Annotated in this window: 104 protein-coding genes, 1 tRNA gene, 1 other RNA gene and 1 pseudogene; 57 read left to right on the top strand and 50 right to left on the bottom strand. The window is 62.0% G+C overall.

Annotated features, from left to right (window positions below):
* Positions 1 to 66: 66 nt before the first annotated feature.
* Positions 67 to 384, bottom strand: coding sequence for a DUF1476 domain-containing protein (locus RA26_RS00520; RefSeq protein ID WP_039178402.1), 318 nt, complete (start codon positions 382 to 384; stop codon positions 67 to 69).
* Positions 385 to 655: 271 nt separating this feature from the next.
* Between RA26_RS00520 and purC the strand changes: the two genes are divergently transcribed.
* From purC to RA26_RS00490, 6 genes are all read left to right on the top strand, one after another.
* Complete coding sequence (gene purC / locus RA26_RS00515) at positions 656 to 1,417, top strand: phosphoribosylaminoimidazolesuccinocarboxamide synthase (protein WP_019297459.1); 762 nt, start codon at positions 656 to 658, stop codon at positions 1,415 to 1,417.
* Between the two features lie 101 nt (positions 1,418 to 1,518).
* Entirely contained in the window at positions 1,519 to 1,749 is a 231-nt protein-coding gene (gene purS / locus RA26_RS00510) for a phosphoribosylformylglycinamidine synthase subunit PurS (protein WP_019297460.1), read from the top strand.
* On the top strand, positions 1,749 to 2,417 hold the full coding sequence (purQ, locus tag RA26_RS00505; protein WP_039178401.1) for a phosphoribosylformylglycinamidine synthase subunit PurQ: 669 nt from the start codon (positions 1,749 to 1,751) through the stop codon (positions 2,415 to 2,417). The genes purS and purQ overlap by 1 nt, the downstream gene beginning before the upstream one ends.
* A 36-nt stretch (positions 2,418 to 2,453) precedes the next feature.
* On the top strand, positions 2,454 to 4,226 hold the full coding sequence (locus RA26_RS00500; protein WP_039178398.1) for an ATP-binding protein: 1,773 nt from the start codon (positions 2,454 to 2,456) through the stop codon (positions 4,224 to 4,226).
* 30 nt (positions 4,227 to 4,256) lie between these two features.
* Entirely contained in the window at positions 4,257 to 5,594 is a 1,338-nt protein-coding gene (locus RA26_RS00495) for a sigma-54-dependent transcriptional regulator (RefSeq protein WP_039178395.1), read from the top strand.
* 587 nt (positions 5,595 to 6,181) lie between these two features.
* On the top strand, positions 6,182 to 9,139 hold the full coding sequence (locus RA26_RS00490; RefSeq protein WP_039178392.1) for an Rne/Rng family ribonuclease: 2,958 nt from the start codon (positions 6,182 to 6,184) through the stop codon (positions 9,137 to 9,139).
* 158 nt (positions 9,140 to 9,297) lie between these two features.
* Here the strand turns inward: RA26_RS00490 and RA26_RS00485 are convergent, their stop codons facing one another.
* Positions 9,298 to 9,531 (bottom strand): sulfurtransferase TusA family protein, encoded by a 234-nt coding sequence (locus RA26_RS00485; RefSeq protein WP_039178390.1) that lies wholly within the window; start codon positions 9,529 to 9,531, stop codon positions 9,298 to 9,300.
* A 94-nt stretch (positions 9,532 to 9,625) separates the two neighbouring features.
* Here RA26_RS00485 and RA26_RS00480 point away from each other — a divergent pair, with 94 nt between their 5' ends.
* From RA26_RS00480 to RA26_RS00470, 3 genes are all read left to right on the top strand, one after another.
* Positions 9,626 to 10,378, top strand: a complete 753-nt coding sequence (locus RA26_RS00480) for a cytochrome c biogenesis CcdA family protein (protein ID WP_039178387.1) — start codon at positions 9,626 to 9,628, stop codon at positions 10,376 to 10,378.
* Positions 10,379 to 10,487: 109 nt separating this feature from the next.
* Entirely contained in the window at positions 10,488 to 11,738 is a 1,251-nt protein-coding gene (locus RA26_RS00475; RefSeq protein ID WP_039178385.1) for a hypothetical protein, read from the top strand.
* Positions 11,735 to 13,090: a cytochrome P450 gene (locus RA26_RS00470; RefSeq protein WP_039178382.1), complete on the top strand. Its 1,356-nt coding sequence runs from the start codon at positions 11,735 to 11,737 to the stop codon at positions 13,088 to 13,090. Before RA26_RS00475 ends, RA26_RS00470 begins: the two co-directional genes overlap by 4 nt.
* Positions 13,091 to 13,138: 48 nt before the next feature.
* Here RA26_RS00470 and RA26_RS00465 read toward each other — a convergent pair whose 3' ends face one another.
* Genes RA26_RS00465 through fumC form a run of 4 tightly spaced genes read right to left on the bottom strand, consistent with a single transcriptional unit; the run spans position 13,139 to position 15,175 of the window.
* Positions 13,139 to 13,366, bottom strand: a complete 228-nt coding sequence (locus RA26_RS00465; RefSeq protein ID WP_039178379.1) for a hypothetical protein — start codon at positions 13,364 to 13,366, stop codon at positions 13,139 to 13,141.
* A gap of 23 nt (positions 13,367 to 13,389) precedes the next feature.
* Positions 13,390 to 13,608 carry a ribbon-helix-helix domain-containing protein gene (locus RA26_RS00460; RefSeq protein ID WP_039178376.1) on the bottom strand — a complete coding sequence of 73 codons (219 nt, stop codon included), beginning with the start codon at positions 13,606 to 13,608 and terminating at the stop codon, positions 13,390 to 13,392.
* Positions 13,605 to 13,781: a DUF4169 family protein gene (locus RA26_RS00455; RefSeq protein ID WP_039178372.1), complete on the bottom strand. Its 177-nt coding sequence runs from the start codon at positions 13,779 to 13,781 to the stop codon at positions 13,605 to 13,607. The genes RA26_RS00460 and RA26_RS00455 overlap by 4 nt, the downstream gene beginning before the upstream one ends.
* Positions 13,781 to 15,175, bottom strand: a complete 1,395-nt coding sequence (gene fumC, locus RA26_RS00450) for a class II fumarate hydratase (RefSeq protein WP_039178368.1) — start codon at positions 15,173 to 15,175, stop codon at positions 13,781 to 13,783. The genes RA26_RS00455 and fumC overlap by 1 nt, the downstream gene beginning before the upstream one ends.
* A 231-nt stretch (positions 15,176 to 15,406) precedes the next feature.
* On the opposite strand from fumC, the gene RA26_RS00445 reads away from it, so the two are divergent.
* Positions 15,407 to 15,949: a hypothetical protein gene (locus RA26_RS00445; RefSeq protein WP_241482561.1), complete on the top strand. Its 543-nt coding sequence runs from the start codon at positions 15,407 to 15,409 to the stop codon at positions 15,947 to 15,949.
* A 73-nt stretch (positions 15,950 to 16,022) separates the two neighbouring features.
* Here RA26_RS00445 and RA26_RS00440 read toward each other — a convergent pair whose 3' ends face one another.
* The 6 genes from RA26_RS00440 to RA26_RS00415 all read right to left on the bottom strand — a co-directional run bounded on the left by RA26_RS00440 (position 16,023) and on the right by RA26_RS00415 (position 20,896).
* Positions 16,023 to 16,499 carry an SspB family protein gene (locus RA26_RS00440; protein ID WP_039178362.1) on the bottom strand — a complete coding sequence of 159 codons (477 nt, stop codon included), beginning with the start codon at positions 16,497 to 16,499 and terminating at the stop codon, positions 16,023 to 16,025.
* 118 nt (positions 16,500 to 16,617) lie between these two features.
* Positions 16,618 to 17,889: a chromate efflux transporter gene (gene chrA / locus RA26_RS00435; protein WP_039179823.1), complete on the bottom strand. Its 1,272-nt coding sequence runs from the start codon at positions 17,887 to 17,889 to the stop codon at positions 16,618 to 16,620.
* A complete protein-coding gene (locus tag RA26_RS00430) occupies positions 17,886 to 18,701 on the bottom strand; it encodes a chromate resistance protein ChrB domain-containing protein (RefSeq protein ID WP_039178360.1) in 816 nt (271 codons plus the stop codon). Before RA26_RS00430 ends, chrA begins: the two co-directional genes overlap by 4 nt.
* 98 nt (positions 18,702 to 18,799) lie before the next feature.
* Positions 18,800 to 19,255 carry an ester cyclase gene (locus RA26_RS00425; RefSeq protein WP_039178355.1) on the bottom strand — a complete coding sequence of 152 codons (456 nt, stop codon included), beginning with the start codon at positions 19,253 to 19,255 and terminating at the stop codon, positions 18,800 to 18,802.
* A 168-nt stretch (positions 19,256 to 19,423) separates the two neighbouring features.
* Positions 19,424 to 19,774: a transfer-messenger RNA gene (ssrA, locus tag RA26_RS22255) on the bottom strand.
* Positions 19,775 to 20,167: 393 nt separating this feature from the next.
* Positions 20,168 to 20,896 carry a FadR/GntR family transcriptional regulator gene (locus RA26_RS00415; RefSeq protein WP_039178350.1) on the bottom strand — a complete coding sequence of 243 codons (729 nt, stop codon included), beginning with the start codon at positions 20,894 to 20,896 and terminating at the stop codon, positions 20,168 to 20,170.
* 200 nt (positions 20,897 to 21,096) lie between these two features.
* Here RA26_RS00415 and RA26_RS00410 point away from each other — a divergent pair, with 200 nt between their 5' ends.
* From RA26_RS00410 to RA26_RS00400, 3 genes and pseudogenes are all read left to right on the top strand, one after another.
* On the top strand, positions 21,097 to 22,191 hold the full coding sequence (locus RA26_RS00410; protein WP_039178346.1) for a dimethylsulfoniopropionate demethylase: 1,095 nt from the start codon (positions 21,097 to 21,099) through the stop codon (positions 22,189 to 22,191).
* A gap of 100 nt (positions 22,192 to 22,291) precedes the next feature.
* Positions 22,292 to 23,284 carry an acryloyl-CoA reductase gene (gene acuI, locus RA26_RS00405; RefSeq protein WP_039178342.1) on the top strand — a complete coding sequence of 331 codons (993 nt, stop codon included), beginning with the start codon at positions 22,292 to 22,294 and terminating at the stop codon, positions 23,282 to 23,284.
* A 307-nt stretch (positions 23,285 to 23,591) separates the two neighbouring features.
* Positions 23,592 to 25,231: pseudogene (locus RA26_RS00400) on the top strand (BCCT family transporter).
* Between the two features lie 57 nt (positions 25,232 to 25,288).
* On the opposite strand, the gene RA26_RS00395 reads toward RA26_RS00400, so the two are convergent.
* On the bottom strand, positions 25,289 to 25,669 hold the full coding sequence (locus RA26_RS00395; RefSeq protein WP_039178339.1) for a VOC family protein: 381 nt from the start codon (positions 25,667 to 25,669) through the stop codon (positions 25,289 to 25,291).
* Between the two features lie 260 nt (positions 25,670 to 25,929).
* Between RA26_RS00395 and RA26_RS00390 the strand changes: the two genes are divergently transcribed.
* The 10 genes from RA26_RS00390 (at position 25,930) to RA26_RS00345 (ending at position 38,956) form a co-directional block, all read left to right on the top strand.
* Positions 25,930 to 27,153: an aminotransferase class V-fold PLP-dependent enzyme gene (locus RA26_RS00390; protein WP_039178334.1), complete on the top strand. Its 1,224-nt coding sequence runs from the start codon at positions 25,930 to 25,932 to the stop codon at positions 27,151 to 27,153.
* A 24-nt stretch (positions 27,154 to 27,177) separates the two neighbouring features.
* Positions 27,178 to 28,602: a cryptochrome/photolyase family protein gene (locus RA26_RS00385; RefSeq protein ID WP_039178331.1), complete on the top strand. Its 1,425-nt coding sequence runs from the start codon at positions 27,178 to 27,180 to the stop codon at positions 28,600 to 28,602.
* An 81-nt stretch (positions 28,603 to 28,683) separates the two neighbouring features.
* On the top strand, positions 28,684 to 29,889 hold the full coding sequence (locus RA26_RS00380; protein WP_039178329.1) for an SAM-dependent methyltransferase: 1,206 nt from the start codon (positions 28,684 to 28,686) through the stop codon (positions 29,887 to 29,889).
* 28 nt (positions 29,890 to 29,917) lie between these two features.
* A complete protein-coding gene (locus RA26_RS00375) occupies positions 29,918 to 30,358 on the top strand; it encodes a TrgA family protein (protein ID WP_039178326.1) in 441 nt (146 codons plus the stop codon).
* Between the two features lie 28 nt (positions 30,359 to 30,386).
* Entirely contained in the window at positions 30,387 to 31,511 is a 1,125-nt protein-coding gene (locus RA26_RS00370) for an NUDIX domain-containing protein (RefSeq protein ID WP_039179820.1), read from the top strand.
* A 68-nt stretch (positions 31,512 to 31,579) separates the two neighbouring features.
* Complete coding sequence (locus RA26_RS00365; protein ID WP_039178322.1) at positions 31,580 to 32,614, top strand: cysteine synthase A; 1,035 nt, start codon at positions 31,580 to 31,582, stop codon at positions 32,612 to 32,614.
* On the top strand, positions 32,611 to 35,061 hold the full coding sequence (locus RA26_RS00360) for a DUF3772 domain-containing protein (RefSeq protein WP_039178318.1): 2,451 nt from the start codon (positions 32,611 to 32,613) through the stop codon (positions 35,059 to 35,061). Before RA26_RS00365 ends, RA26_RS00360 begins: the two co-directional genes overlap by 4 nt.
* Positions 35,048 to 35,773: an alanyl-tRNA editing protein gene (locus RA26_RS00355; RefSeq protein WP_039178314.1), complete on the top strand. Its 726-nt coding sequence runs from the start codon at positions 35,048 to 35,050 to the stop codon at positions 35,771 to 35,773. The genes RA26_RS00360 and RA26_RS00355 overlap by 14 nt, the downstream gene beginning before the upstream one ends.
* A gap of 80 nt (positions 35,774 to 35,853) precedes the next feature.
* Positions 35,854 to 35,943: transfer RNA gene (locus tag RA26_RS00350), tRNA-Ser, on the top strand.
* A 784-nt stretch (positions 35,944 to 36,727) separates the two neighbouring features.
* The gene (locus RA26_RS00345) at positions 36,728 to 38,956 is read left to right on the top strand and encodes a Hint domain-containing protein (protein ID WP_039178311.1); all 2,229 of its coding nucleotides are present in this window, start codon (positions 36,728 to 36,730) and stop codon (positions 38,954 to 38,956) included.
* 96 nt (positions 38,957 to 39,052) lie between these two features.
* Here RA26_RS00345 and RA26_RS00340 read toward each other — a convergent pair whose 3' ends face one another.
* The 7 genes from RA26_RS00340 to RA26_RS22875 all read right to left on the bottom strand — a co-directional run bounded on the left by RA26_RS00340 (position 39,053) and on the right by RA26_RS22875 (position 48,062).
* A complete protein-coding gene (locus RA26_RS00340) occupies positions 39,053 to 39,634 on the bottom strand; it encodes a nucleotidyltransferase family protein (protein ID WP_039178308.1) in 582 nt (193 codons plus the stop codon).
* A gap of 252 nt (positions 39,635 to 39,886) precedes the next feature.
* Complete coding sequence (locus RA26_RS00335; RefSeq protein WP_039178306.1) at positions 39,887 to 42,304, bottom strand: GcvT family protein; 2,418 nt, start codon at positions 42,302 to 42,304, stop codon at positions 39,887 to 39,889.
* Positions 42,305 to 42,411: 107 nt separating this feature from the next.
* Positions 42,412 to 44,046 carry a membrane protein gene (locus RA26_RS00330; protein WP_039178302.1) on the bottom strand — a complete coding sequence of 545 codons (1,635 nt, stop codon included), beginning with the start codon at positions 44,044 to 44,046 and terminating at the stop codon, positions 42,412 to 42,414.
* A 28-nt stretch (positions 44,047 to 44,074) separates the two neighbouring features.
* A complete protein-coding gene (locus tag RA26_RS00325; RefSeq protein ID WP_039178299.1) occupies positions 44,075 to 45,385 on the bottom strand; it encodes an HlyC/CorC family transporter in 1,311 nt (436 codons plus the stop codon).
* Positions 45,386 to 45,462: 77 nt separating this feature from the next.
* Entirely contained in the window at positions 45,463 to 46,404 is a 942-nt protein-coding gene (locus RA26_RS00320) for a site-specific tyrosine recombinase XerD (protein ID WP_039178295.1), read from the bottom strand.
* A gap of 1 nt (position 46,405) precedes the next feature.
* Entirely contained in the window at positions 46,406 to 47,923 is a 1,518-nt protein-coding gene (locus RA26_RS00315; RefSeq protein ID WP_039178291.1) for a hypothetical protein, read from the bottom strand.
* A complete protein-coding gene (locus RA26_RS22875; protein WP_175392908.1) occupies positions 47,913 to 48,062 on the bottom strand; it encodes a hypothetical protein in 150 nt (49 codons plus the stop codon). Before RA26_RS22875 ends, RA26_RS00315 begins: the two co-directional genes overlap by 11 nt.
* Before the next feature lie 81 nt (positions 48,063 to 48,143).
* On the opposite strand from RA26_RS22875, the gene RA26_RS00310 reads away from it, so the two are divergent.
* Both RA26_RS00310 and aroB read left to right on the top strand, forming a co-directional pair.
* Complete coding sequence (locus tag RA26_RS00310) at positions 48,144 to 48,734, top strand: shikimate kinase (RefSeq protein WP_039178287.1); 591 nt, start codon at positions 48,144 to 48,146, stop codon at positions 48,732 to 48,734.
* Positions 48,734 to 49,840 carry a 3-dehydroquinate synthase gene (gene aroB, locus RA26_RS00305; protein WP_039178283.1) on the top strand — a complete coding sequence of 369 codons (1,107 nt, stop codon included), beginning with the start codon at positions 48,734 to 48,736 and terminating at the stop codon, positions 49,838 to 49,840. Before RA26_RS00310 ends, aroB begins: the two co-directional genes overlap by 1 nt.
* A gap of 79 nt (positions 49,841 to 49,919) precedes the next feature.
* Here the strand turns inward: aroB and RA26_RS00300 are convergent, their stop codons facing one another.
* A complete protein-coding gene (locus tag RA26_RS00300) occupies positions 49,920 to 52,115 on the bottom strand; it encodes a methyl-accepting chemotaxis protein (protein WP_082015725.1) in 2,196 nt (731 codons plus the stop codon).
* A 368-nt stretch (positions 52,116 to 52,483) separates the two neighbouring features.
* Entirely contained in the window at positions 52,484 to 52,993 is a 510-nt protein-coding gene (ssb, locus tag RA26_RS00295; protein WP_039178280.1) for a single-stranded DNA-binding protein, read from the bottom strand.
* Between the two features lie 232 nt (positions 52,994 to 53,225).
* Between ssb and RA26_RS00290 the strand changes: the two genes are divergently transcribed.
* Positions 53,226 to 53,810, top strand: a complete 585-nt coding sequence (locus RA26_RS00290) for a lytic transglycosylase domain-containing protein (protein WP_039178277.1) — start codon at positions 53,226 to 53,228, stop codon at positions 53,808 to 53,810.
* Between the two features lie 118 nt (positions 53,811 to 53,928).
* Positions 53,929 to 54,303, top strand: coding sequence for a hypothetical protein (locus RA26_RS00285; RefSeq protein ID WP_039178274.1), 375 nt, complete (start codon positions 53,929 to 53,931; stop codon positions 54,301 to 54,303).
* A 153-nt stretch (positions 54,304 to 54,456) separates the two neighbouring features.
* On the opposite strand, the gene RA26_RS00280 is transcribed toward RA26_RS00285, so the two are convergent.
* From RA26_RS00280 to miaA, 6 genes are all read right to left on the bottom strand, one after another.
* Positions 54,457 to 56,547, bottom strand: a complete 2,091-nt coding sequence (locus tag RA26_RS00280) for a dipeptide ABC transporter ATP-binding protein (RefSeq protein ID WP_039178270.1) — start codon at positions 56,545 to 56,547, stop codon at positions 54,457 to 54,459.
* Between the two features lie 102 nt (positions 56,548 to 56,649).
* Entirely contained in the window at positions 56,650 to 57,864 is a 1,215-nt protein-coding gene (locus RA26_RS00275; protein WP_039178267.1) for an ABC transporter permease, read from the bottom strand.
* Between the two features lie 15 nt (positions 57,865 to 57,879).
* On the bottom strand, positions 57,880 to 58,932 hold the full coding sequence (locus tag RA26_RS00270; RefSeq protein ID WP_019296151.1) for an ABC transporter permease: 1,053 nt from the start codon (positions 58,930 to 58,932) through the stop codon (positions 57,880 to 57,882).
* A 119-nt stretch (positions 58,933 to 59,051) separates the two neighbouring features.
* Entirely contained in the window at positions 59,052 to 60,716 is a 1,665-nt protein-coding gene (locus tag RA26_RS00265; RefSeq protein WP_039178264.1) for an ABC transporter substrate-binding protein, read from the bottom strand.
* A gap of 309 nt (positions 60,717 to 61,025) precedes the next feature.
* Positions 61,026 to 61,829: a helix-turn-helix transcriptional regulator gene (locus RA26_RS00260; protein ID WP_039178261.1), complete on the bottom strand. Its 804-nt coding sequence runs from the start codon at positions 61,827 to 61,829 to the stop codon at positions 61,026 to 61,028.
* 159 nt (positions 61,830 to 61,988) lie between these two features.
* Positions 61,989 to 62,849 (bottom strand): tRNA (adenosine(37)-N6)-dimethylallyltransferase MiaA, encoded by an 861-nt coding sequence (gene miaA / locus RA26_RS00255; RefSeq protein WP_039178257.1) that lies wholly within the window; start codon positions 62,847 to 62,849, stop codon positions 61,989 to 61,991.
* Between the two features lie 129 nt (positions 62,850 to 62,978).
* On the opposite strand from miaA, the gene pyrH reads away from it, so the two are divergent.
* The 13 genes from pyrH (at position 62,979) to lpxB (ending at position 75,291) form a co-directional block, all read left to right on the top strand.
* Positions 62,979 to 63,728 (top strand): UMP kinase, encoded by a 750-nt coding sequence (gene pyrH / locus RA26_RS00250; protein WP_039178256.1) that lies wholly within the window; start codon positions 62,979 to 62,981, stop codon positions 63,726 to 63,728.
* A 230-nt stretch (positions 63,729 to 63,958) separates the two neighbouring features.
* The gene (gene frr / locus RA26_RS00245; protein WP_039178253.1) at positions 63,959 to 64,522 is read left to right on the top strand and encodes a ribosome recycling factor; all 564 of its coding nucleotides are present in this window, start codon (positions 63,959 to 63,961) and stop codon (positions 64,520 to 64,522) included.
* Positions 64,523 to 64,531: 9 nt separating this feature from the next.
* On the top strand, positions 64,532 to 65,290 hold the full coding sequence (locus RA26_RS00240) for an isoprenyl transferase (protein WP_039178250.1): 759 nt from the start codon (positions 64,532 to 64,534) through the stop codon (positions 65,288 to 65,290).
* Positions 65,287 to 66,063 (top strand): phosphatidate cytidylyltransferase, encoded by a 777-nt coding sequence (locus RA26_RS00235; protein WP_039178248.1) that lies wholly within the window; start codon positions 65,287 to 65,289, stop codon positions 66,061 to 66,063. The genes RA26_RS00240 and RA26_RS00235 overlap by 4 nt, the downstream gene beginning before the upstream one ends.
* Before the next feature lie 16 nt (positions 66,064 to 66,079).
* Positions 66,080 to 67,252, top strand: coding sequence for a 1-deoxy-D-xylulose-5-phosphate reductoisomerase (dxr, locus tag RA26_RS00230; protein WP_039178246.1), 1,173 nt, complete (start codon positions 66,080 to 66,082; stop codon positions 67,250 to 67,252).
* Positions 67,253 to 67,256: 4 nt separating this feature from the next.
* Positions 67,257 to 68,606, top strand: a complete 1,350-nt coding sequence (gene rseP, locus RA26_RS00225; protein ID WP_039178245.1) for an RIP metalloprotease RseP — start codon at positions 67,257 to 67,259, stop codon at positions 68,604 to 68,606.
* A gap of 143 nt (positions 68,607 to 68,749) precedes the next feature.
* Positions 68,750 to 68,875, top strand: a complete 126-nt coding sequence (locus RA26_RS23330) for a hypothetical protein (protein WP_275041630.1) — start codon at positions 68,750 to 68,752, stop codon at positions 68,873 to 68,875.
* 127 nt (positions 68,876 to 69,002) lie between these two features.
* Positions 69,003 to 71,393: an outer membrane protein assembly factor BamA gene (gene bamA, locus RA26_RS00220; protein ID WP_039178242.1), complete on the top strand. Its 2,391-nt coding sequence runs from the start codon at positions 69,003 to 69,005 to the stop codon at positions 71,391 to 71,393.
* Between the two features lie 55 nt (positions 71,394 to 71,448).
* The gene (locus tag RA26_RS00215; protein WP_446720170.1) at positions 71,449 to 72,003 is read left to right on the top strand and encodes an OmpH family outer membrane protein; all 555 of its coding nucleotides are present in this window, start codon (positions 71,449 to 71,451) and stop codon (positions 72,001 to 72,003) included.
* Between the two features lie 74 nt (positions 72,004 to 72,077).
* On the top strand, positions 72,078 to 72,548 hold the full coding sequence (fabZ, locus tag RA26_RS00210; RefSeq protein WP_039178234.1) for a 3-hydroxyacyl-ACP dehydratase FabZ: 471 nt from the start codon (positions 72,078 to 72,080) through the stop codon (positions 72,546 to 72,548).
* Position 72,549: 1 nt separating this feature from the next.
* Positions 72,550 to 73,335, top strand: coding sequence for an acyl-ACP--UDP-N-acetylglucosamine O-acyltransferase (lpxA, locus tag RA26_RS00205; RefSeq protein WP_039178231.1), 786 nt, complete (start codon positions 72,550 to 72,552; stop codon positions 73,333 to 73,335).
* A gap of 4 nt (positions 73,336 to 73,339) precedes the next feature.
* Entirely contained in the window at positions 73,340 to 74,128 is a 789-nt protein-coding gene (locus RA26_RS00200) for an LpxI family protein (RefSeq protein ID WP_039178230.1), read from the top strand.
* Entirely contained in the window at positions 74,125 to 75,291 is a 1,167-nt protein-coding gene (lpxB, locus tag RA26_RS00195) for a lipid-A-disaccharide synthase (protein WP_039178227.1), read from the top strand. Before RA26_RS00200 ends, lpxB begins: the two co-directional genes overlap by 4 nt.
* A gap of 84 nt (positions 75,292 to 75,375) precedes the next feature.
* On the opposite strand, the gene mnmA is transcribed toward lpxB, so the two are convergent.
* Complete coding sequence (gene mnmA / locus RA26_RS00190; RefSeq protein WP_039178224.1) at positions 75,376 to 76,521, bottom strand: tRNA 2-thiouridine(34) synthase MnmA; 1,146 nt, start codon at positions 76,519 to 76,521, stop codon at positions 75,376 to 75,378.
* A 147-nt stretch (positions 76,522 to 76,668) separates the two neighbouring features.
* Here mnmA and sciP point away from each other — a divergent pair, with 147 nt between their 5' ends.
* The 5 genes from sciP to RA26_RS23325 all read left to right on the top strand — a co-directional run bounded on the left by sciP (position 76,669) and on the right by RA26_RS23325 (position 82,571).
* A complete protein-coding gene (sciP, locus tag RA26_RS00185) occupies positions 76,669 to 76,956 on the top strand; it encodes a CtrA inhibitor SciP (protein WP_019296169.1) in 288 nt (95 codons plus the stop codon).
* 117 nt (positions 76,957 to 77,073) lie between these two features.
* Positions 77,074 to 77,793 (top strand): response regulator transcription factor CtrA, encoded by a 720-nt coding sequence (gene ctrA, locus RA26_RS00180; RefSeq protein WP_019296170.1) that lies wholly within the window; start codon positions 77,074 to 77,076, stop codon positions 77,791 to 77,793.
* 176 nt (positions 77,794 to 77,969) lie between these two features.
* Positions 77,970 to 80,213, top strand: coding sequence for an NAD-dependent DNA ligase LigA (ligA, locus tag RA26_RS00175; RefSeq protein WP_039178222.1), 2,244 nt, complete (start codon positions 77,970 to 77,972; stop codon positions 80,211 to 80,213).
* Positions 80,210 to 82,300: an ATP-dependent DNA helicase RecG gene (recG, locus tag RA26_RS00170; protein ID WP_039178219.1), complete on the top strand. Its 2,091-nt coding sequence runs from the start codon at positions 80,210 to 80,212 to the stop codon at positions 82,298 to 82,300. Before ligA ends, recG begins: the two co-directional genes overlap by 4 nt.
* Before the next feature lie 148 nt (positions 82,301 to 82,448).
* Positions 82,449 to 82,571 (top strand): hypothetical protein, encoded by a 123-nt coding sequence (locus RA26_RS23325; protein ID WP_019296173.1) that lies wholly within the window; start codon positions 82,449 to 82,451, stop codon positions 82,569 to 82,571.
* A 291-nt stretch (positions 82,572 to 82,862) separates the two neighbouring features.
* On the opposite strand, the gene RA26_RS00165 is transcribed toward RA26_RS23325, so the two are convergent.
* Positions 82,863 to 83,315, bottom strand: coding sequence for an iron-sulfur cluster assembly scaffold protein (locus RA26_RS00165; RefSeq protein WP_039178210.1), 453 nt, complete (start codon positions 83,313 to 83,315; stop codon positions 82,863 to 82,865).
* 77 nt (positions 83,316 to 83,392) lie between these two features.
* Here RA26_RS00165 and hisI point away from each other — a divergent pair, with 77 nt between their 5' ends.
* Positions 83,393 to 83,764, top strand: a complete 372-nt coding sequence (gene hisI, locus RA26_RS00160; RefSeq protein ID WP_039178207.1) for a phosphoribosyl-AMP cyclohydrolase — start codon at positions 83,393 to 83,395, stop codon at positions 83,762 to 83,764.
* Between the two features lie 36 nt (positions 83,765 to 83,800).
* Here the strand turns inward: hisI and gluQRS are convergent, their stop codons facing one another.
* The 4 genes from gluQRS to RA26_RS00140 all read right to left on the bottom strand — a co-directional run bounded on the left by gluQRS (position 83,801) and on the right by RA26_RS00140 (position 87,744).
* Positions 83,801 to 84,661 (bottom strand): tRNA glutamyl-Q(34) synthetase GluQRS, encoded by an 861-nt coding sequence (gluQRS, locus tag RA26_RS00155; protein ID WP_039178204.1) that lies wholly within the window; start codon positions 84,659 to 84,661, stop codon positions 83,801 to 83,803.
* On the bottom strand, positions 84,658 to 85,272 hold the full coding sequence (locus RA26_RS00150; RefSeq protein WP_039178201.1) for a class I SAM-dependent DNA methyltransferase: 615 nt from the start codon (positions 85,270 to 85,272) through the stop codon (positions 84,658 to 84,660). Before RA26_RS00150 ends, gluQRS begins: the two co-directional genes overlap by 4 nt.
* 33 nt (positions 85,273 to 85,305) lie before the next feature.
* Positions 85,306 to 86,661 carry a methylenetetrahydrofolate--tRNA-(uracil(54)-C(5))-methyltransferase (FADH(2)-oxidizing) TrmFO gene (gene trmFO, locus RA26_RS00145; RefSeq protein ID WP_039179814.1) on the bottom strand — a complete coding sequence of 452 codons (1,356 nt, stop codon included), beginning with the start codon at positions 86,659 to 86,661 and terminating at the stop codon, positions 85,306 to 85,308.
* Between the two features lie 297 nt (positions 86,662 to 86,958).
* Positions 86,959 to 87,744 (bottom strand): enoyl-CoA hydratase, encoded by a 786-nt coding sequence (locus tag RA26_RS00140; protein WP_039178198.1) that lies wholly within the window; start codon positions 87,742 to 87,744, stop codon positions 86,959 to 86,961.
* 58 nt (positions 87,745 to 87,802) lie between these two features.
* Here RA26_RS00140 and RA26_RS00135 point away from each other — a divergent pair, with 58 nt between their 5' ends.
* Positions 87,803 to 88,225, top strand: a complete 423-nt coding sequence (locus RA26_RS00135) for a PaaI family thioesterase (RefSeq protein WP_039178196.1) — start codon at positions 87,803 to 87,805, stop codon at positions 88,223 to 88,225.
* On the opposite strand, the gene asd is transcribed toward RA26_RS00135, so the two are convergent.
* Positions 88,222 to 89,112 carry an archaetidylserine decarboxylase gene (asd, locus tag RA26_RS00130; RefSeq protein WP_039178193.1) on the bottom strand — a complete coding sequence of 297 codons (891 nt, stop codon included), beginning with the start codon at positions 89,110 to 89,112 and terminating at the stop codon, positions 88,222 to 88,224. The genes RA26_RS00135 and asd overlap by 4 nt on opposite strands.
* A 170-nt stretch (positions 89,113 to 89,282) precedes the next feature.
* Positions 89,283 to 89,516, bottom strand: coding sequence for a DUF1127 domain-containing protein (locus RA26_RS00125; RefSeq protein ID WP_039178190.1), 234 nt, complete (start codon positions 89,514 to 89,516; stop codon positions 89,283 to 89,285).
* 96 nt (positions 89,517 to 89,612) lie between these two features.
* Between RA26_RS00125 and RA26_RS00120 the strand changes: the two genes are divergently transcribed.
* The 6 genes from RA26_RS00120 (at position 89,613) to RA26_RS00095 (ending at position 94,457) form a co-directional block, all read left to right on the top strand.
* Positions 89,613 to 91,016 (top strand): aminotransferase-like domain-containing protein, encoded by a 1,404-nt coding sequence (locus tag RA26_RS00120; RefSeq protein WP_039178187.1) that lies wholly within the window; start codon positions 89,613 to 89,615, stop codon positions 91,014 to 91,016.
* Between the two features lie 166 nt (positions 91,017 to 91,182).
* Positions 91,183 to 91,641, top strand: a complete 459-nt coding sequence (gene rplM, locus RA26_RS00115; protein ID WP_019296185.1) for a 50S ribosomal protein L13 — start codon at positions 91,183 to 91,185, stop codon at positions 91,639 to 91,641.
* A 5-nt stretch (positions 91,642 to 91,646) separates the two neighbouring features.
* Positions 91,647 to 92,132, top strand: coding sequence for a 30S ribosomal protein S9 (gene rpsI, locus RA26_RS00110; RefSeq protein WP_039178184.1), 486 nt, complete (start codon positions 91,647 to 91,649; stop codon positions 92,130 to 92,132).
* Positions 92,133 to 92,285: 153 nt separating this feature from the next.
* A complete protein-coding gene (locus tag RA26_RS00105; RefSeq protein ID WP_052272259.1) occupies positions 92,286 to 92,897 on the top strand; it encodes a CatB-related O-acetyltransferase in 612 nt (203 codons plus the stop codon).
* 136 nt (positions 92,898 to 93,033) lie between these two features.
* A complete protein-coding gene (locus RA26_RS00100; RefSeq protein WP_039178181.1) occupies positions 93,034 to 93,402 on the top strand; it encodes a group I truncated hemoglobin in 369 nt (122 codons plus the stop codon).
* Complete coding sequence (locus RA26_RS00095; protein WP_039178178.1) at positions 93,399 to 94,457, top strand: adenylate/guanylate cyclase domain-containing protein; 1,059 nt, start codon at positions 93,399 to 93,401, stop codon at positions 94,455 to 94,457. The genes RA26_RS00100 and RA26_RS00095 overlap by 4 nt, the downstream gene beginning before the upstream one ends.
* 9 nt (positions 94,458 to 94,466) lie before the next feature.
* Here RA26_RS00095 and RA26_RS00090 read toward each other — a convergent pair whose 3' ends face one another.
* The 10 genes from RA26_RS00090 to guaA form a co-directional block, all read right to left on the bottom strand.
* Positions 94,467 to 95,084 (bottom strand): TetR/AcrR family transcriptional regulator, encoded by a 618-nt coding sequence (locus RA26_RS00090; RefSeq protein ID WP_039178174.1) that lies wholly within the window; start codon positions 95,082 to 95,084, stop codon positions 94,467 to 94,469.
* Positions 95,077 to 95,946 (bottom strand): polyphosphate kinase 2, encoded by an 870-nt coding sequence (ppk2, locus tag RA26_RS00085; protein ID WP_039178171.1) that lies wholly within the window; start codon positions 95,944 to 95,946, stop codon positions 95,077 to 95,079. The genes RA26_RS00090 and ppk2 overlap by 8 nt, the downstream gene beginning before the upstream one ends.
* A 184-nt stretch (positions 95,947 to 96,130) precedes the next feature.
* A complete protein-coding gene (locus RA26_RS00080) occupies positions 96,131 to 96,616 on the bottom strand; it encodes a DUF995 domain-containing protein (RefSeq protein WP_193747566.1) in 486 nt (161 codons plus the stop codon).
* A gap of 95 nt (positions 96,617 to 96,711) precedes the next feature.
* Complete coding sequence (locus RA26_RS00075; RefSeq protein WP_446720169.1) at positions 96,712 to 97,683, bottom strand: alpha/beta fold hydrolase; 972 nt, start codon at positions 97,681 to 97,683, stop codon at positions 96,712 to 96,714.
* A complete protein-coding gene (gene metA, locus RA26_RS00070) occupies positions 97,667 to 98,584 on the bottom strand; it encodes a homoserine O-acetyltransferase MetA (protein WP_039178166.1) in 918 nt (305 codons plus the stop codon). The genes RA26_RS00075 and metA overlap by 17 nt, the downstream gene beginning before the upstream one ends.
* A 59-nt stretch (positions 98,585 to 98,643) precedes the next feature.
* The gene (locus RA26_RS00065; RefSeq protein WP_039178163.1) at positions 98,644 to 99,507 is read right to left on the bottom strand and encodes a hypothetical protein; all 864 of its coding nucleotides are present in this window, start codon (positions 99,505 to 99,507) and stop codon (positions 98,644 to 98,646) included.
* A 140-nt stretch (positions 99,508 to 99,647) separates the two neighbouring features.
* A complete protein-coding gene (locus tag RA26_RS00060; protein ID WP_039178159.1) occupies positions 99,648 to 100,772 on the bottom strand; it encodes an outer membrane protein transport protein in 1,125 nt (374 codons plus the stop codon).
* A 103-nt stretch (positions 100,773 to 100,875) separates the two neighbouring features.
* Positions 100,876 to 101,760 (bottom strand): DMT family transporter, encoded by an 885-nt coding sequence (locus RA26_RS00055; protein ID WP_039178156.1) that lies wholly within the window; start codon positions 101,758 to 101,760, stop codon positions 100,876 to 100,878.
* Positions 101,761 to 101,843: 83 nt separating this feature from the next.
* Complete coding sequence (locus RA26_RS00050) at positions 101,844 to 103,349, bottom strand: hypothetical protein (protein ID WP_039178155.1); 1,506 nt, start codon at positions 103,347 to 103,349, stop codon at positions 101,844 to 101,846.
* 122 nt (positions 103,350 to 103,471) lie between these two features.
* Entirely contained in the window at positions 103,472 to 105,040 is a 1,569-nt protein-coding gene (gene guaA / locus RA26_RS00045; protein ID WP_039178152.1) for a glutamine-hydrolyzing GMP synthase, read from the bottom strand.
* A 243-nt stretch (positions 105,041 to 105,283) separates the two neighbouring features.
* On the opposite strand from guaA, the gene RA26_RS00040 reads away from it, so the two are divergent.
* The gene (locus RA26_RS00040) at positions 105,284 to 106,831 is read left to right on the top strand and encodes a trimethylamine methyltransferase family protein (RefSeq protein WP_039178149.1); all 1,548 of its coding nucleotides are present in this window, start codon (positions 105,284 to 105,286) and stop codon (positions 106,829 to 106,831) included.
* Positions 106,832 to 106,846: 15 nt separating this feature from the next.
* Here the strand turns inward: RA26_RS00040 and RA26_RS00035 are convergent, their stop codons facing one another.
* A complete protein-coding gene (locus RA26_RS00035) occupies positions 106,847 to 107,197 on the bottom strand; it encodes a DUF6477 family protein (protein ID WP_039178146.1) in 351 nt (116 codons plus the stop codon).
* Positions 107,198 to 107,429: 232 nt separating this feature from the next.
* Here RA26_RS00035 and RA26_RS00030 point away from each other — a divergent pair, with 232 nt between their 5' ends.
* Positions 107,430 to 108,503, top strand: a complete 1,074-nt coding sequence (locus RA26_RS00030; protein ID WP_039178143.1) for a DUF6456 domain-containing protein — start codon at positions 107,430 to 107,432, stop codon at positions 108,501 to 108,503.
* A 73-nt stretch (positions 108,504 to 108,576) separates the two neighbouring features.
* On the opposite strand, the gene RA26_RS00025 is transcribed toward RA26_RS00030, so the two are convergent.
* Both RA26_RS00025 and RA26_RS00020 read right to left on the bottom strand, forming a co-directional pair.
* Positions 108,577 to 109,125, bottom strand: a complete 549-nt coding sequence (locus RA26_RS00025; RefSeq protein ID WP_039145788.1) for a peroxiredoxin — start codon at positions 109,123 to 109,125, stop codon at positions 108,577 to 108,579.
* Positions 109,126 to 109,299: 174 nt separating this feature from the next.
* Positions 109,300 to 110,214 (bottom strand): hypothetical protein, encoded by a 915-nt coding sequence (locus RA26_RS00020; protein WP_039178140.1) that lies wholly within the window; start codon positions 110,212 to 110,214, stop codon positions 109,300 to 109,302.
* A 207-nt stretch (positions 110,215 to 110,421) separates the two neighbouring features.
* On the opposite strand from RA26_RS00020, the gene lipA reads away from it, so the two are divergent.
* Positions 110,422 to 111,375, top strand: coding sequence for a lipoyl synthase (gene lipA / locus RA26_RS00015; protein ID WP_039146484.1), 954 nt, complete (start codon positions 110,422 to 110,424; stop codon positions 111,373 to 111,375).
* Entirely contained in the window at positions 111,372 to 112,514 is a 1,143-nt protein-coding gene (locus RA26_RS00010) for an amidohydrolase (protein WP_039178136.1), read from the top strand. The genes lipA and RA26_RS00010 overlap by 4 nt, the downstream gene beginning before the upstream one ends.
* A 3-nt stretch (positions 112,515 to 112,517) precedes the next feature.
* Here RA26_RS00010 and RA26_RS00005 read toward each other — a convergent pair.
* Positions 112,518 to 112,866 (bottom strand): hypothetical protein (locus RA26_RS00005; protein WP_039178133.1); only part of this gene is annotated, 349 nt, incomplete at its 5' end.

Here is a 112,866-nt window from a genome sequence, read left to right as displayed (position 1 = left end):
GCCTTAAAATCTTCTGCCGCGGCAAACAAAAGGTTAAAGCCGCGGCCCGCCAGCCGCCAAAGGGCCTCAGCCAGCCTCGCTCAGGATCTGGTCTTTCGCCTGCGGAAGCAGTTCGGCGCGTTTCGCCCTGATTTCATCCGCGGAGGCTTTGCCCTGCAACGCGTCTTCCAGCTTGCGCACAACGTCCTCGTGGCCTGCCTCTTCCAGATCCGCGGCCACGACGGTTCCGGCAAATGTATCGGCGTCCGTGCCGCTCAGCCCCAGCAAGCCAGCGGCCCACAGGCCCAGCATTTTGTTGCAGCGCGCCTGCGCATTGAATTGCATCTCTTCGTCGTGGGCAAATTTGGCTTCAAATGCCTGCTCGCGGTCGTCAAATGTTGTCATGGTGCATCCTCATTAACCGGTTGAACCCCATCTATGATAGGAGCGTGATAGGGGGGCAGGGCAAGAAAAAACTTTGCCGGATAAGGCCTTAGTTTCGATGTTCCCGGGCAGTGCCGGCGTTGCGGGCCTTGTGCCTGCTGCGGCAAGCTGCGGAGGGATTGCCTTGTATCGGTGCGCCGCGCCGCTGCAAGCTTGCGGCTGAGGCCCCCTTGCACTATGAGAGCGGCACATCGCAGGGCCGGATTCCCGGCATTGACCCGAAAGGTTCCCAATGGCGCGTCGCAAGAAGATTTACGAAGGCAAGGCCAAGACTTTGTACGAGGGCCCCGAGCCCGGCACTATCGTGCAGTATTTCAAGGATGACGCCACCGCCTTCAACGCCGAAAAACACGACGTGATTGAGGGCAAGGGTGTCCTGAACAACATCCTGAGCGAGTTCTTTATGCTCGGCCTGGCGCAGATCGGCGTCCCGACCCATTTCCTCAAGCGCCTCAACATGCGCGAGCAATTGGTGCGCAGCTGCGAGATCATTCCGCTGGAAGTGATTGTGCGCAACTATGCGGCCGGTTCGATCTCCAAGCGCCTGGGCATCGACGAGGGAACCCAGCTGCCGCGCCCGGTGGTGGAATACTGCTACAAGGATGATGCCCTGGGCGATCCGCTGGTCACCGAAGAGCATATCGCTGCCTTCGGCTGGGCCAGCCAGCAGGACATGGATGATATCCTGAGCCTGGCGCTGCGCGTGAACGACTTCCTGTCCGGTGTGTTCCTGGCTGTGGGTATCCGGCTTGTCGACTTCAAGATCGAGATCGGCCGGATCTACGAGGGCGACTTCCAGCGCCTGGTGATTGCTGACGAGATCAGCCCCGACAGCTGCCGTCTGTGGGACATCAAGACCGGCCAGAAGTTGGACAAGGACGTGTTCCGCCGCGACCTGGGCAGCCTCACGGATGCCTACAGCGAAGTGGCACGCCGTCTGGGTGTGATGCCGAACAATCCGCCCGCGCCGGGCAAACCGACGCTGGTGAACTGAGATAAAGACCCGCAGCGCCTGCAGCGCCGCGGGTCTTTGAGTATTTTTGAAAAGATGAAGCCCGGCAGGGCTTCGCCATCGAAAACCTGAGGGATGATGCGATGAAGGCACGGGTGCATGTGATGCTGAAGAACGGGGTTCTGGATCCGCAGGGCGAGGCCGTGCGCCACGCGCTTGGCGCTCTGGGCTTCGACAAGGTCGAGGGTGTGCGTCAGGGCAAGGTGATTGATCTGGACCTGGCCGAAGGCGCCACCGAGGCAGACGTGACAGCGATGTGCGAGAAGCTGCTGGCCAACACCGTGATCGAATCCTACAGCATCGAGATGGCCTGATGAAGGCGGCGGTTGTTGTTTTCCCGGGTTCGAACTGCGACCGCGATCTGGCGGTGGCGTTTGAGCAGGCCGGTTTCGACGTGTCGATGGTCTGGCACAAGGACAGCACGCTGCCCGAGGGCGTGGACATCGTCGGCGTGCCGGGCGGGTTTTCCTATGGCGATTACCTGCGTTGCGGCGCCATCGCAGCCCAGTCGCCGATCTGCAAGGCTGTGATTGAGCATGCGGACCGCGGCGGTTACGCGATTGGCGTCTGCAACGGCTTTCAGATCCTGACCGAAACCGGCGTGCTGCCGGGCGCACTGCTGCGCAATGCGGGGCTGAAGTATATCTGCCGCACCGTGAACCTGAAGGTGGCGACCTCCGAGAGCGTCTTTACCCAGGGCTACAATGCAGGTGATGTGATCGGTGTGCCGATTGCCCACCACGACGGCAATTACTTTGCTGATGCGGAAACCGTGAAGGCGCTGCAGGATCAGGACCGCGTGGCCTTTACATACGAAGAAAATCCGAATGGGTCGGTCGCTGACATTGCCGGCATCCTGTCGGAAAACCGCCGTGTTCTTGGCATGATGCCGCACCCGGAACGGGCCGCGGACGAGGGCCACGGCGGCACCGACGGCGCGGCAGTCTTCCGCGCATTGGCGGGGATGGTCACCGCTGCGTGACTTGAGGATATGCCGTGGCGGTCATAGGGTATCTTTATGACCGCCACGCGCTCTGATGAGACCAAAAACAAGCCCAAGTCCGGATCCCGCACGATTTCGTGGCGGGCGCGGCTTGCGCTTGTATTGTTCATGGCTGTGGCTGCAGTCACGGTCTGGACCACCAACCGGGCGCTGACCCACCGTTTCACCGAAAGCACCCGCAACCGCGCTGAGCTGCGGCTGGCGCTGTACTCCGGCAACCTGCTGAGCGAGCTGCGCCAGCACGCCATCGTGCCGCAGCTTCTGGCCCGCGACCAAACGTTGATCTCTGCGCTTCAGTCCAGTGATTTTTCCCTGTCGACCCAGCGGCTGATTTCCTTTGTCGATGAAATCGGCGCGGCCTCAATCATGCTGCTGGCGCAAGACGGGCGCACGGTGGCGGCGACCGATCGCAACCGGCTGGGGGAAAGCCACCGCAACGCCGCCTATTTCGTCGATGCGGTGCGCGCAAAGTCGACGGTGTTTTCCGTCATCCCAAGAGAAGTGGGCGGGTACCGCTTCACCTATTCCCGCCGTGTGATCGATGCGACGGGGGTGCTGGGGGCGATTGTGGTTGAAGTCGACCTGCAGAAGTTCGAGCGCGCCTGGGCAGGGATCTCGGATGCGGTTCTGGTCACCGACAGCACCGGCAATATCATCCTCGCAACAGAGGCGCGCTGGCGCGGGCTGCAGGAGGCCGACGCCCTGACCCTGCAAACGCCCGAAGGTGCCATCCAGCGGGCGATCCGCGCCACCACGGACTGGACGGCGTTACCGCCGGATGCCTACCTGCAGGGCGAAGCCGTGATGCGGCTGGAAACCCGGGTCCCGTTCCAAGGGTGGCGTATGGCCACTTTCACCACCTATTCATCCGTCCGCGAACGGGTAAATGCGGTACTGGCGCTGGAAATCATGGGATTCGCCATCCTTCTGGCGCTGGCCTTCTATGCGCTCAGCCGTAAGACCGCGCTGCGCATGGCGCTGTTCCAGCGCGAGTCGGCAGAGCTTCGCGTATTGAACGCTCGCCTTCAGCGGGAAATCGCCGAGCGTGAACGCATGCAAAAGACCCTTGCCGTGGCGGAGCAAAGCCTGGCTCAGAGCTCAAAACTGGCGGCTTTGGGTGAAATGTCTGCCGCTGTCAGCCACGAGCTGAACCAGCCGCTTGCGGCGATGAAAACCTATCTGGCCGGTGCGCGTCTGCTGCTGAACCGGAACCGTCCGGACGAGGCGCTGGCCTCCTTCGGGCGCATTGATGATCTGATCGAGCGGATGGGCGCAATCACACGGCAGCTCAAATCCTACGCGCGCAAGGGCGGCGACGCGTTCAGCCCTGTAAACTTGGGCGATGCGCTGGCCTCCAGCCTGTCGATGATGGAGCCGCAGCTGCGCCAGCGCCATGTGAAAATAACCCGCATCCTGCCGGAAGAACCTGTTATGGTAATGGGCGACCGGATGCGGCTGGAACAGGTGATGGTCAACCTCTTGCGCAATGCGCTGGACGCCACCAAATCCGTGGCGGACCCTGAGGTGGAAATCCTGCTGGCAGCGGGTGAGACAGCAACCCTGTCGGTGCGTGACAACGGGATGGGTATCAAGGACTTCGACAATCTGTTTGAGCCTTTTTACACCACCAAGCAGCCCGGCGACGGGGTTGGATTGGGGCTTGCCATCTCCTCGGGGATCGTCAACGACCTTGGGGGACGGCTGACCGCCCGCAACGGGCAGAACGGCGGGGCGGTCTTTGAAATGCAATTGCCGGTCCTGGTGGACGGTATCGAAGCTGCCGAATAGGCAGCGCGGAGTGATTAGGAGTGAACGCGCATGGCCCAGGCTATGAAAATCGCGATCGTGGACGACGAACAGGATATGCGGCAGTCGATCAGCCAGTGGCTGGCGCTGTCTGGCTATGACACGGAGACTTTCTCCAGCGCCGAGGAAGCGCTGAAGGTGCTCGGCCCGGATTATCCGGGTATCGTGATCTCCGACATCAAGATGCCGGGCATGGATGGCATGCAGTTCCTGAAGAAGCTGATGGGCAGTGACAGCGCCCTGCCGGTGATCATGATCACCGGCCATGGCGATGTGCCGATGGCGGTGGAAGCGATGCGCGTCGGTGCCTTCGATTTCCTGGAAAAGCCTTTCAATCCGGATCGTATGTCGGAGCTTGCCAAACGCGCCACTGGTGCACGCCGGCTGACGCTCGACAACCGAGTGCTGCGGCGCGAACTGTCCGACGGCGGCCAGATCATGAAAAAGCTGATCGGCCAGAGCCCGGTGATGGAGCGGCTGCGCGAGGATATTCTGGACTTGGGCCAGGCCGACGGCCATGTGCTGATTGACGGCGAGACCGGCACTGGCAAGACACTGGTGGCTCACGCGCTGCATGCGGTTGGAAGCCGTGCAGGCAAGAAGTTCGTGCTGATTTCCTGCGCTGCTTTGGAGGAGGAGGCGCTGGCCAAGCGTCTATTCGGTCCGATGCTGCCCGAAGACAGCATGCTGCCTGCCATCGAAGAGGCCCGCGGTGGCACCCTGGTACTGGAGGACATCGACGCGCTGTCAGAAACCCTGCAGGCCAAACTGCTGAGTGTGATCAATGAGCAGGGCACCCCGGCTGAAACCCGGATTGTTGCTATCTCCAACCTGCAGGAAGCGGGCAAGACCTGTGAGGACGCGCTGCGCCCGGATCTGTTCTACCGCCTGGCAGCCCTGCGCATCACCGTGCCGCCGCTGCGTCAGCGCGGCGAGGATATCCTGACTCTTTTCACCCGCCTCAGCGAGCAGTTTTCCGAGGAATACGGCTGCGACGCGCCGCAGGTGAGCGCCCAGGAAGCCGCGCAGCTGCTGCAGGCGCCCTGGCCGGGCAACGTGCGCCAGCTGATCAACATCGCGGAACGTGCTGTGCTGCAGTCGCGCCGCGGCTCTGGCACCATTGCGTCGCTCTTGATGTCCGATCACGAGGAAATGCAGCCGGTGATGACCACCGAGGGCAAGCCTTTGAAGGAGTACGTGGAAGCGTTCGAGCGGATGCTTATCGACAATACTATGCGCCGCCACAAAGGCTCGATTGCCAGCGTGATGGACGAGCTGTGCCTGCCGCGCCGGACGCTGAACGAGAAAATGGCGAAATACGGCCTGCAGCGTTCGGACTACCTGGCCTGACTTCTGGAGTAAGCCGTTTCCTGACGCCAATATCGGGCAGGAAAGCGCTGGTCCTTGGTTTCTGAGCTTGGGTTGGTTTTCGGCACGGCCTTGGAAACTAACTAAAAATTAACGGCTTGCCTGTTAGGGGCAGGCCGTTTGCATTTTCAGGCCGCCGATGACGAATGTCCATTGTCATTACCTATCCACAGGCCTTATGCTGGCGCAACGGGCTGGAAACCGGCATATGGATCCGCCCGTTCTGAAGAGTTTCGCTGGCTTTTGCTTTTGTCCGGCATGATCCGAGAAAGCAGCAGCCAGACCGATTGGCCCTCTTGAACCAAGAGGGCAGTTTAGCGCCCAAACCGGAATTACCGCCGGTGCAGGGATAACAAGGCAGGCACGGGCACGCCCGGCTGCCGGAGAAGAACCGCGATGACGCGCGCGAGAGCGAAGAGCACTGAGGCAGGAAGGCCGGGCATAGACCCCGGGACCACCTGCTGCACCGCGCCGTCCATTATCGCCCTGACAAGACACCACCCGAAACGCGCGCGGCCGCCTGGAAGCAGGAGGCTTGCGGGCGCACAGGGCAGGTGCACCAAGGAACCATGGCAAAGAAGATGCTTATTGACGCCACCCACGCGGAAGAAACCCGCGTTGTGGTGGTCGATGGAAACAAGGTTGAGGAGTTCGACTTTGAATCCGAAAACAAACGCCAGCTTGCTGGCAACATCTACCTCGCAAAAGTAACCCGCGTCGAACCGTCCCTGCAGGCGGCCTTTGTGGACTATGGCGGAAACCGTCATGGTTTCCTGGCGTTTTCGGAGATCCACCCGGATTACTACCAGATCCCCGTCGCGGACCGTGAGGCCCTGATGGAGGAAGAGCGCGCCTATGCCGAGGCGATGCGCGCCCGCGACGAAGACGAGGAAGAAAAACCGGCCAAGCCCAAGCGCTCGCGCCGCTCTAAATCCTCTGCCAAGGCAGCTAAGGCGTCGTCCAAGGATGCCGTGGAAACCAAGGAGGTCGAGGCCTCTGAGGCGGCGGCCAGTGAAATCGCTGGTATGGAAACCATTGATCTGACCGACAGCACAGAAGCTGCGGACGTCCCGGCAGAACTCGCCGAGGTTCCGGAAGGTTCCTCGCCGATGGAACGTGTCGCCGACACCCCGGTGGAAGAGCCGGAAGAGGGCGAGGCCGCAGAGGCTGCACGGGATGCAGAAGAGACCGACGCCGTTGCGGAGGACGCTGCAGAAGAGATCGCCGAGGCACCGGCTGAAGACGCCGCGGTTGAAGCTGGCGAAGCCGAAGCTGAGGCAGAAACTGCGGCTGCAGATGAAACGGCCGCTGCTGAAGATGTTCAGGCAGAAGAGGGCGCTGCTGACGGCGACGAGGAAGGCGATGACGACGGCGAAACCAGCCGTGCAGATGCCACCTCCAAGGACGAAAGCATCGAGTCGGTTGCCGACGAGGACGACAGCGAAGACATCCGTCCGCCGCGCAAACCGCGTCCGCGCCGCTACAAGATCCAGGAAGTGATCAAGGTGCGCCAGGTACTGCTGGTGCAGGTCGTCAAGGAAGAGCGCGGCAACAAAGGCGCGGCGCTGACCACCTATTTGTCGCTGGCCGGCCGCTACTGCGTGCTGATGCCCAACACCGCCCGTGGCGGCGGCATCTCCCGCAAGATCACCAACGCAGCCGACCGCAAGAAACTGAAGGACATTGCAACCGAACTGGACGTGCCGACCGGCGCGGGCCTGATCGTGCGCACCGCCGGTGCCAAGCGCACCAAGTCCGAGATCAAGCGCGACTATGAATACCTGCAGCGCCTGTGGGAGCAGATCCGCGAGCTGACGCTGAAATCCATCGCACCGGCCAAGATCTATGAAGAAGGCGACCTGATCAAACGCTCGATCCGCGACCTCTACAGCCGCGAAATCGACGAGGTTCTGGTGGAAGGCGACCGCGGGTACCGCATCGCCAAGGACTTCATGAAGATGATCATGCCGTCCCACGCCAAGAATGTGAAGCACTACCAGGACGGGCTGCCGCTGTTTGCGCGCTTCCAGGTGGAAAGCTACCTGGCGGGCATGTTCAACCCGACAGTGCAGCTGAAATCCGGCGGCTACATCGTGATCGGCGTGACCGAGGCGCTGGTGGCGATCGACGTGAACTCCGGCCGCGCCACCAAGGAAGGCTCGATCGAGGAAACCGCGCTCAAGACCAACCTGGAGGCCGCCGAAGAGGTGGCGCGCCAGCTGCGCCTGCGCGACCTTGCCGGTCTGATCGTGATCGACTTCATCGACATGGACGAGCGCAAGAACAACGCCGCCGTCGAAAAGCGCATGAAGGACAAGCTGAAGACCGACCGTGCCCGCATCCAGGTGGGCCGGATCTCGGGCTTTGGCCTGATGGAAATGTCGCGCCAGCGCCTGCGTCCCGGCATGATCGAGGCCACCACCGCGCCGTGCCCGCACTGCCATGGCACTGGTCTGATCCGCTCCGACGATTCGATGGCGCTGTCGATCCTGCGTCAGATCGAGGAAGAGGGCACCCGCCGCCGCTCCCGCGAAGTGCTGGTGCGCTGCCCGGTGTCTATCGCCAACTTCCTGATGAACCAGAAACGCGAGCACATCGCCCAGATCGAGGCGCGCTACGGCCTGTCCGTGCGTATCGAAGGCGACGCGCATCTGGTCAGCCCGGACTTTGTGCTTGAGAAATTCAAGACCGCGTCGCGTACCGTTCCGGCGGCAACCGCGCCTGTGGTTTCTGTGGACACCTCGATCATGGATCAGGTGGATGCGGAAGAGACCAAGCAGGACGAGGAAGAGAGTACTGCTGTTTCCGAAACGGAAGCGCATGAAGACACATCTCAGGACGACAAGCCCAAGCGCAAGCGCCGCCGCCGCCGCCGTCGGAAGGGTGGCAATGGCGAGCAGTCTCAGAACGGTGAGGCTGGCGAGACTGGCGAAGAGGCGTCTGACGACCAGGAACAGCCCAAGGAAGAAGCTGCCGAGGCGTCCGAGCCTGCTGGTGAAGGCGAGGAAGCACCTGCGGAAGAGGTGAAGGGGAAGAAACGCTCCCGCACCCGTACCCGCTCGCGCAAGCCGAAGGCCAAGCCTGCAGAGGCGGAAACCGCTGCTGGTGAAGAAGCCGCAGCCGAAGAGGCGGCGCCGGTTGAAGCTGCTGAGGCGCCGGTGGCGGCTGAGGAGGCTGCCGAGGCAGCTGACGCACCGGTGGCTGAGGCCGCAGAACCTGTAGCGGAGCCCGCTGCCGAGGCTGAAGCCGCAACTGCAGTCGCCGAAGAAGCCCCTGCGCAAGAGGAAGCGTCGGCAGAGACTGAAGAGGCCTCCACAGAAAGCGCTGAAGAAGCCGAAGCGGAAACCGCTGCTGCAGAGCCAGAGGCGGAAGCAGAACCCGCCGCTGAAGAGCCTGTCGCAGAAGAGGCTGCACCTGTGCAGGAAGAAAAACAGCCGGAGCCCGCGATGGCCGGTGCGGAGGCGGAGCCGGAACCGGCATCCCCGCCCAAGCCCAAGCGCCGCGGCTGGTGGTCGATGGGCGGCTGAGGCTGAAAGGAAATGATTTTGGGAAGGGCGGGCCGTTTGGCCTGCCTTTCTTTTTTGCTTGCTGGTGGTGCTCCACAGTCAAAAACTTCGTTGTGTTCCGGGCCGGAATTCGCGCCGAATTCCGCTTGCCGCGAAGCACAATACCGGTTCGTGAAGTCTTAGCTGACTTTGCGGATCAAGTAGATCTGATGACCGTCACCGGCGCTGTGGCCAAGAAACTCATGGCCTGCCTCATTGCAGAAATGCGGCACGTCGATCACTGCCGCGGGATCATCCGCCAGCAGCTCAAGAACTTGGCCAGGCTGCAGCGATTTCAGCCGCTTGCGGGCCTTCAGGACGGGCAGGGGGCAAAGCAGCCCGATTGCGTCTACGGTCTCTTTGATCTCGGTCATGGTGTGCAGATAAGCGGGATGTTTCATGCTGTCCACAAGGATGTGACCAGCCGTCCCCGTGACGTTGGTCCGCGGCTGACATAAGTGTTGGAACATGTTTGGAATCGAGATCATCGACGCAGGGCTGCTCCCTGCCATGCTGGTGGCGCTGCTGGGCGGCGTGATCAGTTTCCTGTCTCCCTGCGTGCTGCCGATTGTGCCGCCTTATCTGGCCTATATGAGCGGTGTGACCATTGGCGAGATGCAGGGCACTGTCGCCGCGCGCCGCAAGGCAATCATCGCCGCACTGTTTTTTGTGCTGGGGCTGTCGACAGTGTTCCTGCTGCTTGGCTTCACGGCCTCGGCCTTTGGTGCATTTGTGCTGAAGAATCAGGAACTTTTCGCGCAGGTCTCAGGTGTTGTGGTGATCATCTTCGGCCTCCACTTCCTGTCGGTGTTCCGCATACCCCTCTTGGACCGCGAGGCGAGAATGGAGGCCGGCGAGTCTGGTGGTTCCGCCCTTGGCGCCTATGTGCTGGGTCTTGCCTTTGCCTTTGGCTGGACACCCTGTATCGGCCCGCAGCTGGGGGCAATTCTGTCGCTGGCGGCCTCTGAGGCTTCGGTTAGCCGCGGCACCATTCTGCTGGGCGTTTATGCCGCGGGCCTGGGCGTGCCGTTCTTGCTGGCAGCGATGTTCCTCAACCGGTCGATGACGCTGATGAACAAGATGAAGCGCCATATGGGGCTGATTGAGAAAGTGATGGGAGGCCTGTTGCTGTTTGTCGGCATCATGCTGGTCACCGGATTGTTCACCACTTTCTCCTGGTGGCTGCTGGAGACCTTCCCGGCCCTGGCGACGCTGGGCTGAGACCAAGGAATGGGAGGGGCCTTCAGGCCCCTTTTTCTTGAACATTCCAAGCCTTACTCTTGCCGGATTGCACTGCTAATCTGCCCGCAGAAAAGCAGAGCAGGTCAGTGTGGATCAAACCGGTTCCAATCCCCAGCATGTGAACAGGCGGCGGGTGTTCTACATCCCCGGCTATGACCCGATTCACCCGCGCCGCTACCGGGAGCTATACCGTAAGGAAGGCGCCGCGCAGGCGGAGGTTTCCGGCTACAGCCTGGCTCTCTCTCCAAAACAGACCAAAGGCCCTTATGGTTGGCATGCGGCGGCGGAGATGGATGGACAGCGGTCCGAAGCAGACATTGAGGTGCTGGTCTGGTCCGACATCGTGCGCGGCAGCATGGAGGCCACGATCCCGGGCACCTACTGGCAGCTGGTGCGGACCGCTTGGATCTACATTTCCACCGGAGCGCTGCGGCGGCTGATGCGGCTGCGCAAGGGACCTGTGATTGCGGCGCTCTATCCGGTGGGAATGCTGCTGCTGCAGGCACTGCTGGCGCTGCTGCTGGCCTGGGGCGTGGCCCATGCCTTTGGCATTCCTGCCGGGCTGCTGAACCATGGCGGACTGCCGGCCACGTTGATGGGCTGGGCTCTTGGGCTTGGTGCGGGCTATGCGCTACTGCGATGGTTCAAGAAGCGCGATGGCAAGTTCTTTGCTTACTACCTGATGCATGACTACGCACATGCCGCTGCTACCCGGGGGGCGATCGCGCCAGAGATGGAGGCCCGGATGGACCAGTTCCGCGCTCTGATTGCAGAGGCCTTGCAAGATCAAAGCGTGGATGAAGTGCTGGTTGTCGGACATTCCTCCGGCGCGCATCTGGGGGTGTCAGTGCTGGCAGATCTGATCCGCGATGGATTGCCGCTGGCCCGGCCCGCCCTGGGGTTTCTGACATTGGGGCAGGTGGTGCCGATGGTCTCCTTCCTGCCGCGGGCGCGGCGGCTGCGAGGTGATCTGCAATACCTGTGCCAGCGTGGGGAACTTACCTGGGTAGATGTCACCGCGCCGGGGGACGGCTGTGCCTTTGCCCTCTGCGACCCGGTGTCGGTCAGCGGAGTGGCGCCGGAAGGCAAGCGCTGGCCCTTGGTGTTCTCTGCCGCTTTCACCCAGACTCTCAGCCCGGAACGCTGGCAGCAGCTGCGCTGGCGCTTCTTCCGTCTGCACTTCCAATATCTCTGCGCCTTCGACCGGCCCGGCGACTACGACTACTTCCGCATCACCGCCGGTCCGCTGACGCTGGCGGAGCGCTACCGGGACCGCAAGCCGTCAAAGTCGCGGATTGACGTGCCGGTATCAAAATTCACTTCGGTAGCTGCTGAATGACCCAAGTGATGCCGCCCAAACCGCCCGCCCGCCCTGACAGGGTATCGCTGTGGCGATATGTAAAATTGTTCCGCCAGGACATCCTGTCAGCCCAGCCCGCGAAACTGTACCGCGCCTGGATGGCGGAGTTCCGCACGCCGTTCTTCCGTTCCTTCCTGGTCAACCAGCCGGATCTGGTGAAGCGGGTGCTGAAGGAGCGTCCGGATGATTTCCCGAAATCGGACCGCATTGCCGAGGGGTTGAAGCCCTTGCTGGGGAATTCGGTGTTCCTGACCAACGGCGAAGCTTGGAAGCGGCAGCGGCGGATCATTGATCCGGCTTTTGAGGGCGGTCGGCTGAAGGACACGTTTCCGGCGATGCGTGCAGCGGCGGAGGCCGCCGTGGCGCGCCTGGAAGGGCAACAGGGGCTGGTGGAAATCGAGGAAGAGACCTCGCACGCGGCGGCGGACGTGATTTTCCGCACGCTGTTTTCGATCCCGATCGAGCACGAGGTCGCGGGGCAGGTCTTTACCCGTTTCCGCGACTACCAGCGCAGTCAGCCTTTGCTGAATCTGGCCGCCTTTGTGCCTCTGCCGCGCTGGATGCCACGCTTTTTCCGCCGCGGCACCCGGCAGAACGCGTCTGAGATCCGGGCGCTGATCGCGCAGCTGACAAGCGAACGCATGGCGGCCATCGAGGCGGGTACCGCACCGGATGACTTGGCGACCAAGATCATGACCACCCGGGACCCGGAAACCGGCAGCACCTTTGATGCGGATGAGATGGTGGATCAGGTGGCGATTTTCTTCCTTGCCGGCCATGAAACCAGCGCCTCAGCCCTGGCTTGGGCGCTTTACCTGATGGCACTGTACCCGGAGTGGCAGGAGAAAGTGGCTGCAGAGGCGGCTGCACTGGAGGATGGCAGCTTTGCCGCGGTGTCCAAGCTGAAGATCAGCCGCGACGTGTTCCGCGAAACGCTGCGTCTGTATCCGCCGGTGCCGATGATGGTGCGCGAGGCCGCCTGCCCGGAACGCTTCCGCAACCGGGACGTTCCGAAGGGCGCGCAGATGGTGCTGAGCCCCTGGCACCTGCACCGGCATGAGCGGCTGTGGGAAAACCCGGACGGGTTTGATCCGGCGCGCTGGCAGACGGAGAATGGGAAACAATGCCAGCGGGACGCCTATATCCCGTTCTCAGCCGGTGCCCGCGTGTGCACAGGTGCCGGGTTCGCGATGGTCGAGGGACCGCTGATCCTGTCGATGATCCTGCGGCGGCTCCGGATCGAGCCAGTGGCGGGCAAGGCGCCGGTGCCGGTGGCACATCTGACAGTGCGGTCGCAGAACGGCATCTGGCTGCAGCTGTCGCCTAGGTAGCCAAGAAAATTAGAATCTTCTTGGCAAATTTCTTCGAAGAAATTTGCGTCACTGGATGATACGCACGGCGTCCTGATTGCAGAAGATGACAACCTGACCGGCGTTTTCCACCGCATGAAAACCCCGGTGCTTCAGTTCCCGCCGAAACCGGTCCCAGCCGAGCAGCCGTTCAATATCGTGCTTCTGCCGCCGGATCACACTGCCTTTCGCAGCCGCCTGAGAACGGAACAGTTGCTGTAACCACGCGTCAGCGGAAAGAGGGGCAGGAACTGGCATAAGCCAACGATGGCAATTTGTGGTTAACGTGCCCTTAACCGCCGCAGCACAAACAGCCGGATGGCGGAGGCCAGCCCGCAGTCCTCGCCGCGGATCTCATCAATTTCGGCTGCCAAGTCGTTGATTGCCCGGTCTTCCTGCGCGGCGATCTCGCGGAAGGCATCCCAGAAATCATCCTCCAGCGACACCGACGTGCGATGCCCTCGCAAGGTAAGGGAATGCTTCTTGGGGCGTCCGTTCATTCGTCGCGTTTGTGCTCGTCCAAGCGTTTGACCTCTTGCGCATTGCGGGCCTTGTCCAGATCTTTCTCTGCCTTGGTCCGCCCGAAAGTCACGGCGTTCTCGTCAGCGCGGGCCTTTTTATCGGCCCGCGCTTTTTCTTTCCTGTACCGGTTCAGATTGACCGGCTTACCCATCAGTCCTTGGGCCCGATCATTTGCTCTGGGCGCACAACTGCGTCAAAGGTGGCTTCATCCACGAAGCCGAGCGCAATCGCCTCTTCCTTCAGCGTGGTGCCGTTCTTGTGCGCGGTTTTGGCGACCTTGGTGGCGTTGTCATAACCAATGGTGGGCGCCAGTGCGGTTACCAGCATCAGTGACTCCTTCATCAGCTTGTCGATGCGCGGCTCATTGGCTTGGATGCCGTTCAGCATCCGCTCGGTGAAGCTATCCGCCGCATCACCCAGAAGCTGGATCGACTGCAGCAGGTTGTAGGACATCATCGGGTTGTAGACGTTCAGCTCGAAATGGCCTTGCGAGCCTGCGAACTTGATCGCAGCGTCGTTGCCCATCACATGCGCGGCCACCTGGGTCAGCGCCTCTGCCTGGGTCGGGTTCACCTTGCCCGGCATGATCGAAGAGCCCGGCTCGTTCTCCGGCAGGATCAGCTCGCCCAGACCGGAGCGCGGGCCGGAACCGAGGAAGCGGATGTCGTTGGCGATCTTGTAGCAGCTGCCCGCAATGGTCGCGAGCGCACCGGAGAGGAACACCATCGCGTCATGGGCGGCCAGCGCCTCGAACTTGTTCGGCGCGGTGACAAAGGGCAGGCCGGTGATTTCTGCCATGTTTGCGGCCACGGTTTCGCCCCAGCCCTTCTGGGTGTTGAGGCCGGTGCCGACGGCGGTGCCGCCTTGCGCCAGCTCATAGATGCCAGGCATTGCTGCCTCGACCCGTGCCAGGCCCTGGCGGATCTGATGCGCGTAGCCGCCGAATTCCTGACCCAGAGTCAGCGGGGTCGCATCCTGGGTGTGGGTCCGGCCGATCTTGATGATGTCTTTGAACTCTTCTGCCTTGGCCTCCAGTCCTTCGGCCAGTTTGGTCAGGCCCGGCACCAGCACGTCGCGCACGGACATCGCTGTGGCGATATGCATGGCAGTGGGGAAGGTGTCGTTGGAGGACTGGCCCATGTTGCAATGATCGTTCGGGTGCACCGGGTCCTTGGAGCCGATCACGCCGCCCAGGATCTCAATGGCGCGGTTGGCGATCACCTCGTTGGAGTTCATGTTGGACTGGGTGCCGGAGCCGGTCTGCCAGACCACCAGCGGGAAGTTGTCGTCGAACTTGCCTTCAATAACCTCACCAGCCGCCTGGATCACCGCATCTGCGATGGTCGCTTCCAGTTTGCCTGAGGCCTTGTTGGCCATGGCGCAAGCCTGCTTGATGACGCCAAGTGCGCGCACGATTGCCACCGGCTGCTTTTCCCAGCCGATCGGAAAGTTCATGATCGAGCGCTGGGTTTGCGCGCCCCAGTATTTCTCTGCCGGGACTTCAAGCGGGCCAAAACTGTCGGTTTCGGTGCGGGTTGCGGACATCCGTCTGTCTCTCCGTTGAGTATGCGATTGTATGCCGTTTAGCCTGTGCCGGATCACGGCGCAATTGGCCAGTTGCGCGCAGCATAGCCAAAAGGACCGCAAGGTATAGTGTTGAATTGGCACAACCCCGCGCGTGCCATTGCCTGAGAACATGCTATGCTTAAGGTGCGGGAAACGGGTTATGCTGTATCCGGAAAGGAAATGAATGTGCCAATCCGCTTGTCTCTTGAAATGTCGTTGAAATCTCTTGCCGCTTTGCTTGTGGCGGGCGGTATTCTAGCGGCTGCAGCCGGGCAGGGGATTGCAGCCGGGATCGCGCAGTTCGCGGGCGAGTACTCCGGCAGTGTCGAAATCGTCAAGGCCGACGGCGACACAGATCCGCGCGACATGAGCGTGGTAATCCGCGAAATGAAGAAAGGGTTCACCATCAAATGGACCTCCACGACGGAGCGGGACGACGGCAGCAGGAAATCCAAAACCTACGAGATAGAATTCCAGACGTCCCGGCGCGACGGTGTTTATTCAGCAGCTATGAAGCGGAATGTCTTCGGCCATGAAGTGCCGCTTGATCCAATGGAAGGCGAACCCTTTGTTTGGGGGCGGATCACCGGCGACACCCTGACTGTGTTTTCGCTGTTCATACATCCAAACGGCGACTACGAGATGCAGCAGTACGACCGGACGCTGGCGGACGGAGGGCTCGATCTGGTCTATATTTCCCGTCTGAACGGCGAGCCGCAGCGGCAGCTGAAGACCTTCCTCGTCCGGCACTAAAGACCTGCGTTTGCCATAACAAAAAAGGCAGCCCGCCGGGCTGCCTGATCCTGTGGCCTGGAAATCAGGCAGATTATTTGCGGAAACTGTCAAGCGACACCACATCAGCGTCCTTTTTCTTGGGTTCCGGCTGGTCCTCAGCACTGACAGGTTCGTCCTCTGCGTCCGGTTCTGCAGAGTAGCCGTCTGCGTCTTCATCTGCGCTTTCAAACCGCAGACCGAACTCCACCGAAGGATCCACAAAGGTGCGGATTGCATCATAGGGAATATAAAGCGGCTCAGGCGAGTCGCCGAAGTTCAGCGTGACCCCAAAGCCGTCTTCATCAACCGTCAGATTGTCAAACCAGTGTTGCATGACCACGGTCATTTCACCCGGGTAGCGGTCGGACAGCCAGTCCGCCAGTTCCACGTCCGGATGGGCAGTGTCGAAGGTTATGAAAAAGTGATGGTTGCCAGGCAAACCATTATCGGAAACGTCCTGCAGCACGGTCCGGATTAGGCCGCGCATGGCAGAGTGCATCAGGTTGCCATAGTCGATTTCACGGGACATGCAGTCACCCTTTGTTCATTTGCTGTTAAGCATAAGAGATTCTGCCGGAAACAAAAGAGCAGCCTTGCGGGCCGCTCAATTATTTTTGCTGCAGGTCAAGCCCTCTGACAAACCGCAGTCAGCTGATTGCAAACGGTAATTCAGCGATGGTCAGGCCAGCAGCCGACATCATTGCCAGCAAGAGCAGCATATTGCCGCGCACAGCTCGCGCCACCAGCGGGGCAAGCAGAACCAGCACCAAGGCTGGCGTGTTCACGCTGTTCCATACGGGGACAGGAATGTGCAGAATGCCGGCCTCAAATACTGTAGTCCCGGCAAATGCGACATGCATCAGGAACCACATTGTCAGTTTCAGGATGACGCCCGCAACAGTGGCGGTCACGGCCTTCAGCGCCATCCCGAGGCGCGGATGAGATGCGATGCGTTCCACATAGGGCGCAGCGGCGAAGATCCACAGGAAGCAAGGCATGAAGGTGGCCCAAAGCGCCACTGCACCCGCAGCGAGGAACAGGCCGGAACCGCCTGCCTGCAGGCCTGACAGCATGGCGACGAATTGGGTAACCAGGATCAGCGGGCCTGGGGTTGTTTCCGCCAGCCCCAATGCGTCGATCATCTGGCCGGCGCTGATCCAGCCGAACTGGCTGACCACGGTTTGGCTGATGTAGGCCAGCACTGCATAGGCCCCGCCAAAGGTCACCACAGCGAGCTTGGAAAAGAACCAGCCGATATCGGCCAGGAATGACGCTCCTGACAGGCTCAGGGCAATCAGCGGCAGCAGCCACAAGGCGCCCCAGACGGCAATCGTCCGCAGGGTGCTGCCATTGCTGGCAGGCGGGGAGTGCAGCGCTTCGGGGGCATTAGCATCTTTTCGCATCAGGCCTAAACAGGCGGCGGCCAGAACCACCAGCGGAAACGGCAGGTTCAGCAGGAACAGCGCGGCAAAGCCAAACCCCGCCAGCGTCCAGTCCAACGGTTGCTTCAGCGCCTTTCCGGCAAGCCGGCGCATGGCCTGTAAGATGATGACGACCACTGCTGCCTTGACACCCAGGAAGGCCGACTGCACCGTCGGCAACGTGCCGAAAAGCGCGTAAAGCCAGACCAGGGCTGCAATCACTGCCGCACCCGGTAGCACAAACAGCAGACCTGCCAGCAGCCCGCCTGCAGTGCCGCGCATCCGCCAGCCGGTATAGGTGGCCAGTTGCATCGCTTCCGGTCCCGGCAAGAGCATGCAGAAACTGAGCCCGCGCAGAAAACTCTCTTCGCTCAGCCAGGGACGGTCCTCCACCAGTTCCTTGTGCATAACGGCGATCTGGGCTGCCGGGCCGCCAAAGCTCAGCACGCCGATGCGCCCGAAGACGCGGAACATCTCCGCCCAGGCGGGCGGGTTCATGATTTCCGGTCCGCGGGCCAATCATGGCCTTCCCCGCGCCCGTCCCGGGCCCAGCGGTACAATGCGTCATAAAGGATCATGCCTGCCTCAAGCTGCTGATGGTCATCCTTGAACTGGCGCGACAGCCCGACCGAGAGTGCGAGAAGCCCCGCTGACTCAGGCGCCAGATCGTGCCGGTTGGTGTCGGCGCCTCTCACAACCCGGGCCAAGGTGTCAAGCGCCGGGGTTCTGAGGCCGAACTCGTCCAGCATGGTGTCAAAGGTGCAAAACTCATCCCTGTGCGACCAGAACACATCCTCGACATCAAAGGGCGTGGCGCCGAAGCGCTCTGCAACACCTGCAACTTCGGATGGTGAAACGAACAGGAAGCGCGCCTGGGCGTCCACAAAGCGGCGGATCAGCCAGGGGCAGGCGATGCGGTCGATCTTGGGGCGGTGGCGGGTCACCCAAAGGGTGCTGACGCCAACGGCTGCGGGTAGGGCGCTGGCTGGAATGCGCGGCGCGTCCTTGTGGTCACGCCAGCCGTGCATTCCGCCTTGGAGATACTCCGCTTTGATGCCGTCATTGCGCAGCCAGGCGGCTACGCCCTGCGACAGTTTCAGGCCCTTCTGGCAGATCACAACACAGCGCCGCCCGTTTAGGCGTTCCTTGAGGCTTTCGATGCCGGTATGCGGGTGCCGGTAGGATCCGGGGATCAGATAGGGATCCGCGTCGAAGTCTTCGTCGATGCAGATATCCGCCAGGACCGGCGCATCGGGCGTGCCGATCAGGCGCAAGAGCTGGGCAGGGGTGATTTCATTCGGGGCAGCCATGGGCATGTCTCCTCGCTAGCAAGGTTAACATGCGAACCTTGGGCTGTCGCCTCACGGGGCGTTCGCGTCTCTCCCCATGAAAGCCATGAGACCGGAGCCTAAGGGTCCGTGTCAAGCCCGGACTGTTTCCAGTCAAGGGTTTCCCCGGTCATGCAGGCGGCAAGCGCCTCCGGCGGCAGCTGGCCCAGGTTTTCAAACAGGGTGAAGTAATCCAGCTGGCTGATCACTTCGGCGATCTTGCCGCCTTCGAACCGCACAAAAAAATGATCGCTGAAGCGAAACGGTGTCCGGTCGCGCGGGTTTTCGGTCTCGACTATCACCCGGGCTGCCAGCCAGTCGCCTTGTTCAACCGCCAGTTCCGAAGATGCGTTTATCGGTCCAAGGAGGCCGCTGATCGTTTGCGCAAACTCCTTGACTTCGCCGACGCTGACAGGTTCCCGGGTCATTGCACCGCGGACTGTGGCGTCTTCCGTCAGAAGCTTGTCCGCATAGTTGAAGTTCCTGTTGCCCCAGGTTTCATTCAGCCAGAGGAGCAGAGTTTCAATTTTTGACATCGCCACTTCTTGGTCCTTCCAGCGGTAACGCGTGTTTCCTCAGGAACCATGTTTGAGGATGGAGTTTCAAGCTTAAAGCGGTTTGACATCGCCAAGGTTGCGCGGAATTTCCACCAAGGCACTTGTTCTGCGCAGAACAACTATGGCGCAACAGGGCTTTGCTGAGAGAGTGCAGGTTTCTGTTGCCAGGTACCTGCGAACCCCGCCTTACGCGGCTAGGCGCAAGGGCTTAGATTTCGATTCCTCGAACTGCTTACGCAGCCAGAGCAACCGGAGCACGATTGTCGTTTGCAATTGTACTGTTTGGGCCGGTACGGTGGCACCCCGCCGAGACAAAGCAAAACCCCTTTAGACGTCCGTCGATCCTGTTTCGGCCCCATGATCCCCAAACGAAGGATATTGGTGGAGCCGCCGGGTACCGCCCCCGGGTCCGATCCGCTTATTACGAGCGCGTTTATGTCCATAGTTCCACAAGGGAACAGAAGTCATATAGTCGGCTTCTCGGCGGTTGCAAAGGGCAGAACCGGAATCCTGAGAGGATTCCGGCCAGTTTTCCGGTGCGGAAAACTGGTGTCAGCCGAAACCGCAGCCCCCGAAAATCCTCGCAGGATTTTTGGCCGTTTCCCGCGCCGGAAAACGGAGGTGCTAGACAAGTTTGAGGATTGGGGCGCTATTGCAGAAGATGATGACCTGCTCGCGGTTCTACACTGCCTGAAACCCGCGGGCGCGCACCTCAGCCAGAAAGGCCTCCATCCCGGCATAACGTTCGATGTCGCGGCGCTTACGGCGGACCACACCGCCGTTCTGCACCGCCTTGCAGGCGAATAATATCGCGCAGCCAGATATCAGGAGACAGGGCGGAACCGGGTTTGACCAAGCAGTATTCCCCCCCGGTTCATGGTTAACAAATCCCTACGGTGCAGCCCGGGCAGCAAAGACATCAGCTGCCAGCTTGCGGGTCTCATCCTCCAAATCCTGCAGCCCTGCAACGGCAGCACCGCTGTCGCCAGCCTCAATGGCATCGGCAATCCGGGTATGAAGGCCGGTGATCACCGCGCGGTCACGGGCGGTGAAGGTAATCATGTTCATCAGGGGCTGCATCGCCTCGACAGCGCCAGCCAGTTGATAGGACAGCACCGGATTACCGGCCCCGTCCACCAGAGCGCGGTGAAAGGCCACATCGGAGGCGCAGAAGGCCACATCCGTCAGCCCTGGTTGGCCTTGACGGAAGATCTCCGCCCGCATGGTCGCCAGCTGGTCAGCGCTGCGGCGGGCAGCCGACAGCGGTGCGCAGGCGCGCTCCAGTGCATAGCGCGCCTCGCAGGCGGTATCAAAGCTCACTTCGTTCATGCTCAGAAGCAGGGTCGAGGTGGTGACCTGCTGCGCATAGGCATCCTCAAAGCTCAGCCGGTTCACAAAGGCCCCGCCGGAGGCGCCGCGCTGGGTGCGGATAAGGGATTGCGCCGCCAGCCGTTTCAGCGCCTCGCGGACCGTTGGGCGGGACACCTGGAAATGATCCGACAGCTCTGCCTCGGACGGCAGCCGCTCATCCACGATCAATTCGCCCGAGATGATGGCATCCTTGATTGCCTGGGCTATCTGAACCGACAGATCAGCGGAACTATTGGGATCGATTTTCATGCCATTGGTCCTGTCAGTTGGCTGCGCCGGGCGCGGCCCCGGCAAAAAATCATTTGTCTGACATTTAAAAGTCTGACATTTAGAACCTAAGGCTTGAGTCGGGAGAGGGCAATGCTTGGATCCTCTGTACGCAGGCTTTTGCGGCATTGGTTCTGCCGCGTGCAGCCAATTACCTGAAACGCTCAAACGGAGACTTGAGCATGGCAAGCATCTTTCCCTCCCGCCGCATCCGGCGCACGCCCTTTTCCCCCGGTGTCGAGGCCGCGGGCGTCAAGGGCTACACGGTTTATAATCACATGCTGCTGGCAACGGTGTTTGACAGCCTGGAATACGACTGCGCCCACCTGAAAGAGCATGTGCAGGTCTGGGATGTCGCCTGCGAGCGCCAGGTCAGCATCAAGGGACCGGATGCGCTGCGGCTGATGAAGCTGATCAGCCCGCGCGATATGGACAAGATGGCAGACGACCAATGCTATTACGTGCCGACGGTCGACCACAAGGGCGGCATGCTGAACGATCCGGTGGCCGTGAAACTGGCTGCGGACCACTACTGGCTGTCGCTGGCGGATGGCGATCTGCTGCAGTTTGCGCTGGGGATCGCCATTGCCAAAGGGTTTGATGTGGAGATCACAGAGCCCGATGTCTCGCCGCTGGCTGTGCAGGGGCCCAAGGCGGATGAGCTGATGGCACGCGTCTTTGGCGAGGCGGTGCGCGATGTCCGGTTTTTCCGCTACAAGCGCCTGGATTTCCAGGGGGCAGAGCTGGTGGTGGCACGCTCCGGCTGGTCCAAACAGGGCGGCTTCGAGGTCTACGTCGAAGGCGCTGATCTGGGCATGCCGCTGTGGAACGCGTTGTTTGCGGCAGGCGAAGACCTGAACGTGCGGGCAGGCTGCCCCAACGCCATCGAGCGGGTCGAAAGCGGGCTGCTGAGCTATGGCAACGACATGACCCGCGACAACACGCCTTATGAATGCGGCCTGGGCAAGTTCTGCAACTCGCCGGAAGACTACATTGGCAAGGCCGCGCTGGCGGAGCAGGCCGCAAACGGGCCGCAACGCCAGATCCGGCCGCTGGTGATCGGCGGAGAGATCCCGCCTTGCCTGGACGCCTGGCCGCTTTTTGCGGACGGGCGCCGGGTTGGAGAGGTCGGCTCGGCCATTTTCTCACCTGAATTTCAGGTGAACGCCGCGATAGGCATGGTGGACCGGTCTCATTGGGCGCCGGGCACTGCGTTGGAAGTTGAGACACCGGCAGGAATGCTGCCGGCAACAGTTCAGGAGAAGTTCTGGCGGTGATGCAAAGCGCCGGGGGCGCTGCTCCCGCCGCTGCTCCCCTGGGATAATTTGGGCCAGATGAACACTGGATCTGGTTCGCGGTACAGGAAAGGATGGCAAGATGTTCAATGCACTGGTGGTGAACAAGGACGAAGACAGCGGCAAGACCTCGGCCGCGGTGGAGCAGATCAGCCTGGATCAGCTGCCAGAGGGCGAAGTGACGGTGGCAGTGGAATACTCCACGGTGAACTACAAGGACGGGCTGTGCATCGGGCCGGGCGGCGGGCTGGTGCGCAAGTACCCGCATGTGCCGGGCATCGACTTTGCCGGCACTGTCGAGGCGTCGTCGGATGACCGCTACAAGCCGGGCGACAAGGTTGTGCTGACCGGCTGGCGCGTGGGCGAGGCCCATTGGGGTGGTTATAGCCAGAAAGCCAATGTGCGCGCCGACTGGCTGGTGCCGCTGCCCGAGGGACTGGACAGCCGCCAGGCCATGGCAGTGGGCACCGCGGGCTTTACCGCTATGCTGGCAGTGATGGCGCTGGAGGATCACGGGCTGGAACCCGGTCATGGCCCGGTGCTGGTCACCGGGGCTGCGGGCGGTGTCGGCTCTGTTGCCACCGCAATCCTGGCGAACCGGGGTTATGAAGTTGCCGGTGTGACCGGACGGCCAGAGACAGCGGACTACCTGAAGTCTCTTGGCGCGACCCAGATTGTGGCACGTGAGGAGATCAATGAGACCACCAAGCGCCCTCTGGAAAGCGAATCCTGGGCTGGCTGCGTCGATGCGGTTGGCGGTGCCATGCTCGCGCGGGTGCTGGGGCAGATGAAATACGGTGCCTCGGTGGCAGCTGTGGGCCTAGCTGGCGGTGCCGGGCTCCCGGCGACCGTTATCCCGTTCCTGCTGCGGGGGGTGAATCTGCTGGGCATCGATTCAGTGATGCAGCCCTATGACAACCGCGTCCGGGCGTGGCAGCGGATCGCCAACGACCTGCCGATGGACAAGCTGGAGGCGATGATCCAGCCCGCGGCCCTCAGCGACTTGCCGCAACTGGGCGCGGACATCCTCAAGGGGCAGGTCAAAGGCCGTGTGGTGGTGGACGTCAACGCTTAAATCCTTATAGTAGCTTGCATCTGTCGGAAGACGCGTGGCGATGTCCGCGCGTTTTTCATTGGGGGGCTGCAGTCCCGGGCAGGCAGCGGCGCTTGTAAGCGGTCCTGTTTGCTGTTGCGCCCAGTGGTGTCCAGGCCGGTGCCCCGGAACCCTGCAAAAAATCTGAATATGAGGGCTGGAATCCCTAGGTTTCAAAGCCAATGCGCCGGTTCCGTCGCCCTCCACCGCGGGAAGTGGCTGCATGCTGTCCTGTTTGAGCGCGCAGGCCTTGGCTTGCGATGCAAAGTAATTGCTAAAGGAGGCCGAAATGGCTGACGAAACCACCAATCAGGGTATCCCTGCGCCCGAGGGCGAAGCGGATGTCATTGATACCGACTACGAGATAGGCCAGGACAATATCAACACCCAGATCGGCCCGTTCGGGGTCGACATCCATAACCCGGTGTTCCTGGTCTCAGGCCTCGTGATCGTGGCTTTCGTATTCTACGCGCTGGCGCTGCCGGAACAGGCTGGCGCCTTCTTCAACTGGCTGCGTCCCGCCGTCACCAGCAGTTTCGACTGGTTCTTCTTCGGCGCGGCAGACCTGTTTGTGCTTTTCTGCTTGTTTCTGATCGTTTCCCCCTCGGGCAAGGTGCGCCTGGGAGGCAACGAAGCCACGCCTGATTACAGCTACATGGGGTGGTTTGCGATGCTGTTTGCCGCAGGCATGGGCATTGGCCTCATGTTCTACGGCGTCAGTGAGCCGATGAGCCATTTCTCAACTGCGTTCGGCGGCACTGCGGTGCCTGAGGGCGGCGGCGCCCGAACCGACTGGGCTCCGCTGGGGGCTGCAGCGGGGGATGAGGCAGAGGCGGTGCGCCTGGGCATGGCCGCGACGATTTTCCACTGGGGGCTTCACCCCTGGGCCATTTACGCCATTGTGGCGTTGGCTTTGGCGCTGTTCACCTACAACAAGGGGCTGCCGCTCACCATCCGCTCTGCCTTTTATCCGATTTTCGGCGAACGCGTCTGGGGGGGACTGGCTACGTCATCGACATCCTGGCGGTCTTTGCCACGCTGTTCGGCCTCGCGACCTCGCTTGGCTTCGGCGCGACCCAGGCCAGCGCAGGCCTGAATGAGCTGTTCGGCGTGCCGACCGGTGCCACCACCGAAGTCATCCTGATTTCCGCGATTACGGCCGTTGCGCTGATCTCGGTCCTGCGCGACCTCGACGGCGGCGTGAAGGTGCTGTCGGAGATCAATATGGGGCTGGCCTTCTTGTTGCTGGTGTTCGTGCTTCTGGTCGGCCCGACTGCGGCCATCCTGACAGGTTTTGCCGCCAGCCTGGTGGCCTATGTCGTGTATCTGCCGGCTCTCTCCAACCCGATCGGGCGCGAAGACGTGAACTTCAGCCAGGGCTGGACCGCCTTCTACTGGGCCTGGTGGATCAGCTGGTCGCCGTTTGTGGGCATGTTCATCGCCCGCGTCAGCCGAGGCCGCACAGTCCGGGAGTTCGTGATCTGTGTGCTGCTGATCCCCAGCCTCGTCTGTGTCCTGTGGATGAGCGTTTTCGGCGGCACCGCCATTCACCAGGTGCTTTCTGACGGCTTCACCGGTGCACAGGACGCGGCGCTTGAACTCAAGCTGTTCAAGATGCTGGGAGAGTTGCCGCTGGCCGGGATCACTTCCTTTGTCGGGATCATTCTGGTGGTGGTGTTCTTTGTGACCTCCTCCGACTCCGGATCGCTGGTGATCGACACCATCACCGCTGGCGGCAAGGTCGACGCGCCGGTGCCGCAGCGGGTGTTCTGGTGCATCTTTGAGGGCGCCTTTGCCATCGTTCTGCTGCTCGGCGGCGGTCTTGGCGCGCTGCAGGCAATGGTGATCTCTACCGGCCTGCCATTCACTGTGGTGCTGCTGCTGATGTGCTGGGCGATCTTCCGCGGCCTGCAGACAGAGGCACGCTAGGGCATCTTGCAATGAATGACAGAACACCCCGGCAATTCTGCCGGGGTGTTCGCTTTGTCAGCTATTGTATTTGAAGAAACCCAGCGAATTGCCATCCGGGTCGGTGGCATAAAAGAACCGCCCGGGCGGGATCTCGATGGTCCCGGAGACCACCTTGCCGCCTGCGTCCGTGACGCGTTCCATCACGTCTTCCAGTTCGCCTTCGGCAGTCAGATGCAGTGTCGGGCCGCGGCCATCGCCTGCGGGTTTGCCGGGATAGAGATGCAGTGCAACACCGGTTGCCTCATCAGCAGGCTTGAACATCGCAATCGGATTGGGTCCGCTGCTGTCGATGCTCAAATCGGCGCCGGTCACCTTGCTGTAAAAGGTAACCGCCACGTCCAGGTCGCTGACCGGCAGCTCGCCCCAGACCAGAAAATCCTTTGGTGCAAAAACCATATCCAATCCTCCATGATGTGATGCCGCCAGACTGCCATGCTCTGATGACAGTTTACGGCATCAGCCTTGCCGCTTGACCGGACCGCCACCGCTACGTTACGACCCTCGTGTCCTGCTTCGGCTTTTCGCCTTGCAGGGCTGCCTGCGATCCCTCAATCCTTGAGCGGGAGCGCGGCTCGGCTGGAAGACCTGCCATGTTCGGGGTGATCCCTGGCATGTGCCGGTCGCCCCCTGAACCGCAGCGATTGAGGAGACACGCGATGAGCGTTTTGGATATTGATTTCGTCCGGGCACAGTTCCCCGCCTTTGCAGAACCCAGCCTGAACGGGCAGGCGTTCTTTGAAAACGCGGGCGGGTCCTACACCTGCCGTCATGTGATAGACCGGCTGACCCGCTTTTACACCCAGCGCAAGGTGCAGCCCTACGCGCCCTATGAGGCGTCCCGCCTTGGCGGCGCGGAAATGGACGAGGCCCGCACCCGCCTGGCCGCGCTGATGGGCGTTGCCACGGATGAGCTGAGCTTTGGCCCCTCGACCACGCAGAACACCTATGTGCTGGCGCAGGCCTTCCGCAAGATGATGAAGCCCGGAGAAGCCATCATCGTCACCAACCAGGACCACGAGGCCAACACAGGCCCATGGCGGCGGCTGGCAGAGGAAGGCATCGAAGTCCGCGAATGGAAGCTCGACCCGCAGACCGGCCACCTGGATACGGCACAGCTGGAAAACCTGCTGGATGAAAACGTCCGCCTGGTCTGCTTCCCGCATTGCTCCAACGTGGTGGGGGAAATCAACCCGGTGGCGGAGATCACCGCGATGGCCCATGCCGCAGGTGCCTTTGTCTGCGTCGATGGTGTCTCTTACGCACCGCACGGGCTGCCCAACGTCGATGAACTGGGCGCCGACATCTACCTGTTCTCCTCCTACAAGACCTACGGCCCGCATCAGGGCGTCATGGTGATCCGCCGGGCGCTGGGCGCGCTGCTGCCGAACCAGGCGCATTACTTCAATGCAGGCGATCTCTATAAACGCTTCACCCCGGCCGGCCCCGACCACGCCCAGGTGGCGGCCTCCGCTGGCATGGCGGATTATTTCGAGGCGCTGGCGGATCATCACGGCCACTCCGGCTCTGCGGCCGAAACCGGCGCCTTTGTCCACGATCTGATGCGCGCGCATGAGATCAAGCTGCTGCAGCCGCTGCTGGACGCAGTGAAGGACCGCAACGATCTGCGCCTGCTGGGCCCGTCCACCGCCGAAAACCGCGCGCCCACCGTGGCCCTGGCCCTCAACCGCACAGCTGAACCCGTTGCGGCGCAGCTGGCAGAGCACGGCATCATGGCCGGCGGCGGCGATTTCTACGCCGTGCGCGCGCTGGAGGCGATGGGCATTGATCCAAGCGAGGGCGTGCTGCGTATCAGTTTTACGCACTACACGTCCGAGGCGGAGGTCGCCAAGCTGATCGAGGCCTTGGACCGGGTGCTGTAACAGGAACCGCACAAGGACAAAGACATGAGCAGCCATGCCCCGGTCATCTGGTGGATCAGGCGGGACCTCCGCCTGGCAGACAATCCGGCCCTCACGGCTGCTGTGAACAGCGGCGCAGCTGTGCTGCCTGTTTACATCCTCGACAAACAGGACGAGGCGCTGGGCGCCGCACCCAAGTTCCGCCTCGGCCTGGGGCTGGAGCATTTCGCGCGAGAGCTGGAAAAGGCCGGGTCGCGCCTCATCCTGCGCCGCGGCGAAGCGCTGGCGGAGCTTCAGGAACTTATCAAGGAAACCGGGGCAGGGGCCGTTCACTGGTCCCGCCTCTACGATCCGCAGGCCATAACCCGTGACACAGAGGTCAAACAACAGCTGAAGGCCCAGGGGATTGCGGCCAAGTCCCACGGCGGGCGGCTGCTGTTTGAGCCCTGGTCTGTCGAAACCAAGACCGGCGGCATGTACAAGGTCTTTACCCCGTTCTGGAAATCCGTGCGGGTGCGTGATGTGGACAGGCTGCTGCCTGCGCCGGGCAAGCTGCCCGCTCCGGACAGATGGCCTGCCAGTGATGATCTGGCTGCGTGGAACTTGGGCGCCGCCATGCGCCGCGGCGCCGAAGTTGTGGCGCGCTATTGCCGCGTGGGGGAGGCTGCGGCGCAGGCGCGGCTGGATGAATTCCTGGAAAACAAGGTCTTTGCCTACAAGGACCGCCGTGACTTTCCAGGCGAGGACGCAACCTCCGGCCTGTCGGAAAACCTCGCCTGGGGCGAAATCAGCCCGCACCGCCTTTGGCACAGGGGCCGGGCAGCCATGGAGCAGGCCAGCCAGGGGGGCGAGACCTTCCTGAAGGAGGTGGTCTGGCGCGAGTTTGCTTATCACCTGATGTACAATTCACCGCATATTCTGACTGAAAGCTGGCGGGAGGAATGGCAGGATTTCCCTTGGTCGCAGGAGGTAACCCCGAAAGTGCAGGCCTGGCAGCGGGGCCGGACCGGATACGGCTTTGTCGATGCCGCCATGCGGGAGCTTTTCGTGACCGGAAAGATGCACAACCGGGCCCGGATGATCGTGGCAAGTTTCCTCACTAAGCATCTGATGACGCATTGGAAAATCGGCATGGATTGGTTTGCCGGCACGCTGGTGGACTGGGATCCGGCCTCCAACGCCATGGGCTGGCAATGGGTGGCGGGCTCCGGCCCTGATGCGGCGCCGTTCTTCCGCGTGTTCAACCCGTCGGGCCAGCTGGACAAATTCGACCCCGATGGCGCCTACACCCGCCGCTGGATTGCCGAAGGCCGGGGAAATCCGCCGCAGACCGCGCTTGATTTTTATGATGCAGCACCGCTGTCATGGGGCCTGTCACCGGACGAGGCGCGGGCAGAGCCGGTCATCAGTCTTCAGGCAGGCCGGGACCGCGCACTCACGGCCTATCACGACAGCCGTGAAGACCGATGACGCATAGTTTCCTTGCCTCAAAGCCCCCTGCGGCCTAGCTTTTTCCCATAGCACGCCTGTTTCCTGCACAGGGGGAAGCGAATGAAGTTCACGTCCGTTGAGGGCCAGAAAGACCTGCCGCGCTACTTTCCGGCAGTGTTTGTCAAGGTAAAGGCCATGGAGGTCGGGCAGCTGGATATTCAGCTGCCGGACGGGCGCATTTTCACTGCCAGGGGCGGCAAGCCGGGCCCCGCGGCGGATCTGATCATCCACCACCCCGATTGCTTTGCCCGCCTGATCCGCGAGGGCGATCTCGGCTTCTCGGTTGCCTATCTCGAAGGCTGGTGGAGCACTTCCGACCTGCAGGCCTTTATGGATCTCGTGCACATGGGGGCGGATACCGTCTATGACGGGTTTCCGGGCCAGGGGCTGGCGCGGGCCTATGAACGGTTCCGCTTCTGGCTGCATCGCAACCACCGCCGCCAAGCAAAGAAAAACATCGCCCATCATTACGATCTGGGGAACGCGTTCTACCAGCTTTGGCTTGATGACACGATGACCTATTCCAGCGCCCTGTTCCGCAGCGGCCAGGACAGCCTTGAGGCGGCGCAGACCGCCAAATACGCTTCCTTGGTCGATCAGATGGGGGTGCAGCCCGGCGATCATGTGTTGGAAATCGGCTGCGGCTGGGGCGGCTTTGCCGAATATGCCGCCAAAGAGCGCGGCTTGAAGGTGACCGGGCTGACAATCAGTAAGGAACAGTTAAGGTTTGCCCGGCAACGAATTGAAAAGGCAGGTCTTTCCGGGCGGGTGGAATTGCGCCTGCAGGACTACCGCGATTGCCGTGGGCAATTCGACGGTATCGCTTCAATAGAGATGTTCGAGGCGGTTGGCGAGAAATACTGGCCCGCATATTTCGGCGCGGTCCGCGACCGTCTGAAGCCCGGCGGCAAGGCGACCCTGCAGATCATAACCGTGGCAGACAGGCGCTGGGAGGTCTACCGCAAGGGTGTAGATTTCATCCAGAAGCATATCTTTCCGGGCGGCATGCTGCCGTCACCGGCGGTGCTGCGCGCCCAGGTGGAACAGGCGGGCCTGGGCGTCGTGCGGTCGATCGAATTCGGAAGCAGTTACGACCAGACACTCAGGCGCTGGCACGACACCTTTAACACCCGGTGGGACCGGATCGCAGCCCTTGGCTTTGATGAGCGGTTCCGAAAGATGTGGAACTTTTACCTCACTTCCTGCGCGGCTGCCTTTAGGACTGGAAATTGCGACGTGACGCAGATTACAGTTGCGCATCGCTAACTGAACTGCGTTACGGAACTGACCTGATATGCCCACCGGAGCCCGCCTTGCCGCCGCAATTTCCCTGGCAACACTGGCGTTCGTCGTATCATTTCTGGTCATGCCCTTGCTGCCCGTGGGCACCAACTTCGGATATTTCGTGCATATAAACGTGGTGCTGGGGCTTCTTTGCGGCTGGATCTTCATGGGTAAACGCGCCGGCCGCGGGGTTGTGCCTGCGATCAACAATGGCCTGACTGGCATGGCTGTGCTGGTGCTGTGGGCGCTGTTTGTTCAGGGCGCATGGGAAATGTTCCGCCTTGCCATGCGGCACCGCTACGGCGGCCCGTTCGAGGCGCTGTCGCAGATCTTTGTCATTGGCATGGAATACTTCTTTCTTATCGCCGTGCCGTCGGTGGTGATACCCTTGGTGGTTGGCGGGGCTCTGGCCGGTCTTGTAACCGAAAATGCCTCTCAGCGCTGGCGCTAAAACAATTATAAACAACAGGTTGTCTTCCGTGGCTGATCTCTTCTTCTTTGGCACGCTGCGCCATTTGCCTTTGCTTGAACTGGTTCTGGGCCGCAGCGGGGACGCGCTGAAGGCGCGGCCTGCCAAACTGTCCGGTCACGGCGTCTATCAGGTGGCCGGCCAGCCCTTTCCTGCAATCGAGGAACGCCAGGGTGCCACGGCAGATGGCGTGCTGGTACGGGATCTGACACCAGCCGATCTGGATGCCTTGAACTTCTATGAGGGCGGCTTCGGCTATTCGCTCAAGCCGGTTACAGTGGAGCTGGCGGATGAAAGCACGGCCGCGGCTGAGGTTTATTTCCCGGAGCCGGGGCTTTGGCAGACAGCGGAGCCCTGGGATCTTGCGGCCTGGGTGGCCGAATGGGGGGCGTTGTCCTTGCGTGCTGCCCAAGAAGTCATGGCCTATCATGGCCGGATGAGCGCAGAAGAGGTTGCGCGCAGTTTTCCCTCTGTCCGCCGCCGTGCCGCCGCCTGGCTGGCGGGGCAGGCCCGGCCCGGCGACGGGGTGCATGACCTCAGCCGCGACGTGATTGTCCATTCCCACAAACGCGCCCATCTGAACTTCTTCGCGATGGAGGAGATGGACCTTCAGTTCCGTAGGTTCGATGGCAGCATGAGCCCGGTGCTGAACCGGTCGGCGTCGATGGCGGGCCACGCAGCCGTTGTGCTGCCCTACGATCCTGTGCGCGATCAGGTGCTGCTGGTGGAACAATTCCGCGCACCACCCTTCATGATGGGCGACGCCCACCCCTGGATGTGGGAGCCGGTCGCCGGCGTGATCGACCCAGGCGAGAGCGCAGAGGAGACCGCCCGGCGCGAAGCAGTGGAGGAAGCGGGCGTTACCATCCAGCACCTGGAGGCCGTGGCACAGGGCTACCCTTCCAGCGGGGCTTTGGGAGAATATATACACATTTTCATCGGTATAGCGGACCTTTCTGATGTCTCGGGCGGTGGTGGCGTTGCTGGCGAAGGCGAAGATATCCGCAGCAAGACCCTCAGCTACGAGGGGATGATGGCCGGGATCGACACGCAGACCTATCAGGACATGCCTCTGATCACGGCAGCGCTGTGGCTGTCACGGCACCGTGATCGTCTGCGCGCAGAGCATTCCTGACCCGCTTCCCGCCTTGTGATCGGCAATCCGCTTGGATACACCATGGGGGAACGATCGAAAGGGATACCATGCGCATTGCACGCGATCTGGCTGATGCCGTCGGCCATACACCTCTTATCCGCCTGAACCGCGTCAGCGAAGAGACCGGCTGCGAGATCCTGGGCAAGGCGGAATTCATGAACCCTGGCCAGTCGGTCAAGGACCGCGCCGCGCTCTATATCATCCGCGACGCCATTGCCCGCGGAGATCTGAAGCCGGGCGGCACCATCGTTGAAGGCACCGCTGGCAACACCGGCATCGGCCTGGCACTGGTCGGCGCTTCCATGGGCTTCAAGACGGTGATCGTGATCCCGGAAACCCAGTCCGAGGAAAAGAAGGACATGCTGCGCCTTGCTGGCGCGCAGCTGGTTCAGGTGCCCGCAGCACCCTACAAGAACCCCAACAACTATGTCCGCTATTCCCAGCGCCTGGCTGAGAAACTGGCCAAGACCGAACCCAACGGCGCCATCTGGGCCAACCAGTTTGACAACGTCGCCAACCGTCAGGCCCATGTGGAAACCACCGGCCCGGAAATCTGGGAACAGACTGGCGGCAAGGTCGATGGTTTCGTCAGCGCCGTCGGCTCCGGCGGCACCATCGCGGGCGTGGCTGAGGCGCTGCAGCCCAAGGGCGTGAAGATCGGCCTTGCTGACCCGATGGGCGCTGCGCTCTATTCCTATTACACCAAAGGTGAGCTGGCCTCCGAAGGCAGTTCGATCACCGAGGGCATCGGCCAGGGCCGCATCACCAAGAACCTCGAAGGCTTCACCCCGGACTTCAGCTATCAGATTTCTGACGCCGAAGCCGTGCCTTACGTCTTTGATCTGCTGCACGACGAGGGCCTTGTGCTGGGCGGTTCCTCCGCGATCAACATCGCTGGTGCCGTGCGCCTGGCCAAGGAGATGGGACCGGGCAAGACCATCGTGACCGTTCTGTGCGATTACGGCACCCGGTACCAGTCCAAGTTGTTCAATCCCGATTTCCTGCGCGAAAAGAACCTGCCGGTGCCGGAGTGGATGACCCACACGCCCGCGTCGATCCCCGGTGTTTTTGAGGACGTATGACACCTATTATAACCGCTTTGCGGAATGTGCTGCTGGGGCTGGTCCTTGTGACCGGCCTCGCAGTGCCTGCGCTGGCGCAGCTGACTGCTGAATCCCGCGCCTATTATCAGGACTGGCTCAAGACCGCGAACCGTGCGGAAGAAGTGATTGACGCCAGCCGCGCCTCCAGCGCCGCGCTGGAAACCCTGCGCAAGGAGCTGACCAGTTACCGCCAGCGGTTTCTGGAAGCGCGCACTGCCAACGGCGACCGTATCAAGACGCTCGAAGGTCAGATCAGTGCCCTTGGCAAGGCGCCAGAAGAAGGCGAGAGCGAACCAGAAGATATCGCTCAGCTGCGCACCTCGCTGGAAGAGCAACTGCGCGACCTGAAAGTGCCGCGCATCGTCTCCGAGGAGGCCTACAGCCGCGCCAATGGCCTGATTTCCGAAATTGACAAGATTATTCGTGAGCGTCGCACCCGTACTCTGCTGGAGCGCGGGCCCTCGCCGCTGAATCCGGAACACTGGCCCGGCGCGCTGCGCATCCTCAGCCGGTCGGTAAGCTCCATCTGGAACGAAACTGCCACCCGGATCGGCAGCGCCACCACTGCTGAGCGGGTGAGCAACAGCTTGCCAGCTTTGCTGTTGCTTCTGGCTATTGCCGCATTTCTGCTTCTGCGGGGCCGCCCCTGGGCCCATGCCGCGGGCGACTATTTGCGCCAGTTCGGCAGCAGCGGCCGCGGTGTCTGGGGCTTCATTGTGTCGCTGCTTGAGGTCATTCTGCCCTTCATCGGCATCATCTGCCTGGCCGCCGCGGTTGAACTTTCTGGCATTTTGGGCAGCCGCGGCACGCTTTTACTGGACTATGTCCCAGGCTGGGCGCTGCTGGTCCTTTCATTCCACTGGCTGGGCAACCAGCTATTCTCCGGCCGCATAGAAAACGATCTGGTGCCGGTGCAAGAGGGGCGGCTGAATGAAACCCGCCTGATGGTCGACATCCTCGCGGTGATCCTGGTGCTTCAGGACGCGCTGGTAAAGCTGGAGAACATCGAAACCATCCCGTCCTCCGTTCACGCAGTTGCCAGCTTCCCGCTGATCACCGCGGCCGCTCTGGTGATGCTGCGGCTGCACCGGATCGGCGCCAAGCGGCGGCAGAAACAGACGGCGGATACCGCAGACGACGGTGCCATTGCCGCCGGGGCCAACCGCATCCTGACCTTTGCGCGGCGCGCCAGCTATTTGCTGGGTTTTGTCTCTCCGCTGCTGGCCGCACTTGGCTATGTCAACGCGGCAGAGGCGCTGATCTACCCGGCGGTGTCCACGCTGGCCCTGCTGGCCGCGCTGCTGGTGGTGCAGCGGTTCCTGGGTGACGTCTACGGCTGGTTGTCCGGCAAGGGCTCTGCCGCGCGGGAGTCGCTGTTTGCGGTCCTGATCGGCTTCCTGCTGGCCACCCTGGCGCTGCCGCTGCTGGCGCTGATCTGGGGCGCGCGGGTGGCGGACATGACCGAGCTTTGGTCGCGCTTCCTCGAGGGCTTCCAGATCGGCGACACCCGTATCTCGCCAACCGCCTTCCTGACCTTTGCCGTGGTCTTTGCCGCAGGCTATGCGCTGACCCGCCTGATTCAGGGGTCCCTGCGCAACTCGCTGCTGCCCAAGACCAAGATCGACCCGGGCGGCCAGAACGCCATCACCTCAGGCCTGGGCTATGTCGGCATCTTCCTGTCGGCAGTGATTGCCATTTCCATGGCAGGCCTCGACCTGTCCTCGCTGGCCATCGTTGCCGGTGCACTGTCGGTCGGCATCGGTTTCGGCCTGCAAACCATCGTTTCGAACTTCGTCTCCGGCATCATCCTCCTGATCGAACGCCCGGTCTCCAAGGGCGACTGGATCGAGGTTGGCGGGCTGATGGGCTACGTGCGCGACATCTCGGTGCGCTCCACCCGGATCGAGACCTTTGACCGCACCGATGTGATCGTGCCGAACTCGGACCTGATCAGCGGAACCGTCACGAACTACACCCGCGGCAACACCGTGGGCCGGGTGATCGTGCCGGTAGGGGTCGCCTATGGCACCGAGCCGCGCAAGGTCGAGGCGATTCTGACCGAGATTGCCAAGGCGCATCCGATGGTGCTGCTCAATCCGGCGCCTTATGTGGTGTTCCAGGGCTTTGGTGCCGACTCCCTGGATTTCGAAATCCGCGCCATCCTGCGCGACGTGAACTGGGTTCTGTCGGTGAAATCCGACATGAACTATGAAATCGCCAAGCGGTTCCAGGAAGAGGGGATCGAGATCCCCTTCATGCAGCGCGACATCTGGATCCGCAATCCAGAGGCGCTTTCACCCGCTGGCGCGGCGCCTGACAGCGCTGCCAACGGAAGCCCGCCGGCCCCGGCAATACCGCCCAAGCCGGACGTGAGCGATCTGCAGCAGGACCAGGAGGGAGAAGGGGAAGCCGATGCCGACAAGTGAACCGCTGTTCCGCAAGGACGCCTATGCCCGGATGACCGAGGCCGAAGTGGTGGCCCACTCTGACCAGGGCGGGATCGTTCTGGACCGGACTCTATTCTATGCCACAGGCGGCGGCCAGCCCGGCGACAGCGGCCAGCTTTTGTGGGTCGACGGCCAGTGCTCCATCGCAACCACGGTCAAGGGCGAGGAGGGCGCGATCATTCTGGTTCCGCATGAAGGCGAGCCGCTGCCTGCGGTGGGCACCACAGTGACCCAGACGCTCGACTGGGACCGCCGCTACGGCCACATGCGGGTCCACACCGCACTGCACCTTCTGTCAGTGGTGATTCCGCTGGAGGTGACCGGCGGCTCGATCGGCGCGGACAAGGGGCGGCTTGATTTCAATATGCCCGAGGCGCCGGAGGACAAGCAGGCGCTGCAGGAGCAGCTGCAGGCGCTGATCGACCGCGATCTGGCGGTGACAGAGGACTGGATCACCGACGCCGAACTGGATGCCAACCCGCAACTGGTCAAGACCATGTCGGTGTCACCGCCGCGCGGGGCAGGACACGTCCGCTTGGTGCGGATCGGCACGGAAGACGAGCAGGTGGACCTGCAGCCCTGCGGCGGCACCCATGTGAAGCGCACCGGTGAAATCGGCCGCATCCGCCTTGGAAAGGTTGAGAAAAAGGGCAAACAGAACCGCCGCGTCTACCTGCATCTGGAGGCCTGAAAAAGATTTGGGGGTAAGTGAAGTTTTTGCAGTTTCAGCCCTTGCAATTCCCCGGCTGATCCTTCAAAAGCCCCCTCAACGGAGAGGTGGCCGAGTGGTCGAAGGCGCACGCCTGGAAAGTGTGTAGGCGGGAAACCGTCTCCAGGGTTCGAATCCCTGTCTCTCCGCCATAACCCTGCTATCGATGCTGAATGCTTGCCTCTATGCGGAGCTCAGGTGTGGCTGATTGCTGCAGGTTTGATTAAATTCCCCTCGACTATTTCCTTGTGCATCGATCTGCGGCTTGCTGCCCTTTTGATGCCTTGATTCGTGTCTTGTCAGGCGATTTTCACGCGATCGGGGAAACAAAAACCGGATATCGCGCATAATTGATTGCCGTTTCGCCCCTAATGTCAGGGCTGCACTGGCAGAATGAGGCAGAGGGCACTGGCTGCGCCTGGAAAATTCCATGTTTCGTAAATGGAAACCAAACCGGCGCTGAAACCGCCTATGTATGGCGGAAATAGCATGTTTGGCCCTATCTGAGACGCGATTTTGGGCGGAAACTGGAAACAGTCAACGGAATCCAGGTCCATAGCGGAGCGCAATTTTCCAGCCGTGTGGAGAAATGAGGGGAAATTTAGACAATTTTTTGTCTTTGTCGCCCGCTGCGCCTAAAGTATTCATGATTCAGCCCATTGGGGGGGCATGTTCTGCAAGCTGCTGGACTGTGGTGGACTGCTAAAATTTTATTTTAAGTCTTCGTGCCGTAGTAAGTGCACTCCACTGATCCGAAAAGCGAATGCAATCCGGCTGCGTGCTGCTTGAGCACGCAAACCAGAGCGCGTGTGTGGTCTGGCCCTCTTCCTGCATGGGCGGGTGTTTTTTTGGCGGCATTCCGCGTGGCTGCGCGACTGCCTGGCTGGTCCGGACGATGGGGCTTGGGACCTGCCCGGCGAGGAGAGGGTGAAGACTATGAGCGACGAAAATCCGAATCCGGAACTGGACGGAATCGTAGAGGGTACCGCAGGCAATGACCTGATTGACGGGGCCTACACCGGCGACCCCGAAGGCGACATGGTCGATAACGCAGACGCGATTGATCCGGGTGCGGGGCCTGATGACGACGTCATCGTCGCTGGCGGCGGCGATGATACTGTCTACGCCGGTTCTGGCAGCGACACTGTGGACGGCGGCAGCGGAAACGACCTGATCCTCGGCGATGGCGTCTCGGGTGTCTATGAACCTGTAAAGATCACCATTTCCTCGACCAGCGCGGCTTTTCAGAACCAGGTCTTTGCTTACACGATTGACCCTGAAACCGGCGAAATCAGCAATATTGTGGTGCTGTCAGAGAACGCCAATGCGGACGTGGGCGAGACCTACACCTATGATGCGCCCGCTGGTGCGGTGATCGGTGTTGGCATCATCAGCCCGCAGGGGACCTTCTATTCCTCGGGTTACGGCGACAATGCGGATCTGAATCCCGACGGGCTGGACCATACCAAGGGAATCTATGAGTTCCCCGATGGTTCAGTGCAGCTGGGGTTCGAGGACCTGCGCAACCTGGGCGACAGGGACTTCAACGACGTCAAGCTGACCGTTGATCTGGGCACCTCCGGCACGACGCTGGACAACGCGCATTACGACTATTCTTCCGAACCCGTGGACCCGGTTGTGCCGGGCGACGACAGCCTGAGCGGCGGCGAGGGTGACGACACCATCCTGGGCGGCGGCGGCAACGATACGATCGACGGCGGCGACGGTTCCGACTCGGTGGAAGGCGGCGATGGCGACGATGTGATCGACACCTCCAGTGACAGCGGCTACCCGCTGCCCGACCGCAGCTTCCCGGGCTACACCGGCACCGATCCGGATATTCCGTTCATCCCGGCCGATGCCGATCCCTATGACGACCGCGATACGGTTCTTGGCGGTGCTGGCAACGACACCATTTCCACCGGGGATGATGCCGACCTGATCGACGGCGGCACCGGTATGGATGTGATTGATGGCGGTATCGATGACGACACCATCGATGGCGGCGCGGATGCCGACCTGATCACCGGCGGCGAGGGCTCCGACCTCATCGAAGGCGGCAGCGGTGACGATACCATCTATGGCGGCCTTGACCCGGCGTTCCCGGACGGGCTGAACATCACCGATGACGGCGGCGACGGACGTCCGGCAGACCCCGATCCCACCAACGGCATGGACACGATCCACGGTGGCGCCGGCAACGACGTGATCTATGGCCAGGATGACGACGACGAGATCTATGGCGGCACCGGAAATGACACCATCGATGCAGGCATCGACGATGACTATGTCGACGGCGGCGACGGCAATGATGTGATCACTGGCGGCCACGGCGCCGATACGCTGTCAGGCAGTGACGGCCGCGATACCTTCATCGGCGGCACGGCCGGTGATGTCGTGGATGGCGGCTCAGGCGGTGATGATTTCGACACCCTGGACCTGCGCGGTTCCGGCCCGTTCGAGCTGACTGGTGTCACGGTTGATCCGGACGGCAATAGCCTGTCGGGTACTGTGAACTTCCTCGATGAGGACGGCGACGTAACCGGCTCGATGACCTTTGGCGAGATCGAGCAGATTATTCCCTGCTTTACGCCGGGCACACTGATCGCAACTCCGCAGGGGGAGCGCAAAGTCGAGGATTTGCAGGCTGGCGACCGGGTGATCACCCGCGACAACGGCATTCAGGAAATCCGCTGGGTTGGCACCCGCACGCTGCAGGCCGGAGAGTTGAAAGGCGCCGCGCATCTTCAGCCGGTGCTGATCCGCCAGGGCGCCCTGGGCAATGGTCTGCCGGAGCGTGACATGATGGTCAGCCCGAACCACCGGGTACTGGTGGCAAACGACAAGACCGCGCTCTACTTCGAGGACCGCGAAGTGCTGGTTGCGGCCAAGCATCTGACCGGCCTGGCTGGCGTGGATCCGGTCGAGGTCGACAGTGTGACCTACATCCACTTCATGTTCGAGCAGCATGAGGTTGTGCTGTCCGACGGTGCCTGGACCGAAAGCTTCCAGCCCGGCGATCAGTCCCTGCGCGGGCTGGACAACGCACAGCGCAATGAACTGTTCGAACTGTTCCCGGAACTGAAGTCTCAAAAGGGCCGCGAGGGTTACACCGCCGCGCGCCGCTCCCTTCGGAAACACGAGGCGCATCTGCTTGTGCACTGAAAAGTGCAGCTGCCGTCTTGGGGGAGTCGGTGGTTAAGAGCGTAGCGCAGGAAGGCAGGGTCTTGTGCCCTGCCTTCTCTGCATTTGCAGGGTGTGTCAACGGTTCCGGCGCCAAGCGGCCCAGTCTTCCGGCGTGTCCAGATCGGTCACCGCGTGACGGCCGGGCAGGGAGACGGGCTGCACCGTTTCCGCCTTCAGGAGGCTGCGGGCGCCTTGATCTCCGCTCAAGGTTCTCAGAGCTTTGAAACAGCGTTGCGGAAACAGCACCGGATGGCCCGGCGTGCCGTCCTCTGCCGTTGCGCGCAGGATGGGGCTGTCATGTCCGCTGAAATACGCGGCAAGGCGCAGCATGTCCTGGGCCGTTACTTCGGGCATGTCGGCGGGCAGGATCATCACCGCCTCTGTTCCTGCGGGCAGCGCTGCAATGCCGCGGCGGATAGAGGCGGCCATGCCCTCTGCAGCGTCCGGCACCGGAACCTGGATTGCATCGCCTGTTGCTGCCGCCCGCGGATGAGACGGGCCGGGCAGGGTGACGAAAACCGGCAGCCCGGTCAGCGCGGCGCGGCGGCACATCAGGGTGAGCAGCGGCTGGCTGTCCACCTCCTCCATCAGCTTGTCGCGGCCCCGCATCCGGGAGGAGGCACCGGCGGCGAGCAGGAGAATGGCGATGGCGGTCATGACTGTTCGGAACCTCGGCTTCTGCCGGGCTGTTGGATGCCTCCGGCGGGGATATTTTTAGCCAGATGAAGAGACGGAGCCAGCGAAAGCTGCATAGGTCAGCAGGATTTACCGAATGTTTCGCGCGCGAAACATTCGGGTGCCGGCACTGACCTATGCGTTGCGCGGATTTCGCAGCGTCAGCGTGCGCTGATATGGCAACAGGGCGGATTCAGGTCAGGCGGGCTGACCTGAATCCAGTGCTTTTGGGGCTCAGCCGCGCATCCGGGCGCCGTCGGCGTCGAACAGCGGTTCGGTGACCAGCCGGGCCTTGTACATCTTGCCAAGGATTTCGATCTCCACTTCCAAGCCTTCAACGGCTTTCCCCGTGGGGACAAACCCCAGCGCGATGGATTTCTGCGCATAGTGCGAGTAGCCGCCGGAGGTGCAGAAACCCACGACCGCGCCGTCGAGCCAGATCGGTTCATAGGCCACTACATCGGCGTCGTCTGCCGCGACCTCAAAGGCGCAGAGCTGGCGGGCGGGGCCCGCGTCGCGTTCGGCCTCGGCTGCCGCGCGGCCGATGAAATCCGCGTTTTTCTTGAAGGAGATGAAGCGGTCCAGCCCGGTTTCCGCAGCGGTGTAGTCCGGCGAGAATTCCCGCAGCCAGGAGCCGAAGAACTTGTCCAGACGCAGCGACATCATCGCCCGCATGCCAAAGGGCTTCATGCCCAGCGGCTGACCCGCACTCCACAGCGCATCCCAAAGGGCGCGCTGGCTGGGCAGGTCGCAGTAGATCTCATATCCCAGATCGCCGGTATAGCTGACCCGCTGCACGATGCAGTCGGCCATGCCCACGGTCAGGCGGCGCACATCCATGAAGCGCATGTCCGAAATGTCGGACCGGGTGCAGGCTTGCAGTACCTCGCGCGCCTTGGGGCCTGCGATCTGGAAGCCGTTGCGGGTGTCGGAGATGTTTTCGAGGGTAACGCCCGCGTCCAGGTTCTGAAGGAACCAGCGCATGTGGTAGGCCTGTGAGCCGTAGGAGGCCGTGAGCTGGAACTCTTCTTCCGAGAGGCAAGAGATGGTGAAGTCACCGATCAGGCGGCCCTTGGGGGACAGCATCGGGGTAAGCGACAGGCGGCCCGGCTGCGGCACCCGGCCGGCCATGATGCGGTCGAGCCAGGAACGGGCGCCGGCGCCCTTGATCAGGTATTTTCCGAAGTTGTGGACCTCGTTGATGCCCACATTTTCGCGGACCGCCTTGACCTCGCGCGCGGTTGCCTCGAATGCGTTGGAGCGGCGGAAGGAGGGGGTCTCGTACCGCGGTTCATCCCCTTCGGCAAAGTAGTTCGGGACCTCCATGCCGTATTGCGCGCCCCAGACGGCGCCCATGCCGTCAAAGATGTCGTACATCGGGGTGGTGCGGAACGGGCGGGCCGCTGGCAGCTCCTCGTTCGGGTAGGCGATGGAGAAACGTTTCTGATAGTTTTCAATGACTTTCGGGCGGGTGTAGCCCGGGGTGATCCAGTCGCCGAAGCGGGCGCAGTCCATGGCAAAGGTGTCGCGCTCGCATTCACCTTCGACCATCCACTGCGCCAGCATCAGGCCGACGCCGCCGCCCTGCGAGAAGCCGGCCATGACCGCGCAGGCGGACCAGTAGTTGCGCATACCCGGCACCGGGCCGACCAGCGGGTTGCCGTCGGGGGCAAAGGTGAAGGGGCCGTGGATCACTGATTTGACGCCTGCAGCCTCCAGCGCCGGGAAGCGTTTGTAAGCGAAGGCGATGGAATCCTCGATCTTGTCAAAGTCATCGGGCAGCAGTTCGTGGCCGAAGTCCCAGGGGGTGCCATCCACCGCCCAGGGTTTGCAGGGCTGTTCGTAGAAGCCGATGCAGAGGCCGCGGCCTTCCTGGCGCAAGTAGCTTTCGCCGGCCGGGTCCATCACATGCGGGTGCTCGCCGCCGCCGTCAATGATCTCGGCAATCATCGGCACCTCGTCGGTGACGATATACTGGTGCTCCATCGGGTGCAGCGGGAAGTAGACGCCGGCCATGGCGCCGACCTCGCGTGCCCAGAGGCCGCCTGCGTTGACCACATGCTCGGCGTGGATGGTGCCCTTGTTCGTCACCACATCCCAGGTGCCGTCCGGGCGCTGGTTGGTCTCGATCACCTTGCAGTGGGTCTCAATGCTGGCGCCGCCCATGCGGGCGGCCTTGGCATAGGCGTGGGTGGTGCCGGAAGGGTCGAGGTGGCCGTCCAGCGGATCGTAAAGCCCGCCGATGATGCCGTCCACGTTGGTGACGGGGGCGATCTTCTTGATTTCTTTGGGGGAGACGATTTCGGTCTCCAGCCCCATGAAGCGGTGCTTGGCGCGTTCGGCCTTCAGCATGTCGAAGCGTTCCTGGGTCTCGGCCAGGGTGACGCCGCCGACGTGGTGCAACCCGCAGGACATGCCGGTGATCGCTTCCAGCTCTTTATAGAGCTTGATGGTGTAGCCCTGCAGCGCCGCCATGTTGGTGTCGCCATTGAGGGTATGGAAACCGCCCGCCGCGTGCCATGTGGAGCCGCTGGTCAGCTCCGAGCGTTCGATCAGCATGACGTCCGACCAGCCGAGCTTGGTCAGGTGGTAGAGGACAGAGCAGCCGACGACGCCGCCGCCGATCACTGCCACGCGGGTGGTGGTTTTCATGGTTCCCTCCCTGAATAGGCGTTTCCTGCATTCTGTACAGAAGTGAACAGTAGTCCAGAAGAAAAACGGCACGGCGTGCCGCTATTAGGCCGCCGGAAGGAGCGAAATCACTCGGAGGTGCGGAAGCGGCTGTTCTGGATGAGGAAAATTGCCGTCAGAGGGGCGGCCAGGAGAATGACGCCAACGGTGATCAAGAGCATACCGAGCTGGGAATAGTCTGCCGGCGTGGTGACGGCGCCTGCCGAATCTGTGACCTCGCGGGTCACCACGAAGATTTCGTTCAGGTATTTGGTGCCGAGGCTGGAGGCTGAGAGCGCAAGGTTGGTGAAGGAAGCCATGACCGCAAAGAAGGTGGCCTTGAGCCCCGAGGGGGCGTTGCGGGCGATCCAGGCGAGCATCGGGATCATCGCGACCTGGCCGAGCGGGGATTCCACCGCGGTGTCGACAATGGCAATAAAGCGGGCATCGACAATGCCGCCGGTCATCGCGGCGGTCCAGTGGTGGGCGCCGTAGTAGAGCGCGATGTTTGGCAGGCTGAGGAGGGCCTCGGTGATCGCCAGAAAGGCAACAATCCAGGCGATGGGACGGCTGGCCATCAGCGGTCGGAAGATCAGCATGCCGACCAGCGTCAGCAGTGAGGTGATGAGGGAGAGGACAGACAGGAACTGCTGGTCAAAGCCCAGCACATCTATCTCGAACCACGTGGCGCCGGGGCCGCGCAAAGGCGTGGCGCGGTAGACGAAGATGATGATGGCGGTGCCAATGAGGGCGCGGGCGTGGTCGGTTGGCAGCACCGCAACCAACTGGCGCATCAGAAACAGCACGATGGCCATGGATCCAGCAAAGACGATTTCCTGCGAGTAAGGCACATCACCCAGCCCGACGGCCAGCGACAGCGCGACAAAGGCGCCGCCGCCGATGAAGTACCAGTGGTTTGGGGCGACCGGCTCTCGCGGGAGGTCTATGCGGCTGCGGATTTCAGATTCGGCCAGGCCTTGGCGGCGCAGAGCGGCGGCCTTGCGCCACTTTTGCCAGATCGCCAGCGCCACGCCAGAGAGGGAAATCACCGGGATCAGCAGGGCGAGGGTGAAGACAAAGCCATAAAGCGCGCCCTTGTCCGCCTGCGTCATTGCATCTGCGCCGTCGAACAGGGCGACGTTCAGCGCCGCAGCGGCGCTGGAGCCGCCAATCAGCGCGATGCGGCCAAAGGTCTGCATGGTGGTGTGCAGGGACTTGGTCTCAGCCTCGGGCAGCGGATTGCCATGGGTATCCACATGCGGCACCGCCTCTACCGACATCGCGTCTGCTACCACGTCTTGCAGCACGAAACCGCAAGGGGCCAGCAGGGCTGCGGTGACATACCAGGCGCCAAGCGGCATCAGTGCGCCCATCATTTCCGGCTGCAGTGCGATGGCAGCCAGAATGGCGTAGCTGGCCGCCATCAGCGCCGCACCAGCGAGGATCAGCAGGTATTTCCAGCGCCAGATCAGGTCGACCAGATGGCCGAGCGGCATCTTCAATGCCCAGGGCAGCCCGACCCAGAACGCCAGCCCGGCCAGGAATGCGGCGGAGAGGTCGAGGTATTCCTTGACGTAAAAGGACGCGGCGACGGTGCTGATGCCCTGCGCGCCATAGGCGAAGTAGATCAGCAGCGGCGGCAGGAAGGACCAGCGCAGCTGTCGGAACAACTCCAGCACGATGCTGTCGAACCAGCCCCAGGCTAGCACCGCCGCACGGGTCATGAATGTCCTCCGGTCAAGCCCGCGCCAGTCAAGACAGCGGCCGGATCTTCAGTTCGGTCACACGGTTGCCCTCGCGCGCCGTCACCTCGAAACGGAAGCCGTGGAAGGAAAACACCTGGCCCTTGACCGGGATCATCTGGGCTTCGTGGATCACCAGGCCCGCAACGGTATTGGCTTCGTCATCCGGCAGGCTCCATTCGGTGGCCCGGTTCAGGTCACGGATGGTGGTGGCGCCTTCGACCAGATAGGAACCGTCGGCGGTCCTTTTGGCGACGCTTTCCTCCGCGGGGTCGAATTCGTCGGTGATTTCGCCGACGATCTCTTCCAGGATGTCCTCCAGCGTGATCAGCCCCTGCAGGGCGCCGTATTCATCCACCACCAGCGCAAAGTGCGAGCGCATCCGCAGGAACTGGCGCATCTGCTCGTCCAGGGTGGTGGTTTCGGGCACGAAATAGGGGGCCTTGGCCACTTCCGCGATGTCAAAGGATTTCAGGCGGCCGGAATCGGCTTCCGTTCCGCCGGCCTGCTCATACATTGCCCGGAACAGGTCCTTGGCATGAACCACGCCGATGATGTTCTCCTGCTCGCCGCGGAACACCGGCAGGCGGGTGTGCTGGCTCTGCAGGCACTGTTCCAGGATGGTCTCTGGTTCTGCGTCCGCGTCGATCATCTCAATGTTGGAGCGGTGCAGCATGATCTCCTCGACAAAGCGGTCGGAGAGGTCGAGCGCGCCCAGAATGCGATCGCGGTCTTCCTTTTCGACCACGCCCTCTGAGTGCCCCAGCTGCAGGGCGCCCGCGATTTCCTCGCGCACCGCCATGATGTGGCTGTCGGGGTCGATCTGCACGCCAAAGACGCGCAGAACACCGCGCACGAACAGCCGCACCGCGCCCACGACCGGCGACAGGATCATGACGAGGAAACTGATCGGGGCCGATACCGCCGAGGCGGCCTTCTCGGCGTTGGAAATGGCGTAGGTTTTCGGCAGCACCTCGGCAAAGACCAGCACCAGCAGGGTCATCACCAGCGTTGCCATCGCGACACCGCCTTCGCCGAAGATCCGGGTAAAGAGCGCGGTGGCGAGAGAGGCTGCGAGGATGTTGACAACGTTGTTGCCCAGCAGAACCGAACCGATCAGGCGCTCATTGTCTTCGGTAATGACCAGCGCGCGCTGAGCCCCGCGGGAGCCCTTGTCGGCCTGGGCGCGCAGCTTGCCGCGCGAGGCGGCGGTCAATGCTGTTTCTGAGCCTGAAAAGAAGCCGGAAAAGACAAGGAGCAGCACGATGGCCCCGGCAGTGGTCCAGAAGGCGCTGTCGAGAACGGTGGAGGCGGTGTCCATGAGGGGTTCAGATGTCCAGTCTGTTTATTGTTCGCAGTATTTATGGGGTCTTAGCCCCGCCGCTTCAAGCGCCGCGGTTAATCGCGGCGGGCCAGTGGGTGGTGTTCGAGCACCAGTTCCTGCAGCCGCGCGTCCAGCACATGGGTGTAGATCTCTGTGGTGGCGATGTCAGCGTGGCCCAAGAGCGCCTGGATCGCGCGCAGATCGGCACCGTTTGCCAACAGGTGGGTTGCAAAGGCATGGCGCAGCGTGTGCGGCGTCACCTTGTCCGGGGAGATGCCGCCGGTAACCGCAAGTTCCTTGATCAACAGGTAGAACCGGTGCCGGGTCAGGTGGCCGGATTTGCTGCGGGACGGGAACAGAAAACGCGAGGGCGGGTGGCCCTTGGCCTCGCGCTCCGCGTCAGTCTCGTCCCGGACCAGCAGCCATTGCGCCAGTGCCTCGCGCGCCGGCGGCGACAGCGGCACCATGCGTTCCTTGCCGCCTTTGCCGAGGATCAGCAGCATCCGCGGGTCGCCGCGGGCGGCGGAAACCGGCAGCGAGACCAGTTCGGTGACCCGCATGCCGGTGGCATAAAGCAGTTCCATCAGGCAGGTGTTGCGCAGCCGGTCGGCCTCAGTCCGGCCGGTCTGGCGGGCGGCGTTCAGCAGGCGGTCGACCTCGATCACCTCAAGGGTCTTCGGCAGCCGCTTTTCCCGTCCGGGGCCGCGGATTTGAATCGCGGGATTGTCCTCGCGCCAGCCTTCTTCAAACGCGAAACGGTAGATTTGCTTGACCGCAGACAGCCTCCGGGCACGGGTGGAGCGGGCCAGCCCTTGCGCGTCGCAGTTGATCAGATAGGCCTCAACATCGTCCTGTGTGGCCGTCAGGAAGCTGAGCTTGCGGTGCTCCAGCCAGGCGGTCAGGTCCTTGAGGTCGCGGCCATAGGCCAAGAGCGTGTTCTGCGAGGCGCCGGTCTCAGCCGCTTGGGCGTCGAGGAAAGTGGAGATCCACTGGAAATTGTCGCGCGGGGCCGCCATTTCAGCCGCGCTCCAGCAGCATCAGCTGAAGGGCGGCGCGGCGGGCGGTGTCCTCCAGCCCAACGGCGCGGAAGGCGGCGAGGGCGGCGGTGAGGTCGCCAAGATTGCCGTCGGCACCTTGGGCAAACAACACCATGCTGCGCAAGATCGCCTCGCCCAGCTGGCCGTTGTCCAGCAACCGGCGGATGGCTTGCGGCGCGGAAGCCTCCGCGGCAAACCCCAGCGAAATGGCTTCTGCCAGCGGTGACGGTGCGGCGGCATCGCCGGGGCGGCCCTGGGCTAGGGCGGCCAGGAAATGATCGGCCGCGCCTGAGGCCTCTGCATCATGTGCAGCAGTTTCGTAAGCAGGCGACAGCAGGCGGATCCGCCAGGCAAGCTGAGCCGCCGACCCTGTCAGTTCTGCGCGCGCCAGCGGCTCAGCAAAGAGGTCCGCAAAGACGGTTTCGGTGCCGGCTTCCTGCATGGCCTTCCAGGCGCGGGGCAGGGATCTGGCAATGGCGTCAGGGCTGCCGGAACTCAGGTCGTCCTCAAGTTTCTGCACTGCCGAGACCCGGTCCCAGATACCGCCGGAGGCGGCGGGTTTGCGGGCGCTGAACAGGCCCAGATACTGGTTCGGGTTGAGCGCGCCGGCGCGGGCCAGCCGCTCTGCGGCTTCCAGCTGCGCCTTCCAGCCGGCAATGTCGCGCAGGTCGGCAGCGGCAAATGCCGGGGGCAGCGGGGCGGTGGGCATGCTCTCGCCAATGGTTTCAAACAGCCGGAAGGTCAGCGGGTCAGGATGCGCCGGGCGGCGCAGCGGCGGGGCCAGTTCGAACAGGTCCGGATTCAGGAACCTGTCGAGCAAATCCATCTGATCCTTGGGCAGCAGCTCCAGCGCGTGGGCTGTTTCAAGCATCAGCGCCGCGGTCGGCCAGTCGCCGCGCCGGGCTGCGCAGAATATCCGCACGGCGTAGCTGTCCGACAGATGCGGCGACGCGGTGAGGGCCGCGCAGGAGGCATCCTCGCTGCCGGTCAGCAGGGTGGCGTCGAACCAGCGGGCAAAGCGGTCCTTGCTGTCTGCCGGGCCTGCGTGCTCCACCAGTGCCTGCGAGGGATCGGTGGCCCCCAATGCCAGCAGCCGGTCGAGCCGGGCCAGCAGGATCCGGTCGCCGGTGGCGGCGGGCGGGCGGGTTTCCGACAACAAGAGGGTGAACAGCAGCGCCTGCATCGCCGGGCTGCCGCGCACCGGCACGGTTTCGATCAGATGGGTGATGTCATCGGCTGAGCTGCCGCGCCAAAGGTCGGCAGGCAGGCCGGTTGCGGCAGCAGGCACCAGCCCGACCGGAGGCAGCAAGGTTTCCAGCGGCGTGACGGATATTTGGGGCAAAGCAGCGGTCCCGGCGACGGGCGGTTCCAGCAGCACCGTGCCCGGCAGCCCGACCCTGGGTGCCGGCTGGTTCAGCCAGTCAATTGCCGCCAGCGGTTCGTTGGCAAGCGCGCTGCCTGCCAGCATCACTCCGGCGGCAGCCGCCTTAATCCGCATTCAGCACCACCGGTTTGCGCACTTCGCTGCTGGGCGCGCTGAAATCGGCACCGAACCAGGGGCCGACGTAGGCATATCCCACCAGCCCGATTGCAGCCAGAACCAGCAAGTAGACCAAATACTTAATCAATCGCCCCATAGTGCATCCAATGCCTGTTTCCTGCTCTTTTGCCCAAGTTATATATTCCCTTTTCGGCAAGATCACGTCATTCACTGAAGAATGAGCGAAAAAGAGCAAATCAGCGGCCAGAAGGCAGCAGCGCCGGTGCCGGGGAAATTGAAGAAGACCATCGTGATGGTGGGCATGATGGGGGCGGGCAAGACCGCCGTGGGACGGGCGCTGGCAGCCCGGCTGAACGCGCCGTTTCTGGACAGCGATCACGAGATCGAAGCCGCCGCCAACATGACCATTCCGGAGATTTTCGCCCGCGACGGCGAGCCGTTTTTCCGTCAGAAGGAGCGCCAGGTGATCGCGCGGCTGCTGGAAGAGGAGCGCGGCGTGCTGTCCACTGGCGGCGGGGCCTTTCTTGCAGAGGAAAACCGGCAGGTGATCACCGCCAAGGGCGTTTCGGTCTGGCTGAACGCTGATCTAGAGGTGCTGTGGAACCGGGTGCGCCACCGCGATACCCGGCCTCTGCTGCGCACCGCTGATCCGCGTGCGACACTCAGCAACCTGTATCACCAGCGGGTGCCGCTGTATTCCAAGGCCGATGTGTCAGTGGTCTCGGACGGGCAGGCCTCGATCGAAACCATGGTGGACCGCGTGCTGGACGCCTTGAAGGCACGCCCTGATGTATTGGAGTGGAATTGATGGAGCGCACGGTTCATGTGCCCCTGGGCGAACGCGCCTATGATGTGGTGATCGGCCCCGGCCTGCTGGCGCAGGCAGGAGAGCGGATCAGGCCGTTCTTGAGCCGCCCGCAGGTGGCGGTGCTGACGGATGAGACCGTGGCGGAGAAGCACCTGGAAACCTTGCGTGCCGGGCTGGCCGCCGCGGGTGTGGAGATGACCGCGCTGGCGCTGCCGCCGGGCGAGGCCACCAAGGGCTGGCCGCAGTTCACCCGCTCGGTGGAATGGCTGCTGGAGCAGAAAGTGGAACGGGGCGACGTGGTTGTGGCCTTTGGCGGCGGCGTGATCGGAGACCTGGCGGGCTTTGCCGGTGCAGTGCTGCGCCGCGGCGTGCGGTTCGTGCAGATCCCGACCTCGCTCCTGGCGCAGGTCGACAGTTCCGTGGGTGGCAAGACCGGCATCAATGCACCACAAGGAAAGAACTTGATTGGCGCTTTCCACCAGCCGTCTCTGGTGCTGGCAGACACGTCGGTGCTGGAAACCCTGACGGCGCGCGATTTCCTGTCCGGCTATGGCGAGGTGGTGAAATACGGGCTGCTGGGCGACGCGGAGTTCTTTGCCTGGCTGGAACAGAACGGTCCGGCGCTGGCTGCAGGCGACGTGGCAGCACGGGTCGAGGCGGTGGCGCGGTCAGTGCAGATGAAGGCCGATATCGTGGTGCGCGACGAGACCGAGCAGGGCGACCGGGCGCTGCTCAATCTGGGTCATACATTCTGCCACGCGCTGGAGGCGGCCACGGGGTATTCGGACCGTCTGTTGCATGGCGAGGGCGTGGCGATTGGCTGTGCGCTGGCGTTTGAACTGTCGTCGAAGCTGGGCCTTTGTTCACAGGAAGACCCCAGCCGGGTGCGCGCGCACCTGAAGGCGATGGGCATGAAGACCGACCTGGCAGATATTCCGGGCGACCTGCCCGGGGCAGAGGCGCTGCTGGATCTGATGGGGCAGGACAAGAAAGTGGTTGCCGGTCAGCTGCGGTTTATCCTGGCGCGCGGCATCGGCGAGGCGTTCGTGACCGGCGACGTGCCGCCGGAAATGGTCCTGGAAGTGCTGCGTAGCGCAGATGCCTGACCCGGTGCACAGAGTGCAGACAGTCAAAGGGCAGCCGCTGAGGCTGCCCTTTTTTGCTTTGCGGGCGGTGGTGCCGGCGTCAAGCGGCGCTGACGTTCAGGTCCTGGTCCCAGCTGTCGTCCTCATCGAAGTCGATAGCCATCGGCGGATGTGCTTCGGGTGCAGGCAAGGCGCTTGACGTGGAGCCTAATGTGAACTGGGTGACCTGTTCCCGCAGCTCCTGCGCCTGATCGGACAAGGATGTCGTCGCCGCGGTGGTCTGTTCGGCCATGGCGGCGTTTTGCTGAGCCATCATTTCCAGCTCGCCCACGGCAGTGTTGACATCGCTCATCTGCGCCGACTGGTCCTTCATGTTGCCGGCAATCTCGACAACCAGCGAGGAAATCTCGACGACCTGTTCGCTCACGGTGGCCATGGCCTGTCCGGCCTGATCCACCAGAGCCGCGCCGTTTTTGACCTGTTCGGAGCTGCGGGCGGTCAGCTCGTCGATCTGCTGGACCGCATCGGCGCAACGCTGTGCCAGCATCCGCACCTCCGAGGCAACAACCGCAAAACCGCGACCTGCTTCGCCTGCGCGGGCGGCCTCGACCCCGGCGTTCAGTGCCAGCAGGTTGGTCTGGAAGGCGATGTCCTGGATCACCTTGGTGATCTGGGAAATCTCCTGTGAGGATTCCTGCAGCTTGTCCATCGCGGTAATGGTGTCCTTTACCACAGCGTCGCAGGATTTGACCCCGTGCTGGGCGCTGTCCGCCAGTTCTTCGGCGCGGCCGGCGTTTTCTGCAGTCCGCTTCACATTGCCGGTCAGCTCGCCCACCGCATGGGTGGTTTTTTCCAGTGTCGCCGATTCCGCCTCTGTCCGGTGAGCAAGGTCCATCGAGGCCTCGGCAATCGACTTGGTGCTTTCATCGACGCTGCTGGTCAGTTCGGCGATCACGGAGACCGCCGCGCTGAGCGACGTCAGTGAGTCGTTAAAGTCCATGCGGATCGATTTGAATTCCTCCGGAAAGTACTCCGAAATCGGGTTGTCCAGCCGCTTGTGCTGCAGGTCCGCCAGAGCGCTGCCGATACGGCCGGTCACTTTCAGGATTTCCTCGCGGCGGTCTTTCTCCTCCTGCACGCGTTCTTCCTGCTTGCGCTGGGTGACGGTGCGCAGGTCCACCACATTGCGGGCAACCGCGCCGATCTCGTCCCGGCGTTGCGCGCCTGGAACCTCAACCTCGGTCTCGCCGGAGCCAAGCTTTTTCAGCGCCACGTTCAGGATCGACAGGTTCCTGGTCATGTCGCGGGCGATCACCGCGCTGAACAGCAGAACCAGTCCCAGCATGACAGCGGCAAAGATGGCCATCTCTGTCAGCATCAGCTTGTTGTGCGCATCAAAGGCTGCCATGTCGCGCTCCAGATGCTCGATCAGCAGCACTTCCTTCTTTTGCAGCACCTCGATGGCCTTGGTTGCGGCTGCAAACCAATCCTCGGCCGTCACGGCTTCACCGGCAGAGCCGTGCAGAATCGATTCGCGCATCCCGTCGAATTTCTTCATGGCAGGATCGCTGAAAAGATCTTTGACGGCGTCGCGGTCCTCTGCAGTTGCAAAGTTCTTGAAAGTGCTCAGACGTTCCTTGAACAGTTCATGATCGGCAAAGAAGGCTTCGCGGTCTTCAGGTTTCCACCCATGTTTGAACCCAACGGCACCGGCGGCACGTTCCAAGCCCGCGGCGTCGATTGCTCGCATGAAGAAAGACAGTGCCACGGCCTCCTGCGAGATCAGGGGATCATCAATGCCCTTGGCCATCGCCAGGCCGGTCTGGATGAGGGCCTCGTTCAGGTTCGTGTAGTAGGCAATCAGCTGCTCCAGCTTCAGGGAATGAGTGTCGATCTTCTGGCGGATGTCTTTCTTGCGGGCGAGTTCGGACTTGGCAAATGCGATTGCCTCTGCTGACTCGGACGGCAAAGATGCGGGATCGATGTGGCTGATCTCTTCGAGATAAGCGGCCATCTTGGCGTCATTTTCCTGGCGCACCTTGACCAGCTTTTCCGGCGGGGAACTGTCGGCACTTTCGAGATAGCTTGCGCTCAGCCCGCGTTCCAATTGCAGATTGTGGACCAGGCTGCTCATATGTTCCATCACTTCGCCGGCGAAGACCGTGTCGGCCTGGGCTTTCCGTTGCAGGTCGAGCAGGGTTTGCCCGATGAACCAAAAGCTGAGCAGCAGCGGTGCCGCCAGGAGCATCCCGATCTTGGTTCTGATCGAGAGATGCTGCAGAAAACGCATTCCCATATTCCGAATCCTTGATGTACCTTTTCACGACATATCCATTCAGCATCCGTGATATGTCTTAATTTTTGCCTAGCGCTGCGTACGCAGGGCGGGTCCCGAACCTGTTTGATGGGCCCGGATGTGTGCAGCTGCAAGCGCTCGGACGTCCAAGCCTGCGCATTGAAAAGACAGAAGAAATGGGACTTCAAAGGGGGCTGGATGCGCGCTTCGGGAAACGGTCGGCCGGGTGTTGCGCGGAGGGTGGCAGCCTGCTTAAAGCGTATGCCTGGCGCGCAATATTATCATGAAAGCACAGTAAAAAGCCCCCAGGAGGCGGTTCTCCCGGGGGCTTTGTAAGATTGTGGTTCAGGGAAACGGCTGCAGGCCGCTTAGAACGGGATTTCGTCGTCGTCGATGTTGTGGGAGGCACCGCCGCCAAAGTTGCCGCCGCCGCCTTGGGAGCCGCTGTCATACCCGCCGCCAAAGCCACCGCCCTGACTGCCGCCGCCATAACCGCCGCCCTGGCCGCCACCGCCGCCGCCTTCACCGCGGCCGTCCAGCATGGTCAGAGTTCCGCCGAAACCTTGCAGCACGATTTCGGTCGAGTAACGGTCCTGGCCGCTTTGGTCCTGCCATTTGCGGGTTTGCAGCTGGCCTTCGACGTAGACCTTGGAGCCCTTGCGCAGATACTGTTCGCACACGCGGACCAAGCCTTCGCTGAAGACAGCGACGGAGTGCCATTCAGTCTTCTCACGGCGCTCGCCGGTGTTGCGGTCCTTCCAGGTTTCCGAGGTGGCAATCCGCAGGTTGCAGACCTTGCCGCCGTTCTGGAAGCTGCGCACCTCCGGGTCGCGGCCCAGGTTGCCGATGAGCATGACTTTGTTGAGTGAGCCGGCCATGAAGTTTCGTCCTTCCGTCCTGATTTTCTTGTCTTGCAGCGGGCGGGGGCGAATCCGGCCGCACCGCGTTTCAGGCACAGTATAGTCCTGCGCCAAGCGTGAAAAGCAGGCATCTGTGGATGCTTTCTGCCGATTTTGCGCGGGCGGATCAGCTGTTCACGCCTGTGTTGCTTTAAATTTGCTCCGCATTAGTTATATTTGCGCAAAGTGGGACAGTGTCGGGACAGCGGAAATGCGCAAGACCGTTGCGGGTTTGGTAATTGCCATGGTTGGGGCAGGGCAGCCTGCGTCTGCCGATATGCTGGGAACAAAGAACCGGCGGGATCTGTTTGCCGCCCACACCAGGGTGCTGGATGGACGTGCCGCGACCCAGTACAAAAACTCTGTCCGGCTTCAACCCAAGACCTTCAGTATCCCGTCCTCCGGCGGCACGCTGCCTTACAGCGGCAAGTACCGCGGCCAGTATCTGGAGATGGCGCGCAGCGCAGCACGCCAGCACGGGGTGCCTGAGGATCTGTTCCTGCGTCTGGTGCAACAGGAGAGCAACTGGAACCCCAATGCCAAGTCGCACAAGGGCGCGCTGGGACTGGCGCAGCTGATGCCTGCCACGGCGCGGGCACTGGGGGTGAACCCGGCGGAGCCGAAGCAGAACCTGGAGGGCGGCGCGCGCTATCTGGCGCGCCAGTTCCGCAAGTTCGGTTCCTGGCGGCTGGCCTTGGCGGCCTATAACGCGGGGCCCGATGCAGTGAAGAAATACGGCGGGGTGCCGCCCTACAAGGAAACCCAGAACTACGTCCGCAAGATCTGGGGCAGCTGAGGCGGCGCAGGCGTTAACCTGTGGATAACTTTCCTTAATGCCGCGTTAACTCCGCCGGAGTGTCAAGCATTTGCCTTAATTTTTCGTGAATCTGTGCGCAGGTTCTGGAGGGAATGCCTTGTACATCAACAGCTTTGACGAACGCCTTGAACGCATTGACTGGCAGCCAAGCGCGGTGCCGACCCGGCATATGATCGACAGCGTTCTGGCCAGCCGTCTGCCGGTGCAGCCGCGCAGTGCGATGCTCAGCTTGGCTGGTGCGGTAACGGGTATCCTGATCGGCGTCGGGCTCAAGGGCATGACAGTAGCGGACTCACCGTGGGGACCGGACGCTGGCTTGGCCGGACTGGCTGGCAGCGGCCTCGCCGTGGCCGGTCTTACGGTTTCAGTTGCTGCGGCATTGTTGGCGGCAGCCAAGGGCAGCAAGGCGCCGCGGCTGATGCAATTCGCCTCGATCAATCTGCTTATGATTTCGGTTCTGCTGTTGAGCTGAAACGGATTTCCCCCGTGGGAGTGGGGGAGTGACGTGTAACCCCATGCGCCGCCAGCTGGCTGCGCATGGGGTTATGCTTTGGGGCGATGCCTGATGCATGAAAAAGCCGGGGTTCTGAACCCCGGCTTTTCTGTGGTGCATTGTTCTGGCGCGTTACTCGGCCGCAACCTTGATCACCGGCTTCATGCGCTCCAGCACGTCATCGCTGAGGTGGCATTTGATCTGGTGGCCGCCGTCCAACGTGCGCACCGGCGGAACCTCCTTCTCGCACAATCCGCCCGGGACCTCGGACTTCCAGCGGCAGCGGGTCTGGAACGGGCAGCCCGGCGGCGGGCTCATGGCTGACGGAATGTCGCCTTCCAGAACGATGTGTTCCTTCTCCACGGAGGTGTCGGCAATCGGCACCGCGCTCAGCAGCGCCTCGGTATAGGGGTGGTAGGGCGGCGCAAACACTTGGTCGGTGTCGCCCAGCTCCACCACATGGCCGAGGTACATCACCATTACCCGGTCAGAAAGGTAGCGCACGATCGACAGGTCATGGGAGATGAACAGGAGAGTCGTCTTCTCGTTCCTCTGGATCTCCATCAGGAGGTCGGTGACCGCGGCCTGCACCGACACGTCGAGCGCAGAAACCGGTTCATCCGCCACCACGATGCGGGCGCCGCCGGCAAAGGCGCGGGCGATGCCCACACGCTGCTTCTGGCCGCCCGACAGCTGCCGCGGCATCCGGTCGGCAAAGGCGCGGGGCAGTTTCACCAGGTCCAAGAGCTCCAGCATCCGCTTGCGGCGTTCGGCCTCGGAGTTGCCGATGCCGAAGATTTCCAGCGCCCGCATGATCTGGCGGCCGACGGTCATCGACGGGTTCAGCGTGTCAAACGGGTTCTGGAACACCATCTGCACGTCGGAAACGGTTTTGGTGTCGCGCTCTTCGATCGGGATCTGCTCGATGTTGCGGTTGTCGAGCAGGATCTGGCCCTCGGTGGCGGTCTCAAGTCCCATCAGCACCTTGGCAAAGGTGGACTTGCCGCAGCCGGACTCGCCGACGATGGCGAGGGTTTCGGACTCGCGGGCCTCGAAGCTCAGCGTTTCGTTGGCTTTCACCACCTTGGTGTCGCCGCCGCCGAACAGGGCGTTGGCGGCCACCTCGTAGTATTTCTTGAGGTTGTCCATCTTGAGGACGACCTTGCCGGGCGCGGTCTTTTCCTTCTGCTCGCCCACCGTGATCGGGGCGTTCCAGTCGATTTCCTGGAACTTCAGGCAGCGCGTCTCGTGCCGGTCGTTGCCGTGCACGGGGCTCATCGGGATCACCATGTCCTGATCGCAGCGGCCCTCTTCGAAGTAATCGCAGCGCGGGCCGAAGTTGCAGCCGGGCGGGCGTTCGTGGGGCAGGGGGAAGTTGCCGGGGATCGCCACCAGCGGGCGGCTGTTCTTGTCGGCGCCGGGCAGCGGGATCGAGCGGAACAGCGCCTGGGTATAGGGGTGCTGCATTTCGTCGAACACATCGTGGATTGAGCCGCGCTCTACCGCTTCGCCGGAATACATCACGCAGAGCCGGTCGCAGGTTTCCAGAACCAGGCCGAGGTTGTGCGAGATGAACAGCATCGAGGTGCCGTATTTCTTGCCCAGGTCCTTGACCAGCTCGACCACCGCGGCCTCCACCGTCACGTCGAGCGCGGTGGTGGGTTCATCGAGGATCAAGAGTGCAGGCTTGGACATCAGCGCCATCGCAATCACGATCCGCTGCTGCTGGCCGCCCGACAGCTGGTGCGGGAAGGAGTTCAGCATCCGCTCCGGGTCGGGCAGGCGCACGTCAGTCACCACTTCCAGCGCGCGGGCATAGGCTTCTTTTTCGCTGACCCCCTCGTGGATCATCGGCACTTCCATCAGCTGCTTGCCGATTTTCATTGCCGGATTGAGGCTGGCCATCGGCTCCTGATAGATCATCGCGATCTCGTTGCCGCGGATGTCGCGCAGTTCTTCTGCGCTCATTTCGGCCAGGTCGCGGCCCTTGAACTTGATGGTGCCGCCGACGACACGGCCGTTCTTGCCCAGATCCTGCATGACGCCAAGCGCCACGGTGGACTTGCCGCAGCCGGACTCGCCCACGAGGCCCACTGCCTCGCCGGGCTGAACGGTGACCGAGAAATCCATCACCGCGGGGATTTCGCGCAGCCGGGTGAAGAAGGAGATCGACAGCTTGTTAATCTCAAGGATCGGGCCGTCGTAGTCTGCCAGTTTGTTCATATTCTTTTCTCCCTGTTGAGGCTGGAAGGGACAGGATCCCTTTCATCTGGCCTCAAATATCCCGGGGGACCGGGGGCTGGCCCCCGGTCCCGCCGGTTTGGATCAATCCTTCAGGCTTTCCTCGCGCAGGCCGTCGGCCAACAGGTTGAGGCCCAGAACCAGCGTCAGCAGCGCAAAGGCGGGCGGCAGCGCCGGGTGCAGGTAGATCGACAGCAGCTTGCGCCCGTCATTGATCGTGGAACCCCAATCCGGGCTTTCCGGCGGCAGGCCAAGGCCGAAGAAACCGAGGGTACCAAGCAGGATGGTGGTGTAGCCGATGCGCAGGCAGAAATCGACGATCAGCGGCCCGCGGGCGTTGGGCAGGATTTCCCACAGCATGATGTACCAGGGGCCTTCGCCGCGGGTCTGGGCAGCCGCAACATAGTCGCGGGTTTTGATGTCCAGCGTCAGGCCGCGCACGATGCGGAACACCGTGGGTGAGTTGACGAAAACCACCGAGACGAAGACCACCAGGATACCGCCGGGGATGTCGAACATATCCATCACGCGGGGCAGGCCCGGGATCGAATAGGCGGGGGTGTTGATCAGGTAGCCGCCGTTGGAAACCAGCTGCAGGTAGAACCAGATAATGATCCCCAGAACCAGCGGCAGCACCAGGTTGCGCACCTTGGGCCGGGTGTAATAGCGCGAGTTCAGCAGCACCCCGACAAAGACGATCGGGAAGATGAACAGAACGATCGCCATATAGTTCGGAACACCGGTGGCGACGATTTCAGGCGTGACCAGCAGGTAGAACAGCAGGATCACCGGGAAGGCCAGGATCAGGTTGGCGGCAAAGGACAGCGTGGTGTCCAGGCGTCCGCCGTAGTATCCAGCAGGCAGGCCCAGGGTGATCCCCACCATGAAGGCAAAGACAGCTGCCATCGGGGCGATCTTGATGACTTCCCAGGCGCCTTTGACCAGACGGCTGAACACGTCGCGCGCCAGGTTGTCGCCGCCAAGCAAGTAATAGGGGTAGTCTGCCTCGGTGGCGCCGTTCATCGGCGTGCCGGGGACCTTGTTCTTCATGCCCGAGACCTGCACCAGCGGGTCATGGGTAATGATCATGTCCATGGCGCCGTAGATGCCGGTGAACACCCAGAACATCACCAGGCCGAAGCCGATCATGCCGATGGGGCTGTCAAACAGCTTGCCATAAAGGCCCAGCCGCCGTTTGAAGCCGATGGAGGCTGCGTAGAGGATTACCAGTGAAAACCAGACCGGGGACAGCTGGTAGATGATACGCCCCGCAATTTCGAGTGTGCTAAGAGGTTCCATGCTCTGCTGCCTTCCTTAAGAGATCCGGATACGCGGGTTCAGATACACATAGCCGATGTCGGAGATCAGCTGGGTGATCAGCACCACGAAGACTGAGACCACGGAAACGGCCAGCAGCAGTTCAATGTCGTTGTTGCCCGCGGCTTCCACCAGGATCCAGCCGAAGCCCTTGTAGTTGAACAGGGTCTCGACGATCACCACGCCGTTCAGCAGCCAGGGGAACTGCAGCATGATGACGGTGAAGGGGGCAATCAGTGCGTTCCGCAGCGCGTGCTTCAGAACGATGTTGTGAAAGCTCACACCTTTGAGCCGGGCGGTGCGGATGTATTGCGCGGTCATCACCTCAGTCATCGAGGCGCGGGTCATACGTGCGATATAGCCCATGCCATAAAGCGCGATGGTCAGCACCGGCAGGAAGAAGTTTTCGAAGTTCGGGTTGTCCATCGCCGAGGTGGCGGTGCCCTTGAACCACTTGAGGCCCACGGTGGAGGATGTGAACACGGCGATGAAGATCACGCCGGAAACATATTCGGGTGTCGCCGTGGTCAGGATAGAGGCGGTTGAAAGACTTCGGTCGGTGACAGAGCCTTCGCGCATGCCCGCCAGCACCCCGATGATCAGGGCAGAGGGCACCATCAGCACCAGCACCCAGAACATCAGGCGGCCTGTATTGCCGAGCCGTTCTGCGATGATGGTGGAGACTTCATCCTTGAACCGGGTCGAATAGCCCCAGTCGCCTTGCAGAATGCCGCAGAAGGTCGGGGCTTCGGCGGCTTCCTCAGCGCTGACCGCGCCGGTCATGCAGCGGCCGGTGAACCCTTTCTCGGTCTCGCGGGTCCAGCCCGGCAGAACGCCCAGCCATTGCCCGTATTTCGAAACCATGGATCCGCCATAGCCGTTGGCGTCCAGCCAGCTGGCCACGGCCTCATCCGACATGCGGAAGTTGCCCTGAGTTTTGGCGAGTTTTTCGAGGTTTGGGTAGAGGTTCGTGAGGAAGAACACGATGAACGTCAGGCACAGGGCCGTCAGCAGCATCACGCCCGAACGGCGGAGAATGAAAAGTCCCATTTGGGTCCCCTGTCAGTCTGGCGGATCGGACCCGGCTCAAAGGGCGGGTCTCTTATCTTTTGAGCTGGAAAGCACCGCCCCGGAGGAGGGGCGGTGCAAGAGTCAGGAGCCGGTCGGGCTTAGGCTGCCCAGCCCCACTTGTAGTGGTGGTGCTCGAAGGAGATGTGCATGTCGGCACCGACAACACCTTCGCGCATGTGGCGGTAGAGCGAGCGCCAGTAAGGCTGGATGGTCACGCCTTCTTCCTGGATCAGAGCCTGGCCCTTGGCAGAGATTTCGCGGCGCTTGTCGGCGTCAGCAATAGACAGGGCTTCTGCCAGCAGGGCGTCGAATTCCGGGTTTTCCCAGCCGAATTCGTTCCAGGCTTCGCCGGATTTGTACGCCAGCGCCCAGATCTGAACGCCCAGCGGGCGGTGGTTCCAGTTGGTCGAGGAGAACGGGTATTTCGCCCAATCGTTCCAGAAGGTCGAGCCGGGCAGAACGGTCCGCTTCACCTTGAAGCCCGCGTCGCGCAGCTGTGCCGCCACCGCGTCGGTGGTGTTCCGGCGCCAGTCGTCGTCGATCGACAGGATTTCATGCTCGAAATCCATCATGCCGGCTTCTTCCATCAGCGCCTTGGCGCCAGCGGGGTCAACCTTCTGCGGCGGCAGTTCGGCGTATTCCGGGTGGATTGGGCCGACGTGGTGGTTTTCCGCAGTTTCGCCGCGGCCGCCGTAGCCAAGCTCCAGGCAGACGGAGTTGTCGACCGCCATCTGGATCGCCTTGCGGACGCGCTTGTCGGCATAGGGTTTCTTGCCGTCGATTTCCGCCAGCTGGTTGGTGCGGACCACGATCGAGGACATGGTCACAACTTCGGACTTCTTGTAGCCGAGGCCGTCCATCACGTCGATGAATTCGCCAACCGATTCATAGAGCATGTCGACCTCGTCGGACTCCAGCGCCGCCAGCCAGGAGGACGGGTCGGTGCCGAAATCGACGTATTCGATGCGGTCCAGTGCCGGCTTGCCATAGATCGCTTCGCCCCACCAGGTGTGGTCGTCGTTGCGTTCCAGAACCGAACGCACGCCGACTTCCAGCTCGGTCAGCAGGAACGGGCCGGTGCCGACGTTCTGGGTGAAGTCATTGGTCTGGAAGGAGGAGTGCACGATGGCCGCCGGATAGTCGGCCATGCCTGCAATCAGCGAAATGTCGGAGGCCGGCAGGTTCAGCTTGACTGTGTGGCTGTCGACCACTTCGATTGCGCCTTCGGTTGCCTGGCCGGTTTCAGTGTCGATCAGGGTTGCGAAACGGCCGGCCATGGAGTTGCCTTCCAGGCCCTTGTCGCACCAGCCGGCGATGTTGCGGGCAACATCTTCGGCGGTGAAGTCGTCGCCGTTGTTCCACTTGACGCCCTGGCGGACGTTCAGAGTGTAGACAGTTGCGTCTTCGTTGATCTCCCAGCTCTCCAGCAGCATGCCGGTGAAGGAGCCGTCATTGTTGTACTCCACCAGGTATTCGATGGTGCCGCGGGTCTTGTTGGCCATTTGCGACCAGTCAAAGGTGCGCGGGTCCTTGAGCGGGCGGACTTCGGTCTGCACACGCAGGGTGCCGCCTTGCTGCTTCTCTTCTGCGGCTTTCACAGGGGCAGCCAGGCCGATCATGCCATAGGCCGCAGCTGCGGTGACGCCCAGCGAGGTGGCGCGGGTCAGGAATTCCCGGCGGTCCAGCTTGCCGTCCAGCACTTCCTTGGCGTGCATCTTGGCGGCCCAATGGATCGGGGCTCCGTTGATTGTGTCTTTGGTCATTTAGGTCTCCCTGTCATACCGTTCTGTCTTTTTGCGAAACGGGTATTGGCCCAGCGGCTGGCCGGGCGATTATGGTTCGAGTTTTGGATTAAAGTTTCCCCATGCCTGCATTCCGGCAGAGATACGGCGTTTCGTCAATGCACAGTTTCGTCGTTTCCGTGTAAAAATACGACATTTCCGGCGTCGGTTTTATTATTCTGGGCGGCATACATCCGCATACTGTTCAAAACTGCCCAGTACTGGAGGCAGGCAATTGTGGGAAATTACGGCCCGCACAGCCGTGTGCCGGGAAACTGCTGAGGGATCAGGCTATTGCGGTCTTCTGCGGGCGGATTCGCGCAATTCGCGGGGAGGCTGGCCAGTGTGCTGCGAGATGAAACGGGTGAAATAAGCGGCGCTGCCAAAGCCCAGCCGGGCAGCGATGTCGCGAATGGGCAGTTCGGAAGAGATCAGCAGGGTGCGCGCGGCATGCAACTGGCGCTCTGTCAGCAGGGCGGCCGCGGTCTTGCCGGTTGATGCCTTGCAGACCCGGGTCAGATGCGTCGGCGTCACATTCAGGGCTGCCGCGTGTTCAGCCATGCTGAGCTGACCAGCCTGCAGGCCTGCAATGCGCTGGCAATAGGCCCTGCAAAGGCGCTGCGCTGCGGTCAGCTTGCCCGCTGTCCCCGGCTGGCGCTGGAGGGCGATGGCGGCCAGCTCGCACCGGGCCTGCACGGCACGGTTCCAATGCGGGTCGCGTGCAGACTGTTCGCGGCTGATGGCCTCAAAGTGCCCGGCCAGGCTGGTCTGCTCCTGCAGGCTGGCGAACCTCTTGTGCATCGGCTCCCCGGGGAATGGCGGCAGCAAGGGGCCAGACATCGCCAGCACCTGTCCTAGACACTGGCGGCCGAAATCCGCGGACCACAGGGTGCCTGCGGGAATGAAGATGACGCTATGCAGCCCGAAGCCGCGCTGTTCGCCGTTCAGCAAAAGACGCCCCTGACCGCGGGTGATCCAGATCAGCAGGTGGTCGCAGCGGCTGTGTGCAAGACAGGTCTGCCAGTTGCCGTCCGGAGCCAGCCGCACCAGCGGTGCAGCGTGAAACTCTCTCGGGAAATCTGAATCGAATGGCATGAGCAATTTTTGGCAGAGGATCCGGTGTCGGTGGCGGAAACAGCTCATGGATTGCTGATTCTGGCAAGTTTCCGCTTGCTGAAGCCGTAAATGCTGACAATTTTCCGGGCTTGGGTCCTGCGCCGGCCGCTCAGGTCATTAAAGCCGGGCCAGTGTGATTCAGCCGAGAGAAACCTGATGCCAGTCTTTCATCCGGGCGCGAAACCAGCTGCGCTGGCGCTTGGCGAACTGCCGGGTGGCGATGGCGGCGCGCTCTTCAGCTTCCTCCAGCGACAGGCGGCCGTCCGCATAGCCCATCAGTTCTGGCACGCCGATGGCCTTGCAGGACGGCAGAACCGGATCGTAGCGGCTGCGCATGGCTTCGATCTCTGCCATTACACCCTGGGCCAGCATTAGCCCGAAACGTCTGCGGATGCGCTCTTCCAGCCAGGTTTTTTCAGAGTTCAGCACCATAGCGGTACAATTCTCCAGCGGCAGCGCCGGGGCAGGGGTTTCGTCCTGCCAGGTGGCCAGGGGGCGCCCTGTGGCCTTCAGCACTTCCCAGGCGCGCTGTACCCGGGCCCGGTTCATCAGGTCGATGCGGCTGGCGGTTTCCGCATCCAGCTCTGCCCGCAGCGTCTCCAGCGGCAGGCCGTCAGCTTCGGCCCGCACCGCGGGCGGAGTGGCGGGGATCTCGGCCATGCCCTCTGTCAGAGCAGTGAAATATAGGCCGGTGCCGCCGACGATGATCAGACGCTCCGGCCCGTTCAGAAGCGGCAGCACTTCGCGCAGCCAATGGCCGGCAGAATATTCCGCGTCAAAGGGCACATGCCCGTAAAGCGCATGCAGCGCCAGCGCCTCTTCCTCCGCCGAGGGGCGGGCGGTGATTACCCGCCAGCAATCATAGACCTGGCTGGCGTCTGCATTGACAATAATGCCGCCTTGGCGGGCAGCAATATCCAGCGCCAGCGCGGATTTTCCAGAGGCGGTGGGGCCTGCAATCAGCACAGGTTTGCCGGGATCAATGTCGGGCAGGTTCATCGGGGTGCGGTCCGTCTCTTGGGCGTGTTCCGCAAATATGCGCGGAAACTGCGCTGCGCGGATTGAATCCGCCAGCGATTTACTTCATTTTGCCGCGCAAATTAACCCTCACATCTTCTGGAGCGCAACATGCCTCAACCGCAAGAAAAGCCGGAACTGGATCCGGCCGCCGCCTATAAACGCGTCATGCTGAAAATTTCGGGCGAGGCACTGATGGGCGACCAGGGTTTCGGCCTGCATCCGCCGACCGTGCAGCGCATTGCCCGCGAGGTGAAGACCGTGCACGACATGGGGGTGGAAATCTGCATGGTGATCGGCGGCGGCAACATCTTCCGCGGATTGTCCGGTTCTGCCCAGGGGATGGAGCGCACCACCGCCGACTACATGGGGATGCTGGCCACGGTGATGAACGCGCTGGCAATGCAATCGGCACTTGAGGGCTTGGGTGTGTTCACCCGGGTGATCTCCGCGATCCGCATGGATGAAGTCGCGGAGCCCTACATCCGCCGCCGCGCCGTGCGCCACCTGGAGAAGAAACGGGTCTGCATCTTTGCGGCCGGTACCGGCAATCCCTATTTCACCACCGACACTGCAGCCACGCTGCGCGCCAACGAGATGGCCTGCGAGGCGATCTTCATGGGCAAGAACGGCGTGGACGGGATCTATGATAAGGATCCCAAGGAGCACGCTGATGCGGTTCGCTATGACGAGATCAGCTATGACGACGTTTTTGCCAAGCGCCTGAAGGTGATGGATGCTTCTGCCATTGCTCTGGCACGCGACAACAACCTGCCGCTGATCGTCTTCCCGCTGGATGAACCGGGCGGCTTCCGCGGCATCCTGTCAGGTAAAGGCACTTATACCAAGGTACAGGGCTGAGCTTCTGAAACAGCCCTTGTGGAACCGCTGGCGTTCTGAACGCTGGCGGTTTTGCTTGACAGGCCAAAGCCTGAGCCAAGGCGGCGGGATCAAAACAGTGAATTCCGCCGCGGGCAGGCTAAATCTTGCAGCACCGGCGGCGGCGAATCCTCCGCTTGATCGCTATACATCAGCCTTCCAATGGCTTATGAGCCAATGGAAGACCGCCTCAGATAAGGGGAGAGAGCAGCATGTCTGATGATTTTGAACTGGATACCGACGATCTGAAACGCCGCATGGAAGGCGCCATGGCCAACCTGCGCACCGAATTCGCCTCGCTGCGCACCGGCCGGGCCTCCGCTTCGATGCTGGAGCCGGTGATGGTGGATGCCTATGGCTCAATGACGCCGATCAACCAGGTTGGCACCGTGAACGTGCCGGAGCCGCGCATGGTTACCATCAACGTCTGGGACAAGTCGCTGGTGGGCAAGGTGGAGAAGGCGATCCGCGAATCCGGCCTGGGCATCAATCCGCAGCTTAATGGCACCATCATCATGCTGCCGATCCCGGAGCTGAACGAGGAGCGCCGCCGCGAGCTGGGCAAGGTTGCAGGCCAGTACGCCGAGCACGCCCGGGTGTCGATCCGCAACGTGCGCCGCGACGGCATGGACCAGATCAAGAAGGCCAAGGCCGACGGCATGTCGGAAGACGACCAGAAGTTCTGGGAAGCCGAGGTTCAGGATCTGACCGACGCCATGATCAAGCATGTGGACGAGGCGCTTGAGACCAAGCAAGCCGAGATCATGCAGGTCTGACGGGCTGTAATGCCAGGAGACGCAAACCCGCAAGTGCGCTCTGCCGGAGAAGCTCCGGCGGTGCGTTCCGGCCCGCGCCATGTGGCCATCATCATGGATGGCAACGGCCGCTGGGCGCAGGCCCGGGGCCGGCCGCGGCTGTTCGGCCACCATGCCGGCGCGCGCCGGGTCCGTGAAGTTGTCGAGTGCTGCCCGGATTTGGGCGTGGAATACCTGACCATTTTTGCCTTCTCGACAGAGAACTGGAAACGCACACAAACCGAAGTCACCGGTTTGATGAGCCTGTTCCGCCGCTATATATCCAAGGAAATGAATGCCTTGGCTGAGAAGAATGTGCGGGTGCGGTTCATTGGCGACCGGGTGCGGTTGGATGCCAAACTGACCGGCCTCATGGACAAGCTGGAACGCAAGACCGAAGGCAATAGCGGCACCCAGCTGACCATCGCGCTGAACTATGGCGGCCGCGACGAGGTGGCCCGGGCCACCAAGCGGCTGGCGCGGGACGTGGCCGAGGGCCGGCTGAACCCCGAAGACGTCGATGAGGAGACCTTGCCGCGCTACCTGGACACCCATGTGCTGCCAGATCCCGATCTGGTGATCCGCACCAGCGGCGAGGCGCGGATCTCAAATTTTCTGCTGTGGCAGTCGGCCTATGCCGAGTACGAATTCATCGACACCCTTTGGCCGGACTTCACGGCTGAGGAACTGGCGCGGCTGTGCAGCAGCTATGGCCGCCGCGACCGCCGGTTCGGGGCGGTGAAGACATGAGCGGCGCCAAAGACCGCTGGGCGGATCTGTTGCCGCGTGCTTTGTCCGCCGTGGTGATGATCGCTGCGGGCGGCATTGCCGTCTGGTCAGGCGGGCTGATCTTCAATGCAATGATCGCGCTGTGCTGCGGCGGCATGGTGTGGGAACTGGTCCGGATGCTGATGCCGTCGCGCAGCAGCACGGCGCTGCAGCTCGGGGCGACTTCGGCCGCCGCGGTGCTGCTGGCGTCCCTGCTGCCTGCCTTGTGGGTGCTGCCGGTTCTGGCGGCGCCGGTGGCAGCCGGTTTCAGTCAGATCAACGAACGTCGGCAGTACTTCACTGGTTTTGCCCTGTGGGTGCTGCTGGCGGGTTTCGGCTTCATCTGGCTGCGCGGACAGATGGGCATGGCCTGGATGCTGTGGCTGGTCTGCATCGTCGTGGCCACGGATGTGGCCGGGTATTTTGCGGGCAAGGCCATTGGCGGGCCCAAGTTCTGGCCCCGTGTCAGCCCCAAGAAAACCTGGAGCGGCACCGCCTCGGGCTGGATTGCGGCCGCCATCGTCGGGGCAATCTTTGCAGCGCAAATGGGGCAGGGCATTGGCTTTGTCGTGCTGTCGGTTCTGTTGTCGATGGCCAGCCAGGCCGGCGATGTGGCCGAAAGCGCCCTGAAACGCAGGATGGGCGTCAAGGATTCCAGCGCGCTGATTCCCGGCCATGGCGGGCTGTTCGACCGGTTCGACGGTATGCTGGGCGCGGCGGCCATGTTCCTGGCCGTAGCCGCCTTCTGGGGATAACCAGTCAGGAAAGACCATGCGGAAAATCTCCATCTTCGGTGCCACCGGATCGATTGGCCAGAACACCATCGATCTGATCCGCCGCGCGCCCGAAGCCTACGACGTCGTGGCACTGACTGGCGGCGCCAATATTGCCCAGCTGGCCCAGGACGCCATTGCCTTGCGCGCAGATGTGGCCGTAACCGCTTTTGAGGACCGGCTGCCGGATCTGCGGGCCGCGCTGGAGGGATCCGGCGTGGAAGCGGCTGCGGGCCAAGCCGCGCTGGTTGAGGCAGCTGCTCGGCCTGCAGATTGGGTCATGTCGGCGATTGTCGGCGCTGCCGGGCTGGCGCCGGGGCTTGAGGCGCTGAAACACGGCACCACGCTAGCGCTTGCCAACAAGGAATCGCTGGTTTGCGCAGGCAAGCTGCTGCTGGAAACCGCGGAAAGGCACGGCGCCCGGCTTCTGCCGGTGGACAGCGAGCATTCTGCGGTGTTTCAGGGCCTTGCAGGCGAGGACATGAACGCGGTTGAACGGATTGTCATCACCGCGTCCGGCGGCGCTTTCCGCGACTGGCCGCTGGAGGACCTGCCCAAGGCAAGCTTGGCGCAGGCATCCTCGCACCCCAATTGGGACATGGGGCAGCGGATCACAATCGACAGTGCGTCGATGTTCAACAAGGCGCTGGAAGTCATTGAAACCCGGGAATACTTTGGCGTCCGGCCTGAGCAAATCGAGGTGTTGGTGCACCCGGAATCGCTGGTCCACGCGCTGGTCGGCTTCCACGATGGCGCGCTGATGGCGCATCTGGGCGCTGCTGATATGCGCCATGCTATCGGCTATGCGCTGCATTGGCCCGCGCGGCAGGCTCTGCCGGTGGAGCGGCTGGATCTGGCCCGCATCGGCCAGCTGAATTTCCGCGCCCCCGATCCGGCGCGCTATCCGGCCCTGCGGCAGGCTTATGAGGTGATGGAGCGGGGCGGCCTGATGGGGGCGGCCTTCAACGCAGCCAAGGAACAGGCGCTGGATGAATTCATCGCCGGTCGCATCCGGTTCACTGACATGGCAGCGGTGACAGCTGCAGTTCTAGAGCGGATTGAGGCGGAAAGCGACCTCATTGATGCCGCAATGACACTTGATAACGTGACCCGGGTTGACCATGTCGCCAGGAAACAGGCGGCCCAGGCCGCCGAAGAACGCATAGGGTAGATCTTTGGACGTACTTTCTTTTGTCCCGCAGTTTGGCGGTTTTCTCTATACCATCGCCAGCTTTGTCATTGCCTTGTCGGTGATCGTGGCGGTGCATGAGTACGGCCACTACATCGTCGGCCGCTGGTCGGGCATCCATGCAGAGGTGTTCTCTCTGGGCTTCGGCCCTGTTCTGTGGAGCCGGGTGGACAAGCACGGCACCCGCTGGCAGGTGGCTGCGCTGCCGTTTGGCGGCTTTGTGAAGTTCCTCGGCGATGCTGATGCAGCCTCGGGCAAGGATGCACAGGCGATGGAGGCCGCAGCGGCGGATCCGGCGGCGTTGCGGCGCACCATGCACGGGGCGCCCCTGTGGGCACGGGGGGCAACAGTTGCGGCAGGCCCGGTGTTCAACTTCGTGATGTCCGCGCTGATCTTCACTGCCATCGCGTTCTCGCAGGGAACCATGCGCGATCCACTGACGATTGGTTCCCTTGAGACGCTGCCCGGAGATTCAAACGGGCTTCAGCAGGGGGATGAGCTGATTGCAGCGGGTGGATTGGCAGTGCCCGACTACCTGGATTCAGACGCCTGGGAGGCGTTCCGGGAGGAACTGCCCCAGGAACAGCCGCTGGACTATACCGTGCGCCGGAAGGGCGAGGAGCTGACGGTCAGCGGGCCGTATCTTTACCCGCCTTATGTGAGGGGCGTGGTGCCGCGCAGCGCTGCCGCTGATGCGGGGCTGCAACCGGGTGATGTGATCGTTTCGGTTGATGGCGCGCCCTTGGTGTCCTTCGATCAATTGAAGGAACTGGTTGAGGCAGCCGACGGGCGGGTGCTGGTGCTGGATGTGTGGCGCGACGGCGAAACTGTCGAGATGGCGCTGGCACCGCGGCGCACGGATGAACCGCAGCCGGATGGCGGCTTTGCCACCCGCTGGAGGATCGGCATTGTCGGCGGTCTCGCGTTTTCCCCGGCAACCGAATCCGCGGGGTTCGGAGAAGCGCTGGCGGCAGGCACCTATCAGGTCTGGGCCGTAGTCGAGACCTCTTTGTCGGGCCTGAAACATATGATCACCGGCGCGATCAGCACCTGCAACCTGTCCGGGCCGATCGGTATCGCCGAAACCTCCGGTGCGATGGCCAGCCAAGGGGCTGAAAGCTTCATCCGGTTTATCGCGGTTTTGTCGACGGCCGTTGGCCTGCTGAACCTGTTCCCCGTGCCAGCGCTCGACGGCGGGCATCTGATGTTCTACGCCTATGAGGCCGTGGCGGGCCGTCCGCCCAGCGACCGGGCAGTGCGGGTACTGATGACCTTTGGCATTGCGGTGGTGCTGTCGTTGATGCTGTTTGCACTGGGGAACGACCTGTTCTGCTGAACAGGCTCCGGTGCAACGACCCCGGCCAAGGGCGGCCATAGTGCCGCCCAAGTGCTGCCACATTCCAGCATTAACTTTTCCTCAACCCGCTGGCAGAACCTACTGCTGCTTGCTGGCGGCTGAGTGAAGAACTGGGGAAAGCGATGCACGTACTCTCGCAATCATACCACGGCCTTGGCCTTCTGGTCCGCCTGAACTGGGACCGGGCACTGACCGGTTTCGCGATCTTTGGCTCCCTCGCTGCAGGCGCCTGGCTCGCCTCTTTGTGATTCCCGCAACCGGCGCGGCAGCCCGCTGCGCGCCTTACCCCGATGAAGCGCCTTAGTTGGTTTTGACAAGCGCTTTCAAACCCGGTACGCACATCCCAAAGCTGCTATAAAAATCGGGTTCTGAAAAATGGTTTGGGGGAAAATCGCAGGCAAGTCCTGTGTCGAGCGCAAGTCGGGCATCAATATCTTGTACCGGAAAGTTTCTGCTATTTCTCTGGCAGTTGCGCTGGGTTATGCGCTGGCACCGCTGCCGGCTGAGGCGCAAAGCTACCGTTTCAATGCGGTGCAGGTCGAAGGCAACCAGCGCATCCAGACGTCCACTGTTGTGGCCTATACCGGCATCGAGCGCGGCCAGACTGTCAGCGCGGGCGAGCTGAACGATGCCTACCAGCGCATTCTTGACAGTGGCGTATTTGAAACAGTGGAAATCGTGCCGCGAGGCAGCACGCTGGTGATCAAGGTCACTGAATTCCCGACCATCAATCAGATCAGTTTCGAGGGCAACAAACGCCTGAAAGACGACGCGCTCACCCAGATCATCGAATCTGCACCGCGCCGGGTGTTTAACCCCAGCCAGGCGGAGCGTGACGCGGCTTCAATCGCCGAAACCTACAGTGTGCAGGGACGCCTGGCCTCACGTGTGACACCGCGGATCATACGCCGCAGCAACAACCGTGTTGACCTGGTCTTCGAGATTTCCGAAGGCGATACCATCGAAGTGGAGCGCGTCTCCTTCACCGGCAACCGGGTTTATTCCGACCGCCGCCTGCGCCGGGTTCTGGAAACCAAGCAGGCCGGCCTTCTGCGCGCCTTCATCCGGTCCGACACCCTGATCGAGGACAGGCTGGAGTTCGACAAGCAGGTGCTGCGGGATTTCTACCTGTCACGCGGTTATGTTGATTTCCGGGTCAATAGCACCAACGCCGAAGTGACCGAGGAACGTGATGCCGTGTTCCTGGTCGTTGACGTGACAGAGGGGCAGCAGTTCAAATTCGGCAATATCACTGTCACCAGTGAAATGGCCGAGGCAGATGCGGACGAGTTCGCGTCGACCCTCAAGATCAAGCCGGGTGTTACCTACACGCCGACGCTGGTTGAAAATGCAATCGACCGGATGGAAGGCCTGGCAGTCCGCAAGGAGATCGACTTCCTGCGGGTCGAACCACGGGTCACCCGTAACGACCGTGATCTGACGCTGGACATCGAATTTGTTCTGACCCGCGGCCCGCGCGTCTTTGTTGAACGGATCGACATCGAGGGCAATACCACCACTTTGGACCGGGTTATCCGTCAGCAGTTTGCCTCTGTCGAGGGCGACCCCTTCAATCCACGCTCCATCCGCAACAGTGCGGAGCGGATCCGTGCGCTTGGCTTCTTTGCAAATGCGGACGTTGAAACCCGCGAGGGCAGCTCTGCGGATCAGGTGATCGTTGATGTGGACGTTGAAGAGCAGCCAACCGGCTCGCTGAACCTCGGCGGTGCGTACTCGGTCACCGATGGTTTCGGCCTCAGCATCGGTCTGACGGAAAACAACTTCCTGGGCCGCGGTCAGCGTTTGTCTTTCAACATCGCAACCGCAACCGAGTCCGATTCTTATGTTCTGGGCTTCACCGAGCCTTACCTGCTGGGCCGGAAACTGCGTTTCGACCTGGATTTGGGCCTGAATGAAACGGATTCCAGCTTTTCGGAGTACCGAACCAAGCGGGTGTTCTTCCGTCCGGCGCTGACATTTGACACCGGGGAAGATACTTCCCTGCAGGTCCGCTACACTTGGGATGCGGACGAGATGCTGTTTGATGACGATGACACCAACCAGAATCTGCCAGGTCCGGTGGTGCGGAACGAAATTGCGCAGGGCGAACGCAACGCCAGTGCGATCGGTTTCACCTACCGCTATGACAGCCGCCTGACCGGTCTGGATCCGACCGCAGGTTTCCTGGTGGAGATCGGTGCGGATTATGCCGGTATTGGCGGGGATTCCGAGTACATCAAGGCAACAACCAAGCTGATTGCCCAGAAGCAGATCTTCAACGAGGAAGTGACAATCCGTGCGACGCTTGAGGCCGGAGCCTTCCAGTGGCAAGGTAGCGGAAGCAGCCGCTCGATCGACCGTTTCGTGCTGACGCCTTCTGTCATGCGCGGCTTTGAACCCGGCGGTATTGGTCCGCGGGACCAAAGCCCTGGCAACCCGGGGGGCGGCAATTACAACGACTTCCTTGGCGGCAACTACTACGCAGTTGCCCGGTTCGACGCAGAGTTCCCGCTTGGCCTACCTGAGGAACTGGGCATGCGTGGCGGCTTGTTCTACGATGTCGGCGGCCTCTGGGGCCTCCAGGATGCTGACACCGCAGGCGCTACCATTGTTGGCCGCAACAGGTCTTTCCGTCATGTGGTTGGCGTCTCGCTGCTGTGGACCACAGGTTTCGGCCCGCTGCGGTTCAATTTTTCCAAGGCCCTTCAGAAAGAAGACTTCGACGAAGAGCAGACCTTTGACCTGACCTTGCAGGCGAGGTTCTGATCTGGTGCCGCGGTTTGCGCCCGGAAACTGGGCAGCGTTTGGCCTTGCCCTGGCGCTGAACTGGTTTTCGCCGTCATTCGGTTACGCCCAGGACGCCGATGCGAACGGAGGCACCGAGTTCCAGCTGGGGCTGCCGCAGAGCGGCATCCTCACAATCCAGCCGGACCGCCTGTTTTCCGAAAGCGCCTTTGGCAAGCGGGTGGAACGCGAGATCGAGGCCGAAGGTGCTGTTCTGACCGCGGAGAACCGCCGGATCGAGGCGGAGCTGCGCCAAGAGGAACTGGAACTGACCGAACGGCGCAACGGGATGGAGCCTGAAGCGTTCCGTGCCTTGGCGGATTCCTTTGACGAGAAGGTGCAGGAAACCCGCCGCCGCCAGGATCTGAAACTGCGCGAAATCTCTCAGATGGGAGAGGACGCCCGGCGGGAGTTCATAGCGGCGTCGCTGCCAGTGCTTCAGCAGATTATGCGCGAAACCGGTGCAGGTGCGATCCTCGACCACTCCTCCGTCTTTCTGAGTGCGGATGCCGCCGACATCACATCATTGGCGATTGCGCGGATTGATTCTGTTCTGGGCGATGGCGCATCGGATGAGGCCGGCGAGCACTGAGGTGCGAACTTGCCGAAAGGCTGTTCGCTTGCTAGGGACAGCGCAGTATACTTGACGTAGATGGGAAACCACGCATGACCACCGAGCTGCAAAGCGCTGACATTCAACTGATCCAGCGGATCCTGCCGCACCGCTACCCGTTCCTGCTGGTCGACAAGGTGGTCGACATCGACGGCTTCACCTCGGCCCGCGGCATCAAGAATGTCACCATGAATGAGCCGCACTTCCAGGGCCATTTCCCGGGCACGCCGATCATGCCGGGCGTTACCATCGTTGAGGCGATGGCGCAGACCGCAGGGGTCATGCTGGGTGTTGGCATGGATATGGTCGACACCGACCTGCTGATCTACTTCATGAACATCGACAAGTGCAAATTCCGCCGCAAAGTGGTGCCGGGCGACGTGCTGGAGATGCATGTTGAAACCCTGCGCGGCAAGCCGGGCGGCAAGATCTTCAAGTTCCTGGGCCGGGCAACAGTCGAGGGCGAAGTGGCTGCAGAGGCAGAATTCACCGCGATGGTCGACCGCCAGGCCGAGGAAAGCTGAAATGAGCAAGATCCACCCCAGTGCCGTGATTGAAGAGGGCGCCAAGCTTGGAAAGGACTGCGAGATCGGCCCGTTCTGCGTGGTTGGCTCTGAGGCGGTTCTGGGGGACAGGGTTGTTCTGAAGTCCCACGTTGTTATCGCCGGCGATACCGAAATCGGTGACGAGACCGTGGTCTTCTCCTTTGCCGTGCTGGGCGAAATCCCTCAGGACCTGAAGTTCAAGGGCGAGAAGTGCAAGACAGTGATCGGCAAGCGCAACCGCATCCGCGAGCACGTGACTGTGAATGCGGGCACAGAGGGCGGCGGCGGCGTGACCCGGATCGGTGACGATGGCCTCTTCATGGCCGGCTGTCACATTGCCCATGACGCGCAGGTCGGCGACCGGGTGATCGTGGTAAATTCTGCCGCGGTGGCGGGCCACTGCGTGCTGGAAGACGATGTGATTATCGGCGGCTTGTCCGGCATTCACCAGTGGGTGCGGATCGGCAAGGGCGCCATCATCGGCGCTGTCACGATGGTGACCAACGACGTGATTCCCTATGGCCTGGTGCAGGCGCAGCGCGGCGAGCTGGACGGTCTTAACCTGGTGGGCTTGAAGCGCCGCGGCGTCGCCCGCAGCGACATCACCGCCTTGCGCGCGGCGTTTCAGATGCTGGCCCAGGGGGAAGGCACCTTCCAGGAGCGTGCGAAGCGGCTGGGGGATGAAACCGACAGTGAATACGTGCAGCGGATTGTTGGCTTCATCACCGGTGGAAGCGACCGTTCCTTCCTGACCCCGGGGGGCTGACGCGATGCTGGCAGTGATTGCAGGCACCGGCGCGCTGCCGGCAGAAGTGGCCGCGCATGCGCCGGGCCGTCCGCTGATCTGCGCGATGGCAGGGGCGGAACCGGACATGGTCGATCCGGAAATCACCTTCCGTTTTGAACAGCTCGGCAGCTTTCTGGAGCGGCTGAAGGCGGCAGAGGTGACGGAGATTTGCCTCGCTGGCGCTGTGCGCCGCCCGCATATTGACCCTTCGGCAATCGACGCGGCCACGATGCCGCTGGTGCCGGTGCTGCAAGCGGCGTTGGCGGCTGGTGATGACGGCGCCTTGCGCGCGATCATCGGGATTTTCGAACAGGCGGGATTTGCCGTCCGTGCAGCCCATGAGGTGGCTCCGGGTCTTCTGATGGCCGCTGGCGTTCCCACCAAGGTGCAGCCCGGCGAACTGGACAAGGCCGACGCAGAGCGCGGCGCGGACATCGTCGCGGCGATGTCGGCGGCCGATATCGGCCAGTCCTGCGCCGTGCGCAAGCAGCAGGCAATCGCGGTCGAGAACCTCTTTGGCACAGATTGGATGCTGGTCTCGCTGCAGCAGCGCCCGGACGGGCAGGGCGGGTTGCTGTTTAAGGCGCCGAAACCGGCGCAGGACCGCCGGGCAGATTTGCCAACCATCGGCGTGGAGACAGTTGAGGCCGCGGCCAAGGCTGGGCTGTCCGGTATCGTTCTTGAGGCGGGTGGCGTCATCGTTCTGGATCAGGACGCGGTGATTGCGGCCTGCGACCGGCTGGGCCTGTTCCTCTGGCTGCGCGAGGCATGAGCCTTCGGGTCTTTATCCTGGCTGGCGAACCTTCGGGTGACCGGCTGGGCGGGGCGCTGATGGCAGGCCTGAAACAGCTGTCACCCGGCGTTCAATTCGATGGCATCGGCGGGACGCTGATGGCGGAGCAGGGGCTGACCTCCCGTTTCCCCATGGATGAGCTGTCAGTGATGGGGCTTGCGGAGGTGCTGCCCAAGTACCGCCACCTGAAGCGCCGGATCCGGGAAACGGCAGAAGCTGTCCTTGAGACCAAACCTGATGTGCTGATCACGATTGATAGCCCGGATTTTTCCCTGCGCGTGGCGCGGCTGGTCAAGGGCCGCAGCAACATCCGCACTGTTCATTATGTGGCGCCCTCAGTCTGGGCGTGGCGACCCAAGCGGGCACAGAAGATGGCGGAAGTCATCGACCATGTTCTGGCGCTGTTGCCGTTCGAGCCGCCCTACATGGAAGCGGCTGGGATGGACTGCGACTTTGTCGGCCACCCGGTGGTGGCGGAGCCGCAGGCCACGGACGCAGAGATTGCCGCATTCCGCAGTGAATTCAGGCTGAACGGCGTGCCTTTTGTGCTGGCGCTGCCCGGATCGCGGCGTTCGGAGGTTTCACGGCTGACCCCGGAGTTCGGCAAGGCGCTGCGACAGTTCGCTGCCAAGCATCCGGACTACCGGATTGTGGTTCCTGCCGCCGCGCCCGTTGCGGGTTTGGTGCAAGACGCGTTGAAGGATTGGCCGGCGGGAGCCGTCATGGTCGATCCGAACCGCTACAGCCCGGAACGCGCCAAGGCCTTCAAACGCGCCGCCTTTGCCTCCGCCAGCCTGGCGCTGGCTGCCTCTGGCACGGTTTCGCTGGAACTCGCCGCAGCCCGTACGCCGATGGTGATTGCCTACAAGTTTCAGTGGCTCACCTGGCAGATCATGAAGCGCATGGCGCTGATCGATACAGTGACGTTGGTCAACCTGGTAAGCGATACCCGCGTGGTGCCGGAATGCCTGGGGCCGGATTGCACGCCGGAGAACATCTCCGCCCGGCTGGAAGCACTGGCAGAGAACCCAGACGACCAGATGCACGCGATGGAACTTACCATGCTGCGGCTGGGGCAGGGCGGAGAGGCTCCGGGGCTTCGGGCAGCACGTGCCGTTCTTGACCGGCTGCCGGCTGGCTGAGGCCATAGCACAGCGGATGCAACGCCTCCGCTGCGCGTCTTCCGGTGGCGCGGAGGCTTCGCCTTCCTTGACAGAAGTGCCGCGTCAGTAGCCGCGCCAGATCCAGCCGCCGCCGTAGATGCGGCTGCCCTCATTGGCGTAGAACACACAGGCTTGGCCAGGAGACACACCTTCCTCAGGCGTTAGCAGCTCAACCTCGGCAGTGGTATCGGTCAGAGGCCGGATGATTGCCTCGCGCGGCGGACGGGTGGAGCGGACTTTGACCTTCAGATGCCATTCCTCGCGGGAGGTGAAGGGTTCATCGCCCAGCCAGTTGATTTCACGCACCGGGATGGTGCGGGTCGCCAGCAGTTCCTTGGGGCCGACAACCACCTGTTTCTTGTCCACATCCAGTTGCACCACGTAAAGCGGTTCGGACAGGCCGCCGATGCCGAGGCCGCGGCGCTGGCCGATTGTGTAATGGATGACACCCTCGTGGCTGCCCAACACCCGGCCGTCCGAATGCACGATCTCACCCGGTTCAGCGGCGCCGGGGCGCAGTTTCTCGATTACGCTGGCGTAGTTTCCGTCCGGAACAAAGCAGATGTCCTGGCTGTCCGGTTTGTCTGCCACTGCCAGCCCGTATTGGGCTGCCATCTCGCGCGTTGCGTCTTTTGAGGGCAGGTGGCCCAGCGGGAAGCGCAGGTAGTCGAGCTGGTCCGGCGTGGTGGAAAACAGGAAGTAGCTCTGGTCGCGGTTGGCGTCCTCGGCAGAGTGCAGCTCTGGCCCATGTGCACCCATCTTGCGCTGAATGTAATGGCCGGTGGCCATGCAGTCGGCCTCCAGATCCTTGGCGGTTTCCAGAAGATCCTTGAACTTCACCCGCTCATTGCAGCGGATGCAAGGCACCGGGGTTGCGCCTGCCAGATAGCTGTCAGCGAACTCGTCAATCACCGCATCTTTAAAAATGTTCTCATAATCCAGAACGTAATGCGGGAAGCCGCGCTCCTCTGCGACACGGCGCGCGTCGTGAATATCGATGCCTGCGCAGCAGGCGCCTTTCTTCGCCAGCGCCGCGCCGTGATCGTACAGCTGCAGCGTCACACCCACCACGTCATAGCCCTGATCGGCCAAATATGCAGCAACAACAGAGCTGTCGACGCCGCCGGACATGGCCACGACCACCCGGGTTTCCGAGGGCGGTTTGGCAAAGCCGAGCGAATTCAGTTCCAGATCTTGGTCCAGCGCCATGGGGCAGCTCCTAAAGGCAAGGGGGCAGGCGCCGCAGAATATATGAAAATCCTAAGAACTCTCAAGGGGCGTGGTTCATGCGGCGTTAAGCCTGTTGGGAAATTCTGGTGCCAGACCCAACGAACAAGATCTTCAGAGGGAAGAAAGATGTTTTTGAAGAAAGTCGACGGGCCGCGGGCAGTCACCCTGCCGGACGGAACCATCATGACCCGGGCGGATCTGCCGCCGGAAACCACCAAGCGCTGGGTTGCGTCGCGCAAGGCGGCTGTGGTGCGTGGAGTGCTTTATGGGCTGCTGCCGCAAAAGGAGGCGATGCGCCGTTATGGCCTGAGCGAGGAGGAGTTCCGCAGCTGGGTCGCGGCCGTTGCCGATCATGGCGAAGAGGCCCTGAAAACCACACGTCTCAAGAAATTCCGTGATCAGGACGCAAAATAAATCAAGCCGCCCTTGAGTTGAAATTCTAAATTAACCATCATGGTAACGAGGCATTAACTTTTTTCCACCAAGGTTAACGCGACCTGAGGGAAACAGTGTACAGGCGGAGAAAATAATATGCGCATTCTGCTGGTTGAGGATGATCCGACCACGGCCAAAAGCATCGAGCTGATGCTGACCCATGCCAACCTGAACGTTTATACGACGGATCTGGGGGAAGAAGGGATCGATCTGGCCAAACTTTACGACTATGACCTGATCCTTTTGGATCTGGGGCTGCCGGATATGAACGGCCATGAGGTGCTGCGCCAGCTGCGCATGTCCCGCATCGAAACCCCCATTCTGATCCTGTCCGGTGCCGACGATACCGACAACAAGATCAAGGGCTTCGGCTTTGGCGCGGATGACTATCTGACCAAACCCTTCCACCGCGAGGAACTGGTGGCGCGGATCCATGCGATCATCCGCCGTTCCAAAGGCCATTCGCAGTCGATCATCAAGACCGGCAAGATCGCGGTCAACCTGGACGCTAAGACGGTGGAGGCCGGCGGCAAAGCCGTGCATCTGACCGGCAAGGAATACCAGATGCTGGAGCTTCTTTCCTTGCGCAAGGGCACCACGCTGACCAAGGAAATGTTCCTCAACCACCTTTATGGCGGCATGGATGAACCGGAACTGAAGATCATCGATGTTTTCATCTGCAAGTTGCGTAAGAAACTCAGCAACGCGACCGATGGCGAAAACTATATCGAAACTGTCTGGGGCCGTGGCTATGTGCTGCGTGATCCGCAGGAGGATCATATGTCTGGCGGCCAAAGGATGGCTGTCGGCGCCTGAAAGGATGAACATCCGGGTGGCGCGTAACACTGCGCCACCGGTTGCAAAGACCTGCCTTCCGGCGGGTCTTTTTGTTTTTGCGGCTTCCGCACGCTGACTGTCAGATGCGCTGGACGCGGACCGCGCGGCACCTTATCACCGGAGGGGAGAACGAAGAGGGACCGCGCGTGGCAGGAATGACAGAAAAAGACGTGGCCGGCCTGACGGCAGAGGACGCAAAGGCGGAGTTTCTGAAGCTGGAAGAGCAGCTGCGCGCAGCGGATCTGGCATATCATCAGGAAGATGCGCCGGAGATCAGCGACGCGGAATATGATTCGCTGAAGCGGCGCTACCGGGCCTTGGCAGACACCTTTCCTAACCTGGCGGAAGCGGCCACTCAGCTGGACTCGGTTGGCGCGCCTGCGGCTTCCGGTTTTGGCAAGATCACCCATTCGGTGCGGATGCTGTCGCTGGGCAACGCGTTTGAGGATGAAGACGTCACAGATTTTGACCGCAGTATCCGCAAATACCTCGGCCTTGGCCCTGCGGATGCGCTGGCCTTTACGGCGGAGCCCAAGATCGACGGGCTGTCGCTGTCCCTGCGTTATGAAAACGGCATGCTGATCCAGGCAGCAACCCGCGGCGATGGCAGTATTGGTGAAAACGTGACCGCCAACGCGCGCACCATCGCTGACATCCCCCAGCAACTGGAAGGCGCGCCTGAGGTTCTGGAAGTGCGCGGCGAAGTCTATATGAGCCACGCGGATTTTGAGGCTCTGAATGCCCGGCACGCCGAACGCGGCGGCAAGACTTTTGCCAACCCGCGCAACGCGGCGGCGGGTTCCTTGCGGCAGCTGGATTCGGAAATTACCCGTGCGCGCCCTTTGCGGTTCTTTGCCTACAGCTGGGGAGAGCTGAGCGCACCTCTGGCAGAGACCCAGATGGACGCTATTGCACGGCTCGAAGCTTTGGGCTTTCAGACCAATCCGCTGACCCGGCTTTGTGTGTCCACCGAGGAGATGATAAGCCACTACCGCAGCATCGAGGAACAGCGCGCGACGCTGGGCTACGACATCGACGGCGTCGTCTACAAGGTCAACGACCTGGCGCTGCAGGGACGGCTGGGGTTCCGCTCCACCACGCCCCGCTGGGCGATTGCCCATAAATTCCCGGCGGAACTTGCTTGGACCCGGCTCGAGGCCATCGACATTCAGGTTGGCCGCACCGGTGCGCTCAGCCCGGTGGCGCGGCTGACCCCGGTGACGGTTGGCGGGGTGGTTGTGTCCAACGCCACGCTGCACAATGAGGATTACATCCAAGGCCGGGATTCCAAGGGTGAGGAAATCCGCGGCGGCAAGGACATCCGTATCGGCGACTGGGTGCAGATCTACCGTGCAGGCGATGTGATTCCCAAGGTGGCGGACGTCGACCTGTCCAAACGCCCCGACAACGCAGAAGCCTACCAGTTTCCGCATGTCTGTCCCGAGTGCGGCAGCCCTGCCGAACGGGAAGAGGGCGATGCGGTGCGCCGCTGCTCTGGTGGCATGATCTGCCCGGCCCAGGCGGTGGAGAAGCTGAAGCATTTCGTCTCCCGCGCGGCCTTTGACATCGATGGGCTGGGCGCCAAGCAGGTGGAGCAGTTTCACGGTGATGGCTGGATCAGGGAGCCTGCGGATATCTTTGATCTGCAACAGAAATTCGGCTCCGGCCTGCAGCAGCTGAAGAACCGGGAAGGCTGGGGTGAGAAATCAGCTGAGAACCTGTTTGCTGCAATTGAGGAAAAGCGCACGATCCCGCTGGCCAAGCTGATTTTTGCCCTGGGTATCCGCCACGCGGGCGAGGTTGCGGGCCGCGATCTGGCGCTGCACTATCTTGACTGGCAGGCAATGGCGGATGCGATTGATACCGCGCGTCCGGCTGCGCTGGCGCACCGGGCCTCGGATGAGGCGGAAGAGGCTGAGCGCCAACAGGCCGCAAATGAGGGCCGCCGCGCGAAGATCTCTGAAACCCGCGCTGCAGCCGTGGAGGCTTGCGAAGTTCCGGCGGACGCCTCGGCTGCCTGGGCCGACCTCATTGGCGTGGACGGGATCGGCGCGGTTCTGGGGCTGTCGCTGTCCGACGCCTTTGCCAACGCAGAGGAGCGCGCGGCCTTTGACCGGCTGGTGGAAAAACTCACTATCGTGCCGCCGGATGCCCCAGCCGCCGATAGCCCGGTGGCTGGCAAGACCGTTGTCTTCACCGGCACGCTGGAGAAGATGACCCGCGCTGAGGCCAAGGCGCGGGCAGAGGCGCTGGGGGCCAAGGTCTCAGGTTCCGTCTCCAAGAAAACCGACATTCTGGTGGCGGGTCCGGGTGCCGGCTCCAAAGAGACAAAAGCGAAGGAATTGGGGGTGGAAATCCTGGATGAAGACGGCTGGCTGGAGCTGATCGCAGAGGTATGAGCGGGCGTCCGGAGATCCTGTTTCCGCTGTTTGCCGGCGCCGAGACCCTGCAGGGGGTCGGCCCGAAAACGGCGCAGACCCTCAGCCAGATTGATATTGAAACGCCGCGTGACCTGCTGTTTTCGCTGCCTTATTCGGTGGTGGACCGCCGCCGTCGCGACACCATCCGCGGGGTCGACCTGCCAGCCACGGTGACGGTGGAGGTGACCATCGGCCGCCACCGCCCGGCGCGCAACCGCGGCGGCGCTTACCGCATTCACGTGGAGGACGCAGAGACCGAGTTCCAGCTCGTCTTCTTTCATGGCCGCAGCCGCTATCTGGAGGCGCAGCTGCCCGAAGGATCCCGGCGGGTGGTCTCGGGCAAGCTGGAGCTGTTCGATGGTCTCGCGCAGATGGTCCACCCGGACCATATGCTGCCGGTGGAAGAGGCGCACGGCATCCCGGAGTTTGAGCCGGTCTACAGCCTGACCCACGGGGTCACGCAAAAGACCATGTACAAAGCGGCGCAAAGCGCGCTGGCGCGGATGCCGGAACTGGCAGAATGGATCGACCCGGCGCAAATGCTGAGGGAGAACTGGCCTGCCTGGCATGAAGCCTTGCACTCTGCCCATGCGCCGCAGGGGCCGGATGACCTCAGCCCGCAGGCGCCGGCACGGGCGCGCATGGCCTATGACGAACTCTTTGCCCACCAGCTGACCCTGGCACTGGCGCGCCAGAAGGAGCGCAAGACTCGCGGCATCCAAAGTGCGGCCACCGGACGGTTGCAGTCCAAGGTGCTGCAGGCGCTGCCGTACCGGCCCACTGGCGCGCAGGCCCGCGCAATCGAGGAAATCTCAGCCGATATGGCTTCGGAAAAACGCATGAACCGGCTGCTGCAGGGGGATGTGGGCGCCGGGAAAACCCTGGTTGCTTTCATGGCTTTGCTGGTTGCGGTTGAAGCAGGCGGGCAGGGGGTGATGATGGCCCCGACCGGCATTCTGGCGCAGCAGCACATGGAAGGTCTCGCGCCGCTGGCTGAAGATGCGGGCGTGGTGATCGAGATCCTGACAGGCCGCGACAAGGGCAGCGAACGCAAGGACAAGCTGGCGGCGCTGAAACGCGGCGATATTCATATCCTGGTCGGAACCCATGCGGTTTTCCAGCAGGACGTGGAATTCCGCGACCTGCGCCTGGCTATCGTTGATGAACAGCACCGCTTTGGCGTGCGCCAGCGGATGGAGCTGGCGGAAAAAGGCAAGGGCGCCGATGTGCTGGTGATGACCGCTACACCGATCCCGCGGTCGCTGGCACTGGCGCAATACGGTGACATGGATGTCTCGGTGCTGGGTGAGAAGCCCCCGGGGCGCAAGCCCGTGAAGACCGCTGTCATCAGTACAGAGCGGATGCAGGAGGTGGTGGACCACCTGCGCAAAGCGATCGCTGAGGGGCGGCAATGCTATTGGGTTTGCCCGCTGGTCGACGAATCCGAGCTGAGCGACCTGACCGCTTCAGAGGAACGCTTCAAGCACCTGCGCGCCATCCTAGGCGAAGGCACGGTTGGGCTGGTGCACGGCCAGATGCCGCCCGCCGATAAGGACGCAGCCATGGCGGCCTTTGTCGAAGGCAAGACAAAGGTTCTGGTCGCTACCACGGTGATCGAGGTCGGGGTGAACGTGCCCAATGCCTCAATCATGGTGATTGAGCGGGCGGAGATCTTTGGTCTCGCCCAGCTGCACCAGCTGCGCGGGCGGGTGGGGCGCGGCAGCGCCGAGTCGACTTGCCTTTTGATGTATCAGCCGCCGCTGACCGAAGGCGGCCGCAAGCGGCTGGAGGTGCTGCGCGAGACTGAGGACGGGTTCCGGATCTCGGAAACCGATCTGCAGATGCGCGGAGCAGGCGATATGATCGGCACGGCGCAATCGGGCCTGCCGCGATTCCAGATTGCCGACCTGGAACGCCAGGCCGGGCTGATGGCTGTGGCGCAAAGCGATGCGCGGGCGCTGCTGGCTGCTGATCCCAAGCTGGACGGGGAACGCGGCAAGGCGGCGCGCGTTCTGTTGTGGCTTATGAAACAGGATCAGGCGATCCGTTTGATTTCAGTGGGTTAAGCTGCCACACGACGGTTGTTCCGCCTTGGTGTTCCCCTATGTTCGCGAATGTTCTCAAAAAGTTCTTTACAGGCGCGCCTGAAAATGAGAACAAAGAGGCAACAAGATTGCCAGAGAGCAGCGACACAGACTGGAGGAGGCCCGAGCCATGATTGCACAGATCAAGACCACCATTCAAAACGCCCATTCAACCCTGCTGCAGGACGCTATTGGCGCGGCTTCGCTGATGGTGATGCTGGTGGCGGCGCTGCATCTGCCGGGACTGTTCTGATCCCCTTACCTTTTTCCTGAATGCCTCTGCTGTGCCGGGCCGGCCCTTTCCTGTCCCGGACTGTTTCCGGGGATCAACCGCCTGTACAGATCCCCCTCGGCCCGATCTTCGACTGAATTGCCTCAAGATCCTGCCTGGCCCGCCCGGATCCCGCACAACAGAGCATGACTGCCGCCGCCATCTGCCCGGATGTGCGGCGGTTTTTTCATGTCAGAAAGGGAAGCCAGACGCATATTGACCGCTCTGGCGCGGCGCACATGGCGATTTTGGAAGCAGAAACGGGAGCTGGCCTTAGGCGCACTGCTCCTTGGCCGCAGTCTGCATCGCTTCCAGAGTTGCCTCCAGCGCCAGCATGATCGAGGCGTGGCGGTTCTTGAATTCCTTTGCAGGCTGCAGAACTTCCAGCCCGTCAAACGGCGCATCAGGGACCGGTCCGTCCTGGGTCAGCATGGCCTTGAGCTGGTTGCGGGCGGTTTCAACCTCTGCCTGCGAGCGGCCAATGACATTGGCGCCTACCACCGCGGCAGAGGCCTGCCCCAGGGCACAGGCTTTCACATCCTGACCGAAATCCGAGATCCGGCCATCCTCAACCTTGACGTCGACAGTCACGGCAGAGCCGCAAAGGGGCGAGCGTTTTTTGACCGTGGCGTCCGGCGCCTGCAACCGGTCGAGGTGCGGAATGTCGGCTGCCAGCGCCAGAATGCGCGAGGAATACAGCTTGATCAGATCACTATCGCCAGACATTGCGTTCCCGGTCTTTCCCATTTTGCAGGTTCCCCATACATAGGGAGCCGAACAGCAGATGCAAAAGGTTTTTGCCCATGTCTTCGCCCAAGTCCTTTGATCCCGCCAGCCTGACCTACAACGATGCCGGGCTGATCCCCTGCATCGCACAGGATGAAGCTTCCGGCGAGGTACTGATGATGGCCTGGATGAATGCCGATGCGGTGGCGAAGACGCTGGAGACGAGCAAGGTCACCTACTGGTCGCGTTCGCGGCAGTCCTTCTGGATCAAGGGTGAAACCTCCGGCCACGTTCAGGAACTGGTGGATCTGCGGATTGACTGCGACCAGGATTGCCTGCTGGCACTGGTGCGCCAGACCGGAGCGGCCTGCCACACCAACCGGCGGACCTGTTTCTATACTGCGGTTCGGGACGGGGACGAAGTGGAGCTGATGAAGCCTATGGAATAACGGCCCTGGCGGGCCGTGCCTCCGGCGGGGAAATTTTCAGCCAGAAGAAGCGGGCAGGCCCACCATTTCCCGGATGTCCTGCGGAGTGGCCCCCTCGGCGCGGTATTTGGCGATGGCGCGGGCGTCGTCGCGTTTGGCAAGACGCTTGCCATTCTCATCGCGGATCAGGTTGTGGTGGTGATAGACGGGTGTGGGCAGGCCCAGCAGACTTTGCAGCAGCACATGGATTTGGGTCGCCTCGAAAAGGTCTGCGCCGCGCACAGCACATGTAATGCCCTGATCCGCGTCATCCGCAACCACTGACAGGTGATAGGAGCTGCCCATGTTTCTGCGCACCAGGATGATGTCGCCGACGCTTGAGATCAGCGTATCCGGGGCGAGAGTGTGCGTGCCCGGGAAGGCCGGCCCGGTCTCCGTGAAACTGCGCAGTTCAGCGGCGAGGACAGCCTTTTCCATGTTCAGGCGGATCACGTCCGTTTCGGTAGCCTCATCCGTAAGACGTCCGCGGCAAATGCCGGGGTAGATCCGGCCGTCCGGGCCGAACTGCGGCACGCCTTCCTGCGGGGCGCCGGCTGCCGCCTCGATATCTGCCCGGTTGCAGCGGCAGGCGTAGGTAAGGCCCATCGCGGTCAGCTGGTCCAGTGCTTCCCGGTAACGAGGCAGCCGTTCTGACTGACGCATCACCGGTTTCGGCCACCGTAGTTCCAGCCACTCCAGATCCTCATAGATCTGCGCCTCCCATTCAGGGCGGGCACGGGATTGGTCGATGTCTTCGATGCGCAGCAGAAATGTGCCGCCCGCTGTGGCAGCCATATCATGCGCCAGCATAGCGGAATAGGCATGGCCCAAGTGCAGCGGCCCAGTTGGCGACGGCGCGAAACGTGTGGTGAATGTCACGCTTTCTCAATTACATAAACGGTGGACTTCAGGTCGATGCCGGGGAGGTGATCCCCGTGTTCCCGGAATAGCAGCCGCGCCGCCGAACAGTCCAGCCATTCATTGAGCTTGCCGGTATAGGCATGGTCGGCCAGCGCGTGGTCGTTATAGGAAAAGGCAAACAATCCGCCGCGCGGCAAGGCGTGCATGATTGTGTCGAACACCGCAGGCGGGGCTGCGCCCGTGCCCAGAACGCCGCAGCCGGTGATCAGGCGGTAGGCACCGCGCGGGATCGGCTGTTTTTCTGCGGGATCGATCCGCGTCAGCGTGCGGTAGGCGTCTTTGCTGCGGGCCTGGGCCAGCATTTCCTCTGACGGTTCCATGCCGTCCACCGTTTGAAATCCCTGCAGCCGCAGTGCAAGCCCAGCCAAACCGGTTCCGCAGCCGAAATCCAACACGGGTTCGCTCATCTCGGTTTGGTATTTTGCCAAAGCGCGGGCAATCCGCCCCGGTGTCGCGTAACCGTTTTCGGCAATCTCAGCGTCGTAGGAAGCGGCCCATTGGTCATAGTGCTCCAGGGTCGCTTCCGGTGTTTCAAGGCCGTACGCCTTGTCCAGAAACTTTTCGCTCATGGGAAAAGTTTAGGCGCGGGCAGGGCTTTTCGTCTAGGAAAAGTTTTTGAGCCACTCCTGCCAGGCATCCTTGGCGCGGTCGGTATAGGCCTTGTAGCGGTCCTTGCGGCCGCGGCGGCCGCCCTTGAGGCCGTCAACCGGGCGGAACAAGCCGAAGTTCACGTTCATCGGCTGAAAGGTCTTGGCTTCGGCGCCGCCGGTGATGTGATGGATCAGCCCGCCCATGGCGCTGTCCTGCGGCACTTCCGGAAGCTCCTGGCCCAAGATCTCAGCCGCAGCCAGGCGGCCTGCCAGCAGTCCCATGGCCGCGCTTTCCACATAACCCTCAACCCCTGTGATCTGACCGGCAAAGCGGATGTGGGGCCGGGACTTCAGCCGCATCTGGCTGTCCAGCAGCGTGGGCGAGTTCAGGAAAGTGTTGCGGTGGATGCCGCCGAGACGGGCGAAGCTGGCGTTCTCCAAGCCGGGGATCATCTTGAAGACTTCTGTCTGGGCGCCGTATTTCATCTTGGTCTGGAAGCCGACGATATTGAACAGTGTCCCCAGCGCGTTGTCGCGGCGCAGTTGCACCACTGCATGGGCTTTGACCTCCGGCTGGTGCGGATTGGTTAGCCCCACCGGTTTCATCGGGCCGTGGCGCAGTGTCTCGCGGCCGCGTTCGGCCATCACCTCGATCGGCAGGCAGCCGTCGAAATAGCCAGCGGTCTCGCCCTCGTGGAACTCGGTCTTGTCAGCGGCCAGCAGCGCGTCGATGAAGGCTTCGTACTGGTCCTTGTCCATGGGGCAGTTGAGGTAGGCAGTGCGCTCTTCCTCGGTCTCGCCCTTGTCATAGCGCGACTGCATCCAGGCCTGCGACATGTCGATCGACTCGGCATAGACAATCGGCGCGATGGCATCGAAGAAGGCCAGTGCCTCGGCGCCGGTCTCTACCTGAATGGCCTTGCCCAGTTCGGGCGAGGTCAGCGGGCCGGTGGCAAAGATCCAGTGGCCATCGCTCGGCAAGTCAGTGATTTCTTCATAAGAAACAGTGACGTTCGGGTGCGCATTCAGCTTGGCAGTGACAGTCTCGGCAAAAGGCTCGCGGTCCACAGCCAAGGCGCCGCCTGCGGGTAGCCGGTGCTCATCCGCCGTGGTCATGATCAGCCCGTTCGCCGCGCGCATCTCCCAATGCAAAAGGCCAACGGCGTTCTGCTCGTCATCATCCGATCGGAAGGAGTTCGAGCACACCATCTCGCCCAGATTGCCGGTCTGGTGGGCAAAGGTCTCTACCTTCGGGCGCATTTCGTGGATCACCACCTCAACGCCCATGTTTGCCGCCTGCCAGGCCGCTTCCGAGCCGGCCATGCCGCCGCCCACGATATGCAATGTCTGTGCCGAATGATCTGTCATGCCCGCCACATAGGGCAGGGGGCGGGTGCGTGCAACAGGCTTGGGGCGGACCGGGCGCCGTTCAATGCGGGAGGGGGAGATTTGGGGCCGCCGCTGCAGGAATGGATCACCGGGGTGAGAGAACCGGTTGGAGGGACCCTTCTGCAGCAGCAGCCCAAATTGTGCCGGTCTGCGACCTTGCCCAATCTCTGCCATCTTTCTGCCCGAATTGAAAGCCGGGCATTTGGCTTATTGCGGAAACATTACGTTCCGATTGGTAAACAAAGGCTAAAGCTTTCCGTAAATTTTCGGAAAATTTCACTCCTGCCAGTCGGGGGCGCGTTTTTCGATAAAGGCGGCCATGCCTTCGATGGTGTCGCGGTGCATCAGGTTCTCGACAATCACGCCGCTGGTATAGGCATAGGCCTGGTCCAGCGGCATTTGCAGCTGTTCATAGAACGCCTGCTTGCCGATCTTGACCGCGGCCCCGAGTTTGGATGCGATGGTTTCCGCCAGCCGCGTGGTCTCCGCCTCCAAGTCCTCCATCGGCACAGCACGGTTGGCAAGCCCCAGATCAACAGCCCGGGCAGCGTCCACGAATTCGCCGGTGGTCAGCAGTTCAAACGCCTGTTTGCGGGGAATATTGCGCGACAGCGCCACCATCGGCGTGGAGCAGAACAAGCCGATGTTCACGCCGTTGACGCCGAACCGGGTGCCCTCCGCCGCCACTGCAAGATCGCAGGAGGCAACCAGCTGGCAGCCCGCTGCGGTGGCAATGCCGTGTACTTGGGCAATGACTGGCTGGGGCAGGGACTGCAACCCCGTCATCACGCTGGTGCACCGGGCAAACAGATCCTGGAAATAGGCTTTGCCGCCATCTTCGCCTGCGCGGCCTGCGGTCATCTGCTTGATGTCATGGCCTGCGCAGAACGCCTTGCCCGCGCCGGACAGAATCACAACCTTGATGCGGCTGTCTTCGCGCAAGGCGCCGATCTGCTCCTGAAGTGCGGCCAGCATTTCATCCGACAGCGCGTTCAGCTTTTCCGGCATGTTCATCGTAAGCCGTGCAATCGCGCCCGTGTCGTGACGTTCCAGAATTGCCATCTTGCCCTCCTCGCAAATCCGGGGGCAACTCTATGCGGGGCGGACAGAAAGGGAAAGCATGGCACTGGCATTTGATGTCGCAGGTCTGACAGCATACCTGCATGAGATTTTTCCGCAGGTGCGGGATGACTTTGTCATCGACGCGATGGAGGAAAGCCATCTCCGGATGCGGCTGTTGACGGCGGAGCGGCACCTGCGCCCCGGCGGCACAGTCTCCGGCCCGTCGATGTTCGCGCTGGCCGATTGCGCGGTCTACGCGCTGATCCTGGCCCATCTGGGGCAAGAGGCGCTGGCGGTCACAACCAACTGCTCGCTCGATTTTATGCGCAAGCCCGCGGCCGGTGCCGACCTGATCGGCGAGGCGCGGCTGCTCAAGCTGGGCCGTGTGCTGGCTGTGGCCGACGTTCTGATCTATTCCGAGGGCATGGCAGAGCCGGTGGCGCGTGCCTCGATGACCTATTCGATCCCGCCGAAACGCTAAAGAGTAGTGGCGAAAGGCTGGCCCACCTTGACCAGTGTTTCGCGGCCCTTGGCGCTGTTTGCCACCAGATCATCGGCGAACCGCACTTTGCCCGGCTCGAACACCACCACCACAGTAGAGCCGCCGAACTTGAAATAGCCCTTCTCGTCCATCTTCTGTACAGCGCCAGAGGTGCGGGTGTTGACGATAGAGCCGACCCCAAAGGCGCCGACCTCGACGAAGCAGTAGCTGCCCAGCGTCTCGGTTTCGATCAGTGTCCAGGTCCGCTTGTTCTCGCCGAACACATCCGGCCCGGCGCCAAGGGCAATCGGGTTGACCGAATGCAGCGCGCCGGGAATGTCCTGCGCCGCTGTGATGCGGCCCGCGGCGGGGAAATGGTAGCGGTGGTAGTCCGCCGGGCACAGGCGCACGATTGCCAGCGCGCCACCGATGAACTGCTCTGCGACGCCGGGCAGCATGGTGCGCACCGACATCGGATAGCCCTTGACCGGGACAAACACGTCCTCAGCCAGCTCCGGGAACACCAGCACCCGGCCATCGGCGGGGGATACAATGTCATTCGGGTCTGCGCTGAAGGGACGGGCCTCTGGCCTCAGGTTCCGCACGAAGAAGTCGTTGAAGCAGCCATAGCTGTCCGCAGGGTCGGTTGCTTCGCTCATGTCGATGGACAGTTCTTCAACCACCGCCGCGATTTTGCTCTTGGAAAAGCGTGAGTCAAACCAGGCGCCCATCAGCCTGCTGATGAGGGATGACCGGAACAGCAGCTTTTCCACCGGCTTGGCGCTGGCGTTCTGATAGGCCCAGCGGATCCACTTTTCGCCCAGAACGGCCTCTTCAAAGGTCTCGCCGGTCTCGCGGTCTACAACAAGAATGGGGTCGCGCTGCATCAAATCTGCCAAATCAGGTTTCGTCCCGCTGCGCCTAGCAAGAAGCAGGTGGCGGGCCAAGAGTGGAATTTACGACAGGCAGGTGCAAGGCGCCGCATGCTGCGGGCGGCGGGGGAACAAAAAAGGCCGGGGCGAACCCCGGCCGTAAGGTTGTTCTTTTGCCCAGGGGATCACGGGCGCCAGAACGGAAGAGTGGCTTCATAATGGGCGTCTTCACGGGACAGCCCGATGTCCTTCAGCTGCGTGTCGCTCAGGTGTTTCAAATGGGTTCGGGTGCGTTGGCGCAGGCTCCACTTGGTCACCAGCACGGCAAAGGAGACGGCCCATTGCGCCAGCACCGGCAGGGCCGGGCGGCTGTTCAGATAGGACATGTTCGATTGTGCCATTTGCATATGCTGTGCCATGGGAGGCTTCCTTTGTATTGTGTTGATACAATCCTGTTGATTTGTCTTGGTGTTTTGATACAAAGGGGGCGAGAAGTTGTCCAAGGATGGATTGTAATGGGTACAATTTGGCCGCAAGCCCTGGGTGAGACAAAAGGTCCCAAGTACAAAAAGGTCGCAGATACAATCCGGTCTGCTGTCGAAATGGGCAGTTTGAAAATTGGTACAAAGCTGCCGCCGGTGCGTGACCTCGCGTATCAGTTGAGCATTACGCCGGGCACTGTCGCCCGCGCCTACAGCATCCTGACCGATGAAGGTGTGCTGGAGGCCGAGGTAGGCCGCGGCACTTTCGTAGCCGAAAAGAAAAAGCCGGTGCCCGATGACGTATGGTCGCGGGAGCTGCATCTGCTGGAGGCGCGTGATCCCGGCCATGTCAGCTTGTTCAGCCCGCGGATTGCCGACATGGGCCAGGTGGCGGCGGTGCGTGAGGCGCTGCACAAGGTCGCTGAAGGCCAGGCGCGCAACTTTCTGAACTACCCGACACGCGACGCCTATCAGCCAGTGCGCCAGGCCGCTGCGGATTGGATTGCCAAAGCGCCGGTTGGCCCGGTCAATGAAAAGGACGTGGTGCTGACCCATGGCGGCCAAAACGCCATCATGGTTGCGCTGCAGGCGATACTGCAAGGCCCGCAGCCGGTGATCATGGTCGAGGACCTGACCTATGCGGGCTTCCGCCGCGCGGCGGAGCTTCTGCGGGCGCAGGTGGTTGAGGTTGCCATGGATGAGAACGGTATCCGCCCGGACGCGATGGAGCTGGCAATCCGCAAATCCGGCGCCTCTGTCATTTGCACCAGCCCGGAGGTTCACAATCCCACCGGATTGTTCACACCGCTGGAGCGGCGCAAGGAGATTGTCCGCATCGCCCGCCGCCATGGCGTGCAGATCGTCGAGGACGACTGCTACCGCCTGGGGGAATCGCGTGCCCCCAGCTACCGGGCGCTGGCGCCGGAGCTGGCCTGGCACGTCTCCTCGATCTCCAAGATCCTGACGCCTGCCTTGCGCGTGGGCTTTGCCCTGGCACCGGAAGGGCGGGCGGCAGACCTGCGGCGGGTGGCGGAATACGGATATTTCGGCCTGGCCCAGCCGCTGGCCGAGCTGGTGCGGATCCTGCTTAGCGACCCGCGCCTGCCAGGCCTGGTGAAGGCGGTGAACAACGAAATGGCCCGCTATGTGCGGGTGGCGGTCAATGCGCTTGGCGGGTTCGACCTGACTTGGAATCCTGAGGTTCCGTTCCTCTGGCTGAAACTGCCGTCCGGCTGGCGCGCCGCTGCCTTTACCCGCGCGGCAGAGGCCAACGGGGTGCAGATCCGCTCGGCGGATGAGTTCGCCCTGCGCGATGGCCGCGCGCCCCATGCGGTGCGCATTGCCATCAACGCGCATGTGCCGCTGAAACAGTTCGAGGAGGCAATGCTGCGCCTGCGCGCCCTGCTGGACAACCCTCCGGAGCAGATCAGCGTGTGAATTTGTGGGGTATTATTATACCTATTTTTTAACGTCTTGTTTTATAACGTTTTAATCTTGTTTGGTGGTGTTGACTGGGGCCTGGGATGCCCGTAAACCCCGTCCATCGAATTCAGGCCGAAGACCTCTGGGATTCTGCCTTCACGACAAACAGGATTGACCTGCCATGAAAACCTTCTCTGCTACTCCGGCAGATATCGAGAAGAAGTGGATCATCATCGACGCCGAGGGCGTGGTGCTGGGCCGTCTTGCCTCGATCGTTGCCATGCGCCTGCGCGGCAAGCACAAAGCGTCCTTCACTCCGCATATGGACATGGGCGACAACGTCATCATCATCAACGCCGAAAAGGTGCAGATGACCGGCAAGAAGCGCGATGAGCACTTCTACTGGCACACTGGCCACCCGGGCGGCATCAAGTCGCGCACCAAGCAGGAAATCCTGGAAGGTGCCCACCCGGAGCGCGTTGTGACCCAAGCGGTCAAGCGCATGCTGCCGGGCAACCGCCTGTCGCGTCAGCAAATGACCAACCTGCGCGTTTACGCTGGTGCCGAGCACCCGCACGAAGCCCAGGCCCCTGAAGTTCTGGACGTCAAATCCATGAACAAGAAAAACACCCGGAGCTGATACCGATGGCTGATCAGATCAACACTCTCGAAGAGCTCGCAGCTGCAACCGGTGTGGAAGCAGTGGCTGAAGAAACCATCGCGCGTGAGCCGGTTCGTGACGAACTGGGCCGCTCCTATGCCACCGGCAAGCGTAAAGACGCTGTTGCCCGCGTCTGGATCAAGCCGGGCTCCGGCAAGGTCGAGGTGAACGGCAAGGAAATCAACAAGTACTTCGCCCGTCCGGTGCTGCAGATGATCCTGCGCCAGCCGTTCCAGGTTGCCGGCGTCGAAGGCGAGTTTGACGTCTACGCCACCGTCAAAGGCGGCGGCCTGTCCGGTCAGGCCGGCGCGGTCAAGCACGGCATCTCCAAAGCGCTGCAGCTGTACGATCCGTCGCTGCGCGGCGCTCTGAAAGCGGCCGGCTTCCTGACCCGCGACAGCCGCGTTGTGGAACGTAAGAAATACGGTAAGGCCAAAGCCCGCCGTTCGTTCCAGTTCTCCAAGCGCTAAGCTGGGAACCATATGGTTTTGGAAGGGCTCGCTGCTGGCGGGCCCTTCTGCGTTTCCGGTGCTGCGGAATTCCGGCTGCCTTCAGGGTTCCTTTAGAAAGATTTCCTAGGGTGGCCCGGAAATCCTAGGACGGGAACCGGAAGGCAGAACACCATGACATCACCAGAACAATTCAAGACTGCCCCGATCGGCAACGGCAAACTGGAAATCGGCCGCTTCACCCATGGCTATGAGGATCTGGAGATCGAGGGGCAGGGCGGCGGCGCCAATGTCGCGATTGGCTCCTTTTGTTCGATCAGCCGCGGTGTGCGGGTGATGCTGGATCAGTCCCCGGCGCTGGACCGGATTTCTGCCTTCCCCTTTGGCGAAGCCTTTACCGAACATCTGGGGGGGGCTGACACTCATGCTCCCCGGCCGGGCTGCCAGGATGTGGTGATCGGAAATGACGTCTGGATCGGTGCCAATGCGACCCTGCTGGGCGGGGTGACGATCGGTGATGGTGCTGTGATCAGTCCCAATGCGACCGTAACCGCCGATGTGGGCGCTTATGAGGTCTGGGCCGGCAATCCGGCGCAGCTCGTGCGTAAACGGTTCGACTGCGCGGTGTGCGAAAAGCTGCAGGCGCTGCGCTGGTGGGACCTGCCGCTGCCGCTGATCCAGGAAATGGCGCCACTGCTGTCCACTCAGCCTACGCTGGACCTGATCGAGGGGCTGCAATGCATTGTCAGCGACCTGGTGACCTTCACGGATGAAAGCGCGGCCTGACCGCGCGGCGGGCTGTTGGACTTATGGTTTTCAGTTCGGAAACCGGCGCGGGCTGCCCCTGCGGCGCCCGGGCGTTAACTTTTCCGCAAAATTAGCGTAACATGGGCAGACCGCTTCCTGATGGGGGACAGCTGTCATGCCGCAAACGATCTACGAGAAATACGGCGGGTTCAGCGCCATCAGCCGGGTCGTGATGACCTTTTATGAGATGGCGCTCGATTCCGATCAGATCGGCGATTACTTCGCCGATGTAGATATGGCGCGTCTCATTGACCATCAGACCAAGTTCATTTCCTCGCTTCTGGGCGGGCCTGCGTCCTTCAGTGACGACAGGCTTGAGGCGGTGCACAGGGCCCTCGGCATTACCCACGAAGATTTCGATGAGATGGGTGCACTGCTGAAGGAGGCGCTGGAGCAGCACGGCCTGTCAGAGCCGGACATTCGCACTACGCTTAGCGCTATAGAGGGAAAGCGCAGCATTATCGTCACCCGGGATGCGGCATGAGCATTGCCGCCATCAATGAGCAATTGCTGCGTGCCATTGGTGTCGGCGTGGCAGTCGTGCGGGCATCAGACCTTGGATTTGTCTTTCATAATCAGCCTTTTGCGGAATGGTTCGGAACGCCGGGCGAGGGGGCTGCGCTAACCGATGCCATAGACGGTCTGCAGCCGGAGGACCTGGGTCCGCTTTGCGACGAAGGCCTGCGCTATTCTGCAGAGCTGAAGATCAAGCGCAAACGCCGCACGCTGGTCTTTGCCATCAACATCTCGCAAGCCAGCCACCTGGACGAGGCACTGCTGGTGGTGGAATGCCAGAACATCACCCGCATCCGCGAGCTGGAAAGCATGATCGACAGCTATTCCACAATGGTGGAGCGCAACACCCGCGAACTGGAACGCGAGAAGGAGCGGGTGGAGCGGCTGCTGCTCAACCTGATGCCGCGCTCGGTCTATGAGGAATTCAAGACCTTTGGCGTGGTCACCCCGCAGCTTTACCCCAAGGTGTCGGTGGTGATGCTGGACTTCGTGAATTTCACAGATTTCGCCTCCCGCACCGATCCCACCGTAACGCTGGGAGAGCTGAACGATATCTTCACCGCTTTCGATCGCATCGTCGAGCAATACGGCTGCGAGCGGATCAAAACCATCGGCGACGCCTATTTGGCGGTTGCCGGAATGCCTGAGCCGACGCCGGACCACGCCACCGCCGTGGCCCATTGCGCCACCCGTTTCCTGCGCTACCTGGACCGCCGCAACCAAAGCCACCAGCACAAATGGCAGGCGCGGATCGGCCTTGGCACCGGCTCCGCGGTTGGCTCCGTGGTGGGTATCCAGAAATATGTCTATGACGTCTTCGGCCCGGCCGTAAATCTGGCCTCCCGGCTGCAAGTCTTTGCCAACCCGATGAAAATCGTCGCGCCAGAGGACATGAAGGATGCATTGTCCGAGGAATTCCACGTCACCGATATCGGCCCCGAGGATATAAAGGGCATCGGAGAGGTGAACCTCGTGAACGTCGGCGATGAGCTGAGCGCACCGCAGCCCAGCGGCCGGTTCTAGCTACCGGGCCTAATTGTCCGGATCGATCAGCCCCAGCCCGCGGAGATAAATACCGATCCCGCTTTCCAGCAAATCCTCCGGCGGGAAGGGGGAGGCCGCTCCGGGCGAATTACGCGCATAAAGCTCCACAACCCCGTGGCTCATCGCCAGCACATGGGCAGAGAACATCGAGGCCGGCGGGCGTTTTTCTGCCGGGATGTGCTGGCTCAGGTCCGCTGCTGCGCGTTCCAGAATTGCGCGTGCCCGGGCGGCAGCGTCGGCCAGTTCGGGTGTCCGGTTCACCGAAATACCACTTTCGAACATGGCGATGTAGTGGCCGGGATGTTTGCGTGCAAAGGCCAGATAGGCCCGCCCGGTTGCCTCAAACGCAGCCAGCGCCGAGGGCTGATACTTGTCATAGGCGTGCTGCATCAGGTCGGCGAACATCACGTAGCCTTGGCGGGAGGCCTCAGCGATCAGATCCTCCCGCCCCTCAAAATGGCGGTAGACCGCTGCCGGGGTAACGCCCGCCTGCTTGGCGGCTTCCGAGAGGGTAAAGCCGGTCGGCCCCTTGGCCTCGATCAGCTGCAGGGCGGCCTCTACCAGCGCTTGGCGCAGGTTGCCGTGATGATAACCGCGTTTAGGCATCCCAGATTTCCGGGCCTCCGCATATTTCCGAGTCCAGGGCACCAATCGCCTTGGTGTCCTTGCTGGTGTAATCAATCGCGTGCAGCACGCAGCGCATCGCCGCCAGCCGCGCCCGCCGCTTGTCATCCGACCGGATGATTGTCCAGGGCGCTTCACGGCTGTGGCTGCGGGCAAAGGTTTCTGAAATGGCAGCGCTGTAGTCGTCCCATTTCTCCAGCCCCTTCACATCAATGGAGCTCAGCTTCCACTGTTTCAAGGGATCGGATTCCCGTGACAGGAACCGTTGCAGTTGCTCTGCCCGGCCCACATTCAGCCAGAACTTGAACAGGTGGATGCCGTCCTCTGCCAGCGCCTTTTCAAAGTCCGGAACCTGATCAAAGAACCGCTCACGCTGCAAATCACTGCAGAAGCCGAATACCTTTTCGACAACACCGCGGTTGTACCAGCTGCGGTCAAAGAACACGATTTCGCCGCCCGACGGCAGCTGCTGCACATAGCGCTGAAAATACCACTGGCTCTGTTCCGCTTCGGTGGGTTTCGGCAGCGCCACGATTCGCGCCCCGCGCGGGTTCAGGTTTTCGCGGAACCGCTTGATGGTGCCGCCCTTGCCAGCCGCATCGCGCCCCTCAAAGACGATGGCAATGCGGGCGCCGCTGGACTTGACCCAGGACTGCAGCTTGACCAGTTCGATCTGAAGCGCCTCCAGCTCTTTGTCATAAGCCTTGCGCTTCATCCGTTCCCGGTGCGGGTAGCTGAGGCTCAGGATCTCGTCCTTATCCGCACGCTTGATCGCGGTTCGGATCTTCTCCGGCGCGCCGCTCTGGTAGTAGCGGCTGATGGCCCCGTCAAACGGCAGCGGCATGTGCAAAACCCTTCTGTCCTCAATCCCTTATATGGGTAAGGAGTATGGAATGTGAATCGCTTTAACGCAAATTTGCACAGGCCGCAGCAGGAAGCTGCGGGGCAGGTCTGTGAACGCCGCACCTAGCCGCCGCGGGGGGCGCCAGCGATTCAATATCTTCCGCCAGGGATCAGGTGACGCAGTCTCAGACTTTGAGTTTTTTGCGCAGTCGCCGGATTTTGGATTTAAACTTAAAACCCTTCTCCAGGCTCACGCTGTTGGTCGCCTTCCACCACTCCCGGTCCTTCGGCCAGCTGCGCCAGACAATGCCGTCTGCTGCCTGCAGATGAGAGATGCATTCTTCCTCGCCTTCCTTTGCGATAAGTGCACCGTCTTTGGAATGATACCAGGTCATTTTCTGGCAAACGCGGCCTCTGCCGTCGATGTGCCATTTTCCGACACCGACGCTGTTGGGGTGCTGCGCGCAGTAGCCTTGCGCCTCCCAGCGCGGCCCGTAGTAGACACCGCCCTGGCATTTCTTCCAAATTTGCGTTTTGCCGCCGTACAAGTTGGCAAGTTCTTGTGCCGCGGGGACTGCCGCATTTTGCGGTTTGGGGTCAGCCGTGGCCTGAGTCGTTGAAAAAGCCGCGCTGAGAATCGTTACCAAGACGGCGAGATGAGATGATTTCATGGTGCCCTCCATTACCAGAGGTATAGTATAGCACGATTTGTGTAGTGGGTTGCGGAGGTTGTATTTGGGCCGCCATTGGCCGCGGTTACTTCGTTTTAATGCAAATCTGCGCGCTCGGCAGCGCGGCGGACCGCATCAGCGACATCCTCCGTTGCGACGTGCTGCGGCATGTGGCCAATGCCTTCCAGCAGGGTCAACCGCGCGCTGTCCACGTCCCGTGCCAGCCCCTCGGCATGCAGCTTGAGGTTCACCAGATCGTCCTCGGTGCCGTGGATCACCTCCAGCGGCGCCGTGATGCGGCCGTAATGCTGCGAAAGCTCTGTCACTTCTTCCAGCAGGTTCGCCCGCTGCCGGGCGTTGGCCCGAAGCGAGCTGCGCCGCAGCGACAGGCGGGTGCCAAAGTGTTCCGCGTATCCCTCAGGCACCATCTGCGGGGCAAAGATCTCCTGCAGGGAGCGGCTGACCACGGCATCCGGCACATAGGCCGTCAGCAGCGGCACCGCCACTGCACTGCCAAAGCGCGATGAGGTGAGGCGGTAGAGCGGATCCAGCGGCGTTGTCCACGGGTAGGCCACTCCGGACACCGACACCAGGGCGGAGACGCTTTCGGGGTGATCCACCGCCCAGGCCAGAGCCACCGCGCCGCCATAGCTTTGGCCCAGCACAACGGGATTCTTGGCGCCCATCTGCGCCGCGGCCTGGCGCAACACCTCCGCCTGCTGGCGAATGGTTGCGCCCGTGCCGTTCAACGGGCTGGAATAACCCAGGCCCGGGCGGTCGAAGATCAGGATGCGAAACTCATCAGCCAGCGCTGGTGCCAGCCGGAACGTCATGTCGCGGGTGTTGCCGCTGGAGCCATGCAGCAGCACCAGATCCGGCGCGCTGCCTTTGGGCCGTCCCATCTCCACCACATGCACCCGGTGGCTGCTCACCACCAGAACCTGGCCCTGCGGCGGATGGCGGGTCTCAGCCGCGGCCTCGCGTCGGCCTGCCTGCCAAAGCGTGAGGGCAGTCCCCGCTGCCACAGCAAGGCCTGCCCAGACCAGCATTCTAGCGGCCGATCTCATCCATGTCATAAGGCGTTGTCTGGTAAATCTCATTGATCCAGTTGCCGTATAGAAGATGCGCGTGGCTGCGCCAGCGGTTCTGCGGCTGGCGGCTGGGATCATCGTCCGGGTAGTAGTTCCCCGGCACGTTGATTGGAGTGCCGTTGGCCACGTCGCGGTCGTATTCCTGCTTCAGCGTATCGCTGTCGTATTCAAAATGGTTGAAGATATAGAGCGCGCGGTGCGCCTTATCCTCAATCAGGCAGGGGCCGACCTCGTCACTGCCCAGCAGTGTCTTCAGCCCCTCGGCGGTATCGACCTCCGCTTGTTTCATCTCGGTCCAGCGGCTGACCGGGATCACGAAATCATCCGAGAACCCGCGCAAGTACGGCGAGGCCGGCGCCAGGTTCTGGTGCCGGAAGCAGCCGAACGCCTTGTGGTCCAGCATGTGCTTCTTTACGCCATGGAAATGGTTGATCATCGCCATGCCGCCCCAGCAGACGCCAAAGGTCGAATGCACGTTGGTCTGGGTCCACTCGAAAACCTCGCGCATTTCGTCCCAATAAGTGACCTCTACGAAATCCAGATGCTCAATCGGCGCGCCAGTGATGATCAGCCCGTCGAACTTCTCGTGCTTCACTTCCTGAAAGGAGTGATAGAACTCCTCCATGTGTTCAGCCGCGGTGTTCTTGGTCTGATGCTCTGTCATCCGGATCAGGCTCAGCTCGATCTGCAAGGGCGTCGCCCCGATCAGCCGGGCAAACTGGTTCTCGGTCTGGATCTTCTTGGGCATCAGGTTCAACAGCCCGATGCGCAGTGCCCGGATGTCCTGACGCGCCGCCTGATCCGGCGACATGACCATCACGCCTTCGTTCGTCAGAACGTCATAGGCGGGCAGGTCAGCGGGGATCTTGATGGGCATGTCAGTATCCTGATTTGCGGAAAGTTGTACGATATAGCGGAGGTTGTCAGATAAGCGGGTTAGCCGCGGTCCTCAAGGGCCTTGGCGATCAAATCCACGAAACCTGCCTCATCCTTGACAGCGGAGATCTGGCTGGCAGTCACCGTGACGCCCCAGTTGTCAGCCATCGCCAGATACCGCGGCTGGCGGTGCGCCAGCGCCTGGGCATAGGTCCAGCGGATAAAGGCATCTGGGTCCACATCCGCTTCAGATATCTTGTTTTCCTTAAGGTATTCCTGCCAGACCCGGTTCAGGAACTCCGGCTGATAGGACATCGGTTTGGGTGCCTTGTCAAAACGGCGCACCAGCTCCGCAGTGTGCTCTTCGCTGCCCTTGATCCAGACCATCAGCGTGTGCTTGCTGAGCTCGGATAGGATCTGGTCGTTCGGATCATTGGCATCCACCCATTCGCAAATCGACCCGCCGGTGTCGCAGATGAAATGCGGGTAGCCATACAGCTGCTGCGCCCGGCCTTCGAAATATTCGGTATCCAGCAATGCCCGGATTTCAGCGACCCGGAACTGCTCCTGGCGGCGTTTGTATTCCGCGATCGGCAGGCCGCCCTTGGCCACATCGCCGGGCTTTCCCAAGTAGGCAGAGACCGGGCGCAGGTTTTCAAAGGTGATGTTGGAGCCAATGAAGATCGAATCCGTCAGCAGCAGCTCGCGCAGGAACGGAACTTTCATCGCCTCGGCCTTGGCGTTGTCGGCGATGTATTCGCCCATGTAACGGGTGCCGATACGGTAATCGATGGAATAGTGGAACCAGCTGCCGGCGCCGCGCAGAACGTTGCTGACATAGGTTTTGCCAAGCCCGGACATGCCAAAAAACAGCACCCGTTTGCTGGGGGCGTCGCGCCAGTCCTGTGCGGAAGAGTAGAGCATGAAAGTCCAAGTCCCTGAAGGTGTCACGCCTTGCTAGCCACCCGCGGGGGCTGGGTCAATTCCATGCGCGCTTCAGCCGCGGTAAAAGAAAACCCCGCCCCTGGGAAGGGGCGGGGCATACTGCCCGGAAGGTGCCTGGATCAGAAGTGGAAGCCGACCTTCAGGCCGAAGCTGACCGCGTCGTTGTCCTGGAAGTTGGTGACCGGATTGCCGCCAGGGGAGGCAACCGCGTCGCCCAGCTGGGTGTAACGCACACCGGCAGAGACGGTCATGTTGTCCTGCTTGTACTGCACGCCAACGCGGATCGCTTCATAGCCATGCGTCGGTGCCAGCGGAGAGACCAGATTGTCGCCGTCCGAATCCGAATAGATCAGCGCCACCGAACCGGACCACTTCTCATTGAAGGCGCGCCCAACACCCAAGGTGTAAGTGATCGAGTCGTCCAGATCGATCAGATCGACGGAGCGGCCGGCCAGAGTGCTCAAGCCCGGAACCACCAGATTTGTCACGCTGTGCTCAGCCCAGCGGATGCCGCCAAACAGCAGTGTGTCCTGGGCGATGCCGGTCTGGAAGTCCAGGTTCACTGATTGCGGAGTTTTGGTTTTTGTTGTGGTGCTTGCGGTGGCGCTGGTGGCAAAGGTCTCGTTCAGGTTGAAATCATGCTCGATCTCAGAGCTGTAGGTCAGTGCAACCCGCAGGGCGATATCGGGAATTTCATAGGCCACGCCTGCCACCCAGCCAAAGGCGCCGTCCTTGTCCACCTTCACGTTGTATCGGCCGCCGATGGAGGTGTAGGCACCGCCCTGCAGATTGATCTCGCCGTCAAGCTCCTGATAGCGCAGTCCGCCGTGGACGCTGAAGCGCTCATTGAACTTATAGCGCAGCAGGGCGGTGATCGAGTTCGAATCCGCCTGCGCTGTTGTGCCCCCAAGCAACAGCGACCCGGTGGTTGGATAGTTCACATCCACCCCCCAAGGCTGGTCAAAGATCAGGGCGAACGACAGCTGTTCGTTGATGTCGCGCTTGTAGCCGGCACCAAACATGTTGAACCGCTCACCGACATCGCCAGTGGCAGAGCCGAACGGGTTCAGTGATGTGCGGTCGTTGCCTGACAGGTCAACCGAGGTCGTCGCGAACGAAAACTCGGCATAGTTGCCTTCTTCAAAGATGATCCCGATCGGCTGGCCGGTGCGGTCCAGACCGCTTGCCATGGCAGAGCCGGATGCCAGCGCCAAAGCCGCCGAGGTTGCAAGATAGCGTTTCATTGTTCCTCCCTGAGTTGCGGCCAGTGGAAGCCGCTTTACGCGAACGTAATCGGGCGGATTTCGGCAAATCAACATTAACCGCGCGGCAACTAGGCCGATTCAGTCAGCTTTGCGGGGTTCTGCGCGGCTGGCCTGCAACTATATTAAGATAATTTGCAATGCAGATGATGGCGGCACCCCCCAGCACCCAGGCATCCAATGCCTCTCCGTAGATCACCATACCAAGGATGGCGATGGCGGGCAGGCGGGCAAAATCCACCGGGACCACCACGCTTGCCGGCGCCAGCGACAGGGCTGTGGTCAGGCAGAAATGCGCGGTCAGTCCGGCAATGCCGATCAGAACCAACCAGGGCAGGGTTGTGGCATCCGGCAACGCCATGTCGCCATCCCAGCCCGCCGCCAGCAGGCCCATCACCAGCTGCATGGAGGTCAGCCAGAACAGGATTGACGCGGTGTGCTCGTGCCGGGTCAGACGTTTGGTCAGGATCGCGGTCAAGGCAAAGAAGATGGCGCAGCTCGCCGCTGCGGCCAGGCCAAGGTTCAGCGTGTCCGGGCTTGGCCGCGCGACGATCAGGATACCGGCAAAACCCAGCGCCGCCGCCAGCATCCGCCGCCGGGGCAGCGCCTCGCCCAGCAAGAGCGGCGACAGGATGATCACCCACAGCGGTGAGGTGAACTCCAGCGCAAAGACCTGGGCAAGCGGAATCAGCGTCACCGCCAGGAACCACAGGTTCTGGCCAGTGAAGTGAAACAGGTTGCGCAGCAGATGCACCCCCAGCCGCTGCCGCCGGACCTGATGCCAGCGGCCCGCGGCGGTCAGGACGGCAACAACAATCACCACCCCAACCAGGCTGCGGTAGGCCATGATCTCGAAGGTGTCCAGCGTCAGCCCGGCCTCGCGTCCGGCGATCGCCATTGCGGAGAAGGAGACAATGGCCCCAACCATCCACAGCGCTGCCAGCCCCGCGCGCGTCTCGCCTTGTGTCATGCCTGCCCCCCGAACTTCTGGTGTGAGAAGAGGCGGAATTTTCCTTCGGGGTCAAGCAGAACGCGGCGGGGCCGGTGCAATTCTCAGGCCGCGGCGCGGCTCATGGCCTGCGCATCCAGCGTGCGTCCTGACTTGATATAGACGGCTGCTGCTGCCACTGGGTCGAAGTTCAGCCGGTTCAGCAGCGTCCGGATTTCTGCGGTCAGTTCTTCCGTCGCATCACCTTGGTTGCCGGTAGCATTCTTCTTCTCCGGCAGCAGCACCGGGCCGCTGTGGCCCAGTTCCGCCAGCAGCCTGGCGGCGCCGTCCGGCGTTGTCGCTTCCTCCAGCCGGGCAGTGACAAAGTTGATCTTTTGGCCGTAACTCAAAAGGTAATAGGCATAGCGGGCTTCCATCTCCAGCGCGTACCAGATTGCCCAGCCAATCTGGCCCAGTTGCAGGAAGCTTGCGGGGTTGACGATGACGTTTTCGTAACTCACGTCGAGGTACCACTGCCAGACTACTGTCAAATTGGTGAAATCACCGCGCCCCGCGTAGCTTGCGCATTGCTTGGCCAAATCACGGCGGAGGATGATCACGGTGGTGCGGTCGCAGATGCTGCTGTCTGCCAGTGCCTCGATCAATCCGCATTTGCCCAAGGCGTGATTGGACTCACCATAAGGAGCCTCCAGCGACTCCAGTTTCTTATTCCAGAAGTCCTGCAACTTCGGCGTCATACCGCGGGTGTTGAATGTGCGCATGTGGCCGATTTCGGGCATTGCTGAACCACAATCCTCGACCGCCAAGGGTTCGTGCACAGAGTTGATGTCCAGGTTGTCGCCCAACAGCTGTGCCAACCAAGCGGTGCCGGTGCGCCCGGCCGACAGGGTGAAGATAAAGTCGCTGGTACGGGGGGCCTCAGGTATGGCCGCCGCCGCTGGAGCGTCCGGGCGCGTATAACCGAATCTGCGGATCTCAGCGGCGCATTTCTTTGCCACGATCTCAGCGGCGTCAGGATGCCGTGCAAAGAGCGTGGCAGGATCTGTGCCGGATTTCGGGCGGAACGCCCCTTTGGCCCGCAAGCTGGAAAACCGCTCCCACAGCCCGTCGATGCCCAGTGCGGCGATATCATTTTCCAAGTGTTCGTATCGCAGGAAAACATCCGGTGCAGACAGGCCCTCCAGCGGTGCAATCTGGATGTTTTCAGTCAGCATGCCGGGGAAGCGTTGCACGAACTGTCCAAAGGGAATTCCGGCGGTATCGGCTTTTTCCCAGTAATAGCGGGAAATTATAGCGTCAAAGGGATCGCGCCAGATCGTCACCTTGGTATAGCTGTCCCAGATCTCCTGCGGGATCAGTTTCCGGGCCTCTTCAGCGGGGATGTGGTTGTAGAAACCGGCATTTGTTCCGGATCCATCCGGCCAGACCTGGCGCTGATGATTCTGCGCGCCGGGATAGCCCAGGTCTGCACGGGTCTTTTCGTCGTCGGGAGAGATTGGCGTGATGATGCTTGTGTCGTCGCAAAAGCTGGACAGGGCAATTTCAAACGACGTGCCACCTACCTTCTTGGTCTTGATGAAGATGAGTTTCAGCGGGTGGCAAATAATCATTGGGTTCTCCAAAACTGTCGTGTTTCGGGGACTATTCCAAACAGGTCTGACGGATGTGTTAATCGCTTGCCGCAGAAAAAGAAAAACCCCGGCCAATCTTGCCGGGGCTCTTCTAAATCAGATTATTCCCACTCGATGGTTCCCGGAGGCTTCGAGGTGATGTCGTAGGTGCAGCGGTTGATGCCTTTTACCTCGTTGATGATCCTTGTGGCGGTTTCGCCCAGGAACTCGTGGCTGAACGGGTAGTAATCCGCGGTCATGCCATCGACCGAAGTCACCGCGCGCAGGGCGCAGGCGTAGTCGTAGGTGCGGCCGTCACCCATCACGCCAACGGTGCGAACCGGCAGGATTGCCACGAATGCCTGCCAGATTTCGTCATAAAGCCCGTGCTTGCGGATCTGGTCGATATAAATCGCATCCGCTTCGCGCAGGATCTCCAGCTTTTCGCGAGTGATCTCGCCAGGGCACCGGATCGCCAGGCCCGGTCCGGGGAAGGGGTGGCGGCCGATGAAGCTCTGCGGCAGGCCCAGTTCGCGGCCCAAGGCGCGGACCTCGTCCTTGAACAGCTCGCGCAGCGGTTCGACCAGCTTCAGGCCCATCTTCTCCGGCAGGCCGCCCACGTTGTGGTGCGACTTGATGGTGACCGAAGGCCCGCCCGAGAAGGAAACCGATTCAATCACATCCGGATACAGCGTGCCCTGCGCCAGGAATTCAGCGCCGTCGATGGTGTCGGCGTGTTTCTGGAACACGTCGATGAACAGCTTGCCGATGATCTTGCGCTTGGTTTCCGGGTCCGACTGGCCGTCCAGCTCACCCAGGAACAGATCGCTCTCATCCGCGTGGATCAGCTGGATGTTGTAGTTGTCGCGGAACATTGAGACGACTTCTTCCGCCTCGTTCTTGCGCAAGAGGCCGTGGTCCACGAACACGCAGGTCAGCTGATCGCCGATTGCCTCGTGGATCAGGATCGCAGCAACCGAACTGTCGACGCCGCCGGACAATCCGCAGATCACCTTCTTGTCGCCGACCTGTTCGCGGATCTTCTCGATCATCTGCTCGCGGTAGGCGCCCATGGTCCAGTCGCCGCTGAAACCGGCCAGCTTCACGAAGTTCTCATAGAGCTTGGCGCCATTCGGGGTGTGGTGCACCTCCGGGTGGAACTGCACCGCATAGAAGTTGCGGCTGACATCGGCAGTGATGGCAAACGGCGCGTTGGGGGAGGTGCCGTAGACCTCGAACCCCGGGGCGATCTTGCTCACGTGGTCGCCGTGCGACATCCAGACCTGTTCGCGGTCGGCGTCATTGGCAAACCAGCCTTCCAGCAGCGGCGGTGTTTCCACCGTGGGGGTCACATAGGCGCGGCCGAATTCGGCGGTGCCATGGCCGCTTTCCACTGTGCCACCCAGCTGGTGCATCATCACCTGCTGGCCATAGCAGATGCCAAGGATCGGCACGCCATAGTCGAAAATCTCCTGCGGCGCCCGCGGGCTGCCCTCACGGGTCACGCTGTCAGGCCCGCCCGAGAAGATCACCGCCTTGGGCGCCAGCTCGCGCACAAAGTCCATGGTGACATTCTGATAGGGGTGGATTTCGCAATAGACGTTCAGCTCGCGCAGGCGGCGCGCAATCAGCTGCGTGACCTGGCTGCCAAAGTCGATGATGAGAAGGCGGTCATGGGATGTCTCTGTCATGCACGCGCCATAGGGCAGGAACGCGTTTTCCGCAAGGGGGTTTGGCCGCCTTGCCGGGGAGCGGGCTCCATTTAACGGCGGATGGGCATCCCCTGTGCAAAAGGTATGCCAAAGTCGACCGGCGCGGTGGAAAATGCTCCGGCAATGTCGCTTTTCAACTTGAATGGCCGCAATCCTGCGGCGGCGGCGCGCGCACTGGCTATAATACCCTTCGCAATGAAATGCCTGTGGTGAGGATAAACCATGACAGAAGCAGCCCCGCGCCGTCGTGCCCGCGGTTCCGGCGGCGGCGCCGCCCGCCGCGCCGAGCGCACCAGCGTCAAGATCGAAACCGCCAAGTACATCGAGCGCAACATTCCGAACTTCGAGATCCTGAACGAGGAAGCGCTGGAAATCATCGAGTACAACGCGGACACGATCCTGGAAGAGGTCGGCGTCAATTTCGTTGACAACCCGGCGGCGCTGCAGCGCTGGCGCGAGGCAGGTGCCGATGTCCAGGGCGAGCGCGTGCGCATCCCCCGCGGCCTGGCCCGCAAGCTGTGCGAAACCGCACCGGCCGAGTTCACCCAGCACGCCCGCAACCCCGAGAAATCGGTGGTCATCGGCGGCCGCAATCTGGTTCTGGCACCGGTCTACGGCCCGCCCTTCGTGCGCACCCGCAGCGGCGGCCGCCGCTATGCGACCATGGACGACTTCAACAAGTTCGTGAAGCTGGCCTATATGTCCAAGTGGCTGCACCACTCCGGCGGCACCGTTTGCGAACCCACCGACATCCCGGTGAACAAGCGCCACCTGGACATGCTGATGGCGCATATGACCCTCAGCGACAAGCCGTTCATGGGCTCCGTCACCGAACCCAGCCGCGCGCAGGACTCCGTCGACATGGCGGGCATCCTGTTCGGTAAGGAGTTCGTGCAGAACAACACCGTGATGACCTCGCTGACCAACATCAACTCGCCGATGACCTTCGACGACGTGATGATGGGCTCGCTGGAAGTCTACGCCCAGAACATGCAGGCCTGCATCATCTCGCCGTTCATCGTCGGCGGTGCCATGGCGCCGGTGTCGGTGGCTGGCACCCTGACGCAGGTGCTGGCAGAGGTTCTGGCCGGCATCGCCTACAACCAGCTGTGCCGCCCCGGCGCCCCTGCGATCTTCGGCGCCTTCGTGTCGTCGATCGACATGAACTCCGGCGCCCCGACCTTCGGCACCCCCGAAGCGTCGCTGGTTACCTATGGCGCAGGCCAACTGGCCCGCCGCCTCGGCGTGCCGTTCCGCTCGGCCGGCTCCTTCTGCGGCTCCAAGCTGCCGGATGCGCAGGCTGCCTATGAAACCGCCAACTCGCTCAACATGGGCCTGATGTCCGGTGTGAACTTCATGCTGCACTCCTGCGGCTGGCTTGAGGGCGGCCTGGTTGCCGACTTCGAGAAGTTCGTGATGGACGCCGACCAGCTGGGCACGCTGCACGGCCTCGCCAAGGGTATTTCCGTGGACGAGAACGGCCAGGCAATGGACGCCATCCGCGAAGTCGGGCCCGGCGGCCACTACCTCGGCTGCGCCCACACCCAGGCGAACTTCAAATCGGCCTTCTGGAAGTCCGAAGTGCTTGACTACAAGCCGTTCGAACAGTGGGAAGAAGAAGGCGCGCGCGATACCTATGCGCTGGCCGAAAGCCGGGTCGAGAAGCTGCTGGCCACCTACGAGCAGCCGGCGCTGGATCCGTCCATCAAGATGGCGCTGGACGAGTACGTAGCCGAGAAGAAGGCCTCCATGCCCGACGCCTTCATGTAAACACGGGCCTGAAAATCAGGGGCAGGGGGCCGCACCCTCTGCCGCAGGAAAACGGCGGTCCCGCGGGACCGCCGTTCTTGTTTTTGAGCGGGCTTTCAGGCAGGCGGCCTCGCCCGCCAGCGCAATCAGCACTTCGACATGGCGGATCATCGAATACCCGGCTTCACCTGCCTTGCGTGCGGTGTTCAGCGCTTCCTCCAATTCCAGCAGCCGCATCACGGCGGCGGCAGGTTTGGGCACCTCGCCGCAGCCCAGAATGCGCCGCAGGTCGCGTTTGCGGCAGTAATTCCGGGCGCCCAACCGGGCTGCCCGCGCCAGAATTCCCGGGCGCCGGAGCAACGAAACGCGGCTGAATACATCCTGCATGATCGTCTCCTTTCCTATCTCTGATCTGGCTCTGCTATAACACAACCTCAGGTGGTGTTGCGGAAAGGGGGCGACCGGCGAACGGTCCGTTTTGTGATGATTATGTTTTTTCTGGAAACAATGATGTCCGATCCGCGATTTTGTCCAACTTCAGCCGGGCATAAAGGGACAAGCCGCAGGCACCTTTGAGTGCGGCTGACCCGGCAGCCTGGCTCACGACCGGGGGTTACGAATGCAAAATATGACTCAGGCACCCTTTCCAGGCTGGGTGCCGCTGGAAACCTGCCGCTATCTTCAGCACACCGAGGCAGGCCGCCCGATCCGCCAGCTGGCCCGCAAGGCGGGCTGCCATCCATCCACCATCCTGCGCCAGGTCCGGCGGGTTGAGATCCTGCGGGATGACCCGCTGATTGATGAGGTGCTGACCTATCTGGCCGGGCGCTATAAATCGGCAACGGCAAAACCGCGCCAGGAAGACAAGCCCTCCGCCGCAAGCCGCAGCCTGCGGTCGGGGTTCGAGCGGGAGGCGGCCAGCGTGCTGACCCTCCTCAGCCGAGGCGGCGCTGTCCTGGCTGCAGCCGAAGGCATGGAAATGGCCGTTGTCGTGCGCGAAGGCCAGGAGGCCGACGGGCACAAGGTGGCGGTGTCGCGGCCCTTGGCAGGGGCGCTGGCGCTGACCGGCTGGATTGCCTGTTCCCGCAAGGGGCGGATCAGCCGCTATGCGATCACCGCAGGCGGCCGCGCGGCACTGAACCGGATCATTGCCGACCAGGAAAACCGCGCCCGCGCCCGGCTGGAGGGTGGGTTTGCCGAAGCGCAGACGCCCTTTGAGGCACCGGAGGCGGGCGAGGCCGGGGGATTGGGCCGCAAGTCCCGCTACAGCGGAGCCGAAACCCCGCTGGAAATGCTAGCCCGGCTGCTGGACAAGGACGGCAAGTCCTTCCTGACCCAGCCGATGGTCCGGGCCGGGCGGCGCCTGCGCGAGGATTTCGAGCTTGCCCAGATCAGCAGCCACCTGATGCAGGAGGAATTGTATTTCGCCCAGGGCAGCCACCCGATGCGCAGCACCAGCCACCAAGCGGCGGCAGAAGCCCACCAGCGGATGACCGGAGCGTTGCAGAAGCTCGGGGCCGGTCTCAGCGACATCGCCCTGCGCTGCTGCTGCCATCTGGAGGGGCTGGAAACGGCGGAACGCAATCTGGGCTGGCCTGCGCGGTCAGGCAAGGTTGTGCTGCGCATCGCTCTGCAGCATCTGGCGGACTACTACGGCGAGGCCAGCCCGCAGCAGGAAGAGATGATCGGGTGAAGCAAACGACCCCTCAAAACGAAAACGGGCCCGCAGCGCGGACCCGTTCGAATGCCAGATCGGGCAGTGCAGCTTAGGCTGCGACTTCTGCCTTGGCGTCTTTCAGGTGCTTCAGCACGGTCTCCGGGGAGGACACGCCATAGGGGTCTTCGCCGTGGTTGTCGGACAGGCCCGGCTCTTCGAACCATGCCTCAACAACACCGTTGTTGACGATGGCCGCATAGCGCCAGGAGCGGTTGCCGAAGCCCAGGTTGTCCTTGGCGACCAGCATACCCATTTTGCGGGTGAACTCACCGGAGCCGTCCGGGATCACTTCCACGTTTTCCAGTTCCTGCGCGCGCGCCCAGGCGTTCATCACAAAGCTGTCGTTCACCGACATGCAGTAGATCGCGTCGATGCCTTCGGCCTGGAAGTCACCAAAGCCTTTTTCAAAGCCCGGCAGCTGGTAGGTCGAGCAGGTGGGGGTGAAGGCGCCCGGCAGCGAGAACAGCACAACGCGCTTGCCTGCAAAGTAGTCAGCGGTGGTCTTGTCTTCCCAGCGGAACGGGTTCGGGCCCTCGATTGCTTCGTCGCGGACACGGGTGTGGAAGGTCACGTCGGGCAGCTTAACGCCAGCTTTCATCTCAGCTTGCTCCTGATTGCGGATGTCATTCGGCGGGCAGGCTTAAAATGATTCTAAGCTGGCTTCAACACGTCCCTGTGATTTGCGCGCAGGTTTCCTGCGCCAGTCCGCAATTGCAGCGGTCCGGCGCCGGAAAACCTCGCAAATACGGCATCTTCGGCCCCTTGCGGGACGTTACGCCGCAGCCTTCTTGATGGTGACCGTGGTGCCGCGGATCTTGCGTTCGGCAGCGGCGGTCAGGTCGTTGAACTTCTTGAGCGTTGCCAACAGCTTCTTCTTGTCCTTGGAATCCTCGATGGCGCCCGGGAACTTCTTTTTGGCGGTCTGGTACTGGTCGTTGATCTTCTTCAGATCCTTGTACTTGGCCGCCGCCTCTTTCAGCTCCGGCGCGGCGGCCTTCAGATCCTCGCCCGCCTTATCGATGGCGGTCACGCAATGGGCATTGATTGCCTTGACCAGCGCGCCGACCCGGTTGGTGTATTTCTTCAGATTGCGGTCCACCAGCAGCTGCGGCAGCTCTGTTGCGTCCTTCTTCTTGTCATGGCCATCCGCCTTTTCCTTCAGGATCTTGTCGACCGTCTTCTGGAAATTCGCCCCATAGAGCTTTTGCGCCGCGTTCAGCTTACCCTCATACTCGGACGCCTTCTTGACCGCCGCGATCTCCTTTTCCAGCTCGCCCTGCAGCGCCTCGATGTCTTTCTTCGAGGCGGAGGATTTGCCGCGTTTCTTCAGGTCCTTCTCGATGTCCTTCAAGAGCGCCTGCTGCTTGGCCATATGCGCCTTGGCATCGGCGCAGAACCCCTTCATCGCGCCGACTTCTTCCTGATGGATGTCCACCGCCTTGTTCCAGGTGACCAGCCCGTCCTTGAAATGCTTGTTCTTCTGGAAATCGGCCAGCTTCTCCGATTTCACCCCGTCCTTGCGCGCCTTGGCCAGGCTCTCGCGGAAATAATCCTCGCCCTCCCAGGCGTTGCCCAGCGAAATCCCGATCCGCTTCTTCAGCTTGTCGCCTTCTGCGGTGGTGAATTTCTTGGTGCCGGCGGCCAGCTTCTTAGCCTCTGCCTTGAATTTCTCCAGCTCCTTGGCCATGCGTCCCTCCCTGAATGATCTGCGGCAAAATCCTGATGCTTGGTGGAATTATGTGTCCCGCTGCGCCGCTTTGGCAAAGGAAAACGGCACATTTTCGGAGTTTGAGCCATGACAAGGAGGCAGGGCAGGGTTGACGATATGACCGTGCCAAGCCAGATCAGCTATGTTAAACCGCTCACAAAGCCAAAGGCCGGAAGGGAAACCCACGTGAGAGACCTCAAGATCCCGGAGCAGCGCCACCCCGAAAAGGCGCATCGTCCCGACAACGCTCAGCCCAAGAAGCCAAGCTGGATCCGGGTCAAAGCGCCGGGCGGCAAAGGCTACGCCGAAACCCACAAGATCATGCGCGACAACAAGCTGACCACGGTCTGCGAGGAAGCTGGCTGCCCCAACGTCGGCGAATGCTGGAGCCAGGGCCACGCCACCATGATGATCATGGGTGAGGTCTGCACCCGCGCCTGTTCCTTCTGCAACATCGCCACCGGCAAGCCGCCCGAGGCGCTGGATGCGTTTGAGCCGGGCCGCGTCGCCCATGCGGTCGAAAAACTGGGTCTGAACCACGTCGTGATCACCTCTGTTGACCGCGACGACATTGAGGACGGCGGAGCAGAGCATTTTGCCCAGACCATCCGCGCAGTGCGCCACCGCTCGCCGAACACTACGATTGAAATTCTCACCCCGGACTTCCTGAAATGCGATCCCTCGGTGCTGGAAACAGTGGTCGAGGCGCGGCCTGACGTCTTCAACCACAATCTGGAAACCGTGCCGGGCCTTTACCCGGAAGTGCGTGCCGGCGCGCGCTATTTCCACTCCCTGCGCCTCTTGCAGCGGGTTAAGGAACTGGATCCGTCGATGTTCACCAAATCCGGCATCATGGTCGGCCTGGGCGAGGACGCACAGGCGGTGAAACAGGTGATGGACGACATGCGCGCCGCCGACATCGATTTCCTGACCATCGGCCAGTACCTGCAGCCGACACCCAAGCACCACGCGGTCGACCGCTTCGTGACGCCCGAGGAGTTCAAATCCTACGAGAAAGCCGCTTATGGCAAGGGCTTCCTGATGGTCTCGGCCACGCCGCTGACCCGGTCCTCCTACCATGCCGGCGACGATTTCGCCCGCCTGCGTGAGGCCCGCAACAAGAAGCTGGGCCTGGCATGACGCCTGAGCGTCTGGCGCAGCTGACGACGCTGCGCCATGCTCTGCATCAGATCCCCGAAGTCTCCGGCGCCGAGGAAAAGACTGCCGTCATGGTGGTGGACTACCTCCGCCAGCATCAGCCCGACCAGCTGCTGACCGGGATTGGCGGCCACGGTGTTGCGGCGGTCTTTGAGGGCAGGGCGGATGGTCCCACGGTCCTGATCCGCTGTGAACTCGACGGGTTGCCGATTGAGGAGTTGTCGGATCAGCCCTACCGCTCCACCCATGCCGGCCGCGGCCACCTGTGCGGCCATGACGGCCACATGACGATGGTGGCGGCGCTGGCAGCTGATCTTGCGTCACAGCGCCCAGCCAAAGGCCGCGCCGTGCTGCTGTTTCAGCCGGCAGAAGAAACCGGCAAGGGGGCAGCGGCAGTGATTGCTGATCCGGGTTTCGCAAAGATTGCACTGGACTACGCCTTTTCGCTGCACAACCTGCCGGGGTTGCCGGTGGGGCAGGTGGCCTTGTGTTCCGGTGCCGCCAACTGTGCGTCGCGCGGAATGCGGATCAAACTCACTGGCAAGACCTCCCACGCCGCTGCGCCGCAGGACGGGGTGTCGCCTGCCGGTGCCATCTCCCGGCTTCTGCCGGGCCTTGCCGCCTTGGGCAGCGGCGGTGATCTGGGGCCGGAGTTCGCGCTGGTCACCCTGACCCATGCCAAGCTGGGTGAAGCCACCTTTGGCATCGCCCCGGGCGAGGGCGAGGTCTGGGCTACCCTGCGCACGGTTACAAACATCCGAATGGATCAGCTGATTGCAGAGGCCACGGCGCTGGCGGAACAGGTCTGCGCGGCGGAGCGGCTGAGTTTTTCCATCGAATTCGACGATGTTTTTGACGCCTGCACCAACCACCCGGAAGCGGTGGAGCTGCTGCAGGCCGCCTGTGCCGAAGCAGGCCATCCGGCGCAGATGCGGGACTATCCGCAGCGCTGGTCCGAGGACTTCGGCCAGTTCGGCAAACACGCCAAGGCGGCGATGTTCTGGCTGGGGTCCGGCGAGGCGCAGCCGCAGCTGCACAACCCGGATTTCGATTTCCCGGACGCAGCAATCCCGGCCGGAGCCGGGATCTTTCTGCAGTGCGTCAGAAACCTGCTGGGCTGACCGTCAGTTCACCAGCGCATCAACAACGGCCACGGCGCCGATAATGGCCAGCGTGTCCTTGACGACCTCAAAGATCTTGTCGCCCTGGCGCACATAGCGGTGCCCGTCGCGCGGCGGGTTCAGCCCCCAGCGGCCGTAGTCGTCAATATAAACCCAGTCGTCCCCGCGAATGCGGCCGTCGTACCGGTCGTGGTCATGGTCGTGATCATGGCTGTGCTTGCGATGGTGCCGCTTCTTCACCTGGCCCGGCGCATAGTGGGCGGCACTGTTGCTGTGACCGGGGGCCCATTTCGGAGGCCCCGCATGGGTGGCTGCGGGGGCAAGAGACATGGTCATCGCCGCAGCTGCGGCG

The organism is Leisingera sp. ANG-M7 (assembly GCF_000813965.1).
In the GTDB taxonomy this organism is placed as follows: Bacteria; Pseudomonadota; Alphaproteobacteria; order Rhodobacterales; family Rhodobacteraceae; genus Leisingera.
This window is presented reverse-complemented; position numbering and strand designations above follow the sequence as displayed.

What these genes read in the sequence shown, in the direction of transcription:
- RA26_RS00520 (WP_039178402.1), bottom strand. Translation starts at nt 384, where the DNA reads ATGACAACATTTGACGACCGCGAGCAGGCATTTGAAGCCAAATTTGCC.
- purC (WP_019297459.1), top strand. Translation starts at nt 656, where the DNA reads ATGGCGCGTCGCAAGAAGATTTACGAAGGCAAGGCCAAGACTTTGTAC.
- purS (WP_019297460.1), top strand. Translation starts at nt 1,519, where the DNA reads ATGAAGGCACGGGTGCATGTGATGCTGAAGAACGGGGTTCTGGATCCG.
- purQ (WP_039178401.1), top strand. Translation starts at nt 1,749, where the DNA reads ATGAAGGCGGCGGTTGTTGTTTTCCCGGGTTCGAACTGCGACCGCGAT.
- RA26_RS00500 (WP_039178398.1), top strand. Translation starts at nt 2,454, where the DNA reads ATGACCGCCACGCGCTCTGATGAGACCAAAAACAAGCCCAAGTCCGGA.
- RA26_RS00495 (WP_039178395.1), top strand. Translation starts at nt 4,257, where the DNA reads ATGGCCCAGGCTATGAAAATCGCGATCGTGGACGACGAACAGGATATG.
- RA26_RS00490 (WP_039178392.1), top strand. Translation starts at nt 6,182, where the DNA reads ATGGCAAAGAAGATGCTTATTGACGCCACCCACGCGGAAGAAACCCGC.
- RA26_RS00485 (WP_039178390.1), bottom strand. Translation starts at nt 9,531, where the DNA reads ATGACCGAGATCAAAGAGACCGTAGACGCAATCGGGCTGCTTTGCCCC.
- RA26_RS00480 (WP_039178387.1), top strand. Translation starts at nt 9,626, where the DNA reads ATGTTTGGAATCGAGATCATCGACGCAGGGCTGCTCCCTGCCATGCTG.
- RA26_RS00470 (WP_039178382.1), top strand. Translation starts at nt 11,735, where the DNA reads ATGACCCAAGTGATGCCGCCCAAACCGCCCGCCCGCCCTGACAGGGTA.
- RA26_RS00465 (WP_039178379.1), bottom strand. Translation starts at nt 13,366, where the DNA reads ATGCCAGTTCCTGCCCCTCTTTCCGCTGACGCGTGGTTACAGCAACTG.
- RA26_RS00460 (WP_039178376.1), bottom strand. Translation starts at nt 13,608, where the DNA reads ATGAACGGACGCCCCAAGAAGCATTCCCTTACCTTGCGAGGGCATCGC.
- RA26_RS00455 (WP_039178372.1), bottom strand. Translation starts at nt 13,781, where the DNA reads ATGGGTAAGCCGGTCAATCTGAACCGGTACAGGAAAGAAAAAGCGCGG.
- fumC (WP_039178368.1), bottom strand. Translation starts at nt 15,175, where the DNA reads ATGTCCGCAACCCGCACCGAAACCGACAGTTTTGGCCCGCTTGAAGTC.
- RA26_RS00445 (WP_241482561.1), top strand. Translation starts at nt 15,407, where the DNA reads ATGTCGTTGAAATCTCTTGCCGCTTTGCTTGTGGCGGGCGGTATTCTA.
- RA26_RS00440 (WP_039178362.1), bottom strand. Translation starts at nt 16,499, where the DNA reads ATGTCCCGTGAAATCGACTATGGCAACCTGATGCACTCTGCCATGCGC.
- chrA (WP_039179823.1), bottom strand. Translation starts at nt 17,889, where the DNA reads ATGAACCCGCCCGCCTGGGCGGAGATGTTCCGCGTCTTCGGGCGCATC.
- RA26_RS00430 (WP_039178360.1), bottom strand. Translation starts at nt 18,701, where the DNA reads ATGGCTGCCCCGAATGAAATCACCCCTGCCCAGCTCTTGCGCCTGATC.
- RA26_RS00425 (WP_039178355.1), bottom strand. Translation starts at nt 19,255, where the DNA reads ATGTCAAAAATTGAAACTCTGCTCCTCTGGCTGAATGAAACCTGGGGC.
- RA26_RS00415 (WP_039178350.1), bottom strand. Translation starts at nt 20,896, where the DNA reads ATGAAAATCGATCCCAATAGTTCCGCTGATCTGTCGGTTCAGATAGCC.
- RA26_RS00410 (WP_039178346.1), top strand. Translation starts at nt 21,097, where the DNA reads ATGGCAAGCATCTTTCCCTCCCGCCGCATCCGGCGCACGCCCTTTTCC.
- acuI (WP_039178342.1), top strand. Translation starts at nt 22,292, where the DNA reads ATGTTCAATGCACTGGTGGTGAACAAGGACGAAGACAGCGGCAAGACC.
- RA26_RS00395 (WP_039178339.1), bottom strand. Translation starts at nt 25,669, where the DNA reads ATGGTTTTTGCACCAAAGGATTTTCTGGTCTGGGGCGAGCTGCCGGTC.
- RA26_RS00390 (WP_039178334.1), top strand. Translation starts at nt 25,930, where the DNA reads ATGAGCGTTTTGGATATTGATTTCGTCCGGGCACAGTTCCCCGCCTTT.
- RA26_RS00385 (WP_039178331.1), top strand. Translation starts at nt 27,178, where the DNA reads ATGAGCAGCCATGCCCCGGTCATCTGGTGGATCAGGCGGGACCTCCGC.
- RA26_RS00380 (WP_039178329.1), top strand. Translation starts at nt 28,684, where the DNA reads ATGAAGTTCACGTCCGTTGAGGGCCAGAAAGACCTGCCGCGCTACTTT.
- RA26_RS00375 (WP_039178326.1), top strand. Translation starts at nt 29,918, where the DNA reads ATGCCCACCGGAGCCCGCCTTGCCGCCGCAATTTCCCTGGCAACACTG.
- RA26_RS00365 (WP_039178322.1), top strand. Translation starts at nt 31,580, where the DNA reads ATGCGCATTGCACGCGATCTGGCTGATGCCGTCGGCCATACACCTCTT.
- RA26_RS00360 (WP_039178318.1), top strand. Translation starts at nt 32,611, where the DNA reads ATGACACCTATTATAACCGCTTTGCGGAATGTGCTGCTGGGGCTGGTC.
- RA26_RS00355 (WP_039178314.1), top strand. Translation starts at nt 35,048, where the DNA reads ATGCCGACAAGTGAACCGCTGTTCCGCAAGGACGCCTATGCCCGGATG.
- RA26_RS00345 (WP_039178311.1), top strand. Translation starts at nt 36,728, where the DNA reads ATGAGCGACGAAAATCCGAATCCGGAACTGGACGGAATCGTAGAGGGT.
- RA26_RS00340 (WP_039178308.1), bottom strand. Translation starts at nt 39,634, where the DNA reads ATGACCGCCATCGCCATTCTCCTGCTCGCCGCCGGTGCCTCCTCCCGG.
- RA26_RS00335 (WP_039178306.1), bottom strand. Translation starts at nt 42,304, where the DNA reads ATGAAAACCACCACCCGCGTGGCAGTGATCGGCGGCGGCGTCGTCGGC.
- RA26_RS00330 (WP_039178302.1), bottom strand. Translation starts at nt 44,046, where the DNA reads ATGACCCGTGCGGCGGTGCTAGCCTGGGGCTGGTTCGACAGCATCGTG.
- RA26_RS00325 (WP_039178299.1), bottom strand. Translation starts at nt 45,385, where the DNA reads ATGGACACCGCCTCCACCGTTCTCGACAGCGCCTTCTGGACCACTGCC.
- RA26_RS00320 (WP_039178295.1), bottom strand. Translation starts at nt 46,404, where the DNA reads ATGGCGGCCCCGCGCGACAATTTCCAGTGGATCTCCACTTTCCTCGAC.
- RA26_RS00315 (WP_039178291.1), bottom strand. Translation starts at nt 47,923, where the DNA reads ATGCGGATTAAGGCGGCTGCCGCCGGAGTGATGCTGGCAGGCAGCGCG.
- RA26_RS22875 (WP_175392908.1), bottom strand. Translation starts at nt 48,062, where the DNA reads ATGGGGCGATTGATTAAGTATTTGGTCTACTTGCTGGTTCTGGCTGCA.
- RA26_RS00310 (WP_039178287.1), top strand. Translation starts at nt 48,144, where the DNA reads ATGAGCGAAAAAGAGCAAATCAGCGGCCAGAAGGCAGCAGCGCCGGTG.
- aroB (WP_039178283.1), top strand. Translation starts at nt 48,734, where the DNA reads ATGGAGCGCACGGTTCATGTGCCCCTGGGCGAACGCGCCTATGATGTG.
- RA26_RS00300 (WP_082015725.1), bottom strand. Translation starts at nt 52,115, where the DNA reads ATGGGAATGCGTTTTCTGCAGCATCTCTCGATCAGAACCAAGATCGGG.
- ssb (WP_039178280.1), bottom strand. Translation starts at nt 52,993, where the DNA reads ATGGCCGGCTCACTCAACAAAGTCATGCTCATCGGCAACCTGGGCCGC.
- RA26_RS00290 (WP_039178277.1), top strand. Translation starts at nt 53,226, where the DNA reads ATGCGCAAGACCGTTGCGGGTTTGGTAATTGCCATGGTTGGGGCAGGG.
- RA26_RS00280 (WP_039178270.1), bottom strand. Translation starts at nt 56,547, where the DNA reads ATGAACAAACTGGCAGACTACGACGGCCCGATCCTTGAGATTAACAAG.
- RA26_RS00275 (WP_039178267.1), bottom strand. Translation starts at nt 57,864, where the DNA reads ATGGAACCTCTTAGCACACTCGAAATTGCGGGGCGTATCATCTACCAG.
- RA26_RS00270 (WP_019296151.1), bottom strand. Translation starts at nt 58,932, where the DNA reads ATGGGACTTTTCATTCTCCGCCGTTCGGGCGTGATGCTGCTGACGGCC.
- RA26_RS00265 (WP_039178264.1), bottom strand. Translation starts at nt 60,716, where the DNA reads ATGACCAAAGACACAATCAACGGAGCCCCGATCCATTGGGCCGCCAAG.
- RA26_RS00260 (WP_039178261.1), bottom strand. Translation starts at nt 61,829, where the DNA reads ATGCCATTCGATTCAGATTTCCCGAGAGAGTTTCACGCTGCACCGCTG.
- miaA (WP_039178257.1), bottom strand. Translation starts at nt 62,849, where the DNA reads ATGAACCTGCCCGACATTGATCCCGGCAAACCTGTGCTGATTGCAGGC.
- pyrH (WP_039178256.1), top strand. Translation starts at nt 62,979, where the DNA reads ATGCCTCAACCGCAAGAAAAGCCGGAACTGGATCCGGCCGCCGCCTAT.
- frr (WP_039178253.1), top strand. Translation starts at nt 63,959, where the DNA reads ATGTCTGATGATTTTGAACTGGATACCGACGATCTGAAACGCCGCATG.
- RA26_RS00240 (WP_039178250.1), top strand. Translation starts at nt 64,532, where the DNA reads ATGCCAGGAGACGCAAACCCGCAAGTGCGCTCTGCCGGAGAAGCTCCG.
- RA26_RS00235 (WP_039178248.1), top strand. Translation starts at nt 65,287, where the DNA reads ATGAGCGGCGCCAAAGACCGCTGGGCGGATCTGTTGCCGCGTGCTTTG.
- dxr (WP_039178246.1), top strand. Translation starts at nt 66,080, where the DNA reads ATGCGGAAAATCTCCATCTTCGGTGCCACCGGATCGATTGGCCAGAAC.
- RA26_RS23330 (WP_275041630.1), top strand. Translation starts at nt 68,750, where the DNA reads ATGCACGTACTCTCGCAATCATACCACGGCCTTGGCCTTCTGGTCCGC.
- bamA (WP_039178242.1), top strand. Translation starts at nt 69,003, where the DNA reads ATGGTTTGGGGGAAAATCGCAGGCAAGTCCTGTGTCGAGCGCAAGTCG.
- fabZ (WP_039178234.1), top strand. Translation starts at nt 72,078, where the DNA reads ATGACCACCGAGCTGCAAAGCGCTGACATTCAACTGATCCAGCGGATC.
- lpxA (WP_039178231.1), top strand. Translation starts at nt 72,550, where the DNA reads ATGAGCAAGATCCACCCCAGTGCCGTGATTGAAGAGGGCGCCAAGCTT.
- RA26_RS00200 (WP_039178230.1), top strand. Translation starts at nt 73,340, where the DNA reads ATGCTGGCAGTGATTGCAGGCACCGGCGCGCTGCCGGCAGAAGTGGCC.
- lpxB (WP_039178227.1), top strand. Translation starts at nt 74,125, where the DNA reads ATGAGCCTTCGGGTCTTTATCCTGGCTGGCGAACCTTCGGGTGACCGG.
- mnmA (WP_039178224.1), bottom strand. Translation starts at nt 76,521, where the DNA reads ATGGCGCTGGACCAAGATCTGGAACTGAATTCGCTCGGCTTTGCCAAA.
- sciP (WP_019296169.1), top strand. Translation starts at nt 76,669, where the DNA reads ATGTTTTTGAAGAAAGTCGACGGGCCGCGGGCAGTCACCCTGCCGGAC.
- ctrA (WP_019296170.1), top strand. Translation starts at nt 77,074, where the DNA reads ATGCGCATTCTGCTGGTTGAGGATGATCCGACCACGGCCAAAAGCATC.
- ligA (WP_039178222.1), top strand. Translation starts at nt 77,970, where the DNA reads ATGACAGAAAAAGACGTGGCCGGCCTGACGGCAGAGGACGCAAAGGCG.
- recG (WP_039178219.1), top strand. Translation starts at nt 80,210, where the DNA reads ATGAGCGGGCGTCCGGAGATCCTGTTTCCGCTGTTTGCCGGCGCCGAG.
- RA26_RS23325 (WP_019296173.1), top strand. Translation starts at nt 82,449, where the DNA reads ATGATTGCACAGATCAAGACCACCATTCAAAACGCCCATTCAACCCTG.
- RA26_RS00165 (WP_039178210.1), bottom strand. Translation starts at nt 83,315, where the DNA reads ATGTCTGGCGATAGTGATCTGATCAAGCTGTATTCCTCGCGCATTCTG.
- hisI (WP_039178207.1), top strand. Translation starts at nt 83,393, where the DNA reads ATGTCTTCGCCCAAGTCCTTTGATCCCGCCAGCCTGACCTACAACGAT.
- RA26_RS00150 (WP_039178201.1), bottom strand. Translation starts at nt 85,272, where the DNA reads ATGAGCGAAAAGTTTCTGGACAAGGCGTACGGCCTTGAAACACCGGAA.
- trmFO (WP_039179814.1), bottom strand. Translation starts at nt 86,661, where the DNA reads ATGACAGATCATTCGGCACAGACATTGCATATCGTGGGCGGCGGCATG.
- RA26_RS00140 (WP_039178198.1), bottom strand. Translation starts at nt 87,744, where the DNA reads ATGGCAATTCTGGAACGTCACGACACGGGCGCGATTGCACGGCTTACG.
- RA26_RS00135 (WP_039178196.1), top strand. Translation starts at nt 87,803, where the DNA reads ATGGCACTGGCATTTGATGTCGCAGGTCTGACAGCATACCTGCATGAG.
- asd (WP_039178193.1), bottom strand. Translation starts at nt 89,112, where the DNA reads ATGCAGCGCGACCCCATTCTTGTTGTAGACCGCGAGACCGGCGAGACC.
- RA26_RS00125 (WP_039178190.1), bottom strand. Translation starts at nt 89,516, where the DNA reads ATGGCACAGCATATGCAAATGGCACAATCGAACATGTCCTATCTGAAC.
- RA26_RS00120 (WP_039178187.1), top strand. Translation starts at nt 89,613, where the DNA reads ATGGGTACAATTTGGCCGCAAGCCCTGGGTGAGACAAAAGGTCCCAAG.
- rplM (WP_019296185.1), top strand. Translation starts at nt 91,183, where the DNA reads ATGAAAACCTTCTCTGCTACTCCGGCAGATATCGAGAAGAAGTGGATC.
- rpsI (WP_039178184.1), top strand. Translation starts at nt 91,647, where the DNA reads ATGGCTGATCAGATCAACACTCTCGAAGAGCTCGCAGCTGCAACCGGT.
- RA26_RS00105 (WP_052272259.1), top strand. Translation starts at nt 92,286, where the DNA reads ATGACATCACCAGAACAATTCAAGACTGCCCCGATCGGCAACGGCAAA.
- RA26_RS00100 (WP_039178181.1), top strand. Translation starts at nt 93,034, where the DNA reads ATGCCGCAAACGATCTACGAGAAATACGGCGGGTTCAGCGCCATCAGC.
- RA26_RS00095 (WP_039178178.1), top strand. Translation starts at nt 93,399, where the DNA reads ATGAGCATTGCCGCCATCAATGAGCAATTGCTGCGTGCCATTGGTGTC.
- RA26_RS00090 (WP_039178174.1), bottom strand. Translation starts at nt 95,084, where the DNA reads ATGCCTAAACGCGGTTATCATCACGGCAACCTGCGCCAAGCGCTGGTA.
- ppk2 (WP_039178171.1), bottom strand. Translation starts at nt 95,946, where the DNA reads ATGCCGCTGCCGTTTGACGGGGCCATCAGCCGCTACTACCAGAGCGGC.
- RA26_RS00080 (WP_193747566.1), bottom strand. Translation starts at nt 96,616, where the DNA reads ATGAAATCATCTCATCTCGCCGTCTTGGTAACGATTCTCAGCGCGGCT.
- RA26_RS00075 (WP_446720169.1), bottom strand. Translation starts at nt 97,683, where the DNA reads ATGAGATCGGCCGCTAGAATGCTGGTCTGGGCAGGCCTTGCTGTGGCA.
- metA (WP_039178166.1), bottom strand. Translation starts at nt 98,584, where the DNA reads ATGCCCATCAAGATCCCCGCTGACCTGCCCGCCTATGACGTTCTGACG.
- RA26_RS00065 (WP_039178163.1), bottom strand. Translation starts at nt 99,507, where the DNA reads ATGCTCTACTCTTCCGCACAGGACTGGCGCGACGCCCCCAGCAAACGG.
- RA26_RS00060 (WP_039178159.1), bottom strand. Translation starts at nt 100,772, where the DNA reads ATGAAACGCTATCTTGCAACCTCGGCGGCTTTGGCGCTGGCATCCGGC.
- RA26_RS00055 (WP_039178156.1), bottom strand. Translation starts at nt 101,760, where the DNA reads ATGACACAAGGCGAGACGCGCGCGGGGCTGGCAGCGCTGTGGATGGTT.
- RA26_RS00050 (WP_039178155.1), bottom strand. Translation starts at nt 103,349, where the DNA reads ATGATTATTTGCCACCCGCTGAAACTCATCTTCATCAAGACCAAGAAG.
- guaA (WP_039178152.1), bottom strand. Translation starts at nt 105,040, where the DNA reads ATGACAGAGACATCCCATGACCGCCTTCTCATCATCGACTTTGGCAGC.
- RA26_RS00040 (WP_039178149.1), top strand. Translation starts at nt 105,284, where the DNA reads ATGACAGAAGCAGCCCCGCGCCGTCGTGCCCGCGGTTCCGGCGGCGGC.
- RA26_RS00035 (WP_039178146.1), bottom strand. Translation starts at nt 107,197, where the DNA reads ATGCAGGATGTATTCAGCCGCGTTTCGTTGCTCCGGCGCCCGGGAATT.
- RA26_RS00030 (WP_039178143.1), top strand. Translation starts at nt 107,430, where the DNA reads ATGCAAAATATGACTCAGGCACCCTTTCCAGGCTGGGTGCCGCTGGAA.
- RA26_RS00025 (WP_039145788.1), bottom strand. Translation starts at nt 109,125, where the DNA reads ATGAAAGCTGGCGTTAAGCTGCCCGACGTGACCTTCCACACCCGTGTC.
- RA26_RS00020 (WP_039178140.1), bottom strand. Translation starts at nt 110,214, where the DNA reads ATGGCCAAGGAGCTGGAGAAATTCAAGGCAGAGGCTAAGAAGCTGGCC.
- RA26_RS00010 (WP_039178136.1), top strand. Translation starts at nt 111,372, where the DNA reads ATGACGCCTGAGCGTCTGGCGCAGCTGACGACGCTGCGCCATGCTCTG.